This is a genomic window from Sphingomonas turrisvirgatae, from assembly GCF_001721295.1.
In the GTDB taxonomy this organism is placed as follows: domain Bacteria; phylum Pseudomonadota; class Alphaproteobacteria; order Sphingomonadales; family Sphingomonadaceae; genus Sphingomonas; species Sphingomonas turrisvirgatae.
The window spans coordinates 1-115343 of sequence record NZ_MDDS01000057.1 but is presented as its reverse complement, the minus strand read 5'-3'; the positions used below and the strand labels follow the sequence as shown (position 1 = coordinate 115343).

Genomic DNA, 115343 nt, shown 5'->3' with positions numbered 1-115343 from the left:
CGCGGCGGGTCTGATCATGGACGTCGCGACCGGCGAGCTGGTCGCGGTCGCTTCGCTGCCGACGTTCAATCCGAACAACGTCAAGGGATCCAATCCCGAGCATTTCCGCAACAACGTCACGCAGAGCGTCTACGAGCTGGGTTCGACCTTCAAGCCGCTGACCATGGCGGCGGCGATCGAGACCGGCGTCGTGCCGTCGATGGCCAAGCGCTATGACGCGACCGCGCCGCTGCAGGTCGGCCGGTTCCGGATCAAGGACGATCATCCGATGGGCCGGTGGATCAACGTGCCCGAGACGCTGATCCATTCGTCCAACATCGCGACCGCGCGGATCGCGGACGAACTGGGCAAGGAGCGGATGGAGCAGCTGTTCCGCAACTTGGGCTTCGATCACAAGCCGACGGTCGAGTTGGGCGGGCTGGCCGGTCCGCTCTGGCCGAAATTCTGGGCGCGTACGACGGTGATGACGACGGCGTACGGCCATGGCATCGCCGTGACGCCGCTTCATCTGGCCAGCGCCTATGCCGCGCTGGTGAATGGCGGAGTGTGGCACCCAGCGACGCTGCGCAAGATCGAACCGGGCCAGAGTGCGCAGGGCCGTCGCGTGTTTTCCGAAGCGACCAGCGCGCGGATGCGGCAGTTGCTGCGGTTGATCGTGACTCACGGTACGGGCAGCAAGGCCGATGCGCCGGGTTATCGGGTGGGCGGCAAGACCGGCACCGCCGAAGTGCCCGGCGCTGGCGGCTACAAACGCAACCAGAACGTCTCCACCTTCGCGGCGGCTTTCCCCATGGACGCACCGCGCTATGTGGTGCTGGTGATGCTCGATTCTCCCATTGGTAATGCGCAGTCGTTCGGTCTTTCGACAGCGGGATGGACCGCGGCGCCGGTCGTCAATCGCGTGGTCATGCGCACTGGCGCGATGCTGGGCGTGGTGCCCGACGAGACGCGCGACGTGAACGTGTCCGACCTCATCCCGCTGCTGTGGGAGGCCAAGCCTAAGAACGCGACGAAAACCGCCGCCGTCACTGGCCCTGTCGTGGCGCCGGGAGCGGGGGAGTGAGGCTGGGCGAGCTGACCGGCGGCGCCGAAGATACGATCGTCACCGGCTTTGCCATCGATCACCGCAAGGTCGCGCCGGGCACGGTATTTGGCGCTTTCCGCGGCGCCCGCTTCAATGGCGAGGACTTTATTGCGCAAGCGATCGCCAGCGGCGCGGTGGCGGTGGTGGCGCGGCCGGAAGTGAAAGTGGAAGGGGCCGCGCATCTGGCGACGGATCATCCGCGGACCGAGTTCGCGCGGATTGCGGCACGCTTCTTCGCGCCGTTTCCCGAGACGACCGTCGCCGTCACCGGTACCAACGGCAAGACTTCGACGGTCGAGATGGTCCGGCAATTATGGCGGATGGCGGGGCATCATGCCGCGTCGATCGGCACGCTCGGCGTCACGACGGCGGACGAGCGAGTATCGACCGGCCTGACCACGCCGGACGTCGTCACTTTTCTGTCCAACGTGGCGGGACTGGCGCGCGAGGGGGTGACGCATCTGGCGTTCGAAGCGTCGAGCCACGGCCTGTCGCAATATCGCATCGAAGGGCTGCCGGTAAGGGCAGCAGCGTTCACCAACCTGTCGCGCGACCACCTCGACTATCATGCCGACATGGCGGAATATTTCGCGGCCAAGCAGCGGCTGTTCTCCGATGTGCTGAGCGATGACGGCACCGCCGTGGTATGGGCCGACGATCCGCACTCGGAGCGTGTGATCGACATCGCACGGTTCCGCGGCAACCGGATCATGACGGTCGGCGAACATGGCGACACGCTGCGGCTGGTTTCGCGCGAGCCGACGCTGCTCGACCAGAAGCTGGTCGTGGCGTTCGACGGGGCCGAGCATCGCCTCAACCTGCCGCTGATCGGCGCCTATCAGGCGGCAAATGCACTGATCGCGGCGGCGTTGGTGATCGCGACAGGCGGCGATGCGGCCACGACTTTCGCCAACCTGGCGCGGTTGCAGCCGGTGCGGGGGCGTCTGGAGCGCGCGGCGATCAGCCGCAGCGGGGCGCCGGTCTATGTCGATTACGCGCACACGCCCGATGCGATCGAGGCAGCAATCGCGGCGTTGAAGCCGCATGCCGCAGGGCGATTGATCATCGTGGTCGGCGCGGGCGGCGACCGCGATTCAGGCAAGCGCGAACCGATGGGGCAGGCGGCAGCTGCCGGCGCGGACATCGTGATCGTGACCGATGACAATCCGCGCGGCGAGGATGCGGCACTGATCCGTGCCGAGGTTATGAAGGGCTGCCCCGGCGCGACCGAGATCGGCGACCGGCGCGCGGCGATCGCGGCCGCGATCGGACAGGCCGGCGCGCAGGATATCGTGCTGATAGCCGGCAAGGGGCATGAGCAGGGACAGGTGGTCGGCGACCTGGTCCTGCCGTTCGACGATGTCACGGTCGCACGCGAGGTCGCGGCGCAATGAGCGAGCCGCTGTGGACCTCCGATGAACTGGCCGCCGCGATGGGCGGCGCAGCGTCCGAACCGTTCGCCGTCGATGCGGTGGCGTTCGACAGCCGGGAGGTGGGGCCGGGGGCACTGTTCTTCGCGCTGACCGGTGAGCTGACCGATGGCCACAACTTCCTGGATCAGGCGTTCGCCAGCGGCGCGGCAGGCGCGGTCGTGTCGCAGCCGACGGACCATCCCCACATCCTGGTCGGCGACACGACGGTGGCGCTGGAAAACCTCGCCCGGGCCAGCCGCAAGCGCATGGGCGGCGTGGTGATCGGCGTCACCGGATCGGTCGGCAAGACCGGGACGAAGGAAGCATTGTTCGAATGTCTCGACCGCGCCGCGCCGGGGCTGACGCACCGTTCGGTCAAGAGCTATAACAACCATACCGGGGTGCCGCTGAGCCTGTCGCGGATGCCGCGCGAGACGCTGTATGGCGTGTTCGAGATGGGCATGAACCATGCCGGCGAACTTCTGGCGCTGACGCACATGGTTCGTCCGCATATCGCCATCGTGACGACGATCGCGCCCGCACATACCGAATTCTTCGACAGCGTCGAGGCGATCGCCGATGCCAAGGGCGAGATATTCCAGGGGCTGGAGCCGGGCGGGACGGCGATCGTGCCGTTCGACAGCCCGTATCGCGAGCGGCTGATCGGCGCGGCGCAGGGGCATGCGGACAAGATCGTGACGTTCGGGCTGAATGACGGCGCGGACGTTCGCGCGATCGAAGTCCTGCCGGGTCAGCCGGGCGGTACGTTCGTCACCGCGCAGATCGGCGCGGACCGCACGCTGAGCTTCACGCTGTCGCAACCGGGCGATCATTGGGTCGCCAATGCCATGGCAGTGCTGGCAGCAGTCGATGCGGCCGGCGGCGACCTGGAGCAGGCGGGTCTGGCGCTGGCCGAGATGGACGGGCTGGCGGGGCGCGGCGCCCGTTTCAAGACGGCGGTGGACGACGGCACGGCGCTGATCATCGACGAAAGCTATAATGCCAACCCGTCTTCGATGTGCGCGACGCTGGCGGTGCTGGCGGAAACGCGCGCGTCGCGGCGCCTGGCAGTACTGGGCGAAATGCGCGAGCTTGGCGACGAATCCGACGCCTATCATGCCGCTTTGGCCGAGCCGATCCTTGGCGCAAACGTCGAAGCGTTGCTTCTGGTCGGTGAGGGGATGGCGCCACTTGCCGGCGCGCTTGAGGGCCGGGTCGAATTGCGCCATGTGGCCGACGCCGCCGCAGCCCGCGACGCGCTGCACATGATGCTGCGAGCGGGCGACGCGGTTCTCATCAAGGGATCGAACGGGGTCGGGCTGTCGCGGGTCGTCGCGGCGCTGCAGGGAAGGGCGTAGGCGGCATGTTGTACCAGATCGCCGAATGGCTGGGTTTTCCCTCCATCCTCAACCTGATCCGCTACCTGTCGTTCCGCACGGGCGCAGCGGTGGCGACAGCGTTGCTGATCGGCCTGATCATCGGACCGCGCTTCATTGGCTGGCTGCGTGTGCGGCAGGGCAAGGGGCAGCCGATCCGCACCGACGGGCCGCAAAGCCACTTGGCCAAGCGGGGCACGCCGACCATGGGCGGCCTGATGATCCTGACCAGCCTGGCGCTGTCGGTGCTGCTGTGGATGGACCTGGCCAATCCCTATGTCTGGGCGTGCCTGTTCGTGACCATCGGGTTCGGGCTGATCGGTTTCCTCGACGATTACGACAAGGTTCGCAAGGCGAGCACGGCGGGCGTGTCGGGCAAGGTGCGCCTGCTGGGCGAGTTCGTCATTGCCGGCGTGGCCGCCTGGGTCATCACGCAGCAGAACGGAACCATGCTGTATGTGCCGTTCTTCAGCGAATTCAGCGTTGATCTGGGACCGTTCTATGTTCTGTTCGCCGCGTTCACGATCGTCGCGTTCGGCAATGCTGTGAACCTGACCGACGGCCTGGACGGTCTCGCCAGCATGCCGGTGATCATCGCCAGCCTGGCGTTCATGCTGATCGTCTACCTCGCCGGTAACAAGGTGTTTGCCGGCTATCTCGGCATCCCGCATGTGCCGGGAGCAGGCGATCTGGCCATTTTCTGCGGAGCCATCGTCGGCGCGGGCCTTGCCTTCCTGTGGTTCAATGCGCCGCCAGCGGCGGTGTTCATGGGCGATACCGGAAGCCTCGCACTGGGCGGCGCGCTCGGCGCGATCGCGGTGACGGCGCACCATGAACTGGTGCTGGGCATCATCGGCGGGCTGTTCGTGGTCGAGGCGATGAGCGTCATCATCCAGGTGTTCTTCTACAAGCGCACCGGCAAGCGCGTGTTCAAGATGGCGCCGATCCACCATCATTTCGAACAGATGGGGTGGAGCGAGCCGACCGTCGTCATCCGTTTCTGGATCATCGCGTTCGTGCTGGCGCTGGCCGGCCTCTCGACGCTCAAGCTGCGGTGATCGTCAGCGCTGCCTGGCGCGGCAAACGCTATGCGGTGCTGGGGCTGGCAAGGTCCGGGGCCGCGACCGTGCGCGCGCTGGTCGCGGCGGGCGCCGAGGTGACCGCCTGGGATTCAAGCGAGGCGGCCCGCGCGAGCGTTACCGGGGCGGCAGTGGCCGATCCGGTCGAGATCGACCTGACGGGCTTTGACGGCGTGGTGGTTTCGCCGGGGGTGCCGATCAACCGGCATCCGATCGCGGACAAGGCGCGGGACGCCGGCGTGCCGATCATCGGCGACGTCGAGCTGTTCGCGCAGGCGCGGGGCGAGCTGCCGCCGCACAAGGTTGTGGGGATCACCGGGACGAATGGCAAATCCACCACCACGGCGCTGATCCACCATATCCTCGATACGGCAGGCGTTCCGGCGCGGCTGGGCGGCAACATCGGGTTGCCGATTTTGGGGCAGGATCCGCTTCCCGCAGGGGGCGTCTATGTGTTGGAGTTGTCGAGCTATCAGATCGACCTGACGCAGCGCCTGGATTGCGATGTCGCGGTGCTGCTCAACATCACGCCCGACCATCTCGACCGCTATGACGGGTTCGAGGGCTATGCCGCGTCCAAGGCACGGCTGTTCGCGATGCAGTCGAAGGGGCGTGCGGCGATCATCGGGATCGGCGACGAAGCTTCGCAGGCGGTGGCGAAGCAGGTGTCGCGTTCGGGGCGGGCCGAGGATCTGACCAAGATCGCGCCCGGGGTTTGCCTCGACCAGTCGCGCTGGCCCACGCTGCAGGGGCCGCACAATGCGCAGAATGCGCTGGCGGCGATTGCGGCATGCGAGGCGTTGGGGGTGGATCAGGCGAGCATCGATCGCGGACTTGAGACATTTCCGGGCCTGCCGCACCGCATGGAGCGGGTCGCAACCAGGAGCGGCGTCCTGTTCGTTAACGACAGCAAGGCGACCAATCCCACCTCGACCGCGCCGGCGCTGTCGGCGTTCAAGGATATCCACTGGATTCTGGGGGGTCAGGCCAAGACCAATGACCTGGAGGCATGTCGTCCGGGATTCCCTAACGTGCGCCATGCCTATACGATCGGCGCGTCGGCGAGCATGTTCGCCGACTTGCTGAAGGACGAGATGCCGGTCGAGCAAAGCGATACGCTGGAAGCGGCGGTCAGGGCGGCGGCGGCGAAGGCGCGGCCCGGCGAGACGGTGCTGCTGTCGCCTGCCTGCGCGTCGTTCGACCAGTTCAAGGACTATGAGGATCGGGGCGCGCAATTTCGCGCGGCAGTGGGGGCACTGGAATGACCGACGTGCGGCGGAATGTGCCGGCGCTGCGCGGGTGGCGCGCACGGTTCGAGGACAAATTGAGCCGGGGCAGCAATTCGAGCATCGGATTGTGGTTCTGGGAAATCGACCGGGTGCTGTTGCTGCTCGCGCTTTTGCTGGTCGGTATCGGGCTGATCGCCGTCGCGGCGGCATCGCCTGCTTCGGCCGTGCGCTATTCGGGCGAGGCCAAGCAGTTCGCGTCGATGCACTATTTCTGGCGGCAGGCGCTGTGGGTCGGGCTATCGCTACCCGTGCTGTTCGTTGTATCGATGCTGCCCGTCAGCGTGGCGCGCCGCATGTCGATCGTCGGCATGGCGGTGTGCCTGGTGCTCGTCGCCCTGGCCGGGTTCTTCGGCGCCGAAGTGAACGGCGCGCGGCGCTGGATCGGCTTTGGCATTGCAAGCTTCCAGCCGTCCGAGTTCCTCAAGCCTTTCTTCATCGTGACCACCGCCTGGTTCCTGTCGCTGCGTGCGAAGGATGAGAGCCTGCCGGTGATTCCCCTGACCGGGGTGCTGACCGTCTTGGTCGCTGCGCTGCTGATGAAGCAGCCCGATTTCGGACAGACCATGATATTCGGCATGGTGTGGATCGTGCTGTTGATGCTGGCCGGCATTTCGGGCAGGGCGATCGGCTTCCTCGGCGGTCTTGTGGTGGCGGGGGTGATCAGCGCTTACCTCTTCTATGACACGGCGCGCACGCGGATCGACGCGTTCCTGTTTCCCGACCCGGCCAAGGCGGCGGCGGACCATTATCAAACTGATATGTCGCATGCCGTCATCACCGCCGGCGGCGCGACCGGCACGGGTCCGGGCGGCGGCACGGTCAAGTTCAAGCTGCCCGAGGCGCATACCGATTACATCTTCTCGGTCGTAGGCGAGGAATTTGGCCTGATCGCCTGCATGGGTATCGCCATCCTGTATTTGGCCATCGTCATTCGCGTGCTGATCAAGCTGCTGGACGAGGAGGATAATTTCCGCCTGCTCGCCGCCGCGGGACTTGCGGCGCAGTTCGGGCTGCAGGCGCTGATCAACATGGCGGTGAACACGGGGCTCGCGCCTTCCAAGGGAATGACGTTGCCGTTCATCTCATATGGCGGCAGTTCGATGATCGCGCTGTCGATCGGCATGGGGCTTTTGCTCGCGTTCACGCGCCGGAACCCGTATCTGAAGCGCTCGCCCTATACGGTTCGAGGCAATTGATTGATGGGTTCGGGTAAGCATTACGTATTGGCCGCAGGCGGCACCGGCGGGCACATGGTCCCGGCGGCGGCGCTTGCGGCGGAGTTGATGAAGCGCGGGCACAAGGTCGCGCTGGTGAGCGATGCGCGCGGCGTGCGCTTTCCCGACCTGTTCGACGGGATCGAGACGCGGGTGGTGCCGGCATCGCGCCTGTCGGGCGGGCCGATCGGCTGGCTGAAGGCGGCAAATGCGATGCGGCAGGGACGGTCGGCCGCGCTGAAATTATACCGCGAGTTCAAGCCCGCGGCGGTGGTGGCATTTGGCGGCTATGCCTCGCTCCCCGCGCTCCTCGCGGCGTTTGCGGCGAAGGTGCCGACCGTGATCCACGAGCAGAACGCCGTGCTGGGCCGCGTCAACCGGCTGGTCGCGGGCAAGGTCGATGCGATCGCCACGAGCTATGACAAGGTCGAGCGGTTGAAGCCGGGGTATGAGGACCGGGTGCATCTCGTGGGCAATCCGGTGCGCGAGGCAGTGCTGGACCTGCGGCTGAAGCCTTATCCTCCGCTGGACGAAGACGGCATCTTCCGCGTGCTGGTGACTGGTGGAAGCCAGGGCGCATCGATCCTGAGCGAAGTGGTGCCCGACGGCTTGGCGCTGTTGCCGATGCATTTCCGCCGGCGGCTGCAAGTGACGCATCAGGCGCGGATCGAAGACATTGACGAGGTGCGCCGCAAATATCTCGAGCATGGCATCCCGGCCGAGATCGCGACCTATCTCCCTGACCTGCCCGAACGCCTGGCCTGGTCGCACGTCGTGATTGCGCGCGCGGGCGCCTCGACGGTCGCTGAGCTGACCGCAGCCGGACGTCCGGCGATCCTGGTGCCGCTGCCCGGGGCGACCGACGACCACCAGGCCGCGAATGCGCGCGAGATCAGCGCGGCGGGCGGGGCGCGGACGATCCCGCAGCGGGCGTTCACGGCGCAGGAGCTGGCGAAACAGATCCAGAAGCTGGGACTCGAGCCGGTGGCGCTGGCGAATGCCGCGGCATGCGCGCGCAGCGTTGGGCGCCCCGACGCGGTGCGCGATCTGGCCGACCTGGTCGAGTCGATCGACGCCGATTATGCGTCGGCCGGACTGGGGCGTGCTCAGCCGGTGAAGGTCGCTCCGGCCGCGGGCGCCGCCTATGCGAAGGTGTCGGCATGAAGGGCGTGGCCAAGGACATCGGCACGATCCATTTCGTGGGCATCGGCGGCATCGGCATGTCGGGCATCGCCGAGGTGATGCACAACCTTGGCTACAAGGTGCAGGGCAGCGACAGCGCCGAAGGCTATGTGATCGAAGGGCTGCGCAAGCGCGGCATCCCGATCGCGATCGGACAGCGGGCCGACAATCTGGGCGATGCGGCGGTGGTCGTCACTTCGACCGCGATCCGTCGCGACAATCCCGAGGTGCAGGCCGCCTATGCCGCGCGCATCCCGGTCGTGCGGCGCGCGGAGATGCTGGCTGAGCTGATGCGCCTCAAGTCCACGGTCGCGGTGGCGGGCACCCACGGCAAGACGACGACGACCAGCATGATCGCGGCGCTGCTCGATGCTGGCGGGGTCGATCCCACCGTCATCAACGGCGGCATCATCAACCAATATGGCTCCAACGCCCGGCTGGGCGACAGCGAGTGGATGGTGGTCGAGGCCGACGAAAGCGACGGTTCGTTCCTGCGGCTGGACGGCACCATCGCGGTCGTGACCAACATCGATCCCGAACATCTCGATCATTATGGCAGCTTCGACAAGGCCAAGGACGCCTATGTCGAGTTCGTCGAGAACGTGCCTTTCTATGGCGCGGCGCTCTTGTGCCTGGATCATCCCGAGGTGCAGGCGATCATCCCGCGCGTTCGCGATCGCCGCATCGTGACCTATGGCTTCGCGGCGTCGGCAGACGTGCGCGGGGTGAACGTGCAGCCCTATCCCGGCGGGAACCGGTTCGAGGCGATCATTCGCAATCGCGACGGCACGGTTCGGTCGATCGAGGGTATCGACCTGCCGATGCCGGGGCGGCACAATGTCCAGAATGCGCTGGCCGCGATCGGCGTCGCGCTGGAGATGGGCATCGACGATGCGACGATCCAGAACGGCTTCGCGCAGTTCGGCGGGGTCAAGCGCCGTTTCACCAAGGTTGGCCAGATCGGCTTTGCGAGCGGCAAGCCGGCGATCGTGATCGACGATTACGGCCATCATCCGGTCGAGATCCGCGCGGTGCTGGCGGCGGCACGCGAGAGCGCGGAGGGCAGGGTGATCGCCGTCGTCCAGCCGCACCGCTATTCGCGGCTGGGCAATTTGATGGACGACTTTGCGCAGGCGTTCAACGATGCGGACCTGGTCTATGTGACGCCGGTCTATGCCGCGGGCGAGGCGGCGATCGATGGTGTGGATGCGCAGGCGCTGGTGGCGCGAACGCTGGAGCGGGGGCACCGTTCGGCCGCGACGGTCGCGGACGCGGGAGACCTGGCCGATGTGCTGGCGGACGTCGCGCAACCGGGCGACCTGATCGTCTGTCTGGGCGCGGGCGACATCACCAAATGGGCCGCGGGCCTCGCCGAGGCAGTCAATGCGCAGCGAGCGCGGGCAGCATGAGCGACTGGTTCACCCTCGCCACCGACATGCAGCGCGAGATCATTCGCGCGCAGAAGGCGCAGATGGATGCGGCTCAGAAGGCGCTGGGCGCCGGGCAGCGGATGATCGATCTGCAGGAAGCGGGGCAAAAGGTCGCCGAGGCAAACCTGTCCTATTGGAAGCAATGGGCCAAGCTGTGGGGGCTGAAGTGAGTGTCGCGCTTCTCCCCAAGGTGCGGGGGAAGCTGACCCCGGACGCGCCGCTCGCGCCTTTGGTGTGGTTCAAGAGCGGCGGGACGGCGCAGTGGCTGTTCGAGCCGGCGGATGTCGAGGATCTCAGCGCGTTTCTCAGCGGCTTAGACTCGAACATGCCCGTCATGGCGCTGGGCCTGGGGTCGAACCTGATCGTGCGCGATGGTGGCGTGCCGGGCGTGGTGGTGCGATTGGGCAAGTCGTTCGCCAAGGTTTTTGCCGACGGCCTGACGCTGCGTTGCGGCGGCGGGGCGAGCGGCATTCTGGTCTCTTCGATCGCGCGCGATGCGGGCATTGCCGGCGTCGAATTCCTGCGCTCCATCCCCGGCACGGTGGGCGGCTTCGTGCGGATGAACGGCGGGGCCTATGGACGCGAGACGGCGGAGGTGCTGGTCGAGTGCGAGGTCGTGCTGCGGTCGGGCGAGCGGCGCGCGCTGAGCGTCGACGAGCTTGGTTACAGCTATCGCCATTCGACGCTACCTGAGGGCGCAGTGGTGGTGAGCGCGACCTTTCGGGGCGAGGCGGGCGATCCAGCGGCGATCCAGGCGGAAATGGACCGTATCGCGGCAGCGCGCGAAGAGTCCCAACCGCTGCGCAGCAAGACCGGCGGTTCGACCTTCAAGAACCCACCGGGCGAGAAGGCGTGGGCGCTGGTGGATGCCGCCGGATGCCGCGGGATGAAGCGCGGCGGCGCGCAGGTGAGCGAAAAGCACACGAACTTCCTGCTGAACCTGGGCGGTGCGACGAGTGCCGATATCGAAGGGCTGGGCGAGGACGTGCGGGCGAAGGTGAAAGCGCATTCCGGTGTCGAGCTGGAATGGGAAATACAGCGTGTCGGCATGTTCGCCGACGACGCCAGGGAAAGCGTGGGTTCGAGTAAGTGAGTGAGCGTTTGCACATCGCGGTCCTGATGGGCGGCTGGTCGGCGGAGCGGCCGGTGTCGCTGATGTCGGGCGAGGGCGTCGCCGAGGCGCTGGAGTCGCTGGGGCACAAGGTCACCCTGATCGACATGGATCGCGACGTGGCGGCGCGGCTGGCCGCGGCGAAGCCGGACGTGGTGTTCAACGCGCTGCACGGTACGCCAGGCGAGGACGGCACGGTGCAGGGCATGCTCGACCTGATGGGCCTGCGCTACACGCACAGCGGCATGGTCACATCGGTCATCGCGATCGACAAGCAACTGACGAAGCAGGCACTGGTCCCGCACGGCATCCCGATGCCCGGCGGGCATGTCGTATCTACCGCATCGCTGCATGAAGCCGATCCGCTGCCGCGGCCCTATGTGCTGAAGCCGGTCAATGAAGGATCGTCGGTCGGGGTGGCGATCGTCACCGCCGAAGGCAATTATGGTAACCCGATCAGCGCCGAGGCGAAGGGGCCTTGGCAGGAATTCGACGAACTGCTGGCCGAACCCTTCATTCGCGGGCGGGAACTGACCACGGCGGTGCTGGGTGATCGGGCGCTGCTGGTGACTGAACTTCGGCCCAAGAGCGGCTTCTATGATTTCGATGCCAAGTATACCGATGGGCTGACCGAACATGTTTGCCCCGCCGAAATCCCCGACGAGATTGCGCGGGCTTGCCAGCGCATCGCACTCGACGCGCATCGCCTGCTTGGCTGCAAGGGCGCGTCGCGCTCCGATTTCCGGTGGGATGACACGCTGGGTGTCGAAGGACTGTTTCTGCTCGAGGTGAATACGCAGCCCGGGATGACGCCGCTAAGCCTGGTGCCTGAACAGGCGAAGAAGTTGGGCATGACCTATCCGGAGTTGGTGCAGGCGATCGTCGAGGAAGCGCTTAAGGAGGATGCGGGATGAGCCGGAAACCGAGCTCGGCCAAGCGTCAGACGGTGAAGCCCAAGCGTGCGGCGCAACCCTCGCGCGCGGTCGCCAAGCGCAAGGAGCCCAATGTCCTCGATCTTGCGATCTCGGCGCTGCCGCTGAGCGATGCGACGCTGCACCGGGTAACGGTGTGGGGGCTGACGGGAATCGCGGTCGCTTCACTGCTGGGCGTCGCCACGCTGTTCGGGGTGCCGGGCATCATCGGCACCGCGCTGGCCGAGACGGTCGGCCGTGCCGGGTTCCGGGTCGAGCAGGTCGAGGTGACGGGCATCAAGCATGCCGACAAGATGTCGGTCTATAACTACACGCTCGACCAGAAGAGCCAGGCGATGCCGCTGGTCGATCTGGAAGAGGTGCGCGGCAAGCTGATGAGCATTGGCTGGGTTGCGGACGCACGCGTGTCGCGTCGATTGCCCGACACGCTGATGGTCCATATCGTCGAGCGACGGGCGGCGGCGGTCTGGCAGCACAAGGGCCAGCTGATGCTGATCGATGCCGAAGGCGTGCTGCTGGAGCCGGTATCGGCCGAGGCGATGCCTGACCTGCCGCTGGTGATCGGCGACGGCGCCTATGCGCAGCAGCCCGCCTATCAGCGGCTGCTGGATGCTGCGCCGGCGCTCAAGCCGCTGGTCAAGGCGGCGACGTGGATCGGTAACCGTCGCTGGGACCTGTCGTTCAACACCGGCGAGCGTCTGGCGTTGCCCGAGGGCGAGGCGGATGCTGCCAAGGCATTGAAGAAGTTCGCCGAACTGGACGGCGCCGATCGGCTGCTGGGACGCGGCTATCTGCGCTTCGATATGCGCGATCCCGCGCGACTGGTCGTGCGGATGCCGGGACAAGTCGAGCGGCGAGAGATTCAAACGGCCAGTGTGAGCGAATAAAGCGCGCGTTTAGGGGGACTTATGGCGAAGACGGCACCTGAGGGACTGATCACCGCGCTCGATATCGGATCGTCGAAGGTTTCGGCATTGATCGCGCAAAAGGGCGATGGCGGCGAACTGGTCGTGCTGGGCACCGGCCAGCGCGAGAGCCGCGGCGTGCAGCGCGGCTATATCGCCGACATGCACGCAACCGAAGTCGCCGTGCGCGAGGCGGTCGAGCAGGCCGAGCGGATCGCCGGCACCAACATCGAGGATGTGTGGGTCAGCTTTTCGGCTGGCGGCATGGAATCGAACATCCTCCGGCTTGAAGTCGATCTGGGCGGACACCGTGTCGAGCAGTCGGACGTGGATGAATTGCTCCAGGCCGGGCGCGAGGCGATCAATCCAGGTGGGCGGATGGTGCTGCACGCGCAACCCACGCGCTACACGCTGGACGGGCTTGCCGGCGTCAAGCAGCCCAAGGGTCTGCATGCCGAGCGGCTGGGCGTCGATATCCATGTCGTGTCGACCGAAGGCGCGCCGGTGCGCAACCTGGACCTGTGCGTCCGCTCGGCGCATCTTGAGGTCAAGTCGATCATCGCCGCGCCGGTCGCGACGGGGCTGGCCTGCCTGTCCGAGGAGGAGCGCGAACTGGGCGTCGCGCTGGTCGAGATCGGGGCGGGGGTGACCAACGTCTCGGTCTACAAGGACGGCGTCCTGACTGGGCTGGCTTCGATCGCCTGCGGATCGGCCGACATCACCGACGACATCGCGAGTGCGTTCGGCACGCGGCGCGGGCAGGCCGAGCGGATGAAGTGCTTCTATGGCTCGGCCAACATGACGCCGCGCGACAATCACGACATGATCGACGTCGCGCCGCTTTCGGCGCACGAGGAGAATGCCGAGGGGACGCGGATCACGCGCGCGCAGCTGATCGCGGTGATCCGCCAACGGCTCGACCGGCTGATGGCGATGATCCGTGAGGAGCTAACCAAGCTGCATTTCGAGGACCCGGTCGGGCGGCAGATCGTCCTGACGGGCGGCGGCGCGGAATTGAAGGGTATTGCCGATTATGCGCAGCAGGCGCTGGGCCGATCGGTTCGCGTGGGGCGGCCGCGCGGCCTGTCGGCGCTGCCCGAGGCGCATGCGGGGCCTGCCTTTGCGACGCTGGCGGGCCTGGCGACCTTCGCGGCGGCCGACCCGGTCGACCTGCGCACGCTGGAGCATCCGGGGCAGCTTGTCGTTCGCGCCAATCCCAAGGCAATGTTCAGCCGCCTGATGGCAGCGTTCAAGGCGAACTACTGAAAATACGGCGCGCCGACTGAAAAATACTGTTGATGACAGGTTAAATGCGCTGGCACCGGCCATCGGCTTGGTGCAGAAACGAAGGTTAAGCAGGCGATGCTCGTGGGGCGCGCCGCCTGATGGAGACAGGTAAGACATGAGCATCGACTTCCTCCCGCCCGATCTTGACGAACTGACCCCCCGGATCACCGTGATCGGTGTCGGCGGCGCAGGCGGCAACGCCATCGCCAACATGATCCGCGCCGAAGTGCAGGGCGTCGAGTTTCTGGTCGCCAATACCGACGCACAGGCGCTGAAGGCGTCCACCGCGGCGCAGCGCATTCAGCTTGGCGCGAAGATCACGCAGGGCCTGGGTGCTGGCAGCCGGCCCGAGATCGGCCGTGCGGCGGCGGAAGAGACGATCGAGCAGGTTCAGGAAGCGCTCAATGGCGCGCATATGTGCTTCATCGCGGCCGGCATGGGCGGCGGCACGGGCACCGGCGCAGCCCCCGTCATCGCCAAGGCGGCGCGCGACATGGGCATCCTGACGGTTGGCGTCGTGACCAAACCGTTCGCGTTCGAGGGCAAGAAGCGCGCGAAGTCTGCCGAGGACGGCATCGAAGAGCTTCAGAAGTTCGTCGATACGCTGATCGTCATCCCCAACCAGAACCTGTTCCTGGTGGCCAATGCGAACACGACCTTCAAGGAAGCGTTCCAGATGGCGGACGAAGTGCTGCAGCAGGGCGTGCGCGGCATTACCGACCTGATGGTCATGCCTGGCCTTATCAACCTCGACTTTGCCGACGTGCGTTCGGTGATGAGCGAGATGGGCAAGGCGATGATGGGCACCGGCGAAGCATCGGGCGACAGCCGTGCGATCGAGGCGGCGCAGCAGGCGATCGCCAACCCGCTGCTGGACGGCGTGTCGCTGGACGGCGCCAAGGGCGTCATCGTTTCGATCACCGGCGGCGACGACATGCGCCTGCTGGAAGTTGACGAAGCCGCGAATCATATTCGCGAACTGGTCGACGACAACGCCAACATCATCTGGGGTTCGGCGTTCAACCCCGAACTGGAAGGCAAGATCCGCGTGTCGGTCGTCGCCACCGGGATCGAGGCTGAGCCAGGCAAGAAGCCGGTTGCCGCAGCACCGGCCGCCGATACCTCGCGCAGCTTCTCGTTCGGCACCGTGCGCCGCCCGCTGGCGCCCGCAACCGAGGCTGAGGCTGCCGCGGCCGAGCCGGCACAGGCTCCTGCCTACGACGCCGAGTCGGTCGCCGAGGTGCCGCAGCCGGGCTTTTCCGAAGCCGCGGGCGGGTCGCCGGACGATGAGCTGACGCTTGAAGCGCCACTGCCGGCCGAAGAGCCGACAGCCGCGCCGAAGCGGTTCGACGATGAACTGGTGCTTGGCAGCGAGGCGATCGCGCCGCAGCCGGCCGCAGAAGCACCGCCGCCCGAGCCGACCATCCGCCGCCGCTGGTTGACCGGCGGCGACGACGATGCGGCGCCGGCACCCGCCGCCGAGACGCCACGTCGTGGCGGCACGCTGTTCGAGCGGATGGCTGCAGCGCGTGGCGGATCGAAGGAAGAAGTCGACAAGGATCCGCTGGATATCCCGCGCTTCCTCAATCGCCAGAACAACCAGTAACGAGTCGCTGGCTGGCGCCCCGTCCGGTACTTGCCGGACCGGGCGCAGCCGCTTCGGCCCGCCGCGTGTGTCGCGCATCTCGCCGCTGGCCGGACGCACTGACATTGGGCGTTCAGCCGCGCAGTGCTTAAGCGGCATCCAAGCATGAACGCCTTGTCCCAATCCCGAACCCTGATGTCGGTGCCGTTGCTGGCACTTGTCGCCGCGCTTTTGCCTGCCGCCCCGACATCGGCGCAGGAGGTCGTGCAGGCGGCGACGCCCAACGCCGATCGGCTGGCAGAGGAAATGCGCGTGCTGGCGCGCGATCCGCGCAACGTGCGCGCACTGTTGTCGGCGGGCGAGCTGAGCGCTCGGCTGAGCGATCCCTCCGCCGCCGCCGGCTTTTTCGCGCGGGCGCAGGCGCTCGATCCGCGCAACCCGCGTCTTCAGGCCGGGCAGGCGATGGTCATGGTGCGCAACGAGCGGCCCGGCGAAGCGCTGCGGCTGTTCGATGCGGCGGCGCGTGCCGGGCTGGCGATGGAGCCCTATGCGTCCGATCGCGGCCTTGCCTATGATCTGATCGGGGCGCAGGGGCATGCCCAGCGCGAGCATCGCGTGGCGATGCGGCTGAACCCGGATGACGAGACTCGTCGGCGCTATGCGCTGTCGCTGGGAATCAGTGGCGATACGGCGCAGGCCATGACGATCCTCGATCCGCTGTTGAAACGAAGCGATCGCGCGGCGTGGCGCGCGCGGGCCTTCATCCTGGCGATGAACGGCGACGCCGCCGGCGCCGACAAGATCGCGGCGAGCATGATGGGCGGGTTCGGGACCGCGCTGTCACCCTTTTTCCGCCGTCTCCCCGCCCTCGCTGCGGCGGACAAGGCATTCGCCGTTCATTTCGGTGAGATCCGCCGCACGCCTGCGCGCATTGCCGATGCGAGCGTCGCGCCGCCGCTGCCGGCGTTGCGACCGGAGCCAGGCGTGGCGCTTGCGGCTGCACAACAAACTCGCGTCCCGCAGCCAGCGGCCAGCCAACCGGCGCGGCAGGAGCGGCGCATGAACGCCTCGCAACGCCGGCAGGCGGCACGTGAGGCGCAGGCGCAGCAAGTACGTGAGGCGGAAGCGCGCGAGACGCAGCGGCTGGCGCAGCAGGAAGCCGATCGGCGCGAAGCGCAGCGGCTGGCCGATATTCGCGCGCAACAGGAACGCGAGGCATTGGCCGCAAGGCAGCGCGAGAGCGAACGGCTTGCGTCCGAACAGGCGGCGCGGGAAGCCGAGGCCCGTCGCGTCGCCGAGTTGCAGGCGCAGCAGCGCGCGGCGGCGGAAGCGGTGCGGCTGGCCGAGGCGCAGCGCGCAGCCGAGGCGCAGCGGCTTGCAGCCGCGCCCGTAGCGACACCGCCGCCGGTTGATCCGGTCGTGCAAGCGCAGCCCGCGCAGGTTGCCGAAGCTGCGTCATCCACACCGGCCGTAAGCCAGCCGGCTGCGCCCGCCGCCCAAGTCGCTGCCGCCATGCCGCCACAGCCCCCGGGGATCGGCAAGGAAGACAGCGTCATCGCGCGGATCATTGCCGGCATCACGATTCCCGCTTCCGAACTGGGCGTCGCGCCGATGCCTGGCGAGCAGCGAGCGGAAGCTGCGGCGCCCGAGCCGACGCCGCAGCCCGATCCTGCACCTGCCGCCGCCGCGCCGGTGCAGGTGACGCGCGTCCAGCCCACGCGACCCGAACCCGCACGAGCGGCAGGCGGGAGCAAGGAGGTCGAATCCAAGGCCAGGCCAGCCGCCAAGGCGGGCGATGCGGCGGCGGCCAAACCGACCCCAGCCAACGCGAAAGGCAAGGCCGCCGAAGCCAAGGGCAAGGCAGCGGACCCGAAGGCGAAGGCCAAGCCCGATCCGGCAAAGGCCGAGCCGGCACGGATCTGGGTGCAGGTAGCGGGCGGCGCGAATGTGAGCGATTTGCCTAAGGCATGGCGCGGACTGGTCGCGAAGGCACCGGCCGAATTTCGTGGCAGACAGCCCTGGACGACGCCGCTGCGCTTTACCAACCGGTTGCTGACCGGGCCGTTCAAGACGGCGGGCGAAGCGCAAGGCTTCGTGAACGCGATCGGGAGAAAGGGCTTGTCGGCATTCACCTTTACCAGCGAGGCCGGGCAGAAGATCGACAAGCTGTCGGCAAATTGATCTATGCCGCGGCGATGCCGATTCGCCTGAACTTCCCCGCGTGAAGCTTGCGCCCTATACCAGTGATCCGGCGCTGAGCCGTGGACGGGCTCATGCCGAAAGGCAGGGGACCACGCGCGGGCCGCGCGACGCGTTCCAGCGCGATCGTGATCGCATCGTCCATTCGATCAGCTTCCGCCGTCTGCGCCACAAGACACAGGTGTTCATGGCGCCCGATGGCGACCATTTTCGCGTCCGCCTGACCCATAGCCTGGAAGTTGCGCAGATCGGACGGACGGTGGCGCGGCAGCTGGGGCTGAACGAGGATTTGACCGAGGCACTGTGCCTGGCGCACGATATCGGCCACCCCCCGTTTGGACATGCCGGCGAGGATGCGTTGAAGGCCGCGCTGCACGCGCAAGGTGGTTTCGACCATAATGGCAACACGCTCCGCGCGCTGATGACGATCGACAGCCCCTATCCCGGCTGGGATGGACTGAACCTGTCGTGGGAGACGCTGGAGGGGCTGGCCAAGCATAACGGACCGGTGCGACATCCTGGCTGGGCGCTGAGGGCGGCGGACCAGGCGTTTCCGCTCGAGCTGGCCAGCCATGCCTCGCTCGAGGCACAGGTCGCGGCGATCGCCGACGATATCGCCTATGACAATCACGACATCGACGACGGCCTGCGCGCCGGATTGCTGACGATCGAACAGCTACTTGAGGTGCCACTGGTCGCGCGGGGGTGGGAAGCGGTGCAAGCGCAGTTTCCGGGCGGCGAGCCCAAGCGGCTGATGCGCGAACTGGTGCGGGCGCAGATCGGCGTGATGGTCAACGACCTGATCGAAGAAACGCGGCGCGGCGTCACGGCGGCGCGGGTCGAAAGCGTGGCGGACGTTCGCGCGGCAGGCATGACGCTGGCTCGTTTTTCCGACGAGATGCGCGAGGCGGAGCGCACGCTCAAGCGCTTCATGTATGCCAATCTTTATCACCACCCACGCCAACTGGCGGCCGCGGACGTGGCCCAAGGCATCGTCAGCGGGCTGTTCGCGGCCTATAGCGCAGACCCGGCGCTGATGCCGGAGGGATGGGGCGATTGCCTGCCGACCGAAGAGCCGTGGCGAAGCCGGCACATCGCCGATTTTATTGCCGGCATGACGGATCGTTACGCAGTCACGCGATATCGCGAGGCAGTCGGGCCGATCGACCTGCCCGAGGGGTTTTAGGTCCGTAATCTTGCAGGACGGAGACAAGGGCCGGCCTGATCCCGCCCGTCCGGGCGAAGCAGGCCGGCCATTTGCGATCAGTCGATGCTGGCCGTCTTAACCGAGCCGGCCAGCGGCTTGGCGATGGTGAAGGCAACGGGCGTGCCACCGACGAGGCCGCTGACGCGCTTGCCACGGACGGTGAGGGTATAGGCCGAACCCTGCGACGTCTTGCCGGTGATGACGGTCCGCTCACCCTGTTTGGCGCTGGTATAGGTGTAGGTCACACCATCGCGGGTGAACGTGCGCTCGGCTGCGGCGGCGGCAGTCGGGACGGCGAAAAGGGCGGCGGCGAGAATGATGATCTTGGTCACGAGCTGTCTCCCGGTGTTAGAGCCAGATCGGCACCTCTCGTTATGTTGTTGAAACGATCGTATGTTGCGCCGCAGCAATTGACGATCGCGAAGCGCGCATATGCGATTGCAGCGCCTGCATTCGTAGCAGGCCTTTGGCGCTGTAAACCCCGAGTCAGGTTTTGCGGAACACCAGCGATGCTAGGCTGAAGCGATGAAACGAGGATTGATCATTCGGCACACGCCCTATGAGGGCATCGCCGGATTTCGCGAGCCTGTCGAAGCTGCCGGCTATCAACTCGATCGCATCGACGTGACCGACCCAGACTTTTCGCGCGTGAACTTCAACACGCCGGACCTGCTGATCCTGATGGGCGGGCCGATGGGCGTGTACGAGCGTGAAGCGCATCCCTGGATCGATTGCGAGGTCGACCGGCTGGCCAGCCGCATCTCGCTCGGCCTGCCGACGTTGGGGGTATGTTTGGGCGCTCAGATGATCGCGCAGGCGATGGGGGTGAAGGTCCATGTCGGTCCTGTACGAGAGGTCGGATTCGCGCCGGTTGAGTTGAACGCGGCTGGGGCGGCGTCACCGTTACGCCATGTTGCGGACGTGCCGGTGCTGCATTGGCATGGCGACACCTTTCCGCTGCCCGACGGCGTCGAACTGCTCGCATCGACACCGGGCTGCGCGCACCAGGCATTCCGGCGCGGGTCGGCCCTGCTCGCGCTGCAATTCCACGCGGAGATGGGGGAGGACCCGCGTTTCGAGGAATGGCTGGACGGTGCGGACGACTATGTCGCGTGTGCCGGGACCAGCGTGGCCGCGCTGCGCGCACAGCATGACCGGCACGGGTCGCGCGCGGTCGCGGCCGGTCGGACGATGATCGCGGAGTGGCTGACGGGGCTGTGACGCGTGCGCTGCGTCGGGGCAGAACAGGCGGGGCGTGGCTAGCTTGGAACTTGATGTCGCGGCCGATCAGCCCAGCTGGCGTTTGATCGCAGCGTCGGTGCGCTTGCCATAGGGCGGCATGAGCCCGCCGAGCTTTGCCACATTGAGCCTCGACTGCTTGAACACGCTTTTGGCATGGCTGAAGGTGCGGAAGCCCGTTTCGCCGTGATAGGCGCCCATGCCCGAGGGCCCGATGCCGCCGAAGGGCAGTTCCTCCATCGAGACGTGGAAGATGGTGTCGTCGAGGCTGACGCCGCCCGAGATGGTGCGATCGAGCACGCGGCGGCGTTCGGCCTCGTCGCTCCCGAAGTAATAGAGCGCGAGTGGACGGTCGCGGCGGTTCACCTCGACGATCGCGCCATCGATCGTGTCGTATTTGCGGACCGGCAGGATGGGGCCGAAAATCTCCTCCTGCATGACCACCATGTCGTCGGTCGGATTGCGCACGATGTGCAGCGGGAGCTTGCGCGCGTTGGACCGGCCGAAGTCCTCGCCGGCCGGGTTTACGGCGATCACTTCGGCCCCCTTCGCACGTGCATCGTCGAGGGCGGCGGTGAGGCGCTCGAAATGGCGGTCGTTGATGATGGCTGTATAGTCCGGGTTGGCGAGCAGCGTCGGGTACATCGCGCTGGCGGCGCGGGTCAGGCCTTCGACCGCGGCGGCTTCCTGTTCGGCGGGGACCATCAGGTAATCGGGCGCGATGCAGATCTGGCCGGCGTTCAGCATCTTGCCCATCGCGACCCGCTCGGTCGCCTGGGCAAGGTCGGCGGAGCGGGCGAGGATCGCGGGCGACTTGCCGCCAAGCTCGAGCGTCACCGGCGTCAGATTGTCCGCCGCCGCGTGCAGGATATGACGGCCGATGCCGGTGGCGCCAGTGAACAGCAGATGATCGAAAGGCAGGGCGGCGAACGCCTGGCCCATTTCCGGACCGCCGCTGACGAAAGCGAGTTCGGTTGCGTCGAAATAGGCCGGGACGAGTTCTTCGAACAGGGCGGCGGTGGCGGGCGTGAACTCGCTTGTCTTGACCATCGCGCGGTTGCCTGCGGCGAACACTCCGGCAAGCGGCGACATCACGAGATTGACCGGAAAATTCCATGGCGAGATGATGCCGACCACGCCTTTTGGCTGATATTCGACCCACGCGCGGGCACCAAGCAGGCCGAGCGGGAACATGACCGGCTTCTTCTCGCGCCGCGCCCAGCGATCGACTTGCTTGATAGCATGTTTCAATGAGGCGACCGAGGCGGCGATGTCGGTAATCATCGATTGGCGCAGGCTGCGGTGGCCGAAATCCTCGCTCAGCGCGTCGCAGAGTCGTACGGCATTTTCCCCGACCATCACGGCGGCGCGCCTCAGGCGATCCTTGCGCACGGAAATCGCGACCGGCAACTCGGCCATGAAAGCTGTGCGTTGAGTGTCGAGCATTGCGCGCAGGTCGGCCACTATTCTCTCCTCGTCCGCGCCCGGATATCGGGCGATTTGGCAGTGCGTGCAATGGCGCGGCGGCGCGATTGAACCTCGATCATTTACATACGTTATACGGGCTCACGCTTACGAAAGCTCCGCATGTTCACGCAGCTCAACCCGCCGATCCCGCTCAACGTGCTCGGCAAGGGCGAAGGCTATGCCATCGGCATGATCGATTACGGGCAGGAGCATAACCTGATCTGGGTGACCGCAATCAGCGAAACGGGCGAAATCTGGTGCGCGCCCAATCCATCGGTCCGGCTGACCAAGAACTGGACGATGGGCCGGCCGGCGCCCAAACTGCCGAGCGGCACAGGTGACCGGATGACGATGTAGGGGCTAGATCGCCACGCCGTAGAGCCAGGCCGGGAACGCGGCGATCGCGAGCAGCGTGCCGAGCGGCAGGCGACTGGTCATCGACATTTCGCGGCCAGAGATACGAGCCGCCGCTGCAAAGGCGAGGCCGATCAGGCTGGCGGCCAGCAATATCGGGGCGAGCATGGAGGCGCCGAGCCAGATGCCGATGCCGGCGAACATCCTGGCGTCGCCGCCGCCCAGCCCCTGTCGCTTGCGGATCAGGCGATAGGTGAAGCGAGCGAGTTCGAGCAGGCAATAGCCGATGACGCCACCGGCGATGCGGTCGAGCCAGTTGGGCGGGAAGAGGAAGCCGTCGACGATGCCGGTGAGCGCCAGTGTCGCGGTGAGCAGGTTCGGCAGCCAGAAGGCGGCGAGGTCGAGCGCCGCGAGCGCGAGCAGGAGCCAGCCGAAGATCGCGCCGGCCACCCCCTCCGGCCCCGGCGCGACGAGACCGGCGGCAACCCCGACGACCAGTCCGGCCAGTTCGGTTCCGGGGTGACCGGGATGGATTGCGCCGCCGCATGCACGGCAGCGCCCGCGCTGCAGCACATAGCTGAGCAGCGGCACGAGTTCATGCGCGCGCAGGGCCTTGTCGCAACTGTCGCATGCCGAGCGGCCGTGCAGCGCGCTTCGACCCTGTGGCCAGCGCATCGCGATCGTCGCGATGAAGCTGCCGAGGACGAGGCCGAGCAGACCGAGGAGGAGCGGGTAGGCGTAGTCGGGCATGCCGCGCTTTTTGCCTCAATTCCGCTCAGGTATCGACTGGCTTCTTGCGGATCAGATAGCGATAGACGCCGAAGAGGTTGATGCCGAACAACACCATGTTCTGGGACAGGAGCGCCGTTTCGCCATCCATGATCGCGCCGCTGATCCAGGCAATACTCGACGCGACGAAGAGCGCAAAGCCGCAGCCGGTGACGCGGCGGCCGTTGTCTAGGCTGACCATGAAAGCGGCGATGATGCCGCTGATCGAGGCGAACCATTTGAGAACATCCATCAATTCCATGCGGCATCCCTGCTTTGCGTTTTGATTCGAGCGAACCTAGATCGCACTGGAAGACAAACTCACAGGAAGCCGATCATGTCCCACGATCCCGTCGTCATCCTTTCCTATGCGCGTACGCCGATGGGCAGCATGCAGGGCGTGTTCAGCGATGTCACCGCGACCGAGCTGGGCGCCACGGCGGTGGGCGCGGCGGTCGAGCGCGCCGGGCTGAAGGGCGAGGCGGTGGACCGCATCTATATGGGCTGCGTGCTGCCTGCAGGGCTTGGCCAGGCACCGGCGCGGCAGGCTGCGCGCAAGGCCGGGCTGCCCGACCATATCGAGGCGACCACGGTCAACAAAATGTGCGGATCGGGCATGCAGGCCGCGATCATGGCGAGCGAGGCGCTGGCCGCCGGGACCGCCGACATGATCATCGGCGGCGGGCTGGAGAGCATGACCAATGCGCCGTACCTGTCGTTGAAGCATCGCAGCGGGGCGCGGATCGGGCATGATCGCCTTTACGATCACATGTTCCTGGACGGGCTTGAGGACGCCTATGAACCCGGCCGTGCGATGGGCACGTTCGCGGAGGAGATCGCCACCGAATATCAGTTCACGCGTGAAGCCCAGGACGCGTTCGCCATCGCCAGCCTGACGCGCGCGCAAAAGGCGGCCACCAGCGGCGGCTTCGACCGGGAGATCGTGCCGGTCGAAGTCAGGACCCGCAAGGGCGTGGTCGTGGTCGATAAGGACGAGCAGCCCAGCAAGGCCGACGCGTCGAAGATCCCGACGCTCAAGCCGGCCTTTGCCAAGGATGGGACGATCACGGCGGCGAACGCCTCGTCGATCTCGGACGGTGCGGCGGCGCTGGTGCTCAGCCGGCTGTCGGTTGCCGAGAAGCTGGGCCTGCAGCCGGTGGCGAAAGTGGTGTCGCACGCCGGGCATGCGCACCTGCCGGCACGTTTCACCACGGCGCCGGTGTTTGCGATGCAAAAGGCGCTGGAGCGGGCGGGGTGGAAGACCGGCGACGTCGATCTGTTCGAGGTGAACGAAGCGTTCGCATGTGTTTCGATGATCGCGATGCGCGACCTGTCGGTGCCGCATGACGTGCTGAACATCAATGGTGGCGCATGCGCGCTGGGCCACCCGATCGGGGCGAGCGGCGCGCGGATTCTGGCGACGCTGCTGGCCGGCCTGCAGAACAACGGCCAGAAGCGGGGCCTGGCGTCGCTGTGCATCGGCGGGGGCGAGGCGACGGCGATGGCGGTCGAGCTGATGTAATCGGCACGCCCTGGCGGGAGTCGGAGCGGCGGCTCAGTCGATCTCTTCGCCCGGGTCGGTGCCCCAGATGCGGTTCTGTTCGACATAGCCGGCGCGGCCCTTGACGTCGAACCAGCACCAGCCGCGCTCACATTTGCTGATCCGGCCGATCACGCCCGGTGCGGCGCGCCAGTTGATGCGAGCGTTGCCGCGCGGCGCGTCGCGCAGCTCGACGATCCCGCCGACGATATAGCCGGTGCGGGTGGGCGACATGAGAGCGACCTGCATCCAGCCCTGTGTGCCGTCCGGATCCTCGACCTTGCGCCAGTCATTATAGACTTCGATCACCTTCACGGGCAGGTCAGCGCGCTGATAGAGCCAGCTGGCGGGATAGTTGCGGCCTGGACCGGTGCGCATCCGCGCCTTCGACGCGGCGATCGAGGCATAATAGGGCGGCTTGCGCTGCTGCGCCCAAGCGTCGGCGATGCTGGCGGACAGCAATCCCAACGCCATCATGGCGACAACCGCTTGAACTCGCACGCGCATTCGATGACCCCTGACTGACCTTGTTCGTCTAACGCCTAGGCACGCGACGCTTCAACCATTGACTGGCACGTGACGTGAGGCCAATCGATCGAACATGGCACAGCAGCGTCCCCGCGTCGTCGTCACTCGTGACCTGCCCGATGCGATCAATGCGCGGATGGCCGAACTGTTCGACGTCGTGGCCAATCCTGGCGACGTCGCGATGGACCGCGCCGCGCTGGCTACTGCGATGGCGGAATGCGACGTGCTGGTGCCGACGGTGACCGACACCATCGACGCCGAACTGATCGCCGGGGCTGGCGAGCGGCTGAAGCTGATCGCGAATTTCGGCGCTGGCGTTAACCATATCGACCTCAAGGCGGCGCGCGCGCGGCGGATCGTCGTCACCAATACCCCGGGTGTGCTGACCGAAGATACGGCCGACATGACGATGGCGCTGATCGTATCGGTGCCGCGCCGGCTGGCCGAGGGAGAAAAGCTGGTGCGATCGGGCCAGTGGAACGGCTGGTCGCCGGGCGGCATGCTGGGCCACCGCATCGGCGGCAAGCGGCTGGGCATCGTCGGCATGGGACGGATCGGCCAGGCGGTCGCGCGGCGCGCGCGGGCGTTCGGGCTTTCGATCCACTATCACAACCGCCATCGCCTGCCCAAGGTGGTGGAGGCCGAGTTCGGCGCGGAATGGCATCCCAATCTGGACGAGATGTTGAGCAACATCGACATCCTGACGATCCACACGCCGCTCAACGACGACAGCCGCGACCTGATCGACGCGCGCCGGATCGGCCTGCTCGGCCCGCAAGTGTACCTCATCAACGCCTCGCGCGGCGGGATCGTGGACGAGGATGCGATGGTCGCCGCGTTGGAAGCGGGGCGGCTGGCCGGGGCGGGGCTCGACGTGTGGCGGTTCGAGCCCGAAATCGATCCGCGGCTGCTCGCGCTGCCCAATGTGGTGATGACGCCGCACATGGGCTCGGCGACGCTGGAGGGGCGGATTGCGACGGGCGAGAAGGTTATCGCGAATATCCGCTTCTGGGCCGATGGGCATAGGCCGCCGGATCAGGTTCTGGAGGGCTGGGCCTAGCCCTTTTCGTCACTCACTCCGGCGGAGGCTGAGGTGTCGTGCAACGCCTGTCCTGCGCTCTCGCCTGAGATCCCGGTTTTAGCCGGGCTGCCGGAATTGGACTGCCGCTTCTTCAGGGCGCGAGCGAGGAGCATGCCGCCCAGGATGAAGCCGCCCGGCGCGAGAAGGATGGTCGCGGCCAGCAGCGTGTTGCGAGTCGCGTTCGACCGCGGCGCTTCGTCAGACAGTGAAGCTCTCGCCGCAGCCGCATGCGCCCTTTGCGTTCGGATTGTTGAACACGAAGCCGGCGGTGAAGTCGTCCTCGACCCAGTCCATGGTCGATCCGATCAGATAGAGGACCGAGCCGCCATCGACGAACAGCGTGCCGCCGGGCGTGTCGATGCGCTCGTCCATCGGATTGGCCGAGGTGACGTAATCGACGGAGTAAGCTAGGCCCGAACAGCCCCGGCGCGGCGTGGAAAGCTTGACGCCGATCGCATCGGCCGGCGCGCTCGCCATCAGCGACGCGATGCGCGCCTCCGAAGCCGGCGTCAGCAGGATCGCGGCCGGGCGGGCGCGGGTCTTTACGTCGCTCATCACAGCATCCCCAATTCGAGCCGGGCTTCGTCGCTCATCTTCTGCGGGTCCCATGGCGGATCCCAGACGAGGTTGACCTCGGCATGGCCTACACCCGGCACCGCCCCGACGCGCAACTCGACCTCGCCCGGCATCGATTCGGCGACCGGGCAATGCGGCGTGGTCAGCGTCATCGTCACGACGGCATGGCCTTCGCTCGTCACCTCGACATTGTAGATGAGGCCGAGGTCATAGATGTTGACCGGGATTTCGGGGTCGTAGATTTCCTTCAGCGCATCGATGATCGCTTCATAGGTCGCGCCGCCGGGTTCGCCCGCAGGCGCGTCGGCCGGCTTTTGCGAGAGGAAGCCGTCGAGATAGTCGCGCTTGCGCTCGAACGTCGCTTTAGGCGTTTCCTCGACGCGCGCGCGGGGTGGTGCCTCGACCGAGGTCACTTCTTCCACCTGGATTTTACCTGCTTCGCTCACCCGAAGATCCTCGTCACTCGTTCGATACCCTTGACCAGCGCGTCGATGTCCGCCGCCCCGTTATACACGCCGAAGCTTGCCCGTGCCGTCGCCGCGACGCCCAAGCTGTCCATCAGCGGCTGTGCGCAGTGATGGCCGGCGCGGATTGCGACATCGCCTTCGTCCAAGATGGTGGCGACATCGTGCGGATGCACCCCCTGAACCTCGAAGCTCACGATGCCCGCGCTGTCGCCGGGGCCGAAGAGGCGAACGCTGTTCAGGCCGGCAAGCGCATCGCGTGTGCGAGTCACCAGCGCCGTCTCGTGCGCATGGATGCGGTCGAGGCCGATGCTGGTCACATAGTCGATCGCGGCGTGAAGGCCGAGCACGCCGGTGATGTGCGGCGTGCCCGCCTCGAACCGGCCCGGCGGGGGCGCGTAGGTGGTCCGATCGAACGTCACGCGGTCGATCATCGAGCCGCCGCCCTGATAGGGGGGCATGGCGTCGAGCAGGTCGTATCGCGCCCACAGCACGCCGATGCCGGTCGGGCCGTAGAGTTTGTGGCCGGAAAAAACGTAGAAGTCGCAGTCGAGGTCGGCGACGTCCACCGCGAGGCGGGGTACCGCCTGGCAGCCATCGATCAGGATCCTGGCGCCGACGGCGTGAGCGAGGTCGGCAGCGCGGCGCGCATCGAGGACGGAGCCGAGGACGTTGGAGACATGGGCGAACGCGACCAGCTTGTGTCGCTCGGTCAGCATGGCCGCCATCGCATCGAGGTCGATGCGGTGGTCGTGCGTCAGCGGGACGACGTCGATCTGCGCGCCGACGCGCTCGGCCGCCATCTGCCACGGCACGATGTTGCTGTGATGCTCAAGCTGGCTGAGCAGGATGCGGTCGCCTGCCTTGAGGTTCGTCTGTGCCCAGCATTGCGCGACGAGATTGATCCCCTCGGTCGCGCCGCGGGTGAAGACGATCTCGTTCTCCTGCCCACCGATGAACTGAGCGACGCGGCAGCGAGCAGCCTCGAACGCCAGCGTCATGTCGGCCGAGCGCTGGTACACGCCCCGATGTACGGTGGCATAGGCGGTGTCGTAGCTGCGCGTGATCGCGTCGATCACTTGAGCTGGCTTTTGCGAGGTCGCAGCGGTGTCGAGATAGGCCCAGCCCGCCGGAATCGCGGGAAAGTCGGCGAGCAGGTCGAGCGGGGCGGTGGCGGTGAGCGTGGTCACAGCGCCGCCTCAAGCCAGCGGTCGGCGTCGGCCTTGAACGCCTCGCCCACCGCCTCGTCCCCGATGCGGTCGAGCGCGTCGGCGACGAAGGCGTGGGTGAGCAGCGCCTTGGCCTGAGCCTCGGGGATCCCGCGCGATTGCATGTAGAACAGCGCCCTGCGATCGAGTTCGCCGACCGTTGCACCATGGGCGCACTTCACGTCGTCGGCAAAGATTTCGAGTTCGGGCTTCAAATTCACCGTCGAGGTGCGCTTCAGGAGCAGGCCGCGCAATGACTGTTCCCCGTCGGTCTTTTGCGCGTGGCGAGCAACCTCGGCACGGGCGGCAAGGCTAACGGTCGATGCGTCGGCCGCGACCGCGCGCCAGACCTGTCGGCTGGTGCCTTCGGGAGCGGCGTGGTGGACGGCGACGGCGCATTCCTGGCGCTGCTCGCCGCGGGTGAGCAATGCGCCGCCCATTTCGGCGAAGGCACCGACCCCGTCGCAGCGCAGGAAGCCGTCGATGCGGCTGCCACTCTGGCCCGCGCCTAGGAAGGTCGCGACATAGCTGGCTGCTTCGCCGATGCTGGCCTCATCACGGATCGAGACGAAGCCCTGGTCCTGAAGCAGGCGGACGGCGCGCATGAGGCGCGCGCCCTTGCCGAGCGAGGCGTGGAGCAGACGGTTGCTCCAACCGCGCCCGGCATAGCTTTCGATGACGGTCGCGACGCCATCTTCGGCAAGGTCGATGCGCGCGGGCAGATGATTTTCGCCGCCGGTGGCGAGGTGGACGATCTGAACCGGATCGGTCGCGGTCCGTGCGTCGAGTTTTAGCACCCAGCCTTCGCCTTGCGCCAGGGCGCCAAGCGGATGCGAGGCGTTCATGTCGAGCCGGGTCAACTGGACCGCGCCGGGGCGGCTATGCGCCGGCTCGAACGCACCGTCGATGAAGGTGAGGCGCGGGCCGGGCAGGTCGAGGAACAAGCTGGCCGGGTCGATGCCGGTCGACTGTTGCGGCGTTTGCGCGGCGGTGCGAAGCGAGTCGAGGTCGGCCCAGCGCCAGGCCTCGTCGCGGGGAGAGGGGAGGGTGGCGAGTGTCATGCTGCGCGGCTCAGGAAGTTATTTGCGCACGAAGGCACGAAGGCACGAAGAGAAGAAGATTGGTTCGAGCGGAGGCGCGGAGGCGCAGAGGCGTTGCGCCCAGCGTGAAGCGCTTCGATCATCGCGATGGTGCGATAGGCCGCGAAGTTCGTAAGATGAGAGCCGCTGGCTCGGCTGGTACCGGATCGCCGCGTCTCCGAGCCTCCGCGTGAAACCACCTTCTTCGTGGCTTCGTGGCTTCGTGCGAGCAAAAGACTCACGCCGCCACCTGCGCATAGCCTTCGCGTTCCAGCTCGAGCGCGAGTTCCGGACCGCCGGTCTTCACGATGCGGCCGTCGGCCAGGACGTGGACGACGTCGGGTTTCACATAGTCGAGCAGGCGCTGATAATGGGTGATCAGCAGCACCGCCTTGTCGGGCGCGCGCATGATGCGGTTGATTCCGTCCCCGACGATCCGCAGCGCGTCGATATCGAGGCCGGAGTCGGTTTCGTCGAGGATCGCGAAGCGGGGGTTCAGGATGCCCATCTGTACCATCTCGTTGCGCTTCTTCTCGCCGCCGGAAAAACCGACGTTGACCGGGCGCTTGAGCATCTCGGCGTCCATCTCCAACGTCGCGGCCTGCGCGCGGGCGAGCTTCAGAAACTCCGCGCCCGACAGCGGGGCTTCGTCGCGTGCGCGGCGCTGGCTGTTGAGGCTCTCGCGCAGGAACTGGACGTTCGAGACGCCGGGGATCTCGACCGGATACTGGAAGCCCAGGAACAGCCCGGCGGCGGCGCGCTCGTGCGGTGCGAGATCGAGCAGGTCCTGGCCAGCGAAGGTGACGCTGCCGCCCGTGACCTCATAGCCCGGCCGCCCGCCAAGAACGTAGCCGAGCGTCGACTTGCCCGCGCCGTTGGGGCCCATGATCGCATGCACCTCGCCCGCATTCACGGTCAGGGTCAGCCCCTTAAGGATCGGCTTGCCGTCGATTTCGGCGTGAAGGTCGTTGATTTGCAGCATGGGACTTTCTGTCACTTGGGATCGTCTAGCTTCGGCCCGCCAAACGTCACGAGCGGGGGGCCGTTATCGGCTTTCGGCGGGGGCGCGAGTTTGCCGAGGCGATTGGGGTCATCGTCTGTCTGCGCGGTGACTGCCGGGCCGACCGCCGGCATTCTCGGCGCTTCCGGCTTGAGCGTGACGCCAAGGCCGAGCGCGGCGGGAGGCTTGGCCTTCGGCTCGACCGCAACAAGTGCAATACCGCCCTTGCCGCAATATTCCTCGCCCTTGTTCGACGTGATGCAATCGGGGAGCGAGTTGCACGCATTGTCGTCGATACGGCGCGTGCCGCTGGAGATGAAGACGCGGCAGTTGATCAGGCGGCCATCGGCTGCCTTGTCGAAGATCAGCGCGACGCGGCCGACGCGGGCCTGGACGACGATCTCGTCATAGTCGGCCTCGGTTGCTTCGGGCGGCGGAGCGTCCTGGGGAACGGCGGCGAGGAGGGCGAGGGCGACGCTCATGCGCGCGCCCCTTCGTCGCCCCGGCCTTGGGCGGAGGTCCACCGTGCAACAACCGATGGCATCGCGGGTGGAGGGGTGGATCCCGGCACAACGCCGGGATGACGATGGGCGGTGTGGCGGATCATCCCACGCTGCCTTCCAGCGAAATCCCCAGCAGCTTCTGCGCCTCGACCGCGAACTCCATCGGCAGCTGTTGCAGCACTTCCTTCGCAAACCCGTTCACGATCAGCGCGACGGCCGCCTCCTGGTCCAGCCCGCGCTGCATCGCATAGAATAGCTGATCCTCACTGATCTTGCTCGTCGTCGCTTCATGCTCGATCTGCGCGGAGGGGTTGCGCACCTCAATATAGGGTACGGTGTGTGCGCCGCATTGGTCGCCGAGCAGCAAGCTGTCGCACTGGGTAAAGTTGCGGACATTCTCGGCTGTCGGACCGACGCGGACGAGGCCGCGATAGGTGTTGTCCGACCGGCCGGCGCTGATCCCCTTCGACACAATGGTCGAGCGGCTGTTCTTGCCGAGATGGATCATCTTTGTGCCGGTGTCGGCTTGCTGGCGGTTGTTGGTGACCGCGACGGAGTAGAATTCGCCGACGCTGTTCTCACCCGCCAGCACGCAGCTGGGATATTTCCAGGTGATCGCGCTGCCGGTTTCGACCTGGGTCCAGCTGACCTTGCTGTTCTTGCCCTGACATAGCGCGCGCTTAGTCACAAAATTGTAGATGCCGCCCTTGCCGTTCTCGTCGCCGGGATACCAGTTCTGGACGGTCGAATATTTGATCTCGGCATCGTCGAGCGCGACCAGTTCGACCACTGCGGCGTGAAGCTGGTTTTCGTCGCGCATCGGCGCGGTGCAGCCTTCGAGGTAGCTGACGTACGACCCCTTGTCGGCGACAATCAGCGTGCGTTCGAACTGGCCGGTATTTTCCGCGTTGATGCGGAAATAGGTGCTGAGCTCCATTGGGCAGCGCACGCCCTCGGGAATGTAGACGAAGGTGCCGTCGCTGAAGACCGCGCAGTTGAGCGCTGCGAAATAATTGTCGTGCATCGGCACGACCTTGCCCAGCCACTTCTTCACCAGATCGGGATATTCGCGGATGGCTTCGCTGATCGAGCGAAAGATGACGCCGGCAGCTTCGAGTTCGGCGCGGAAGGTGGTGGCGACGCTGACGCTGTCGAACACGGCGTCGACCGCGACCTTGCGGCTGCCCTCGACGCCGGCGAGCACCTTCTGCTCCTCGATCGGGATGCCGAGCTTTTCATATACGCGCAGGATTTCGGGATCGACCTGATCCAGGCTGTCGAGCTTCGGCTTCGCCTTGGGCTCGGCGTAGTAATAGGCGTCCTGATAATCGATCGGCGGCACGTTGAGCTTGGCCCAGTCCGGCGGCGTCATCGTCAGCCAGTGGCGATAAGCCTTCAAACGCCAGTCGAGCATCCATTCCGGCTCGTTCTTCTTGGCCGAGATGAAGCGGACGGTGTCTTCCGACAGGCCCTTGGGCGCGAACTCCTGCTCGATATCCGAGCTAAAGCCCCATTCGTATTTCTTGTTGGCGGCGGCGAGCGCCTCGGCATTCTTGGTGGCCATCAGGCGAGTTCCGGTGTCCGTGAGAGCGAGGCGAGGGTGACGCCCGCGAGCGCGCCGCGAACGGCGCCATTGACGTGGTTCCAGTGCGGCTTCACGCGGCAGGTCTGGTCGATGCAGCAATCGCGTTTGCCTGTATCGACGCATTGGGTCAGCGCGATCGGCCCCTCGATCGCTTCGACGATATCGGCCAGCGTGATCGTGGCGGGCGGGCGGGCGAGGCGGAAGCCGCCGCCGGTGCCGCGTGCCGACTCGATAAGACCAGCCGACGCGAGCCGGCTGACGAGCTTTTGCACCGTCGGCAAGGGAAGACCCGTTTCATCGGCCAGTACGGTCGCGTTCAGCCGGCCGCTGATGCCGCAATGACGAGCGGCAGCGGAGAGCATCACGACGGCATAATCTGTCTGAGCCGAAAGGCGCATTTGCGAGTAGTTCTCAAATCGGAAGGTTTCGTTCCGATTGGGCAAATGGGCCTTTGCGTGCTTGGGGTCAACCCGGCCCGGCAGGCGTTGTGCAAAGGATATGTTCCGTTAGGCCGAATGTCATGTTTAAGGGGGCGATGCTGTACGACCTGCTCAAGCCGCTGATTTTCACCCTCGACGCCGAAAGAGCGCATCGGCTGGCGATCCGCACGCTGGCATGGTCGAGTGGCGGTACGCCGCCGCGCGTGCGGCCGGTGACGCTTGCCGGGATCGAATTTCCCAATCCGGTCGGCCTTGCAGCCGGTCTCGACAAGGATGGCGAAGCGATCGACGGGCTGTTCGGGCTGGGCTTTGGCAGCGTCGAAATCGGGTCGCTGACGCCGTGCCCGCAGGCCGGCAATCCCAAGCCGCGGCTGTTCCGTCTGGTCGAGGATCGCGCGGTTATCAACCGCATGGGGTTCAACAATGGCGGGATCGACGCTGCACTGGCCCGCGTGGCGAGCGCGCGGCGGCCCGGCGTGCTGGGCATCAATGTCGGCGCGAACAAGGATAGCGACGACCGGATCGCCGACTACCGCCAAGGCGTCGGCAAGGCGGCCCGTCACGCGGATTATGTGACGATCAACGTCAGCTCGCCCAACACGCCGGGTCTGCGCGACCTGCAATCGCGGCCGGCGCTGGACGAGTTGCTGGCGGCGTGCGACGCGGCGCGGGTGATCGATGGCAAGCGGGTGCCGCTGTTCCTGAAGATTGCGCCCGACCTCGACGCCGCCGGGCTAGACGGCGCGGTGCGAGCAGCGATCGACCAAGGGATCGACGCGCTGATCGTCGGCAACACGACCATATCGCGGCCGGACAGCCTGCGTTCGCCGCAGGCTGCGGAGGCAGGCGGCCTGTCCGGCAAGCCGCTGGCGGCGCTGGCGATGACGAAGCTCAAGGAAGCGTTGGCATTGAGCGGCGGGCAGTTGCCGGTGATCGCCGCCGGCGGGATCGATTCGCCGCAGGAGGCGCTGGCGCGGCTGGAGGCTGGGGCAGCGATGGTGCAGCTTTATTCGGCGCTGGTCCATGAAGGTCCGGGCCTGGTGCGGCGCATCCTCAAAGCCCTTTGACGGATCGGGCGCGCCCGTTACGTTCCGGCGAAACGCCCGGGCACGAACCCCGGCAGGATGAGTTAGGACAGGCATGCGAAAGCTCGAACGGTTCGACAATCTGGTGCAGATGTTCTTCACGCGGGCACGCGAGAAGGGCGATGCCCCGTTTCTGTGGGCCAAGACGGGCGGGAAGTGGGTCTCGACCAGCTGGGCACAGGCGGCGCAGCAGGTTGCGAGCCTGGCCGCAGCACTGAAGGAGCTGGGCCTTCAACCGGGCGGGCGAGTGATGCTGGTCAGCGAGAACCGGCCCGAATGGTGCATCAGCGACCTGGCCATCATGGCGGCGGGCGGGGTCACGGTGCCGACCTATACTACCAACACCGAACGCGACCACCAGCACATCCTCGACAATTCGGGCGCGTGCATGACGATCGTATCGAATGTGAAGCTGGCCAAGACGCTGATCCCGGCGATTCTGCATACAACGGGAAGTTCGGGCCATGTCGTGATCGGGATCGAGGATGTGCGGATCGGCCAGCCCGGCTCGATCGACTTCCACGATTGGGCGCAGCTGATCGCGGACCACCCGGCCGACGTGGCTGCCGCGGGCGAGGCGGCGGATCGGTTCAGGCGCGACGAGCTGGCGTGCATCATCTATACGAGCGGCACCGGCGGATCGCCACGTGGCGTGATGCAGCATCACGGCGCGATCCTGACCAATGTCGAAGGCTGCTGCGTCGTCATCAGCGAGGATTTCGGGTGGGAGGACGAGATTTTCCTGTCGTTCCTGCCGCTCAGCCATGCCTATGAGCATACCGGCGGGCAGCATTTCCCGATCGGGCTTGGCGCGCAGATCTATTATTCCGAAGGGCTCGACAAGCTAGCGTCAAATATCGAGGAGGTGCGCCCCACGCTGATGGTCGTGGTGCCGCGCCTGTTCGAAGTGCTGCGCACGCGTATCAGCAAGCAAGTCGAGAAACAGGGCAAGTTCGCAAGCTACCTGCTCGACCGCGCGGTGACGATCGGCGGCAAGAAGGCGGCGGGCAAGGGGTCGGTGCTTGACCTGCCGATGGAACTGCTACTGAGCCGCACGCTGCGGCCCAAGCTGTCGGCCAAATTCGGCGGACGGATCAAGGCGATGGTGTCGGGCGGCGCGCCGCTCAATCCGGAAGTCGGCGTGTTCTTCGAAAGCCTGGGGATCACTTTTCTGCAAGGCTATGGCCAGACCGAGGCGGCGCCGGTCATCTCGTGCAACCGGCCCAAGGCCGGGTTGAAGCACGATACGGTCGGCCCGCCGCTGGAGGGCGTGGAGGTCCGCATCGCCGAGGATGGTGAAATCCTGGTGCGCGGCGAGCTGGTCATGCACGGCTATTGGCGCAACGAGGCCGAGACCGCGCGCGTGCTGAAAGACGGCTGGCTGCACACCGGCGATATCGGCGTGATCGACGAACGCGGGCGGATCAAGATCACCGATCGCAAGAAGGATATCATCGTCAACGACAAGGGCGACAATGTCGCGCCGCAGAAGGTCGAAGGGATGCTGACGCTGCAGCCCGAGATCATGCAGGCGATGATCGCAGGCGACCGCAAGCCGTATATGACCGCGGTGATCGTGCCCGATCCTGAGTGGACACAGGAATGGTGCGCGAAAAATGCCGCCAAGTGCGATTTGAAGGCGCTGCGCGAGGATCACGATTATCGCGCGGCGGTGGGCCAGGCGGTCGAGCGCGTGAACAAGGACCTGTCGGTGATCGAGCGCATCCGGCGCTTCATCCTCGCCGACGCGCCGTTCACGATCGAGAACGAACAGCTGACGCCCAGCCTGAAGATCCGGCGGCACGTGCTGAAAGAGGTTTATGGCGAGCGGCTGGACGCGCTTTACAAAGGGTAAGCCTCTCTTCCAGCAGGAGCGGGACGGAGCCGCGTAGCGGCGCAAGGGCGAGGGCAGGGCGGACTGCCTTCCTCGCCCTCATCCAAGCTTCGCTAGGGCAGCAAGCTGCGGAACTGCGCCGTTCTTCTCCCGGAGCGAGAAGAACTCAGCGCCCCGGCGCGGCAGCCGCAGCAGGCGCAGCTGCCTTCGCCTCGGGCAGGACGACCATGCTCCAGTCCTTGCCCGGCGCGAGATATTTAATCGCCAGCGCCTGAAGCTCCTGCGGCGTGGTTGCGCCATAGTCGCGGGCGATGCTTGCGATCGCGGCGAGGCGACGCGGGTCGCGGGTGCCGCCTTCGGTCTGCTGCATCCAGAATGGATTGCCGCTCGATCGGCGCACCACCATCTGCGCGGTCGGCACCATCGCGCGGCGCAGTTCGTCGATGTCGATCGGCTTGGCCGCCAGATCGGCGGCAATCTCGCGCGCCACGCGGAAGAACAGGTCGGTACGATCCGGCGGGATCAGAGTCAGTGCCATGATGCGCCCGCCGCCCGGCTGGCCGACTGGCCACTGGCTGAGCACTGTCGGCGAATAGCTTGCCCCCTCCGCCGAGCGGATACGGTCGAGGATTCGGTCGCGCATCACGGCGGCGAGGATCTCGAGCTTGCGGCTTTCGGTGATGTTGTCAGCCCCGCCGCCAGTCTGCCAGGCGATGACCGCTGCGGCCTGATCCGGCTGACCGGTGTGGCTCAGCACGACGGGTGCAGCGCTGTGCATGGGGAAGCGGACGGCGGGCGAGCTCGGTGCGGCTTCCCTGCGCGACTTCATCGCGCCGATGGTCGTGCGCGCGGCCTCGATCGCCTTTTCAACGTCGATGTCGCCGAAAATCTGCACCTCGATCGGCCCGCTGGCGAGCAGCGGTTCCCAGAAGGTACGGAAATCCTGGGCATTCAGCTTCTCGATCTGTGCCAGCGGCGGCGTGCCCCAGCGCGGGTCGTTGCCGCGCAGCAGCCGTTCAAGGTCGCGGCCGATCACCGCGTCGGGCGAGGACGAGGTCGCGGCATAGCCGGTGACCGCGACCGCGCGCGCGCGCGCCACCGGATTGGGATCCCAACCAGGCGATTGCAGCTTTGCCGCGATCAGCTTCAACTGGTCCTGAAGATCGGTCGGCGACGTCTGGGCGGAGAATTGGAAGGCATCGTCGCCGATCCCGAAGCCGAGCTGGATCTGGCGGTCGCCGGTCAACTGATCGATCTCTTCCTGACCGATCAGCCCGCCAGGCGAGGCGATGCCGCTGGCGACGAGCGCCATGTCGCCGGCCCAGGCCGGGGTCTGCTTGCCGGCGGGCAGCGCCTGCATGCCGCGGCCGAAGCGGACATTGACATAAACGCGGCCGACCTCGCCCGGATTCTGGAACAGCAGCAGCGTGCTGCCATTGGCGAAGCGCACGCGCTCGATCTTCGGCTCTGCAACGGCGACGGTCCGCTCGACCACTTTGCCCGGTGCGCCGATCTTGGGCAGCGAAGCGAAGGTTACCGACCGGGTCGCCTTGCGCGCGCCGACCAAGCCGGAGACGTCGGCGGCGAGCACCGCGGCGAGCTTGGTCTGCACGTTGCTGTCCGGCGTGCGCGTGGTGACGAGCGCGCGGGTGGCGGTTCCCTGCAGGATGCGCTGCGTCGCGGCGAGGACTCGGGCTGGCGTGAACAGGCCCTTGCCCTTGGCACCGGTGAAGATGTCGTAGCTCGCCTGCTCGCTCGTCGTCACCTCGTTGATGTCGACTGCCTCGACCAGATTGTCGGCGCGGCGTGAGCCTGCCTGAACCGGGGCAGTAGCGATCGAGTTGCGCATGCTGGAGTCGATCTCGGCCACCTCTCGGTCGATCTCGGCCTGAGTCGGGGCGGTCGCGAGCGCGTCGGCGACGACGGCGCGCACTTCCTTGACCGCGCTTTCCCAATCCTCACCGATCGGCACGACCTGGATCGAGGTGACATTGGCCGAGCGCACCGCGTCGGACAGATCGGCTCCGGCGCCGATGAAGCTGGAACCAGCGCGCGCACGCGATTCGAGGCGGCGGTTGATGATGCGGATCGCGACGAAATCGACCATCCGCTCCTGATTGAAGACGATCGTATCCTCGAACACGGTCCAGGGGCGCAGCACCGCCATGGACACCATCGGTGGCAGCGTCGGCTCGACGAGTGCGGCGCTGGTCGGCTTGGTCGCATCCGGCTTGCCGAAATCGGGATTGTTCGGGTTGGGGCCGACGCCCTTCCAGCCAGCGAAATGCTTGGCGATCATCCGCTCGAACAAGGCGGGATCGAGATCGCCGACGATGACCAGCGTGGCGCGCTCGGGGCGATACCAGCGCTGATGGAACGCCTTCACCGTGGCGGCGGTCGCCCCGTTCAGCGTGGCCGTCGTGCCGATGACCGGGCGCTCGCCGAACAGCTGGCCGGCGAACATCAGCTGACGCTGTGCGTCCGAGACGCGCGCCTGCGGGCCCAGCCGCTCGCGCTGTTCGGCCAGCACGACCGGCCGCTCAAGGTTGAGCATCGCGTCGGTAATGTTGGGCGCCGCCATCATGTCGGCGAGGATCATCATCGACTGGTCCAGGCTCGTCTCGTTCGCATCGGGCAGATCGAGCTTGTAGGTCGTCGAAACCGGCGTGGTGCTGGCGTTGCTGTCCGATCCGAAGGTCACGCCGAGCCGCTGCCACACGCGCTTCGATTCGCCGTCGGGAACCTTGGAGGAGCCGCGGAAGGAGAGATGTTCGAGCAAGTGCGCGAAGCCGAGCTCGCTTGGCCCTTCGTGCAGCGAGCCGACGTCCATGCGCAGCCGCACCGCGACCTGGCCGGGCGGTACGCCGTTTTTTCGTACCGCATAGCGCAGCCCGTTGGGAAGGGTGCCAAAGCGCCACTCCGGGTCGTGCGGAATGTCGCTGCCCTTGTAGAGCCACGGCGTCTTGTCGACCTGAACCGCCGGCGACGCGCTGGGGGCGGGCGTGGCGGTCTGGCTGTGCAGCGGCGCGAAGCCGGACAGGCCGAGCGCGGCGACGAGGAAGGAAAGGGCGAGCGGCTTCACGCGGGGGAACGAGAACATCGCAGCCAGTGTAGCCGGGTTGGCGGGCCGCCGCCAGCCGCGCAATTGTGGCGGGTTTGCAGCCACTTCCCACGCCAGCGCCATCTTTTGGGCCGATCTCGCGGCTAGTCGGCTCGACGAGCGAGAGGTGGAAACGAAATGCGGCGCGGCGTGGCAGTTCGGCGGATGGAGGGCGCGGCGTGGACCGAGCCGGCAGCCCCGTTGCGGCTGGTAGCGCGCGAGCTGTCGCCGCCGACCGTGTCATCGCCCGCCTGGCTGACGCGACAGGTGGACCGCGTGGTCGCGGCAAGCTCGCTGGTGCCGATGACGCCGCTATTGGATATTCGCGCGTTCCCCTGGACTTGCGCGCTGCGCGGCCGGGTGGCCGAGATCGCCCATGAGGCAAGCGCGGGGCGGTCTGTCGAGCCGCGCGCGCACCCGCTGACAGCTGCGCTGCTGGGCGTGATCCCGGGCCTCGTGTCCGCCCGGTTCGTGCCGATCGAGCCAGGCGTGCACGCCATGGCCCGGCCCAAAGCAGGGCGGATGGTGCTGACCTGTCACCTGGGCCTGGTCATCCCGCGTGAAGGCGATCTGCGCTTGCGGGTTGGCAAGCGGACGGTGCGCTGGGCCGAGGGCGAGACGTTGATGTTCGACGAGACGCAGGCCGACGCGTGGTGGAACGACGGCGATCGCGCGGGGCTGGTCCTGGCATTGCGCGTGCGACGGCCGCTGCGTCAGCCGGGGCGCTGGTTGGCGGACCGATTGCTGCGGGCGAACTGAAACGAAAACCCCGCCCGGCGCCAGGCCGGACGGGGTGAAGGTTCATCCAGGCGCTGGTGTCAGCCGCCGGTGCTAGCCAGCGCGGCGAGCAGCAACAGCGCGACGATGTTGGTGATCTTGATCATCGGGTTCACCGCCGGGCCGGCGGTGTCCTTGTAGGGATCGCCCACCGTGTCGCCGGTCACCGCGGCCTTGTGCGCCTCGCTGCCCTTGCCGCCGTGGTTGCCGTCCTCGATATACTTCTTGGCGTTGTCCCACGCGCCGCCGCCCGAAGTCATAGAGATGGCGACGAACAGGCCTGAGACGATCACACCGAGCAGCATGGCACCGACGGAGGCGAACGCCGCCTCGGTGCCGGCAACAGCGCGCATCACGAAGAACAGTACGATCGGTGAGAGCACCGGCAGCAGGCTGGGAACGATCATCTCCTTGATCGCGGCGCGCGTGACGATGTCGACCGTACGGCCGTAAGCGGGGCGGCTGGTGCCCTGCATGATGCCGGGGTTCTCGCGGAACTGGGCGCGCACATCCTCGACCACCGCGCCCGCCGCACGGCCGACCGCGGTCATGCCGAACGCTCCGAACAGATAGGGGAGCAGCGCGCCCAACAGCAGTCCGACGATGACATAGGGGTTCGACAGCGAGAAATCGACGACCGTGCCATCCGCCTTCGGCGTCAGGCCAAGCTCGGTCGCATAGCGTTTGAGATCCTCGGTATAGGCGCCGAACAGCACCAGCGCGGCCAGCGCGGCGGAGCCGATGGCGTAGCCCTTCGTCACCGCTTTGGTCGTATTGCCCACGGCATCGAGTGCATCGGTGCGAGTTCGCACATCGTCGGGCAGGCCGGCCATCTCGGCAATGCCGCCGGCATTGTCGGTGACCGGTCCATAGGCGTCGAGCGCGACGACCATGCCGGCGAGCGCGAGCAGCGAGGTGGCGGCGAAGGCCACGCCGATGATGCCGGCCAGCTGATAGGACGCGATCACCGCGACGACGATCACGATCGTCGGCATGGCCGTCGATTCAAGGCTGATCGCCAGACCCTGAATGACGTTGGTGCCGTGGCCGGTTTCCGACGCCTTCGCGATCGATCTGACCGGCCGATATTGCGTGCCGGTGTAATATTCGGTGATCCATACCAGCAGCCCGGTTACGCCCAGGCCGATCATCATGCACCAGAAGAGGTCCATGCCGGTAAAGCCTTCGCCCACCGCCTGGCGCGCGACGGACGCGGCGACATCGGTGTTGGTCGCATCGGCCGCGCCGCCGATCACGGCGTTGAGGTCGCCCAGCGCATAGCCGGTCGCAAGGTAGATCGCCGGGACCGCCAGGATGGCGGTGGTCCAGAACCCCTTGTAGAGCGCGCCCATGATCGATTGGCCGCTGCCGAGCCGGACCATGTACGTGCCGATGATCGACGTGATGATGCACACACCGCCGACGATCAGCGGAAGGGCCATCAGGCGCAGCAACTGGTCCGACGTGCCGGTCACCAGCAGCGCGATCGACACCATGGTGAGGCCGATCGTGACGACATAGGTCTCGAACAGGTCGGCGGCCATGCCCGCGCAATCGCCGACATTGTCACCCACATTGTCCGCGATGACGGCCGGGTTGCGGGGATCGTCCTCGGGGATGCCGGCCTCGACCTTGCCGACCAGGTCGGCGCCGACATCGGCCGCCTTGGTGAAGATGCCGCCGCCCAGTCGGGCAAAGATCGAGATCAGCGAGGCGCCGAAGGCAAGCGCGGTCAGCGCCTTGATCACTTCCTCCCCATCCGGTTCGCCCCCGGCCGGGCCGACGAGATACCAGAAGAGCAGCGAGATCGAGAGCAGCCCCAGGCCTGCGACGAGCATACCGGTGATCGCGCCCGAGCGGAACGCGAGCGTCAGGCCGCCCTGCAGCGAACTGCGCGCAGCCTCGGCCGTGCGAACATTGGCGCGCACCGAGATGTGCATGCCCACATAGCCCGCAACGCCCGACAGCACCGCGCCGAGCAGGAAGGCGGCGGTGGAAAGCCCGCCGAGCGTCAGGAACAACACGACCGCAACCACCGCGCCGACAATGGCGATGGCGGTGTACTGACGTCCGAGATAAGCCTTTGCCCCCTCCTGAATGGCGGCGGCGATATCCTGCATCTTCTGATCGCCCGCCGGTGCGCGAAGCACCTGCTGCGATGTCACGAGGCCATAGAGTACGGCGAGCACGCCGCACGCGATGGCGATATAGACAATCGTCATTGAGCATCCTTCCCCTGTGTACCCGCTCGCGCCCGGTTCTTTGCCCGGTGCGCTTACGGCAGGAGAGGGAGCGTATAGAGGGGCCTAGGGCTGTCAAGCGCCGTGGCAGTAACCCAGACTGGCGGGAAGCGGCACGGAACGCCTGGCGCGACGCAGGTGCAGGCCGCTGCCGACGCCAACGTCACCCACGCGCGTGGCCGGGGCGGGCGGGTTCGTGCCATTGGGCAGCGTGAAGAGCAGTTCGTAATCATCCCCGGCAGTGGCGGCCGCGATCGGATCCAGATCGGGCAGCGCGAGCGGGATCGCATCGAGATCGATCGCGATCGCGACACCGCTCGTTTCGGCGAGGCGGCGAGCGTCGATGAGCAGGCCGTCGGACACATCCATCATCGCCGTAGCGAACGGAGCGATCGCCTGGCCCTCCGAAAGGCGGGGGGTGGGGCGCAGATAACGGGCAAGGTCATGCGGTTCGCCATCGGGGCTGAAGCCTGCGCCGCCGATGCGGCCGGTGACCCACAAGCCGTCGCCGGGCTGCGCACCACTGCGCAGCGGGGTGCTGGCTTGTCCCCCACCCAGCGCGGTGAGGGTGAAGCTGCGCGCGCTACCTTGCGGCATGGCGACGGTGTCTCCGCCGAGCAGCGGCATTCGATAGTGGACGAGTGCTTCGTTCAGGCCCGCGAGGAAGCTGTGGTCCCAGGCCGCTTCGCCGGACAGCGCATAGTTGAGCAGGCAGCCGATCGGCTTCGCGCCCTTTGCGGCAAGGTCGGAGAGGTTCACGGCGGCAAGCTTCCAGCCGATCGCATCGGGCGGATCGTGCGGGCGAAAATGAACGCCGGCGACCATGGTGTCGCTGGTGAGGATCAGGCGACCCGCGGGAAGATCGAGCTGCGCGGTGTCGTCCGTCAAACCCGCCGCCGCCGGGTGCGTGGCGATGGCGCGCAGGGCGGCGATGAAGGCGAATTCGTCGGGCACAGGCGTGGGTTAGGCTGCGCTTGCGTCACATACAATCGTCATCCCGGCCCTGCGCCGGGATGACGGCGCGGAATGGATCAGACCGCCTTCAACGCTTCCTCGAAATCGGCGATGAGGTCGTCGGCATCCTCGACACCGATCGAGATGCGGACGAGATTGTCGGTGATGCCGAGCGCCTGTTTGCGGGCATTGGGTACCGACAGATGAGTCATCGCGGCCGGTGCGGAGGCGAGTGTCTCGGTGCCGCCGAGGCTGACTGCGAGCTTGGCGATCTTCAAGCTGTCCAGAAACGCAAAGGCTTCGCGTTCGCCGCCCTTAAGATACAGGGAGAAGGTAGAGCCGGCACCGGTGCAATGGCGATCATAGATGTCGCGCTGACGACTGCCTTCTTCCAGGAAGCCAAGATAGCCGACGCTTTCGACCTTGTCGTGCTGTCGCAGATATTCGCAAACCTTTTCAGCGTTTTCACCGGCACGGCTCATACGCAGTTCGAGCGTTTCGAGACTGCGAAGCAGCATCCATGCAGTGTTGGGATCGCAGATCGTGCCGATCGTGTTGCGCATCAGGCGGATGGTGTTGATGAATTCCTTCGATCCCAGCACGCCGCCCGCGACCAGATCGCTGTGTCCGCCGGCATATTTGGTGAGGCTGTAGACGACGAGGTCTGCGCCCTGCTTCAGCGGCTTGGCCCAGAGCGGGCCCAGGAAGGTGTTGTCGATGGCGATCGGCGGCTTGTTCGCCCCCGTGAAGATCGCATCGCGGCTGGCTGCGACAGCTTCGACATCGACCAGCACGTTGGTGGGGTTAGCGGGGCTTTCGAGATAGATGAGGGCGACGTTGCCCGACGATGCCTTCTGCAGCACGGCGTCGATCTCCTCGCGCGTCGCACCGGCGGGGAAATCGACCCAGTGGACCCCGAACTTACCAAGGATGCGGCCGATCAGCGTTTCGGTCGCCGCATAGAGCGGACCGGAATGAACAATGGTATCGCCCGGCTTGACCATCGCCAGGAACAGCGTTGCAATAGCCGACATGCCCGAGGAAAAGGCGAGTGCATCCTCGGCCTCTTCCCAGACGCCCAAGCGATCCTCGAGGATTTCCTGGTTGGGACCGTTGAAGCGGGAATAGACGAGCCCCTCGGCGCCGCCCGGCCGCTGGCCGGTCACGCCTTCGAAATGCCGCTTGCCGGCAGCAGCGTTGGGGAAGACGAAGGTCGAGGTGGCGAAGATCGGCGGCTTCAGCGACCCTTCCGAAAGCATCGGATCATAGCCATGGCCCATCATCATCGTGGCGGGGCTGAGACGGCGGTTGCCGATCGTGTCGGCGGACGGCTTGGGGCGGCGACGCGGTTCGGTACCGGTGAGGTCGGCTTCGGTCGGCTTGCCGGGCTGGTCGGTCATCGTGGCGCTCCGCTATCTCGTAACAAATGAAACTTCTTCGTTGTGCCTTCGCATCAACGCATCAAACGGTCAATCGGCGCATAGGTCAGGACCCGAGGGAGATCAGCGAAATCTGGCGGCCATAATTCGCCTCTGCTCGATGAGTCGCGCGACGGAAGCTGTAGAAGCGGTCAGGCTGACTATATGTATCTTCCCCGAGCATCTCGATACGGACGAGGCCAGCCGCGGCGAGGCGGTGCGCGACATAAGCTTCCAGATCGAACTGATGGTGGCCGGCGCGGCCCGGTGCGAAAAAGCGTTCGTTTGCCGGATCGGCATCGGTGAAGCGGGCGAGGAAGGCATCGTCCACTTCATAGCTGGCGCGCGCGATGCACGGACCGACCGCAGCGGCGATGTTGGCGCGAGTGGCGCCGAGTTGTTCCATTGCGGCGATGGTCGCATCGGTAACGCCGCCAATCGCGCCCTTCCATCCGGCATGTGCGGCACCGACGACGCCCGCTGCGCCATCGGCGAACAGGACGGGCGCACAGTCGGCGGTGAGGATCCCGAGCGTAATACCGGACCGATCGGTCACCAGCGCGTCAGCATGGGGGCGGGCGTCGTCGGGCCACGGTTCGGCGACCACGACTGCTTCGGCCGAATGGATTTGGTAAGCGGTAACAAGCTGCGTGTCCGGCGCGACGGCGGCGAGCGCGCGGCGCTGATTCTCGATCAGTTCGGGCGTGGGCGGCAGGCCGCGGCGGCCCATATCGAGGCCAGCCGTCGGACCGGTCGAGACGCCGCCCGCCCGGCCGAGAAATCCATGTGCGATGCGGGCAAGCGCCGCAGCGCGGACCACCTCGACCGTCATAGCGCGAGCAGCATCAAGCGGTCTTCATCGACATGGTTGCCGACCTTGAAGTCGTAGCGGCCGACATCGGTGAAGCCGTAGCGTTCGTACAATCGCCGCGCGCGATGGTTGTCGACGAATACGCTGAGCGACAGCTGCTGCCCGCCGCGCGCGCGAGCGGATCCGATCGCCCATTCAAGCAGCTGCGTGCCGAGCCCCAGGCCCTGATGGTCGGGCAGGATATAGAGCGTGCGTAGCTCGACCGTGTCGGCGGGCCAGTCGCCCGGTAGCGAGGGCGGGCCGAGCAGCACATAGCCGGCGACAATGCCGCCGACCTGCGCGACGCAGCCGGTAAAACGCTCGTCGGTCAGTCGTTCCTGCCATGACTGCAGGGTAGACCCGGCCATGAATGCGGCCAGGTCGGCCGGGTCGTAGAGGTGGCCGAAGGTCGCCACGAAGCTGACGTCGAACACATGCTTTAGCGCCGCGGCGTCGGCGAGCGTTGCGGGGCGAAGCGTCGTCATGCGAAGCCTGCCGGCACAGGCCAGCCGGGCGCGGCGAGCGCGATGACCTTGAACAGATCGCCCATCGCTTCGTCATGGGTGAGGCGGTGGCGCGCGGTCTCGATCTCCGCTGCGCGCTCGGGCGATCTGGCGGCGAGCAACTGCGCGCGCGGACCGATGCCGAGCGCGGTGAGGAACGCGCCTTGCGTGACGGGGCCGTAAGCCTCCAGCCCTTCGACCCGGGCAGCCTCGATCAGCGTGCCGAAATCGACATGGGCGGTCAGGTCGGCTTCGCCCGGCGCCTCGAACGGGTTGGCGTAGGCGTGGCCACGCACCGCCTGAAGCGTGTCGCCGATCGCCGGCCCCGAATAGCCATAGTCGATGATGAGCGCGGCGCCGCCTTGTGCCAGCAGCTTTGCCGCCAGCGAGCGCAGGATGGCGACGCTGGGCGGCGAAGTTTCGAGGATGGAGCCATCCGGCGCATCGCGAAACTGATGGGGGATGATCGGATCGAACACGGTATTGCCGACCACCGGCAGGAACAGGGTATCCTGGCACGCGACGAGCCGCTCGCGCCAGCCTTGCGGCGTCTTGACCAGCTGGCGGATCGGCAGGGCGTCGAAGAATTCGTTGGCGACGACCAGCAGCGGCGCGTCATCGGGAAGGCCGACCAGATCAAGCGACCATTCGGCCTGTGGCACGGCCTTGGCCTGCTGCGCGCGGAGGGCGGGGCTGTTCTCGACGAAATGGACCGGCGGCTTGAGCCCGGCGCTGGCCATGGCGCGCAGGGCATCGGCGGCGAGAGTGCCGCGGCCCGGACCGAGTTCGACATAATGCGCATCGGGGCGGCCGGCGCGGTCCCAGATGTCGGTAAGCGCCAGGCCGACCAGTTCGCCGAACATCTGGCTGATTTCGGGCGCCGTCGTGAAGTCGCCGCGCGTGCCCAGCGGGTCGCGCGTCGCATAATAATGCGTGTTCGCCGCGCCCATGAACTGCGACAGCGGAATCGGCCCGGCCAGGGTGATGGCGCGGGCAATCCGGTCGGGGAGCGATCCTTCCTCGCTGGACATCAGGCGATGCTGGGGCCGCCTGCGATCGGCTCGACCCGCTCGCGCCGGCGCTTGGCCGTGGCGATGAGGTAGATGCCGCCCAGGATCATCGGAATGGTGAGCAGCTGGCCCATGTGCAGGCCGGGCGTCGCGAAGATCGTGCCCTGGAACTGCGCATCATATTCGCGGAAGAACTCGACGAAGTAACGCGAGAGGCCATAGCCCAGGATGAACGTGCCGACGAGCTTGCCCGGCTGATAGCGGGCGTCGGTCTTCCAGAACAGGAACCACAACACGGCAAAGAGCAGCAGCCCTTCCAGGCCGGCCTCGTAAAGCTGGCTTGGGTGGCGCGCGACGTCCTCGCCGGTCCGATCGAACACGATGCCCCAGGGCATGGCGGTCGGATGGCCCCACAATTCGCCGTTCACGAAGTTGGCGAGGCGTCCGAAGAACAGGCCGAACGGCACCACGCACGCGACATAGTCGTGGACGCGCAGCCAGTTCAGCTTTTCCTTGCGGCAGAGATAAAGGATTCCGAGGCTGGTGCCGATCACGCCGCCGTGGAACGACATGCCGCCCTCCCACAGGCGCAGCAGGCTCAACGGTTCGAGGAACAGCTGCGGCTGGTAGAAGATTGCATAGCCAAGCCGCCCGCCCAGGATGATGCCGAGCGTCGCGTAGAATACCATGTCGTCGGCGTGGCGACGCGCCATCGGGGCGCCGGGCTGGGCCAGCAGCTTCAAGAGATACCACCAGCCGATCAGGATGCCGGCGATATAGGCGAGGCTGTACCATTTCAGCTGGAAGAAGCCGAGGTCGAGCGCCACCGGATCGAGGCCGAGGTCGCTGAAGCGGATGTGAGTCGCAGCGGCTGCGGCGGCGGTCAGGATCACGTATTGGGCCTCCCCGGGGTGAGGCGCCGTCCTATCCGCAGATGACGGCAAACCCAAGTGGCGATTGGCGCGAAGAGCCGCTAGAGCAAGCGCGATGAAGCGAGCAGGCGGCAAGGGCATCGATCGGCGGACGTTGTTGGTTGGCGGCGGCGCGGGGGTCGGGCTGATCGTTGCGTGGGCGGTATGGCCGCGATCCTATCTGTCCAATCTTAGCGTGGGCGAGAACGAAACGGCGTTCGGTGCGTGGCTGAAGATCGCAACGGACGGGCGCGTGACCGTGGCGGTGCCGCAGTGCGAATATGGGCAGGGCGTCTACACCACGCTGCCACAGGTCATCGCCGACGAACTTGGTGCGGACTGGCAGATGGTCGGGGTCGAGGCCGCGCCGCTCAACCCGCTTTACGCCAACGCCCTCGGGTCGTCGGCGTTGTTTCCTGACCTGTTGCCGGAGCGGCTGCGTGAGACGCATGCCGTGCGCAGCGCGTTGATGCTGACCGGCGGATCGACATCCATGCGGCAGTTCGAAGAACCGCTGCGTCAGGCCGGCGCGGCGGCGCGGGCGATGCTGTGCCAGGCGGCGGCGCGCCGCTGGTGCGTGGACTGGCACGCGTGCGACACGGCCAAGGGCTTTGTCGTGCATGGGCAGCAGCGGCTGAAGTTCGGCGAGCTCGCGGCCGATGCGGCGAGCGAGCGCGTACCCGACCCGCTGGACCTGCGCGGAGGCGGCGACAATGCCGGGCGGCTGAGCGGCGAGCCGCTGCCACGGCTGGACGGGCCGGGGAAAGTGTCGGGAAGCGCCAATTTCGCTGCCGACATTCGCCTGCCGAACATGGTTCATGCCGCGATCCGGCAGGGGCCGGTCGGCACCGTCCGGCTGGCATCGATCGACGAAGCCGCGGCGCGCGCGGTGCCTGGCACGCTGCACATCGTGAAGAACGAGCGCTGGGTCGCCGTCGCGGCGAACAACTGGTGGGCGGCGAACCAGGCGCTGGAGGCGATCGACCCGCGCTTCGAGATCGCCGGCCGGATTGAGAGCGAGACGATACAGCAAGCGCTCGACGCCGCGCTGGACGGGCCGGGCGAGCGGATGGAAGCCACGGGCGATCTGTCGGCGACGTTCAAGGGCGCAACGGTCGTAACCGCGGAGTATCGCACGGGCCTGTCACTGCACGCGGCGATCGAGCCGATGACCGCGACCGCGGTGTGGGAGGATGGCCGTGTGCGGATCTGGGTGCCGACCCAGGCCCCGGGGCTGGCGCGTACGGCCGTCGCCGATCTGCTGAGGATCGGGGTGGACGATGTCGTCATCCACTCGATGCTGTCCGGTGGATCGTTCGGCCAGAACCTGGAGTTCCTAGTGGCGCAGCAGGCTGCGCTGATCGCGCGCGAGGTGAGGAAGCCGGTGCAGCTGACCTGGTCGCGCGGCGAGACCTGCTCCCACGATCGTTATCGCGCGCCGTCGGCGGCACGGATGACAGCCCGGCTCGGGGGTAATGGCGCAGTGCTCGGCTGGCTGGCGAAGATCGCGGCACCGCCGAGCGGGCACGAGCTTGCTGATCGGCTGGTCGATGGCGCAGGCTGGGCGGGCCTGGGACGGACGATGCGCGGAACCGGCGATCCGTCGGCAGTCGCCGGCGCGCGCCCGCCCTATCGGATCGGCAATCTGGCGGTGGATCATCATCCGGCTGCGATCGGCGTTCCCACGGGTTATCTGCGCGGCGGCGCACATGGCTACACCGCATTCTTTACCGAGAGCTTCATCGACGAGCTGGCGCATGTCGCCGACATCGAGGCATTCAGCTTTCGCATTGCAATGCTGGGCGGTGAGCCGCGGCTGGCGCGGTGCCTGTCGACTGTCGCATCGCTGGGCGGGTGGCAGGGCGGCATGGCGGGAAGCGGGCAGGGTCTGGCATGCCATGCCTTTGCCGGATCATATATCGCGGTGATGGCGGAGGCATCGGTGGGTGCCGATCAGCGGGTGCAGGTCGACCGTCTCGTCGCCGCAGTCGATTGCGGCCGGGTGATCAATCCGGCGATCGTCGAGCAGCAGATCGAGGGCGGCCTGATTTTCGGCATGGGGGCGGCAATCGGGGCGACGACGGGCTTCAGCGGCAATATCGCCGATGCGCGCAGCTTTCGCGACCTGGACCTGCCCCGGCTGGCGACCGTGCCGGAGATCATGGTGGAACTGATCGCGAGCGACAACGAGCCGGGCGGCGTCAGCGATCTGGCGGTGCCGCCGGTTGCACCCGCAATCGGCAACGCGCTGTATGCGGCAACGGGGGTGCGGCTGCGGCAGCTGCCCCTGATCCCGGGAGGTGAATGATGTTGCCTGAAGGGCATCCGCCAGTGCCATCGCCCAGGATCGGCGTGTTGCTGGTCAATCTGGGCACGCCCGATGCGCCGGACCCGTCGGCGGTGCGCCGCTATCTGGGCGAGTTCCTGTCGGACCGGCGCGTGGTCGAGATCCCGCCGCTGCTGTGGCAGCCGATCCTGCGCGGCATCATCCTGCGCACGCGGCCGAAGAAATCGGCGCACGCCTATGGCCTTGTCTGGACCGAAGACGGCTCGCCGCTGGCCGCCATTACCAAGGCGCAGACAGCGGCTTTGCAGGGCGCCTTTGGCCCGGATGTGCAGGTCGAACATGCCATGCGATACGGCAACCCGTCGATCGGCAACCAGCTTGCCAGGATGAAGGCGCAAGGGTGCGAGCGCATCCTGGTCGCGCCGCTCTATCCGCAATATTGTGCGGCGACGACCGCGACGGTCATCGACAAGGCGTTCGAGACGCTGGCCGGGATGCGCTGGCAACCGGCACTGCGAACCCTCCCGCCTTATCACGACGATGCAGCTTACATCGCTGCGCTGAAGACGTCGGTCGAAACGCAGCTCGCGGCGCTCGACTTCACGCCGGACGCGATCCTGGCGAGCTTCCATGGCATGCCGCAGCGGACGCTCGAGCTTGGCGATCCCTATCACTGCCACTGTCGCAAGACGGCGCGGCTGCTCGGGGAAGCGCTGAGCCGGGAGGTACGGGTGGCGTTCCAGTCGCGTTTCGGCCGGGCCAAGTGGCTTGAACCCGCCACCGACGCGATGCTGGACGACTTGCCGGGGCAGGGCATCAGACGCATCGCGCTGGTTGCGCCGGGTTTTTCTGCCGATTGCCTCGAGACGCTTGAAGAGCTGGCGATCCGCGGGCGTGAGAGTTTCATGGCAGCTGGCGGCGAGCATTTCGCATATCTGTCATGTCTCAACGATAGCGAACCGGGCATGGCGATGTTGCGCAGCATTTTGGCGCGGGAGCTTGCGGGCTGGGTGCAGCCTGACTAGCGTTGGCACTTATCGATTTTGGAGAGGTTCATGGCACGAGTAGCGATCGTAACGGGCGGCACGCGCGGCATCGGCGAGGCGATCAGCGTCGCGCTGAAGGACCTGGGAATGACGGTCGCCGCCAATTACGCCGGCAACGATCAGCGCGCGGCCGAATTCACCGAGCGGACCGGGATCAAGGCATTCAAATGGGACGTTGCCGACTATGATGCCTGCCATGCCGGCGTCGCCGAGGTCGAGGCAGCGCTGGGGCCGGTCGATGTAGTGGTCAATAATGCCGGCATCACGCGCGACGGCACCATCCTGAAGATGACCTACCAGATGTGGAAGGAGGTCATCGACACCAATCTTGGCGGTTGCTTTAACATGGCCAAGGCGACCTTTCCCGGCATGCGTGAGCGCAAATGGGGGCGGATCGTCAATATCGGCTCGATCAACGGCCAGGCGGGCCAGTATGGTCAGGTGAACTATGCGGCGGCGAAGAGCGGCATTCACGGCTTCACCAAGGCGCTGGCTCAGGAAGGCGCGCGCGCCGGCGTGACGGTGAATGCGATCGCCCCCGGCTATATCGACACCGACATGGTGGCAGCGGTGCCGGCGGACGTGCTGGAAAAGATCGTCGCCAAGATCCCGGTCGGGCGGCTGGGCCAGGCCCATGAAATTGCTCGCGGCGTTGCGTTTCTGTGTTCCGAAGAGGGCGGGTTCGTGACCGGGTCGACACTGAGCATCAATGGCGGCCAGCATATGTATTGACGGTCGCAAGGGGGGGCAAGTCCGGAGCGCTGCGCCGCAATGCGCAGCGGCCGGCATGGCCGGCGGGTCGCGTTAGCGATCCTGTCCGACGACGGCGCGGGATTTGCCCGGGCCGCGCCATTGCGATGCCCTGCTTGCGACTTGGGGGGGGGCTTCGCAGGGGAGCGAACTTTACCTAAGCTGGCGCACGGCTCCGCCGCACTGGCTTGTCCGCAAGTTCGACCCAGACCGGGGCGTGGTCGCTGGTCTTTTCCCAGCCGCGCACGAAGCTGTCGACCTCTGCGCGCTTCAGTCGCTTGGCGAGCGCCGGGCTGAGCAGCAGATGGTCGATGCGCAGCCCGGCATCGCGCGCGAACGCGTTCCGGAAATAGTCCCAGAAGGTATAGATCGTCTCGTCCGGGTGCAGCGTGCGCAACGCGTCGGTCCAGCCTTGATCGAGCAAGCGGGAATAGGCGCCGCGGACCTCCGGCGCGAACAATGCGTCGTCCAGCCAGCGTTCGGGTTTATAAACGTCGCGCTCGGTGGGCATGATGTTGAAGTCGCCGGCCAGCATGACCGGCAGATCCGATGCGATCAGCGTCGCCGCATGGTCGATCAGCCGGTCGAACCAGGCCAGCTTGTAATCGAACTTCGGGCCGGGCCGGGGGTTGCCGTTCGGAAGGTAGAGGCCGCCGATCAGGATGCCGTTGATCGCTGCCTCGATATAGCGGCTCTGGCCGCTGTCAGGATCGCCCGGCAGCCCGCGCCGGGTTTCGTGAATGTCGCCGGCGCGACTGAGGATTGCAACGCCGTTCCAGCTTTTCTGCCCGTGCCAGATCGCGGTGTAGCCAGCGTCGCGGATCGCCGCCGCCGGGAATTCCTCGTCCGGCGCCTTCAGCTCCTGCAAGCACACGATATCGGGCGCGGTTTCGGCCAGCCAGCGTAGCAGCACCGGCAGGCGGCCATTCACGCCGTTCACATTATAGGTCGCGATTCTCACGCACGGTCCAATTCGCAGTGGCAGCAACTCGTTCCTTGGCTCAGGGAAACCGGCGAATCGTCGCGCGTTTACTGTGGGTCATCAACGAGGAGGTAAGCGATGGCAGACGACAAGACGCTTCGCAGCCCACAGGATGCCTCGCGCATCGCTTTGGGCGAGGACTATGAGGTGCGCTATTGGACGGGCAAGTTCGGCGTCAGCCGCGCTGAGCTTGAAGCGGCAGTGAAGGCCGTCGGTCATAGTGCGGCCGCCGTGGAGCGGCATCTGGGCGGTTGACGCTGCAGCGACAGGCAAGGGGGGCGGATGTCGGACGATTATCGCAGGGGGCAGCGCGACGGCCTTCGCCTGGCGCTTGCGCTGCTCGCCGCGGAAGAAGCCAAATGGGAAGCGCTGCTCGGCGAAAGTCGCTCCGGGCGCACCAATGCGGTGCGCAAGGTGCGGCACAAGGCACTGCAAGTCGCGCAGACACGCCTACAGACCGCGCTCAACCGCATGACGCCCAAGGACGAGCCGGCGATGAGCGATGAACTGGCGGACGCGCTGGCGCGGGCCGGACTTTAGTTGCAATGGGAACTAGTTGCCCGCTCGACCGCTAAGGTTCGATGCGGAGCGACCGATGAAACTGGATTTCCTGCAACACCTTAGCGGCGGGCTCGATCGGCCTGTGCCGGCGCGGTGGCGCGTGGTGGGCGAAACGAAGCGCCTGACCGACGTGATGCTGAGCAGCCCTTTGCATCTTGCGCCTGTGCCGTGCTGCGCGGCGACAATCGACAGCCTGGCGGGCGGGTTTGAAACCGATATCGGCTTGGCGCTTGACCAGCATCGACGCGTGCGCGGGGCGCTGGAGGCGCTCGGCGTCCGTTGTCACATGCTGCCACCCGTTCCCGGGCTGCCCGACCTGTGCTTTACACGCGACAGCGTCGTGACGACCCCTTGGGGGCCGCTGATCCTCAATCCCGCGCTGCCGCATCGTCAGTCCGAGGCGGATCATGCCGAGCACTTCCTGCGCAGTATCGGGGCATGGCCGGTCGCACGGATTCGCGACGGCACGATCGAAGGCGGCGATGTCTGCATCGCGCGCGAAGGGCTGTTGATCGTCGGTCAATCGGGCGTGCGGACGACGCGCGCAGGCGTCGCAGCGCTTGCCGCGCTGTTTGAGCGGCAGGGCTGGGAGGTGCTGGTCAGCCCGTTCGATCCACAGCACCTGCATCTCGACACCATCTTCTGCATGCTGGACGAGCACCGTGCGCTGGCCTGTATCGACGCGCTTGACCCCGCGTTCGTTGCGCAAGTGCGCGCGCGTGGGATCGAACTGCTCCCGGTCGAACTCGCCGAAGCCAAGGCGCTGGGCTGTAACGTGGTGTCGATCGACGGCACGACCATCTTGATCAGCGACGCACAGCCGCGACTGCGCGTTATGTTGGCCGATGCAGGGTTCGATCCCGTGCCCCTGCCCATCTCGCAGTTTTCGGCATGCGGTGGCGGGCTGCACTGCCTGACCATGCCATTGGCCCGAGCAGGCTAGCTCGCCAAGCTAGGCAGCGCTCGATCCTTCTTGGCGTCAGCGCAGGATCAGCAACCCTTCGTTGAGACTGCCGGGCACCGCCTCGGCATGGCGTGCCGCTCGAGCGAGGAACGCGTGGGTGCGACGAGGGTCGTCGACTGTCGCGGCAAGATCCCGCGCCAGTGCGGCCTTCGCGCGGTGCAGGCGTTCCTGCGCAAAGAACATGGATTGTGCCATAAGAACCTCTCAGGCCTCCCAACGTGCGGCTCGACCAAATGTTCAGGCCGAGCGAGCGCGATTGTTGCATCGGCGACTTGATCGCGCGGCCACTTCGTGGAAGCTGGACGCCAGGAGATTGGAATGAGCGATATGCAGGCTTTCGAGTGGGCCGATCCGTTCGGGTTGGACGCGCAACTGACCGACGAGGAGCGGATGGTGCGGGACAGCGCCGCCGCCTATGCCGCGGAAAAGCTGGCGCCGCGCGTCGTTGCGGCATTCCAGAACGAGGAAACCGATCCGGCCATCTTCCGCGAGATGGGCGAACTGGGGCTGCTCGGCCCGACCGTGCCTGTCGAATATGGCGGGGCGGGGGTGTCCTATGTTGCGTACGGCCTGATCGCGCGCGAAGTCGAGCGGATCGACTCCGGTTATCGATCCATGATGAGCGTTCAGTCGAGCCTCGTGATGTATCCGATCCTGGCTTATGGGTCGGAGGCGCAGAAGCGGAGATATTTGCCGAAGCTGGCAAGCGGCGAATGGATCGGCTGTTTCGGGCTGACCGAGCCGGATGCGGGTTCAGACCCCGGCGGCATGCGCACGCGGGCGGAAAAGACCGACAGCGGGTATCGATTGTCGGGATCGAAGACCTGGATCAGCAACGCCCCGATCGCGGACGTGTTCGTCATCTGGGCCAAGTCGGATGCGCATGGCGGGAAGATCCGAGGCTTCGTGCTGGACAAGGGGACGGCGGGGCTCAGCGCGCCGAAGATCGAGGGCAAGCTGTCGTTGCGCGCATCGATCACCGGCATGGTGATGCTGGATGGCGTGGAAGTGCCCGAAGACGCGCTGCTGCCTGAGGTCGAGGGGCTGAAAGGGCCGTTCGGCTGCCTCAACCGCGCGCGGTATGGCATCAGCTGGGGCGCAATGGGCGCGGCCGAGTTCTGCCTTCACGCCGCGCGGCAATATGGCCTGGACCGCAAGCAGTTCGGCCGGCCGCTCGCGGCGACGCAGCTCTATCAGAAGAAGCTCGCCGACATGATGACCGACATCGCGCTCGGGCTGCAGGCCTCGCTGCGCGTCGGGCGATTGATGGACGAAGGCAAGTTCGCGCCGGAAATAGTGTCGATCGTCAAGCGTAACAATGTCGGGAAGGCGCTGGATATCGCACGCACCAGTCGCGACATGCATGGCGGCAATGGCATTTCGGGCGAGTATCAGGTGATGCGCCATCTGATGAACCTGGAGACGGTGAACACCTATGAAGGTGCTCATGACGTTCATGCACTGATCTTGGGCCGGGCGATCACCGGCATCGCGGCGTTCTAGTGAAGCCGCTCGAAGGTGTGCGGGTAATCGAGCTTGCCCGGATTCTGGCGGGACCCTGGTGCGGGCAATTGCTCGCCGATCTGGGTGCCGAGGTCATCAAGATCGAGCGGCCGGGCAAGGGGGACGACACGCGTCAATGGGGTCCGCCGTTCGTACACGACGCGAATGGTGACAATCTGGGCGCGGCCTATTACCACTCAGCCAATCGCGGCAAGCAGAGCCTCGCCATCGACATTGCGAGCGAGGCGGGACAGGCGGCGGTTCGCGCCCTCGTGGCGGACGCCGACGTGCTGATCGAGAACTACAAGGTCGGCGGGCTCAAACGCTACGGCCTGGACTATGCTAGCCTGGCGGCAATCAACCCCCGGCTGGTCTGCTGTTCCATCACGGGCTTTGGGCAAAACGGCCCCTATGCCGACCGCGCCGGCTATGATTATCTGGCGCAGGGCATGGGCGGATTCATGTCGCTGAACGGCGATCCGTCCACCCCGCCGCAAAAGGCCGGGATCGCCTATGCCGACATCTTCACCGGCGTCTATTCCGGGGTCGCGATTCTGGCTGCGCTGCGACGGCGCGATGCGACGGGCAGCGGCGCGCATATCGACATGGCCCTCCTCGACACACAGGTCGCCGTCCTGGCCAATCAGGCGCTGAACTGGATGGTGTCGGGTGAGGTGCCGCAGCAGCTCGGCAACGCGCACCCCAATCTCGCGCCATATCAGACCTTTGCCGCCGCCAATGGCGACTTGATCATCGCGGTCGGCAATGACGCTCAGTTCGGTCGGCTGTGCGAAGTACTAGGCTTGGCGCTCGCGGACGATGCCCGGTTCGCAACCAATCCCGCACGGGTCGCCAATCGCGAGACGCTGGCCGGTATTGTCGGACAGGCCGTCGCCGGCTGGTCGAAAGGCGCACTGTCCGACGCGCTGGAAGCGGTTGGCGTGCCGGCCGGGCCGATAAACCGGATCAATGAAGCGTTTGCCGACGCTCAAATCGTCCATCGCGGCATGGCGATCGAGCGGGACGGGGTGCCCGGTGTGGCCAGCCCGATCGTTATCGATGGCGAGCGCATGGTATCCGATCGTGGCAGCCCGCCCTTGCCCTGAGCACCGGGCCGTTGGCGCGTGGGCCTCCACCGCCGGCGGATGCCGGGTAGCAGGCGATCATGTGTCGGGTGGACTGAACTGTTCGGAGAGCGCTTTCAGCAATGGGGCGGCCGATGCCCTCAGATGCTGCGCGTTCTCACCCCACACGACGCCGAGCGTGCGGCGGAGATCGAAGCCGATCAGCGCTGGCGTCGCGATGCCCGGTTGAGCGAAGGACGCCGGCACCACGGTGACCCCCAGCTTTGCACGGACCATCTCCATAGCGCGATCGTCGTTCGTGGTGCGCAGCGCGAAAAAGGGTCGGATGCCGCGTTGCGTAAAATGCCGGCTGGTCTCAGGCAGCGCTTCGCAGTGACGACGCACAATCATCGTCTCGCCCACAAGCGCTTCGGCCGGTACGGCGCGTTCATGCGCCAATGCGTGATCGCAGGCCATCGCGAGGGCATAGGCTTCGCAGCGCAGCGGCTCGCCCGCGTCGCTGTGCTCGCCGCGCAGGGTGGTCAGCGCAAGATCAAGCCGGCCGCGCGCGAGATACTGCGCAAGGCCCCGCTCGTTCGCTTCGACCAGTTCCACTTTCGTCGTGGGGGCGCTGATGGCCAAACGACGAACGAGCCCTGAAAGGTCCGCGGTTGCCAGCGTGGTGAGGACCCCAAGGCGCAGGGTCGCGACCGGCTCGACCCCGCTGACGGCTGATTGCGCCAGCTGGAACTCGCGCTCGATCCGCCGCGCATGGCCGACGAAGCGCGCGCCGGCCCCCGTCAGCTCGACACGCTGGCTGTTGCGGCGAAACAGTTTCGCGCCGACTTCGCGCTCTAGCTTGGCGATCCCGGCCGACAATGTCGGTTGGGTCACGTTGACCTGCGCCGCGGCCGCCGTGAACGTTCCGCCATCTACAACGGCCAGGAAATAGCGAAGCAGATACCGGTCGATCATAGATGCGGTCTATAATGTTGAGCCATGCATATCAATTTTCCGCGAGGCGCTCACACTGCTAGTCTGCTTAAAAATCGAGGAGAGCGTATGAGCCTGCCGCAGATGGATTTCGCCCTGAGCGAGACGGCGGAGATGATCCGCGACACGACGCAGCGCTTCGCGCGCGAGCGGATCGAGCCGCTGGCGGCGAAGATCGATGCCGATGACTGGTTTCCGCGCGACGAATTGTGGACGGCAATGGGCGAGCTTGGCCTGCACGGCATCACCGTGCCGGAGGAATTCGGCGGGCTGGGCCTTGGCTATCTGGAGCATGTCATCGCGTGCGAGGAAGTGAGCCGGGCGTCGGCCTCCATCGGGCTGAGCTATGGCGCGCATTCCAATCTGTGCGTCAACCAGATCAGCCGCTGGGCCAGCGCGGAGCAGAAGGCGAAGTATCTGCCCAAGCTGATCAGCGGCGAGCATGTCGGGTCGCTCGCCATGTCGGAGGCCGGGGCGGGATCGGACGTGGTGAGCATGAAGCTGCGCGCCGAGCACAAGAGCGACCGCTATGTGTTGAACGGCACGAAATTCTGGATCACCAACGCGGCCTATGCCGATACGCTGGTTGTCTATGCCAAGACGGGCGAGGGATCGCGCGGCATCACCACCTTCCTGATCGAGAGGGACATGCCCGGCTTCAGCATCGGGCAGAAGATCGACAAGATGGGCATGCGCGGCTCGCCCACGGCCGAACTGGTGTTCGACGATTGCGAGGTGCCCGAGGAGAATGTGATGGGGCCGCTGAACGGCGGCGTCGGGGTGCTGATGAGCGGCCTCGATTATGAGCGAACGGTGCTGGCGGGCATCCAGCTCGGCATCATGCAGGCGTGCCTCGACGTGGTGTTGCCTTACCTTCGCGAGCGCAAGCAGTTTGGTCAGGCGATCGGATCGTTCCAGCTGATGCAAGCCAAGGTCGCGGACATGTATGTCGCGCTCAACTCCGCGCGCGCCTATGTCTATGCGGTGGCGCAGGCATGCGACGCGGGCAAGACCACGCGGTTCGATGCGGCGGGCGCAATCCTGCTGGCGAGCGAGAATGCGTTTCGCGTTGCGGGCGAAGCGGTGCAGGCGCTAGGCGGGGCCGGCTATACCAAGGATTGGCCGGTCGAACGCTTCCTGCGCGACGCCAAGCTGCTCGACATCGGAGCCGGCACGAACGAGATCCGCCGCATGTTGATCGGTCGCGAACTGATCGGGGCGGCTTAATGTTCTCCCTCTCCCACCGGGGGAGGGAGTTTATTTGCCGACGAACAGGAAGGCGACCGCCGCAATGATGCAGCCGAACGCGGCGAGGTGGCGCCAGTGCAGCGCTTCGCCCAGGAATGCGACCATGAAGATACCGAATATAGTCAGCGCGATCGCCTCCTGCGCGATCTTGAGCTGGCCGGGCGTCCAGCCGGCGATGAAGCCGATGCGGTTGGCGGGAACGGCCAGGCAATATTCGACGCCGGCAATGGCCCAGGAGATGAGGATGACGGTCAGCATGGGGTTTTCCAACCCGCCTTTGCCAAGGTGCCAGTACCAGGCGATGGTCATGAACACATTGGATGCGATGAGCAGCAGGATGGTCGCCATGATGTCTCCCTTTATCGCGCTGTGCGCCAGCCCCGCCGGGGTGGCAAGATGAGCGCGCCGGTGCTGAAGTCGGCGGTCGCGCTGCAGGACGAGACGCGGAATGCCAATGCCGCTCACAACCGTGCGCTTGCCGCCGAGCTGCGTCAGCGGGTTGCGGTCGCGGCGCTGGGCGGCACGGAATCGGCGCGGGCCAAGCACGAGGCGCGGGGCAAGCTGTTGCCGCGCGAGCGCGTCGAGCGGCTGCTCGATCCCGGCTCGCCGTTCCTCGAGATCGGGCAGCTCGCCGCCAACGGCATGTATGGCGACGAGGTGCCGGGCGCCGGGCTGATCGCCGGGATCGGCCGCGTGTCGGGCCGGCAGTGCATGATCCTGTGCAACGATGCCACGGTGAAGGGCGGCACCTATTACCCGATGACCGTCAAGAAGCATCTGCGCGCGCAGGAAATCGCCGAGGCGAACCGGCTGCCGTGCATCTATCTGGTCGACAGCGGCGGCGCGAACCTGCCCAACCAGGCCGAAGTATTCCCCGACCGCGAGCATTTCGGTCGCATCTTCTTCAACCAGGCGAACATGAGCGCCAAGGGCATTGCGCAGATCGCCTGCGTGATGGGCAGCTGTACCGCTGGTGGCGCCTATGTCCCCGCAATGAGCGACGAGACGGTGATCGTGCGGGGGCAGGGCACGATCTTCCTTGCCGGCCCGCCGCTGGTGAAGGCTGCGACGGGCGAAGAGATCAGCGCCGAGGATCTGGGCGGGGGCGAACTGCATACGCGCAAGTCGGGCGTCGCCGATCACCTGGCGGAGAATGACGAACATGCGCTGACCATCGTCCGCGACATCGTCAGCCATCTGGGACCGGCACATCGGCACGACCTGCCGCTACGCGAGCCGATATCGCCGAAGTTCGATGCGAGCGAGTTGTACGCGATCGTGCCGCAGGACGTGCGCGCGCCCTATGACGTGCATGAGGTGATCGCGCGTGTCGTCGATGGCAGCGAGTTCCACGAATTCAAGGCGCTGTACGGCAGTACGTTGGTCTGCGGGTTCGCGCACATCTGGGGTATGCCGGTGGCGATCCTGGCGAACAACGGCGTATTGTTCAGCGAGAGCGCGCAAAAGGGCGCGCACTTCATCGAGCTGGCGTGCCAGCGGCGCATTCCACTGCTGTTCCTTCAGAACATTTCCGGCTTCATGGTCGGCGGGAAATACGAGGCCGAGGGCATCGCGAAGCACGGCGCGAAGCTGGTGACAGCGGTGGCGACGGCAAGCGTGCCGAAGGTGACGGTGCTGATCGGCGGCAGCTTCGGTGCAGGCAATTACGGCATGTGCGGGCGCGCTTACTCCCCAAGCTTCCTGTTCAGCTGGCCCAACAGCCGCATCAGCGTGATGGGCGGCGAGCAGGCGGCGAGCGTGCTAGCGACGGTGCATCGCGATGCCGCCAGCTGGACGCCGGAAGAGGCCGAAGCGTTCAAGGCGCCGATCCGCCAGAAATACGAGGACGAGGGCAATCCCTATTACGCGACCGCGCGGCTGTGGGACGATGGCGTGATCGACCCGGTGCAGACGCGCGACGTGCTGGGCCTGGCGTTCGCCGCCTGCCTTGAAGCGCCAATTCCCGAACGCCCGGCGTTCGGCGTGTTCCGGATGTGACGGCCATGATCAAATCCCTTCTCATCGCCAATCGCGGCGAGATCGCGTGTCGGGTCATTCGCACCGCGCGACGCATGGGTATCCGCACTGTGGCGGTCTATTCGGACGCCGACGCCGACGCGCTGCATGTGCGGATGGCGGACGAGGCGGTGCATATCGGGCCGTCGCCAGTGCGTGAAAGCTATCTGGTCGGCGAGAAGATACTGGCGGCGGCGAAGGCAAGCGGGGCGGAGGCGGTCCATCCGGGCTATGGCTTCCTGTCGGAGAATGCGGCCTTCGCTCAAGCCGTGATCGACGCGGGGCTGGTGTGGGTCGGGCCGAGGCCGGCGAGTATTACCGCCATGGGCCTCAAAGACGCGGCCAAGAAGCTGATGCAGGATGCCGGCGTGCCGACCACGCCCGGCTATCTCGGCGAGGATCAGGCGCCCGAGCGACTGAAAGCCGAAGCCGACGCGATCGGCTATCCCGTGCTGATCAAGGCCGTCGCGGGTGGCGGCGGCAAGGGGATGCGACGCGTCGATGCGGCGAACGCGTTTCTCGACGCGCTTCAATCGTGCCAGCGCGAGGCGGCGTCCTCGTTCGGCGACAATCGCGTGCTGATCGAGAAATACATCCTCTCGCCCCGCCATATCGAAGTGCAGGTGTTCGGCGATACGCACGGCAACATCGTGCACCTGTTCGAGCGCGATTGCTCGCTCCAGCGGCGGCACCAGAAGGTGATCGAGGAAGCGCCCGCACCGGGCATGGATGCGACCACGCGCGAGGCGATCTGCGCCGCGGCGGTGCAGGCGGCGCGCGCGGTCGACTATGTCGGCGCGGGCACGATCGAGTTCATCGCCGATGCGAGCGATGGCCTGCGCGCCGATCGCATCTGGTTCATGGAAATGAACACGCGGCTGCAGGTCGAACATCCGGTGACCGAGGCGATCACCGGGCAGGACCTGGTCGAATGGCAGTTGCGGGTGGCGAGCGGGGAACCGCTGCCGAAGCGGCAGGACGAGCTCGCGATCGACGGTTGGGCCATGGAGGCACGGCTGTATGCCGAGGACCCCGCCAAGGGCTTCCTGCCGTCGGTCGGGCGGCTGGACCACTGCCGCTTCCCGCAAGGCGGGATCCGCATCGACACGGGGGTCGAACAGGGTGCGGAAGTTTCTCCTTTCTATGACCCGATGATTGCAAAGCTGATCGTGGCCGCCAGCACGCGTGAAGAGACGATCGCGCTGCTGCGGCAAGGGATGGCCGGCGTTGCGGTCTGGCCGGTCAAGACGAATGCAGGGTTCCTGCATCGTACGCTCGCACACTCGCAATTCATCGCGGGCAACGTCACCACGGGCTTCATCGCCGAGCATCAGGACGAGCTGGTGCCGGCAGACAGGCCGGGCGACCTTCTGCTGAAGCAAGCCGCACGGGCAATCGTGGCGGAGCAGGGGACGGCTGCGCCGCTCACGGGCTTCCGCCTCAACGCCGTGCCACATCGCATGGTCCACCTCGATGTCGATGGCGAGACCTATGTGGTCGAGGCGGATCGCGCGCCCTATGCCAGCGTCCAGATTTCGGCGATGGGATCGAACGGCGCGCTGGTGACCCAAGACGGCATGAGCGTTGCCGCCTTCGTCCGGCGCGGGACTGGCGCTGCCGGCGGGGTGGCGGGCGACGGCGCGGTTCTTGCCCCGATGCCGGGCCGGATCATCTCGGTCGACGTAAGCGAAGGCGATCTCGTGATCGCCGGTCAAAAGCTGCTGACGCTCGAAGCGATGAAGATGGAGCACACGCTTACCGCGCCGTTTGATGGGGTGGTCGCTGAACTTGGTGCCACAGCCGGCGCACAGGTGCAGGTCGAGGCGCTGCTCGCACGGATCGAACAGGCGGAGCGCTGATCGTCGGCGATTTGGTCATGCCCTGCTGAGAGCCTCGTCAGCCGCGCTGCTGTCGAGGTGGCGAGCGGCTGGCGAATATACTTCAAGGGCCAGGTGACGCCCACCGGCCACAAGCCTGAGCCAGCCGGCTGTGCCAACGTTGCCAATGGACCTTCCTGCGTCGAACGATGGCCCGTCAAGAAGGAAGGCTTGGAGCGACGGCCGAGCGCTCGCGCATTCGCACTTGCCCTAGTTTACCGCGCTCTATTTTACCTGAAGGCTCATCACCTCGCTGGTGGATCCGCGGAGTGCCGCGGTTAAGCGGATCTGCACGCTGACCCACCCCCAGGCGAGCGTCTCGATTTTCTTCATCGCCTACGTCCTGGCTTCGTTCCCGCAGCCGCGACCGAGCTGGGCGATGACCATGGCGGCATCGCCCCTGAAAGGGCAGGATCACTGCTAGGCGTGAGAGGAAGTTTTGGTGGACGCACTAGGGCTCGAACCTAGGACCCGCTGATTAAGAGGCGCTCCCAACGGCTTTTCAGCGCGTCTATCAACGTCCGTCATTGTCCACCACTGGCGGTCGATCGTCGTGTAACATGCTGATACCCTTCAATAAAAGCAGAGGGTCTCTTCCGTCAGCTTCCAACTCGATCTATACAGGATCGCGGGCCATCACGCCCGATAAGGATCCTATACGGAACCTATAGCGAGCTCGAAATGACTGGAACCCTCACGAAAGTAGCCCTCGAGGCGCTGGTCGCTAAAGCCAGAAAAGCCAGCACTGGGCAGCTCGAACTACTCGATGATCGGGAGCCCGGGCTGCGCTTCCGGGCAGGACAGCGCACCGCAAGCTGGTCGTTGCTCGTGCGGCTCAAAAATGGGCAGAAGTCCCGCATCAAGCTCGGCACCTGGCCTGCGATGGGACTCGCCGATGCGCGCACCGCTGCCCGGGCAGCGAGACTCGATGTGGAGAAAGGTACTGATCCTAACGAGGAGAAGCGAAAGCAGCGTCGCGCGGCGGCAAGTGAAGCGATGAGCCGGATGACACTTACCAGCGTTCTCGACGACTACCAGACTTCTGTGCTCGATCAGAATCGCACAGGCGCGGCGACTCGCCGTGCCCTCGATGGACCGAAAGGCCTGCTCAAGCCGTTCGCCTCGCGAAAGCCCGTTTCAATAATGAAGGACGAGATTCTTCCGCTTGTGAAGAAGTTGGCGATCAAGTCACCGATCTCAGCTAACCGCAAGCTCGCCTATGCCTCGGCGTTTTTCAACTGGTGTGTGGACGCGGGCTATGTCCCGGCGAACCCCGTGGCGACCATCCGTAAGCCCTCGCGGGAACGTGAGCGCGAGCGCTTTCACACTCTTGAGGAACTGCGGGAGATCTGGGCGGCGGCTGGTACGCTCGGTTACCCATTTGAGCAGCTCTACAAACTGCTGATCGTGCTGCCGAACCGCCGACAGGAGATTGCCAGCATGTCACTTGACGATCTCACGCTGGGCGACCTGTCGTCCGAAGTGGAAGGTGTATGGCTCCTGCCACGCGACAAAACCAAGATGGCCAATGCCCTTCGAATCCCTGTTTCACTTTTGGCGCGAGGTCTGATCATCGAGGCACTTAATGCTGGAGAACGGCCAGCAAAGTCTCGTTACGTATTCACTACAACTGGAGATACTCCGATCTCAGGGTACAACAAGGCAAAAAGACGGCTCGACGCCGCGATAGCCGCAGCTCGGATCAAGCAGTCACCCGGAGATAGCGAATCTTCGATGCCGCATTGGGTGGTCCACGATTTTCGCACGACGTTCAACACGCATGCCTGCGAAATTCTTCAAGTGCCGCCGCATGTAGCGGATCGGATACTGAATCACGTCGCGACGGCGACGAGATCAAAGGTCATGCGAGTCTACAATAAGTCCGAACTCTTCGAACAGCGACGGGAAGCTTTGAACGCTTGGGCTGACTTGGTGACCCGCGAAGTAATCCGCGCGGCTACGAACGTTGAATCGAGCGAAGTTGGTCGTTGCCTCCAAATACCCGCATGACAGTGTTGGCTTTGAAGGGAGGTAAGTGGATCCAACCACTTCGTTTGAGATCAATAGTCCGACCGCAATAGATATTTGATGTTCACGCCGTGGAAGTCTTTCATCCCCGCTGCTCTGAAGGGCTGCACCGGCTCCCCTCCTTTGAGGAGCAAGAACGCGGGCGAATAGATTGTCTGGGAAATGGCTATGAAGCCATAGATGTTGGGGGTGGTCCACCGGGATCTACCAGGCTGCTCAGGATTCCGGAATTCATTAAACCTCACACGGACTTTGTCATGCAAGCCCGAATCGCGGACGCGCGTGCAACGATTGCCCAAGAGTCCGCCGACCTTCCTGGCAGGATGGAGCGCCAGCCATCGGGAATGGTGGGATACTACATGGCACTAGAGACGACCGGTGCTCAGGTGAGGCAACCGGGGCGGTGGATTAAGCTGCCGCTAGCCTTCGCGGCCCTGTCATCTGCGTACATCTAATGCGCCTTGAAGGAAGGCGGCGATATCCGCTTGGCTGAACAAGCTCGCATCGCCCGGCAGCGAGTGTTTGAGACAGGTGAGCGCGAGGCCAGTGGCGACGGTCGCCTCCAGATCCTGACCCGACAGCACACCGTGAAGAATTCCCGCGGCATATGCGTCGCCCCCACCAATTCGGTCTACAATGCCGGCCACAACTACATCTTCGGTCTGATATCCTCGTTCGCGCGTATCGACGCGCGCAGCAATGCGGTGACGGTCAGTGTCATCGATGTGCCGCGCGGTCGAGGCGATTCGCTGTAGGTTGGGGAAGGCGGCAAAGGCGGCTTCAGCGGCCTCGCGCCGACGGTTAGGGCCATCACCCGAGAATTGCTCGCCCAGCAGCAGCGAGATGTCTCGATGGTTGCCGAACATTGTGTCGGTGAGGCTGACCAGTTCCGTCAGGACCGCGCGCGGATCGCTGTCCCAAGTTTCCCACAAGCGCGCGCGGTAGTTGCCGTCGAAGCTCACTTGCACCCCAAGTCCTCTAGCAGCGCGTGCGGCGGAGAGTGCGGCCTGTGCGGTTGCTGGACCGAGCGCGGGGGTGATGCCCGACAGATGCAGCATCGCTGCGCCGTCTAGAATCGCGCGCCAGTCAAATGCGTCTGCGGGCGCGGCCGCGAAACTTGATGCCGCGCGATCATAGACGATGTCCGATGCACGCAGCCCTGCGCCGGCCGAAAGGAAGTACAGCCCCATCCGCCCGTCGCGTAACTGTACATTATGCGTATTGAGGCCCTGTCCTCGCACGAAGCGGATCGCCGCCCGGCCCAGCGGATTGTCGGGTACCGCGCTGACCATCGAAACGGCATGGCCCAGATTGGCGAGGCCGATGCCGACATTTGCCTCAGCGCCGCCAACATGCACATCGAGATTGCCGGTCTGCATCAGGAGCTCGCGTCCAGGGGCAGTGAGACGAAGCAACAATTCCCCGAAACAAACGATATGGCCAGCCATGATGTCTCCTCAGCTATGCCCGGGTCAGCGCGTCAGGCCACTGTCGTCTACCCGAGAAAGCGGCCCTGCACATAGTGTGATGCGCATGAGGCGGACTTCCGCGACAGCAACGGCTGCTCCAACTGATCCGGGATAACGGTGATACGCTGCATCGCTGAAAGATTTGTTCGGCCACCGGGACTAAGGAAGCAACGGCGCATGTCCACTTCATCGTCGCTGCGCGCCTGATCGCGTTCCTGATGGCTATCCCCGCGAAGTGTTAGGTATGACCAAGACGGAGCCGACGGACAGTGTGTGGCAGTCGGATTGGGTAGGGCGGGCGTTCGTCTGCGATGCCGATGCGGTGAACTCATCTGGTGTTGTTGCCGAACTCGACTTTCCCGTGCCGCTCAACCCGAGTTCCTGAGCCCCGTCGCAATTGCGTTGATCGACAGCAAGATGCCCTGCTCGATCTTGGGATCGGACTCGCCCGCGCGATGGCGCTTAAGCAGCTCGACCTGGAGCAGGTTGAGCGGCTCGATATAGGGTAGGCGTAGGCGGATCGAGGATTCGAGCGCCGGGTGCTTTTCGAGCAGCCGGGCCTGGCCCGTGACGTCGAGCAACTGGTCGTGCGTCACGTGCCAGCCGTCGCGAATGCGGAAAAAAATCGAATCGGCTAAGCTGCGGTCCTGGACCAATTCGGCATAGCGTTCGGCGATGCCCATGTCCGACTTGGCGAGCACCATCTCGAGATTGGCGAGAGTCGAGGCAAACAGCGGCCAATCCGACGCCATCTCGCGCAGCAGACCGCGATCGGGAAATGCGGCCAGCGCGTCGCCGACGCCGAACCAGCCGGGTAGCATGACCCGGGCTTGGGCCCAGCTAAATACCCAAGGGATTGCCCGCAAATCCTCGATGGCGTCGGACTTTTTGCGGCTGGCGGGACGGCTTCCGATCTTTAGCCCGGCAATCTCAGCAATTGGCGTCATCTGGCGGAAGAAGCTGCGGAAACCATCGGTGCCGTAGACAAGGTCGCGATAGGCCTTGAATGCGGTGCCGGAGAGCTGTTCCATCGCGGCTTCGAAGCGGTTTGCATCGGCTTCGCTCAGTCGCTGCGGCTCGAGGCTGGCGAGAAGCGTCGCCGAGGCCATCGCCTCGAGATTGGTCGCCGCGCTTTCGCGCGTGCCGTATTTGGCTGCGATCACCTCACCTTGTTCAGTGATGCGGATGCGGCCCTGCACCGTGCCGGCGGGTTGCGCCTGAATTGCCTGGAACGACGAGCCGCCGCCGCGTCCCACCGCGCCGCCGCGGCCGTGGAACAGCTGCATGCCGATCCCAGCTTCTTCGAACACCGGTTTCAGCGCGGTCGAGCCTTTGCTGAGACCCCAGGTCGAGGTGAGATAGCCGCCGTCCTTGTTCGAATCGGAATAGCCGATCATCACTTCCTGGTGGCCGCGCGCCTGGCCGATTGCCGCCACCTCGGACAGCGCGAACCAGGCGCGCATGATCGCTGGCGCGGCGTCGAGGTCGCCGATCGTCTCAAACAGCGGCACTGCCATGATGTGCGCTTGGGGGGCGTCGCCGGGAATGTAGAGCCCGGCCTCCTTAAGCAGCACATGGACTTCGAGCAGATCAGACACCGACTGTGCCATCGACACGATGTACTGGCGGATCGCGGCGACGCCGTAGCGCTGGTGCGCCTCTGCCGCCGCATGGACGATGGCGAGCTCGGAGGCGGTCTCGTCGGAATAGCTCGCATAGCGGCTGGCGAGCGGGCGCGGACTTGCCAGCTCGCGGCGCAGTAAGGCGATACGGGCGTCCTCGTCCAGCGCGGCATAGTCGGCTTCGACTCCCGCGATCTTCAGCAGTTCGGCGATGACGCGTTCGTGCACCGCGCTGTTCTGGCGCAAGTCGAGCGTGGCGAGGTGAAAGCCGAAGATATCTACCGAGCGGATCAGCCGCCCGAGCGCCCCGCTTGAGGCGAGCGATTCGCCACCACGCGCGGCGAGGCCGTGCGCGACGGTGGCAAGATCGGCGCGGAATGCCGCAGGATCGTGATAGGGCTGACCCTTGAGCGCGCCCGGACGCGGCGCCGTTTTGCCGGTTAGGTAGCGGTAGGTCGCGGCGAGCCGCGCATAAATGCCAGAAAGCGCGCGACGATAAGGCTCGTCAGAACGGCTGGCAGCACCGTCCCCGCTCATGTCGGCGAGCGCTGCGACGGCGGCGTCGATCTTGGCGCGATGGTTGGAGATCGACAGCTCGGCGCCGAGCGCATGCACTGCGTCGAGATAGTGGCTGAGCACCGCTTCGGCCGAGCGGGCGAGGGTGAGCCGTAGCGAGTCGGCGGTTACGAACGGGTTGCCGTCGCGGTCGCCACCAATCCAGTTGCCGGGCTTGAGGAAGGGAGGCACGCGGCTGCCCAGCGCGCGGTCCCAGCGAGCATAGAGCGCGGGCAAAGTGGGGAGGAACACGTCGCTCAGATAGCTGAGCGCCGTTTCGACTTCGTCGGCGACATAGAGTCGCTCGAACCGTAGAACTCGGGTCTGCCACAGCAAGGCGACTTGGCGTAGGATCGCTTCCTCGACCAAATCGCCATCGGGCGTTTCGGCGACGCCCTCGTCGCGCAGTCGCATCAGTTCGGCAATGCGGTTGCGGTGGTCGATCATCGACTTGCGGCGCACTTCGGTCGGGTGCGCGGTGAGGACCGGCGCGATCAGCGCATTGTCAAGCAACTGCGCGACCTGATCGGCGCCGATGCCGTGCGCCTTGAGCCTGGCAATGGCGTGTTCGACGTCCGCGCCCGGCTCGGCGGCGATGCCCTGGCGGTCCTCGGCGAGGTTGGCGAGCATCGAAAACAGCATGAAGCTGCGCACGAACTCGAGCGTTTCATCGAGGCTCAGCCGATCGAGGCCGGGGTCGATCTTGTCCGCCCCGGCGACCCCGCGATGGCGATCGACTGAGGCGGCGCGGATATATTCGATCCGCCGGAACAGCGCCTCGCCGCCATAGTCGCGGATGACGTCGCCGAGCACCTTGCCCAAAAAGCGGATGTCGGAATTGTTCGCAATCGGTGTGCTGGCCATGCGCCGTTGCTGCACCGCGGCATAGCGCGGGTCAACCGCTTCATTGCTTCGCGAAGCACTCACTTAAAAATGTCGACTGTCGACAAATGCCGAATTATAACGACCTTGATGCTATCGGTATGGAGAGAGCCAATGGTGCGCTTCTGGATCACGCCCCTGGCCTTGAGTCAGGCCCTGCTTCTAGCTGGATGTTATGAGGAGTCCGGTAGCGGCGAGACCAGGACGGCAGATGTTATGACCATGGTCGCGGCTCCGCCTCAGGCCGCGCCACTTGCGGTGAACGTATCGATAAACGTCAATGCCGACGTTCGCCACGTCGTCGGCGGCGTCAGCAGCTTTTCACGCGAGAAGTTCATAAACATTCACGCGATCAATTCTGACCTGGAGTGGTGGGGCGGCAATGCTCAAAGCCTCAACCAACCCCAGGAAGTTCCGGATCTGCTGAACGGGTTCGTGAAAAACTTGGATGTCTATTTCGGCCGTGATTCAGGGTCGATGGCGTATGAACTCACTCGGGTGCCGCAGGGCTCTCAACCTGGTTATGCTGATGCGAATGCGATGGCATCCTTGTCGGCGCTGCCGCGCACCTATGGTTATCACACAGCTGCGCAACGCACCGTGGTCGGTAGCGCTGAATTCGAAAAGCGCATGGCGAGCTGGGTTCTGGTCGCTCAAGAACGGCCGTTCTTTCCGAACGGATATCCCATCGCCAATCAGGGTTGGGCCTTTTCCCGCACCGATACGCAGGCTGCACCGTTTGGTTCATCCACTGGCCATTTCATCGGCAACTATCTCGCCCGCTACTTCAATCAGAGCGGATCGGTTGGAGCTGGCGCCGGCATCATCAAGCCCAAGTTCGTGGAAGCAATCAACGAGCCGCTATACACCTTGATCGACGATCCGGCTCCCCATCTCGCGGGATACCCGCGCCCGACCTACAATGATGTTTTTCGCTATCATGACGGCGTCCGAAACCAGGTTCGGCCTTTGAATACGGCCCGCCAGGTTCAGGTTGGCGGCTATACGCCCGCCTTTCCGGACTTCGAAGAAGCCGAACCCTCCAATGCCGCATTGTTTGCGCGCTGGAACGCGCGCGATGGCGCCTGGCTCGGTGGGGCTGGCCGAAACATGGATTTCGTATCCCTGCATCTGTATGATTTCGAGGGAATTCCAAAGAACGGAAACGTCTACAAACAGTACCGAAAGGGCAGCAACGTCGAGGCCACCTTCGACATGCTCGATTACGCCATGAACTGGGCATATGGAGGACAGCTAAAGCCCTTGGTGATCTCGGAATATGGTGCCCGAGCACATCAGGTGGAGCCGAATGCATGGACCCCGCAACGCGACTGGTTCTATCTGAAAGCGATGAATTCGCTGATGCTTCAATTCATGGAGCGGCCGGACCGAATTGCCAAGGCTATACCCTTTGTAGTCCTTAAAGGGGAGTGGGGGAGGACCAGCGTACCCTATAACTGGCGCCTGCTGCGCCAGGCATTCGAGGACGGTACCCCGGCAAACGCCGGCAATGGCACTTGGGTGTACACCGAGATGGTCAATTTTTACCGGCTATGGAACGGCGTAAAAGGTACGCGGCTGGAGAGTTGGGCAGCGGATCGAGACTTCCTCGTCGATGCTTATGTCGATGGAGCGGCGAAGGATCTGTACGTTATCATCAACAGCCTTGAGTCCACCCCCCGCACGGTCGATCTCAAGCTTCTTGGCATCCCAGCCGGGAGCACCGTTACCCAAGTCGAGCAACGGCATCTATACCCGGACGCAAACGGTCGCCCGATATTGAGTACGAGCACGTCTGCTTCCGTTCCTGGTTCCGTCGTGCTTGGGTCCGAAGCGACGATGGTCTTGCGAATTCGCTACAGCACCGCGCCGGCGCAGCCGCATACGCTGTCTCAATCCAGGCATTACGCGACGGTAGGTTCGTCAACGGTGTTGACGAATATCGTCGCCGGATCAACGCATAATTTCACGGTTCCCAACGTTACTCCGGGCGCGAATGGGGAGGCCGTTCTTCGGCTGGGCGTCGGTCGCGAGCATGGCAAGTCGCTACAGCCGGTCATCACATTCAACGGAGTGACGCTAAGCGTACCCACGGACTATCGTGGATACGATCAGTATAATGGCGGAAAGGGGCGGTCTCGTTTTTTTGGAGTGCTGGAAATACCGGTGCCCCTCAGCGCCTTGAGAGCAAGCAACAATATCGGAGTTCGATTCCCAGACTCAGGAGGCGCCATTTCCTCCGTTGTTCTCGACAACTCAGTTTCCACCCGGTCATTGGCAAGACAATAGCGTCGCTTAAGGCAGGGTTGGACGAACTAGCGGATGTTGCCCTCCATGGCGGCTATGGCTGCCTTGGCATCACCTGTCTGGATGGCATGGATTATCGCTTCATGCTCAGCGATCGCCTGTTCCGGCGTGCTGATGCGCTGATAGTTCATTCGCATGCGCAAGATGACAGGCTGCCAGAGATTGACCAGGTCCTCGCCGCCGGCGGCGAGGAGGATCACCCGATGAAACGCAATGTCCGCCTTAGTGACCTCGGCAAAATCATGCTCGCGCAAGCGCTTGGTCAATTCCTGAAATGCCGCCTGAAGCTGATCAAACAATCCTTCTGGCCGATCCTTGATCACTCGCTTGATGGCAAAGATCTCGATCTGCCGTCGCAATTTGATCATCAGCGCCTGAAGGTCGGGCGCTGGGATATCATTGACCATCGTTCCCCGATGGGCTCGGGTAATGAGAAGCCCTTCCTTGGAAAGCTCCAGCAATACGTCGCGGATGCGGCCGCGGGAGACACCAAACCGCTGAGCCAACGCCTCCTCGGTAAGCTTCTGGTTGGGAGCGAGTGCGCCTGAAATGATATCTGATCGGAGCCGATCCGCGATTTGCTCCCGTACCGCGATGATCATGTTGTCGCCATCGGCCATTGTCGATTGTCCATAATTTGTTCGCGAACCATCGTTGGCTTGAGCGATAGACAACGTCAAGAGCGGGGTGCCACAGGCTTCAAGGCCGAAATGACGGTAGCGATGCCTTGGGAGCGAGCCTTAGCTGAGGATCAGTTTCAACCAGGGTTTGGTGCGAGAGACGAGCCCATCGCGGCGCTGATACGGGCGGCAGTGTCCCTGATCGCTTCGATGGCGTCCTTGAGCGGCATCGAGTCGCCCGCCTGATTGACATATCCCATGCTGAGCGCGGCGAGAATGCCCCCCCGCCCGAATACCGGGACGCTGCTGTTGATGACGCCGTTCACCAGGACGCTCTCAATTGTCTCGAAGCCGAGCCTTCTTGCGGCAGCAACGCGCGCGATGAAGCTTGCGGCTTCATTGGACGGCGCTGGATTGACGAGGAGGTCCAGACGGTCTTGGGGCAGAAATGCCGCAATCACGACGCCAGAACTGGTAGCAAGTGCGGGAAATATGGCGCCCGTTCGAACTGAATACCCCGCAGGTCGGGGACTTGGCACCGAAGCGAGGACCAGGATCGAGTCACCGTTCAAAACTGCCAGGTGACACGACTGTTCGGCGCGGCGAGAAAGGCTCTCCATCAGTGGCAGGGCCAGTGAAATCAGCCGTTCGGTCGGTTCGAACCTATGTGACAACTCGAACAATCTGAGCGTGAGGCCATATCGACCCGCCACATCCTGCTGAACGTAGCCACGATCGGCGAGGTAGAGCACGATGCGGTAGATCTCGCCCATGGTGCGACCGAGACGGTCGGCGATTTCATTCATGGCCAGTCCATCGGGCGAACTCGCCAGCAACTCGACGACATCGAGTCCTTTGCCGAGCGCGGGTACCTGCGCCGGACCTGCCTCGCCCCGGGGGCGGTGCACGCGTGCGCGGCGTGCGGCGGCGGGAACAGCTTTGTCGTTCATTCGCCAGCTTCTTGCGGGCCTCCAAACAAATTGGAAGCGGGATCCTTTGCGGCCATGGCGAAGCAGATCGTCATCAGCTCGTTTTCGATCCTGAGGCCGTGGTCGACCGGATGATCCATCGCGCTACGAACGGCCGCCTTCACCGATTGCGTGGCGATCGACGAATGACCGGCGATGGCGGCTGCAATGCGCCGCGCTGTTTCAAGCTCTTCCCCTGGCTCGACCAGCCATTCGATCATCCCCATGTCAAATGCCTCCTGCGCCGAAAAACGGTCGCCGGTGAGGAGATAGCGCATGGCCCTGCCATACCCTGCCAACCGGGTAAGATGCTGCGCCGCCCCGCCGGCACCGGTCCAGCCGAGCTGGACTTCCGGCGCGCCAAATGTGGCTGAACGCGCCGCAACGCGCAGGTCGCAGGCGAGTGCGATCTCAAGTCCGCCACCCAATGCCCAGCCCTTTACCGCGGCGATGCATGGTTTGCGCAAACTGCGGATGCTCGCGATATAGTCGTTGCGGTTGCGCCACGCCCAGGGGTCTCGATAGGTGGCCAGCCCGCCAATATCCGATCCTGCGCAGAACGCACGCTCGCCGGCCCCGCAGATGATCGCGACGTGCACCGCATCGTCGCGATTCACAGTCGCGCAATGCGCCGCGATCTGCTCGTACATCGCTGGCGTCAGCGCGTTGTGCTTGGCGGGGCGGTTCAGAGCGATCTCTGCGACGCGCCCGCTGATCCGAAGATCGACGGTTTCTTCCATATCACAAACCTATCCATAATTTCGGCATTTGCAAATAACTTCGACCTATGCAAATTGACGAGGGCCGGGTGTCTGAGTCCCGACGGGAGGAGCGGATGATGAGCGAAGCGGATCTGCCGCTGGGCGGGCTTTTGGTCGTGGACCTCAGCCAGTTTCTGGCCGGCCCTTATGCGGCGTTGAGACTGCTCGACCTGGGTGCGCGGGTGATCAAAGTGGAGCGCCCCGACGGAGGTGACCCATGTCGCGATCTGTACAAGACGCGAGACCAGCGCATTTCGACCCTTTTCCAGGCGATCAATCGCGGCAAGGAAAGCCTCGCGCTCGATCTGAAGCTGGCTGATGATCTTGCGGTCCTGCGTCAGGCGCTGGAGCGCGCGGATGTCGTGATCCAGAACTATCGCCCGGGTATCGCTGAGCGGCTGGGCATCGGCTATGAGGCGGTGCGCGCGATCAATCCCCGTGTCATTTATGCCAGCATATCGGGCTATGGCAGGGACGGTCCCTGGGCCAAGCTGCCAGGGCAGGATCTGCTCGCCCAAGCGCGGTCCGGTATCATGTGGCTAAGCGGGGATCAGGCGTCGCCGCCGACGCCGGTCGGCTTGGCGGTTGGGGACATCTATACGGGCGCGATGGCTGTGCAAGGTATTCTCGCGGCGCTGGTGCGGCGTGGCGTGACCGGTCGGGGCGCGCTGGTCGAAACCAGCCTGCTCGAAAGCCTGGTCGACCTTCAGTTCGAGATGATCACCGAATATTTCGCCAACCAGAACACCATGCGTTTCCGATCCGAAGCCTCGAACGGCAATATCAACGCGCCACCGCCTTATGGCGTTTATCGTACTAGCGACGGCTATCTCGCACTGGCGATGACGCCCCTCCAGCGGCTTGCCCCACTGCTGGATCTCGATCCTGATCCGGCCTGGGAAGGCGACCATCTCTCGCTGCTGGTCGAGCGAGACCAGATCAAGCGACGGATCGCCGAGCGAATCGTGATGCGCAGCACGGCGCACTGGCTTGCCGCGCTGCAGCCGCATGATATCTGGTGCGCCGAGGTCATGGACTGGACCGCACTCCTGCGAACGGAGCAGTTTGCGGCACTCGATATGCTTCAGGATCTGCCAAGCGTGGACGCAGCCTCGGTCCGGACGACCCGCATGCCGATCTCGATTGACGGAGTCCGACCGCGAGGACATGCGCCGGCGCCGGCGCTTGGCGCGCACAGCGAGGCGCTACGTCGCGAACTCGCGGGCAATGATGCGCCGCTGGTGTCAGCCGTGAAACCCGCGCTATGACCACGCTTCGAGGCATCACCTGGGATCATCCCCGCGGATATGATCCGCTGGTGGTGATCTCGACAGACTATCTGCGGGAGCACGGCACGACGATCCAATGGGACCGGCGCTCGCTTCAGGATTTCGCGGACTATCCGATCCGCCGGTTGGCGGAGCGCTACGACCTGATCGTTCTTGATCATCCCCATATCGGCGCGGTGGCGGCCGAACGCTGCCTGTTGCCGCTGCCTGAAACCGAGCCGGATTCGACCGCGTCGATCGGCGGATCGGCGGAGAGTTATGTCTGGGAAGGTTTGCGCTGGGCCTATGCGATCGATGCCGCCTGTCAAATGGCGGTGCGCATCGAGCATGCCACTGCGCCGCTGCCGCGATACTGGCACGAGTTCTTGGCCGACGATGCAGCCAGGCTGCGCGCCGTGACGCCGCTCAAGCCTGTCGATGCGTTCGACATGTGGCTGACGTTGCTGGCGAGCCTGGGATGCGCCTTGCCGGCTACCGGCCAGACATTCGCCACCTCGCGCGCTGGCGAACGCGCCTTTGCGATCTTGCATGCGCTTTATCGGCTTGGACCGGAGGAGGCGCTGAACTGGAACCCGATCCACATACTTGAGCTGCTTTCGGACGGGGACGGTGAGTTTGAACAGTCGCCCTGTCTATTCGGCTATGTAAACTACGCCGTGCCTGGCGTGCGGCGGCGTCGGCTGGCGTATTACGACCTGCCGATCTTCGAACCGGGCGACGTGCGACGCGCGATCCTGGGCGGAGCGGGGCTGGCCGTCTCCGCCCATTGCCGCGATCCTGAGGCGGCGATTGCCTTTGCCAAATGGGCCGCATCGCTGCCGGTGCAGAACGGGCTGTATCTCGCCGGCAATGGTCAGCCTGCGCATCGGCATTGCTGGGAACATCGTCGCGACGACGCGCGCACCGGAGGATTTTTCGGCGGCGGCTTCGCAACGATTGACGCCGCCTGGACACGCCCGCGCGAGTCGTGGTTCCCGGACTTCGTCGATACCGTCTGCGAGAATATCTCACCGCTTATCGTCAGCGGCGACGGCGTTGCTTTCTGCGCCATGGTCGACCGTGCTTATCGGCATCATTCAGGAGTGCGGGCATGAGCCGCGTTGCAGTTATTACCGGAGGCAATCGCGGGCTGGGGCTGGCGCAGACGCGCCGGTTCCTGGCGGGCGGATATCGGGTCCATGTCGTGGCCCGTTCGCGCGGCGATCTGGATAGAATGGATTCCGGCGAGGGTCTGTCATTCGTGGCCGCCGATTTGGCGGAGTGGCGCAACGCCGACTTTCTCGACCGGATCGCCGATGATGCCGGCGGGATCGACGTGCTGATCAACAATGCCGGCGTGCATCTCAAGAAGCCCGTTGAACAGGTCGAGCCCGATGAACTGGAGACGGTGATTGCCATCAATTTGATGGCGCCGTTCGCGGCGAGCGCGAGGTTCGTCGAGCTGAACCGGAAACGAGGAGGGGCGATCGTCAACATCTCGTCGATGGCCGGACTGATCGCATTGCCAAGCGCTGCCGCGTACGTCACTTCAAAGACCGCAGTGATCGGCCTGACGCGCAGTATCGCCGTGGATGCGGCGCAGCATGGCATCCGCTGCAACGCGGTTTGCCCGGGCTTCATCGAAACCGACATGACGCGCGCCGTACTCGCCAAAGACCCAGCGCGCCGTGCAAAGATCGAAGGACGTATCCCGACGGGCCGCTTCGGATCGGCCGAGGATGTCGCCAATGCCTGCTTCTTCCTGGCGAGCGACGAGGCAGTTTATATCAATGGCGTGGCACTGCCCGTGGACGCCGGATTCTCAATCGGATTTTGAAACGGAGCAACATGGAAAACCAAGTCACCCAGTTGGTCGCCGCCGGCGAAGTCACCGTCATGCCGGGTGAGCCGGCCATGCCCCCGCCGCCTGGCTGGGTGCGGCTGAAGCTCGCACGCGCCGGCATCTGCGGCACCGACATGCATTATTTCCGGCATTTCGGAAATGCCGGATTTCCACTGCGAAACCCGGTCACGCTCGGTCATGAAGCCAGCGCCCATGTCGTCGATCCGAATGGGAGCGACCTAGCCAGCGGCGCGCTGGTAGCGCTTAACCCCATTATTGCCTGCCACCAATGTGATGCGTGTCGTCGCGGGCACGAAAATCTTTGTACCGCAAAGCGCTTTCCCGGCTCCGCGCTGACCTATCCACATGTCGATGGATTCTTCCGCAGCGTAATCGACTTTCCGGCGGAATGTTGCATCCCGGTTTCGTCGCCAGTGGCGGCTGAGCATCTCTCCTTTGCCGAACCGCTGGCCTGCTCGCTCCACGCCGCCACGCTGGGTGAAGTGGGTGAGGGGTCACGCGTGCTCGTATTGGGGTGCGGGCCGATGGGGTTGCTGAGCGTTATTGCGGCAGCCTCGCGCGGAGCGACCGTTCACTGCTCCGACCTACGCTCGGAGGCAGTCGAGCGCGGATGTGAAATCGGCGCAAGCCAAGGCTTCGTCATCGGCGAGGGCGAGCCCCCGGCCGACAGCGCCTATGATTGCGTGATCGAGGCAAGCGGCAGCATCGTGGCGCTCAATCAGGGGTTTCAGTCAGTACGCCGCCAAGGTAGAGTCGTCGTCCTGTCCAATCTGCAAGCCGGCTCGACCGCGCCCGAGCTACAGCGAATCATGCTCAAGGAGATCAGCTTGATTGGATCATTTCAGTTCAATCGGGAATTTCGCGAGGCGGTTGAGGTGATCGCGCGTGGACAGTTTGACTTCGGCAAGTTGATCGCACGAGTGTTTGCGCTGAGTGAGATCGAGCAGGCGTTTGAACTTGCATTCAGTGGAACGGCGGTTGGTAAGATTCAGCTCGCTGACGGATAAATGTTGAGTACTTTGATCGGCTTTGTTCGCTCGTTCCCGCTCGCAGGCTCATTCGCCACGTGCACGGCATATGGCAAGGCCGTCGCTGGCGTGGCGATTGTTTCGGCTTTCGCTGCGCTATCGGCGTGCGGCGGCGCGGAACCGGACAATGCAGTCGCGCAGATGGACGGAACCTCAGGGTTGGCGCGCCGATGCGCCAGCGAAAAGGCGGCGAGCGCGGTTGAGGTCGCGGGCGGCAAGTTCGAGATGGGACAATCGGGTGTTTACGCCGAGGAGGGGCCGGTCCGCATGGTCGAGGTCAGCCCCTTCTGGATCGACCGCGGCGAGGTGACGAACGCCGCCTTCGCAACGTTTGTAACGGCAACTGGATATGTGACGGTGGCTGAGAAGCCAGTCGACCCCGACATTTTCCAGGTTCCAGCGGAGCAGATTCCGCCCGACATGCTGAAGCCGGGGTCGGCGGTGTTCACCAAACCTTCGCGCGCCAGTAACCGCTATAGCGACTGGTGGGCATATGTGCCGGGCGCAAGCTGGCGCAGGCCTTACGGTCCGACCGGTGCTGAATATCGCCCCAATGAGCCGGTGGTGCATCTGGCCTATGCCGATATGGCGGCATTTGCCAAGTGGCGCGGCGGCCGAATTCCGACCGAGGCAGAATGGGAGTTCGCGGCCAAGGCCGGCCAGCCCGACTACATCGCCCAACCGGCAGAGGCCAATAGCTGGCAGGGCGTCTTCCCGGTCGCGAATGAAAAGACCGATGATTTTGAAGGCCTCGCCCCGGTTGGCTGTTTCGCGCCCAATGCGCTCGGACTCTATGACATGGTCGGCAACGCGTGGGAAATGACCAGCGATTTCTATGCGCCAGGTCACGATCCAGCCAGGCCGACGCGCGATCCCAAGGGCCCATCCGAGAATGACGCTTATGATCCGGGCAATCCAGGCATGCCGTCGCGCGTGATCAAGGGCGGGTCCTATCTTTGCGCGCCCAACTATTGCCGGCGCTATCGCCCCGCTGCGCGGACGGGTCGAGATAGCGGCATGGGCGCCAGCAATGTCGGATTCCGCCTGGTCTATGACACCGCCGAGGCAGCGCGTGGAGCGTGACTCGGTTCGGTCGGTCCCGATGAGCGGCGGATGATCAGCCTGGCTCGGTGCTGAATTGCAGCTTCGGTCGTCGGGTCGTCTGAGAGGGCCAGTTCGAACGTCGATCGCGCGAGGGCTTCGGTGGGGAGGCCGATCGTCGAGACGCCGCCATTGAGCCAACGATAGACGGCGGGATCCCCATAGCCGATAAACGCCAGTTGTTCGCCGAGGAGCACATCGTTCTCCAGCAGTTGTTCAAGCGCGCCTCGGGCGATCTCAACGCCGGCGCACAGGATTGCAGTGGGCGGAACCTCGAGTGCCAGACATTTACGTACGCTGTCCCGACCGTGATCGTAGACGGCAGGTCCGGACAATGTGCGCTCATCGCTGGGCGAGAGGCCCGCAGCAGCCATCGCTCGCGCGAACGCTTCCCGCCGGCCGCGTCCCGACGACAGCGCCAAGGACGGACCGATGAATGCGATCAAGCGATGCCCGCGCTGGACGAGGTGCACCACCGCTTCGTCGATCGCGGCGGTATCATCGATGCCTACGAATTGCGCAGGCCGTGGCACCGCCGGGCTTCGGATCAAGTATAGACGACGTATGGTTTCCCCGGAGGTTTCCGCTGCCCGTCCCTCATCTGCCAGGGTGGGAACAATGATCGCAGCATCGGCGTGCAACCCGCGCAGTTGCTCGAGCGCCTGCCGCTCACGCTCGGGGTCCTCGCTTGTCAGATGAATAACGAGGTTAAGCCGCCGCGCTGCGCACAGGTCGCCAAAGGCCTGGGCGAACCGGGCGTAGAAGTCGTTGACGATATTGGGCAGCAGCAGCCCGATCGTGCCGGATTTCATCCCGCGCAGCGCCTTGGCGGCGGACGACTGGATGTAGCCCCGATCGAGCGCCAGTTTCAGGACCCGCTCGCGCATATCGACGCTGACATTGGGATGATCGTTGATCGCGCGCGATACCGTCATGTGCGAAATGCCGAGCTCCCGAGCGAGTGTCTTGACAGTTACCTTGGCCGGCACAGCAGATCTTTCTGACGGGGAACTATTTGCTTGCAATGATATCCGCAAAGACGCAATAGCGCCATTGTTCACGTGAACAATGGATTTGAGATGGTTCACCCGGAACTGATCGAACGATGCCGGCGACTGATGCAAGAGCTCGGCCTCGCAGGGCCTCAGGCCGTGATTGCCGCAACATGCCTGACGGGCGGAGTGTCGTCGGACGTGCTTCGCGTCGATGTCGACGGTCAGGCATATTGCGCAAAGTTCGCCCTCGAAGTGCTCCGAGTGGCGGCTCGATGGGAGGCGCCCATCCACCGCAATCGCACGGAATATGCGTGGCTGCAGTTTGCGGCCTCTGTGGCGCCGGACTCGGTGCCGCGACTATATGGCCATAGTGAGCGCGAACAGGGCTTTGCCATGGAGATGGTTGCCGGAGGAGCTCGCAACTGGAAAGATGAACTGGTTGCCGGCAGGGTCGATTCCGGGATTGCGCGGGAAGCGGGCAGGCTGCTCGGTCGCCTCCACGCCGCATCCGCGGGCCGCGTGCTAGACCCCGACCGTTTCGGCACGGCAGAGGATTTCTTCGCGCTCCGCGTCGAGCCTTATTTCATCCATCTGATCGCAACATATCCGCAGCTCGAAGCGCGGGTGCTGGCGCTGGCTGAACAATACCGCGTTTGTCGGATCGCGCTCATTCATGGGGATGTCAGCCCCAAGAACATTTTAGTGCGCGACGGAGTGCCGGTGCTGCTCGACGCCGAATGCGCCACGATGGGGGATCCCGCGTTTGATATCGGCTTCTGCCTCAACCACCTGCTCTTGAAGTGGGTGCACATTCCCGACAGCAATGCAGCGCTGCTCCGCGCCGCGCGGGCGCTATGGGACGGCTATTGCGAGCATCTCGATTGGGAGCCGGTGGCGGCGCTGGAGAGGCGTGTTGCTGATCTGGCCCCACTGCTGCTGTTGGCGCGAGTCGATGGCAAATCGCCGGTCGAATATCTGCATGCCGAGGCGAAACAGACCGTCCGCTCCATCGCACTTGATCTGATCGACCGTCCAGCTGCCACCATTGAGCACATCGCTACCCGACTGGAGGCGCGACGCGCATGAGCACCATCCAATCGATACTTGGTCGCCGCGTGTGGGATTCGCGCGGCAACCCGACCGTTGAAGCCGAAGTGACGCTCACCGACGGCAGCATCGGGCGTGCGATCGCGCCGTCCGGCGCGTCGCGCGGCGAGCGCGAGGCGATCGAGCTTCGGGATGGGGGCGAGCGCCTCGGTGGCAAAGACGTTTCGCGCGCCGTCGCCAACGTCAACGGGCCGATCGCAGCACGACTGCGGGGCATGCCCGCGGCGGATCAGGCCGGCGTGGATGCGGCCATGCTCGCGCTGGACGGCACACCGCTCAAGACGGAGCTTGGCGGCAACGCGATCGTCGCGGTTTCGCTCGCAATATTGCACGCCGCTGCGGCCAGCGCCCGTTTGCCGCTATGGCGTTACCTGGCCGACGGGCACGACGCGACGCCCACCATCCCGCTGCCGGAGATTCAGATCTTTGGCGGGGGCGCGCATGCCGGGCGGCGCGTGGATATCCAGGATTTCATGATCATGGTGCCCGGCGCAGACGATCTCGAGGAGGTCATGGAAGTCACCAACGCGGTCTATCACGCTGCCGGCCGGCTTATGGAGGCGCGCGGCGGGGCGGTTGGGGTCGCGGATGAAGGCGGATGGTGGCCGACGGTTTCGACCAACGAGGAGGCGCTCGAGCTGCTGGTCCAGGCGATCGAGGCGGCAGGTGAGGTGCCCGGCGAGCGCGTCGTCATCTCGCTCGATGTCGCGGCGTCCGAGTTCGAGCGCGACGGCCGCTACATCCTTGGCCTAGACGGACTTGAACTGGATAGCGGCGAGTGGCTCGAGCGGTTGGGCAATTGGGTCGATCGCTATCCCATTGTATCGATCGAGGATCCCGCATCGGAGCGCGACCCGGAAGGCATGCGCGCCTTCACCGCGCGCTGGGGCGACCGGCTCCAGATCGTCGGCGATGATTATCTCGTCACCAATGCAAGGCTGATCGAGGCTGCAGCAGACGCGGGCGGCTGCAACGCTTCGCTCATCAAGGTCAATCAGGCCGGCACGGTGACCGAGACGATTGAGGCGCTCCGCGCATCTCAGGAGCGGGGCTTTGGCACGCTGGTCTCCGCACGATCGGGCGAAACTGAGGATGTGTCGATCTGTCACCTCGCGGCGGGGCTTGATGCCGGACAGCTGAAAGTCGGCTCGTTCGCGCGGTCCGAACGGATGGCGAAATGGAACGAATGCCTGCGCTTTCAGGGACAGGCGGGGATGGGCGCGTTCGTCGGCGGACGTCCGATCGGGGGAACTTGGTGGGGCGCGAAGCGGCCCTGAGGCAGATGAGCGAAAGGAATTATACATGCGGTTTCTTCGGGTAGACATGGGGGGCGGGAGGGTCGTGCCTTGCATCCTCGATGCTGACGGCAGCGCCCGGGATATTTCTACCCTGGTGCCCGATCTTGGGCCAGGAACGCTTGGCGATGCGTTGATCGAGCGGATTGCGGCAACTGAAATCACATCGCTGCCGCTGGTCGATCTGACCGGCCGGCGGATCGACGCGCCGATGGCGCAGCCAGGGACGATCTGGTGCATCGGCCTGAACTATAGCGACCACGCGGCAGAGGCGGGGATGGCGATTCCGAAGGAGCCGATCCTCTTCAACAAGGCGGCCGTCACCTATTGCGGACCGAACGATCCGATCCTGATGTCGCCGCAAATGACCAAGCTCGACTGGGAAGTCGAACTTGGAATCGTGATCGGCAAAGCGGCGCTGAACGTGTCGCCCGACGCTGCGCTCGAATATGTGTTCGGTTATGTGCTGGTGAACGACGTGTCAGAACGCGCATGGCAGATGGAGCGCGAGGGTCAGTGGGTGAAGGGCAAGTCCTTCCCGAACTTCTGTCCGGTCGGGCCGCATCTGGTGACGCGCCAAGCCGTGGACGACGTGCAGTCGCTGTCCATGTGGCTCGACGTCAACGGGGAGCGCAAGCAGACGGGCAGTACGTCCAGGATGATCTTCGACGTCGCGACCATCGTTTCATATATGAGTGAATTTACACGGCTGGAGACTGGCGATCTGATCTGCACCGGCACGCCACCGGGCGTGGGCGCGGGTATGAAGCCGCCGCAATGGCTGAAGGCGGGTGATTGCGTGACGCTGGGCATCGAAGGCTTGGATGAACAGGCCCAGACCGTCGAGCCGCTTGCCTGACGAGCGGCAGCAGGAGAACAACATGAGCAGCCGGGAATTTGCGGGCAAGCGTGCGGTCATCACGGGCGGGGCGCGCGGCGTGGGCGCTGTGGCGGCGCGGATGCTGCTGGCGCGCGGAGCAACTGTGAGCCTGTGGGACCGCAACGCCGAGCAGCTGGCGGAAGTGGAGCGCAAGCTTGCTCCGACGGGAAGCCTTCATACCCAGACGGTGGATGTCGCGGATGCGGACGAGGTCGCCGCCGTGACCGAGCGGGCGGTGGCACTGATGGGCGGGATCGACATCCTGGTCACAGCGGCGGGTATCGCCGGTGTCAATGCCCCGGTCGAGAGCTTTCCCCCCGATGTGTGGGACCAGGTTATGCGCGTTAATCTCGGCGGCGTGTTCCTGTGCTGCCGTGCGGTTGTGCCGCATATGCGCCGGCAGAACTATGGCCGGATCGTTACGATCGCATCGGTCGCGGGCAAGGAAGGCAATCCCAATGCCTCGGCCTATTCCGCTTCGAAAGCGGGGGTGATCAACTTGACCAAGGCGCTTGGCAAGGAATTGGCCGACACGAACATCACGGTGAATACCATTACGCCGGCCGTTATCGCGACCGAAATGCTCAATGACGTGAGCGAGGATCAAATCCGCTACATGGTTTCCAAGATCCCGATGGGCCGTACGGGTACGCCAGACGAGGTAGCGGAGATGATATGCTTCCTCTCCTCCGACCGCGCGACTTTTTCCACCGCGGCAACATTTGATATGTCAGGCGGGCGGACGACCTATTGACCAGCAGGCCGCGCCGTACATCCCGCGAAAAGGCAGTCCTCTACCATCTGGCGAGATGGGTTTTGCAACCGCTCAATTGCTGTACTCGGCGCTTAGAGAGATCATTACGAGGAGCGTTCACGGCCGCTGAACCGTCATGCCGCGCGTTGAGCACCTGCTCCCGTGCCCGGTGAGGACCTGCGTCGTCGTGACGGGCTCAATCTCACTTTAAGGTCCCCCGGTCTCTTATCTACGCTGGTATCGGCATTCTCAGATGTTGCCCGCTCCTGACCACCCGGCTGGGTGTCATCCAGCTTCTGCCGACCCGGGCCGGCCTGTGCCCTGATCGGTTTACCGGCGTATTGGCACCTTATTGCCAATGTCGCTATGTGGTCGCATCTCGTTATAGTCTCTGCGCCAGGCCTCGCATTTTCGCCTGCGTCGTCGAGGCTCATGAACCAGTGCTGGTTCGGGCATTGCGCCCGGAACTCAACGTCGAACGAGTCGATGAAGGGGTGGTCGGTCGGCTTGCCGGAGCGGCCGAAGTCCAACACCCCATCATGCGGATAAGCCTAAACCGAGATCCCTCGAGATAGACTCCGGGCATTGTCCATACGGTTCGTCCCGGGCACCCCGCGATCAGCCGTGATCCGCGCCAGCGCCGCAGCCACCTGCTCCCTTAGTGCCCTGATTAACATCGATCGCCTGCGCTTCAGCGTGCGAGCCGCCGAGGGCCACCATCGCGAGGTCGCGCGGCCCGGATAGCTTCAGCGCATTTCAACAGCGGGACGGCATGCAGCACGCGCTCCGGATCAGCCGTAGCCGGGCGGCTTGTCAGCTGGACATCTGGATCGACATCGCCACCGCGCGAAGTGCTTCCAGCAATTCGTCCGTGGCGCCTCTAGGTATCCAGCCCGAAAGCGCGACCGCCGCGTGCGGCGGGCTGCCCACGGCAATCGCAAGCGTATGCTCGCCTGGCTTTCCCGTCACAGGATGCTGAATGTAGCCGTCGATCCTGATCTTGTGCAGCTCGGTGAGTAGCGTGTCTAGCGTATCGAACCCGGGTATCTCGCGCTCAGCATATAAAGCCCGCACCTGCGCCTCGCTGTTTGAGGCAAGCAGCACGAGCCCGATGCCACCTTTGCTCGCAGGATAGACGCCGACGCGCCCCAACGCCTCGACCGACGGCATGCCCGGCGGGGCGTGATACAGATAGCTGACAGTATCACGCCACAGCACGCCGAAGGCGACCGTAAGATTGAACCGGCGCAGAGACTCCAGATGCGGCATCGCGTTCTTGATAACGCCGGAAGCGAACAGGCTCTGTGCGGCGAGCACGAACATGCCAGGACCGGGCACATATTTGCGGTCCGCAGTCTGCCGGGCAATGCCCATATAGGCCAAAGTTCGCAACAGACGGTTGGCGCGCGTGGTTTCGAGGTTGAGGCGCCGGGCAAGCTCCCGGCTGCCAACAGGCGCCTCCGACGTTGCGAGAGCCTGAAGAACGGTGATCCCGTCGATCAAGCTGAAATTCGGTTGGGCATTGAGCATTTCGGCCGTGAACTTTCGTGACAGGTCGCGAGGCAAGACGACACGCGATTCACTGACCTATCGAGCAACCGGCCTTTCGTTCAACCCGCAGCGAGTAAAATCCGCCTGTTGACATCTGTTGCTATTAACGCAACAGCCACATCCGAGACGGAGAGCAGATGAAGTTTCGAGGCAAGAGCTTTCGATGGGTGATTTGCGGCCTGCTGGCGATGGCTGCCTTCCTCAATTATCTCGATCGGCAAACCCTGGCGCTGATGGCGGGATCGGTTCAGCAGGACCTCGCCGTCGACGACGCCGGTTATGCCGCGCTCGTCAATTCGTTCCTCGTCGCCTATATGCTCGGCGGGCTTCTGTCGGGGTATCTTGTTGATCGGGTGGGGCCGCGCTGGGGTATGGCGTTCTTTGTCGGCTGGTGGTCGCTCGCCAGCGGCCTGACAGGGCTGGTGCAAAATCTTTTCCAGCTGGGCGCCGCGCGCTTTGCCCTAGGGTTAGGCGAGGCCGGCGGGTGGATCGCCTCGCCCAAGCTGGTCCGTGAATGGTTTCCCAAGAGCGAGCGGGCGCTCGCAATCGGGATCTATTCCTCGGCAGCGCATTTCGGCGCGGCCATATCCCCGCTTGTCGTCACGGCGTTGTTGCTGTCGGTGGGCTGGAGGACCACCTTCATCGTCACCGGTCTCGTCGGGGTACTGTGGGTCATTGCCTGGTTTGCGCTATATCGGAAATCGCGAATCCCCCCCGAAGCAAGCGATGCGCAGCCGACCATCGACGCGGAACCCGTCGATACAAGCGGTTGGCGCGGCTGGCGGGAGGTGGCGCGCACGCGCGGGGTGTGGGGTTTCTCATTCTCGCTCGCGCTGACTAACCCGGTTTGGTTCTTCTATCTGTTCTGGTTTCCCAAATATCTGACCGACGAGCGTGGACTTAGCCTTGAGCGCATGGCTGGCTCCGCCTGGGTCGTCTATGCCGCGGCCGGTTTGGGAGCGGTAGGCGGCGGGTTGTTGTCTGGTTGGCTGGTCCGCCGGGGCATTGCCGCCGCGCGGGCGCGCGTTGTCACCATGGCGATGACGGCGGTGCTGGCGCCAATCGGCGCGCTCAACGCGCTTGAGCCTGCAGTCTGGATTTCGATCGGCCTTGGCGCGCTGATCGCCTTTCTACACACCTCCTGGGTCACTAATCAGACGGCGCTTCCGGTCGATCTATATCCCGCCCGTCATATCGGCAAGGTCTTGGCGATTGGCTCAGTATTCAGCGGGCTGGTCACCATCGCGTCGACTTATCTGGTGGGGCAGCTGGTCGAGACGCTGACCTATCGCCCGATGTTCCTAGTTATCGCCATCGCCTATCCCGTGGCGATTTTTGCAGCTTGGTTCGCTACTACAGGCAGGAAACTGACGGACGGCGCTACGCAATGAGCGCGCGGCAGTTCACAGCCTTGGAATGGGGCACGTCCCGAGTCGTCGCTCGCTTGATCGATGAAGCGGGAAACACGATCGCCCGTCAGGAACATGCCATTCGGATGGCCGATCTCGATCGTGCGGGCATGAGCGATTGGCTCGCGCGGATATGCGCCGATATTTCCGGCCAGCGAGACGCGAACGAGCCCGTATGGCTAGCGGGCATGATTGGTTCTCCGCTCGGCTGGGCAGAGGCTGGCCGCGTTTCCTGCCCGGCGACTCCGGAGGATTTGCGCCGGCGTTTGCAGCATCACCAGGTCGGTGACATTCCGGTCGTGATCGTTCCGGGCCTTGCATGCCTCTCGCGCTTTGGTGACCGTGACATGCTGCGGGGCGAGGAGGTGGGCGCGCTGGGCGCGCTGGAATTGCACCCGGGTCAGCGCATCCTGCTGCTTTCCGCACCCGGCATGCATGGGAAGTGGATCGAATTGGGCAAGGATGCGATCCAGTCTTTCCATACGGCAATGACAGTCGAGCTCGCCACCATCATCAGTGAACATAGTATTCTCGCCAGCCATCTCGAGAAGCCGCCTGCCGATGACGAAACGTTTCGCGATGCCGTGGTGCGCGGCATGGAGGGCGGCGGGCTGGCTCGGCTCATATTCTCGGTGCGCGCGGCAATTCTGGCCGGGCGCATCGCGCCTGCGCAAGCCGCCTCACAGTTATGGGGCTTGTTGATCGGTGCCGAAATCCGCGAGCTGAATACCGAGGACCATGACTGCGTGCTGCTCAGCGGAAGCCATCCAATAGTAGAGCTTTACTGTTCTGCGCTCTCGCTTCGCGGCGTGCGGGCGATACTGCTCGATCGCGACAGCGCCGCCTGGGGATTTATGCGGCTGCGCGTCTGACCGAAAGAGTCGGTACCGAAATCTGCCATGTAGCATCGTATGACTTGAGAATGGGGAAAAGAGTTGAATGTAGGATTTGCCGGAGTGTTGCCGGTCGTACCGACGCCGTTCACCCGCGATTTAGCAGTTGATCATGCATCGCTTCACGCATTGGTGGACTATGCTGTGCGCTGCGGCGCAGGCGCGATCGTCTATCCCGGCGTGGCAAGCGAGGACGTTCAGCTGAATGACGTGGAACGGTGCGCCTCGATGCGCACGGTGGTCGAGGCTGCGGCCGGACGGATCGCAGTGGTTGGCGGCGTCAATGCCGCAGAGTTCGGCGACATGGTGGCAAATGCCAAATGGATGGCGAAAACCGGGGTGGCCGGAATAATGGCGATGGCCGTGCCGACCATGGCGGCGAAGGGCTATGCCAGCTGCTATCAGGAGCTGGCGGCAGCGACCGGCGGCCTTCCAATCATTCTGCAAAATCTGGTTAAGCCGCGCGGGGCTGACCTCTTGGTCGAGGAGATGCTGGACATCGCAGGTGCGGTGGATGCGGTTCGCTATGTAAAGGAGGAAGCGGTGCCGCCAGGGCCGAAGGTCGGTGCGCTGGTTGCAAGCGGAGCCGATGCGCTCGACGGTGTCATCGGCGGCGGGGGCGCCCGATTTTTGTTCGAGGAGCTTGAACGCGGCGTGATCGCGACGATGCCCGCGATGGAATTGCTCGAACTGCACGTCGCGATGCTGCGCGACTATGGCGAAGGGCGACGTGACGCAGCCTTCGAGCTATATCAGGCGAGCCTTCCCTTGCTGTTGCTTCAGGCGTCGTATCGTATGCGCCTGACCAAGTTGGTCCTGAAACATCGCGGCATCATCGCGACGGACGAAGTGCGCGAGCCACTTCCGCAACTCGATGAGGTGACGCGGCGACTGGTTTTGGAATACTTTATGCGGCTGCCGGTAAATGGAGTAAAATCGGATGGCTGAGCCTGTCGATCTGATCGAAATATTCGAATTTCGCCGCCCCAGCGATGACTCCTATATGGGCACGCTCGATGACCGCGACGTCGCGCTTGGCCAATATCATTTCGTCCGCCGGTTCAACGGTACTGTATATCCGACCGCAGATCGCTCGGTCGTCATCCGGATCGTCGACGCCAATGGCGCGGAAGGATGGGGCGAAACCTATGGGCTGGTCGCGCCGAAAATTGTCGCCGAGCTCGTCGGAGAATTGTTCGGGCCGCTGCTGGGTGCGCGCGCGCCCGAAAATCCGTCGGATTTCTGGGACGCTGCCTATGCGTTGCAGCGCAACCGCGGCTATTGGGGCGGTTATCTGGCGGACACGCTCGCCGCGCTCGATATTGCGCTGTGGGATTTGCATGCGCGGCGCCGGTGTGAAAGCCTGCAAGCCAGCCTCGGACGGGCGGGGGCAGGGCGATTGCCCTGCTATGTGTCCGGACTTGCCGGCGCGTCCACCGCGCAGCGCGTGGAGATGGGGCGCGAATGGCAGTGTCGCGGGTTCGACAGTGTTAAAATTCCGGTCAGCGCCACCGATAATGGCGATGTCGTCGGTGAAATCGCGGCGCTGAGGGCCGGCCTTGGCGCGGATCAGCGGATCGCGCTTGATCTGCACTGGACGCTGACTGCCAGCGAGACGCTGGCGCTCGACCGCGCGCTTGTTCCTCATCGCCCCTGGTTCCTTGAAGCGCCGACCGTGCCGGAGGACATTGCTGCCCAGCGCGGGATCGCGGATAAGGCGGTCCACTCGATCGCGCTTGGCGAAGAATGGCGGACCGAATGGGATTATCGCACACGGCTCGAATGCTGCCGCATCGTTCAGCCCGAAATGGGGCATAGCGGGATCACCCAGTTCATGCGCATCGCCGCGCTGGCCAATCGGCAGGGCGCGCAAATCATCCCGCACGCCACCATCGGCCTCGGCATCTTCATGGCGGCGAGCGTGCGCGCGTCGCTGGCGGCGGGCGCCAGCAGCCATGAGTTTCAACACACCATCTATCATCGCAACGGCGCGCTGCTCGATGGCATCGCAACGTGCGAGGCGGGGGCGTTCGACATCCCCGAGACGACGGGTCACGGCGTACGTCCGAATGCGCAGGCATTCGAGTTGATGACGCAGATTGGCATATGGCGGCGGGCGCGATGAGCGCTGTCTTCCCTGAACTTACCGGGCGGCATGTTCTGGTTTCGGGTGGTGCACAGGGCATTGGACGGGCGATCGTCCGTGGCTTTGCCGCCGCGCGTGCCCGGGTGACTGTGATCGACCGTAGCGAGACGGTACATGAGGATTTGCCCCCCGAGGCGGTCGCCCTGGTCTGTGACCTCACCGATGCCTATGCGACGGCACAGGTGGTTGCGCAGGCGATCGACGCGCGCGGGCCCGTGACCGTTCTGGTCAACAATGCGGGAAGCGACCGCCGCATTCCCGTCGACGATCTCAACCCGGATCTGTTTCGTGAGATGCTCGCGCTGAATCTTGACCATCATCTGCATCTTGCGCGGCTGGTCGCGCCCGGCATGCGGATTGCGCGCGGGGGGGCGATCGTGAATTTGAGCTCCACCGCCTTCATGAAGATTGCCGGCGACCTCGCCGCCTATCATGCCGCTAAGGCCGGGATCATCGGGCTGACGCGCGGTCTGGCCCGCGATCTGGGCAGAGCCAATATACGAGTCAATGCAATCGCGCCGGGGCGGGTATTCACCCAGCGCGCGCTGGACCAAGTCGACGAGGCATGGATTGCAGACACGCGAGCGATCCAATGCGTCCCACTGCTGATTCAGCCAGAAGACATCGCCGCCACCGCGCTGTGGCTAAGTTCGGACAGCGCGCGCGCAATAACCGCGCAAACCATCATCGTGGATGGCGGCGTTGTCTAAGGCTTTGGGTCGCGAGCAAGCGGTCCTTTGCTGCGCCTTACGGTAAGCCCTTTACACCAGCCATATATGACGTTTGCACTCGAACGATAAGCCCGATGATCGGTCTAAGGCTTGAGCTTGCCAACGGCCACTTATGTGACTGTCGCGATCGAGCAGATGGCGCAAGACAGCCAGCTTGGGCTGATCCCAATGGACTGCGCGGTCGTCTCGCTTGAACATCAGGCCGGCCGGTGTTGCGAAACGGCCATTGGCTAGAGTGCCGCATCCGTTCAATCTTGCCTCGATCATGCTCGCGCTTATTCCCGAGTCCGCGACATGGAGTCGTCGGAAACGCGAACGTTGCGCTCAGCATCGCTTCGAAAAGACTCGATCATCGTCGCGCTTTCAGTGATCGCCCGGAGGCACCGCACCGACCATGGCTGTCGCCGGATCGTTCGCGATCGTCGGAGGATCCATGGTCCAAACCAAGCTGCCCTAAGCCCGGTCTCGCATAGAACAAAGAGTAAAGGAGTGTGCAGCTCTCGCCCGGCGGCTTGCTAGCAGCCGGAGGTTGCGCGGGGGGGGGGGGCACGTTCGCACGGCTGCGCGACGTCAGTCTGCCCGTGCCCCCACAATGGGAAGTGGCGCTGCAACACCGAGCTTTCCTTCATTGTCAACTGTTGCGATGGTTAAGCCGGAAGCATTGCGCAGTTCAACATTCTCGATCGTTACGAAGGGCGAGTATGCAAGGCGCGTCTTTACCGAGACACCGCCCTTGCCCCGCGCGCGGATGACGTAGCTTGTCGCGCCGGGCAATGGATCGAAAGCGACCACGATGCCGCCATCGTAGCGTATGGCAAACGCGTTGGCAGGTGGGGGAAGTCCGGCATCGCCCTCCAGAGCTACCTTGCGCTCGGCAGTCCATTCGCTGTCGACGCTGCCGCGCACCAGCCTCCGGAGCTGGAAATAATGATCGGCCCCCGGCTTGATGGCCGGAACGCGAGTTGCACCGTGTGTTTCGATGAGGTGGGACCGGAGGTAATTGCCGGGTGCCACGCCATATCGGATCTCGTACCTGAAATCGCGAATGTCCGACGAAAAGCCGATATGGAATGCATCCTTGCGGCCGAACGTGTCCCAGATCACCGGGGGCAGTTCGTCCGGGCTGGTGCTCGCCTCGAGCCCGACTTGGGCCAGCGCGCTCGATCCTGCGCCGTTCAGGGCGCGAAGCTCGAGCCTGTACATCGTTTCCGGGGAGAGCTTCGCGATCTCGACAAAGTCGTTGATGGTCGGCGGGCTCTCGTGCCGCGTCCCGTCAGGGGCGATAGCGATCAGTTGATGTTCCGCGGCTGTGGGTGACGGCTCGAACGTCACGCGTATCGTATCGACGGACGTATGCACTGCCCGGACCTTGGGCGGCAGGGGAGCAACCACATCCTTGTTGGTCGAATGAACCCGGTAGCCCGACGGATCGAGCAGGTTGAGAGAAAGCCGGGCAAAGTTTGCGGTTGTCCTGATGGGAAGTTCGATTTGCGGGGCCCCGGGATCGAGTTCGGGAATAGGGACGATCCCGGCGGAAACCGCCTTCCCTTCGATGTCTTTCGCCACCCAGGCGAGCCGGTAATCCGCCATGGAATAGGAAGGGAATGTATCACGCCCCCGCGGCTTTATACGAGCCGTGTAAGAGCCCACGCCATTTTCGTCCAGTTCGAACGTTTCGACAGGAGCATAGAACCGCTGAATATCGTAAAAGGCCCGTTTCGGCTTGCGATAGGCGGTCAGCACGCCCCAGGTCCGGTTTTCGGAAAGAGGCGTCGTCCAGGTCGGCTTGCTGTCGATCCAGTTGCTGCGATAGTCTGAAAATGCGAAATACGACGTTCCGATGAGATAGGGAAATTTGCGCAGATCGGCCATCATGGCGGATGGGTCGATAAACGACAGGTTCGGATCTTCTGAATCGAGGCTCATCCCGATTTCGGAGAAAAATATCGGCTTACCCTCGTGGTATTTGTGAACCACCTCCAGACGCTCGGCATGGTCCTTGTATTTATTGAACATGACGATGTCCGAATATTGTGCCGGATCATTATCCTGAAAGTCCGCCGAAAAGGAGATGTACACTGCTAGACGCGTCGGATCGAGTTCGCGCGCATATTCGGTGGCGGCTTTGACGTATTCGTTAGCTTTGGGATTCTTCGTCAAGTCCCCGATTTCGTTGCCGACGCTCCACGCGATCACCGAAGGGTGGTTGTAATGATCGTCGATCAGCCGTTCGAGCCACTTACGGGGTAAGGGGTGATCCGGATCGACCAAGCGATCCTTGCCCCACAGACCGACTTCTTCGACCAGAAGGAACCCGACTTCATCCAGATAGCTCACATACTCCTTCGGCAGAACGGGGCCGGAAAGCCGGGCGAAGTTGGCACTCATGGATTTGAGAAGATCGACGTCTTCCTTGATCCGCGAGAGCGGCAGCGCGTTGCCTGAAAACCGGTCTTCGGGAACCATGTTCAACCCGACGAGACGCACCTTCTCGCCATTGAGATAAAGCGCCTCACCTCTCACCTCGACCTTGCGGATCCCGAAACGGTCCGAGACCGAGTGCGCCGGAGTCCCGTTTACCCGAAGGGTGGCCTCGATCGTGTAGAGGTTGGGGTCGTTGAAATGCCAGAGAGCCACCAGTTCCTTGGGCAATTCGATGGTCTGGTTGAAATTCGCGGTGTTTCCCGAAGCGATGCTGGCCAGGCTGGTGGCCGCAACCCGGTGAACGACCGCTCCTTCGCGAAGAATCTGCAAATCCACGCCCGCGGAAACGCTTTGAGGCCGATCATTGGTCACGGCCGTTCGGAACGCGACCGTCGCCCGACCGGTTTGAAGGTCGGGCATCGGCGTTACATAAACCTTCTCGATGCGCGTTTGTGGCGCGACCTCCAGGTATACCGGGCGCCTGATGCCCCCCCAGTTCCACACCGCGCCGCGATTGAAGCGGTTGCTCACGCGCACGGCAACGACGTTTTTGTGCCCCCGCGGAGCCAGATGCTCGTCCACATCGAAGCTGAACGGTATCCAGCCGAGGTTGTTTTCACCGAGCTTTCGGCCGTTCAACCAGATTTCCGAGTCATGATAGATGCTATCGAAAACGAGGCGCACATTCTGCCCGTCCCACGATCGATCGGTATCGAATGCAAAACGATACCAGGCATCGCCTGTGTAATCGTGATAGCGGTCGTAGGTGTCCCAAACCCCAGGAACGTCAATCTTGTCCCACGAGGTGTCGTCGTACCGCGCCGTCCAAAATCCCGCATCGACGCCTGCTCGATAAGGATCGATCGTGAAGGCCCATTTGCCGTGCAGGTCGACCACCTCGGTCGCTCGCGCGGCGGTGCCTTGCGGGTAAGCGGCATGGGGCATTGCAAACGCCGCCAGAAGCGCCAGCGTAGAAGCTACGAGATTTCGGAAGAGGCGAAGATCTTTCAGCGACATGCACTAGCTCCGAATAAACGAATGAGGTGCCGGTTCGCTGGGGTCGATGGCAAGCGCGTTTCCACCGGCACTCTGATCCCGGCCCCGATAGGCCTAGAAACGAAGGCGGATCGCCCCATCAAGGGGCGATCCGGCCAGTCAGAAATCGAGCGATAGGCTCAGGGCGTAGGACGGCCCATATTCCACGATGCTTCTCGTTGCGCTTTTGACGGTATTGTATTGCCGACGGCGTTCGTTGGTGAGGTTGATCGCCTCGAAGTTCACTTTCACCCGGTCAGTTACGTTCCAATAGGCGGTGAAAGACAGGTCGGCATAGGCATCGTCGTAGATGCCGGTCCCTTCGAAGCCCAGGCTGGTGAGATACTCGTCGCGCCAGTTATAGGCGGCCCGAAGTCCGACAGGGCCCTTTTCCCAGAAGGCGACGAGGTTGACATTATGCTTCGACAAGCCAGCGATCGGCAGGGTCGTGCCGAACGGGTCTTTGAAAGGCGTTGAACTGTCGATGTAGGAATAAGTCGCCATCGCACCCAGTCCATCAAGCGGGGATGGCAGCATCGAGAAGCTTTGCTGGTAAAGAGCTTCGAAGCCGCTGATGGTCCCACCATCACCGTTAATCTGCCGGGTGATCAGCGCCTGATTGGTCACGGCCCCGTCTTCGTTCAGGAATTCGGGCACCTGCTCAATATCGGACGAGCTGATGATGAAAGAATCGATGTTCTTCCTGAAGTAGGCAAGCGAAAGCAGTGAATCGCGCGCGAAGTAATATTCCAGCGAAATGTCAAACTGGTTGGCGCGGAAGGGCTCCAGTTCGGGCGATCCGCCCCGTCCGGTGCCGTTTGCGAAGATAAACAGATCGTTGCGGGCAGCGGCTGTATTGGGCCACGCCAGGACCTTTGCCGCGCCAATGCGGGCAATCAGGTTATCCGCCAGCTCGAACTTCGCGACGAACGAAGGAAGGAAATCGGATTGGTGAACATCTACGGCCAACGGTTCCGGTACGCCGTCTATAGTGATGGATCCCAAAGTCGTCAGATTTCGGTCGACATAACGAAGGCCGATATTTCCAGAAACGGGCATTGAGCCTAGGCTTATATTGTAATTCATTTTCGCATATGCCGAAATGAACTTGTCTTTGACTTTATTGACCCCGCTGGGAGCAGACGTATCGCAGCCTAACGTGCCGCCGCGACCACTTTCGAACGCGGTAACGACCGCGGGACTGGAGTGACCCCGGAAGAAATCTTCCATCGCGGTGCAGACGCCCGCCTTAACGCTCTCGTTCAATGTGATGTAGCTGCGCGTCAGACCCGAAGCTTCGCCGGCGAAAAAGTCCGGACTATCCCAAACCTCCAGAAACCCGGCATCCTGCAGCTCCGAGGCGGCAACACCTGGCCTTATATCGCGCTCGGTCCGCGTGAAGTTTGTTTCGATGGCGGAGAAGCGCGCCCCATACTCGAGCGTGAGTGCTTGACTGAGCTCGTGGTCGAAATCGAGGCGGAGCGCCAGCTCGTCCGTCGTATTCTTGCCGAACGTATCGAATACAACGTCCATTATCATCGAATCACGATCTTTTAGGGCATCGCCATTTATTCCGATAGCCGGAACGTCTTGCGTAAAGTCATAAGGTGTCAAAAACCTTCTCGTGTTGCTCATACGGAAGTAGTTCTGGTTGAATGAGCTTTCGGACATATTGCCAGACACTTCTGCCTTCACGTTCAGCCTGTCGTTGATGTCCCAATCGGCGGTCAGCGCGTGCGTGAAGATCTGGTTCGAGAACCTCCCGTACTCCACATTCGTCAGAAGCAGCGCATCAACTTCCCCGCTTACCAGCACTTCGTCCTCGTTCAGGACGGCATTTGTGTGGCGAGAGAGCGCCATCGTGTTCGATAGCCAGCGCCGTTCGCGGTCCGATTTCACATGGGAGAAAAGAGCGTCATAGGTGAGGCCGAACGAACCGCTCGGACTCCACTGCGCCACGAAGTTCAGACCGGCGCGGGTCTTGGCATCGTCGATCTGCCAAAACCGCGGATCGGAGTGATAGACACCCAGAACGCCATCGCCGTTAGGGTCAGGATCGAGTAATTGCCCATCCGGCCCGGTAACGGCGTTGCTAGCGTTGATGTCGGTGAAATTCAGACGATTGAGAAAGTCGAGACGGGCATAGCCGCTAAAGGTTTGGAACCCGTCTTCACGTATGGCCGCCTTGCCATATGTACCGCTGAGCTGCAGTCCGATCGTGTCGCTCGCGAACGTGTCGGAAACGAGAAACGAGCCCTTGCCTCCCAATTCGCCGGAAAGATCGTGATATTTGGCCTCGAGGCTGGCAGACCCCCGGAACCCCGATCTGTCGAGCGGCTTGGCAGTAATGATATTCACCACACCGCCAACACCGCCTTCGATCATGTCCGCCCCGGCTAGCTTCGTCACTTCCAGGCGGGAAACCAGCTCGGACGGAAGCATGGACAGGAGGCTGTAAGAGCCTGTGTCAATGGTGTCCGGCCCTCTGCTGCCCCGACCACCGGCATCGTTAATCTCGCGTCCGTTGACGAGGATGATGTTGTTGCGGAGCCCACGAATCGAGATGTTGGAACCTTCGCCAATGCCGCGATCGAGTTGCACGCCCGAAACCCTTTGAAGCGACTCCGCGATATTTGCGTCGGGCAGTTTGCCGATGTCCGTTGCGACAACCGCATCCACGAACTGATCGGTATTGCGCTTGATGTTTCTCGCGCCCGAAAGGCTATGCCGGATACCGGTCACCACGATCGAATTGTCCGTTTCGCTTCTCGCCTGCTGTTCCGGATCGCTGGGCGGCGCATCATCGGACTGCGCCAGGGCCGGAACGGAGGCTGCAGCCAGAGCACAGATCGAAGCGCCACGCATGAAGTAACGGACCGAAAGCGCGAAGCGCGTGGCTGTATGGCGATTCCCAAGATGGCGCATCTGACTCTCCCAAAAGCTGCATCAGCTCTCTTACGAGCCGCTTGCTGGTGAGAACCTACGCGCGCTTTGCTATTTTAGCAACAGTACAATGCTAGGGGCGCTATCGCACTGCGCTGGTCGGAACAGGAACTCCAGCCAGAGCACAGATCAAATCGCCAAGCGTGAAAGCGACGGATTATGCGCTACGAGCCTGCGGCGTGAAGCCATTCCCGAGATGATACATCTGACTCTCCCGAATGCGGCATCAGTCCTCTTTAGCCGATTGTAGCGCAGAAATTCTATGTTAACGTGCTAAAATAGCAACAGTGGGCAGGGTTTGGATTGCTTCGGGGAGTAAGAAGTTATCCCCATAAGTTCAGCTTCCGCTGACGACGCCAGGCCGCAGCCGCTGGAGTACAGCTAAGCTCGGCCAACCGCTTTACCCGGATCGCTCGAATCGCGTTCAAGTCTTGGAGGCGACAAATGCTGTCGCCGGGTTGAAGACATATTCAAGCTTTTAGCGTGCGCCAAACCCCTATGCGATGCCGGTGCCAGATGGATTCGAGGCTGAGGCGGCAGCGAGTGCACGCAGATAAACTTCACGCTCATCAGCTCGGCCATGCGGGTACGAATAGGAAAAGGATCGTTCGCATGCGGCGGTAGCGCGGCCCTGGCGCGCTTGTCTTACCCGATCAGGCAAATGCCGAGACGTGGTCTTTGCATCGGGCGGTGGGCCATCACTTTACCTGATAGGGCTTGCGATATTTGGCCTGTTGCACGCGCCGCAGGTAGAGATCGTCGTAAAATTGCTTCACAGTCGCTGCATAATCCGGAGACTGCTGCAGTATATTACTGACGTTTTTGGCATTCCACGCGTTCCAGAATTGTGCGAGCCGAGCTTGATCCTGCCTGCGGTGGCCCAGGAGATTATGACGCTCCTGCGAATCGCGCTTCATGTCGTAAAATGCGCAGCCGGTTTCGGGTAGCGTCTGGCGCAGATATTTTGCGTCCGGCGTGCGCACCGCCCACAAGTTGTCCGCTTCTTCCAGGCGCCAGAACAAGGCGGCATGGGCGAACCTCGCTTTGCGCCTGTAACGAAGGGTAGTAGGTCAATTCCCTCCAGCTTCCCGTTCGATCGGTCTGCACCGGCAAGTGCGGTCGCAGTTGCTGCGATGTCCAGTGCCGAAACGAGCCCATTCAGGGTCTGCCCGCCCGGAATGCGCTTTGCCAGTGAGCAATGAAAGGCACGCGGATCCCCCCTTCGAGCAAAGCGACCTTGCCCCGGCGAAACGGTGCATTGTCCGACCAGTCCGAAGTCGGCTGCCAGGCTTCAGGGTAGACGCCGCCATTGTCGGACAGAAAGAAGATCAGCGTGTTGTCATATTGGTTCGCTGCCTTCAGCGCGGCGACCAGCATGCCAATGCCTTCGTCCATCGCATCGATCATGGCGGCATAGACCCGACGTTCTGGATCGGCGATATGCTGATATTTATCGATGAATGATTTGGGTGCCTGTAGCGGGGTATGGGGCGCATTGTAAGACAGATAGACGAAGAACGGCTTACGCGACGCGGTTGAGACATAGCGTGCAGCGTCCCGGCTTAAGGCGGTCGTCAGATATTCGGTGAACGGAGTCGGCTTGGCGTTCCTGAGCAATGGTTCCCAATAGCCGTCGGCATGGATCGAAACCTCGCCCGGCATATACTGATGCCCCCCATCGAGAAAGCCATAGAAATAATCGAACCCGCGCCGGTTCGGCTGAAAAGGCGGGGCGGCACCCAAGTGTCACTTGCCAAAAGCGGCGGTTCGATATCCTGCTTTTTTTAGCCGGTCAGCAATCGTTACTTCACTCAACGGCAAGCCCATATATGGATCGTTTGGCGCAAAGCTGACGTTATTTTCCATCCCAAACCGGGCCTGATATCTTCCCGTCAGCAGTCCGGCGCGCGAGGGACGCAATAAGGATGCGTAACATAGCCATTGGAGAAGATTACGCCATTGGCCGCCAGCTTGTCCAGCGCCGGCGTCCGGATGTCGGTTTTCCCGGTAAAACCGACATCATTATAGCCTAGATCATCCGCCAGAATGACGATGATGTTCGGGCGCCTGTCGCGCGGTGCGTCCGGCCTGGCATATGCAGGCGACGCGCCGATCCATAGCGCAGCCATCGTCATGGCTCGGAACAGGGCCGTTCTTATCACGCGCTACTCCCGTATGTTTATGCGAATCTTCCCCGCGACGCTCGCCCACGCCATGGTGTCGATATAGGCACTCGAACAACCTCGTCCTAATTGCTTGACACAATGTCGACAATCGACATTTTAAGCGGGCGATGGCGGCCGCCAGCAAATGCGATGGAGAGCGAGCGTGAAGCGAGGCAGTTTTGCAATTCTGGCGTTGTTATCGTCGAGCGCGGGGATTTTGGACAACTCAGCCTTTGGCGAGCCCCGCAAGGCGGCTGCACCAGCGCAGGATATGTTGTTCGATTTCGAAGATGGCATGGTGCCATCGCTGCTTCAGGCCGCGAATGCCACCTTGTCGATCGAGAAATCTGGTCGGGAAACTGTCCTGCGCGCGGCGCTTCATTCGCGAGAGAACCTCTATACCTCGCTGAATTTCCGTCCGGAAAAACCATGGGATTGGCGCGGAGGAGAGGTCGTTGGGCTGGCCATGGAAATAGGTAATCCGGGCCGCGAATCGGTGCAAATCAACCTAGATATTGTCGATGGGCAGGGGCGCACTGCAACGCGCAGTACGGTCATTCCGGCGGGCGGCAGCGGCACTTACTATGCTCCATTGAAAGGGTCGGACCTTGAGCGCGACACCGGGTTGCGCGACGATCCCGACTACTGGCGCATGGCCGGCCGCAAATTTACCTGGATGTGGGGCACCAAGCAGCTCGACCTTTCCTCGATCCGCGAATTCAAGATTGGGTCGATCAGCCTCGCGACTGATCGGACGATCACGATCGACAAGGTTCGCATCGTCCGAAATCCCGTGATCGATCCCAACTATCTGAAGGGGATTGTCGATCGCTATGGCCAGGCGGCGAAAATAGACTTTGCCGGCAAGGTGAAATCCGATGCCGACTTGCGGGCGGCGGCGCGCGCCGAAGTTGCGCAGCTGCGTGGCGCGGCGCTGCCCGATCGCTCGCGCTACGGCGGCTGGAAAAATGGGCCCAAGCTCAAGGCGACCGGTTTCTTCCGCACCGAGAAGGTTGATGGTAAATGGGCGATGGTCGATCCCGAGGGATATCTCTACTTCGCCACCGGCATCGACAATATTCGCATGGCCAATCTGACGACCATGACCGGCTACGATTTCAGGCCGGGATCGGTGAAGCCGCGCGATGCGGACGACGTGACGCCCGAGGATTCCGCCGGCCTCTATCGGGTGCCGGATTCGGCATTGGCTGGCCGGTTCGTGGCGTCCCAGCTGCGGCGCGACATGTTCCAGTGGATTCCCGAATATAACGATCCGCTGGGCGACCATTTCGACTATCGCCGCGAGGGCCATTCCGGCCCGCTCGACAAGGGCGAAGCCTATAGCTTCTACCGCGCCAACCTGGAGCGGCGATACGGCCAGACCTCGCCCGCGTCCTATATGAAGGCTTGGCGAGATGTGACGACCAAGCGCATGATTGACTGGGGGTTCACCTCGTTCGGCAACTGGCTGGATCCTAGCTACTACGCCACGGCCCAGCTTCCCTATTTTGCCAACGGCTGGATCATCGGCAATTTCAAGACGGTGAGCAGCGGCGACGATTATTGGGCACCGCTACCCGATCCTTTCGACCCGCTTTTTGCCGAACGTGCCCGGGCCACCGCACGGTCGCTGGCTTCGGAGGTGCGGGGCAGTCCGTGGTGCGCCGGCATCTTCATCGACAATGAGAAGAGCTGGGGCCGCGTGGGCACGCCCCAAGGCCAATATGGCATCGTGATCAACACCTTATCGCGCAGCGCCTCCGACAGTCCAACCAAGGCCGTGTTCGTCAAGTTGTTGCGCAAGAAGTATGGCACCGTGGCCGCGCTGAACACGGCGTGGGGTGCAGACATCGCTTCCTGGGGCGCGCTGGCCAAGGGGGTGGTGCTGAAGGAGCATGGCGCCGCGCGACAGGCCGATTATGCGATGCTGCTCAAGGCATATGCGCGCGAATATTTCCGTGTCGTCGATGGCGCGCTCAATGAGGTGTTGCCCAAGCACCTCTATATGGGCGTGCGTTTTGCGACCTGGGGCATGACGCCGGAAGTCATCGAGGCGGCAAGCGAGTTCGTCGACATCATGAGCTACAACGAATATCGCGAGATCCCGCACGAAGGCGCGTGGAGCTTCCTTGCGAAGATCGACAAGCCCAGCTTGATCGGTGAATTCCACATGGGAGCGAGCGACGCCGGACTATATCACCCGGGCCTGATCCTCGCGTCCGACCAGAAAGATCGGGCCGCGCAATATGAGCGGTACATGGACGCCGTGATCGCCAATCCGTGGTTCGTCGGCGCGCACTGGTTCCAATATGTCGACTCACCCCTGACCGGCCGTTCCTATGACGGTGAAAACTACAATGTCGGCTTCGTGTCGGTCGCGGACGTGCCCTATCCCGAAATGGTCGCTGCGGCGAAGCGCATGAACGGGCGCCTCTATCCTGTCCGGTTCGGAAAGAAGGCGTTGAAATAGGAGGAGCAGCTCGGTCGGCCGGGCATCGTTTGACATTGATGAGTGGGGAGCAGGAACATGCAGCTTTCGATTGGAATCGCTGTCGCACTGATGGGTGCCGTCGCAGCGCAAGCTTCAAGTGAACAGATCATCAGCGATGCACAACGTCCGGTTTGGGGCAGCTATGGTGACATAAAGGTCAGCCGGCTGAGCGAACCAAAGGCACCGGGCGGCACATTGGTCCGCATTTCGGTGCCGCGTGCCGGTGCGAACTTCTGGGACAGTTCGGCGACAGGTGCGATCTCGAAGGCGGTTAAGAAAGGCGACATCGTGACCATCGGCTTCTTTGCGCGTTCGGGTGAGCCGGGCAAGCCGGCATGGGTCAACGCCGTCGTCGGAAGCGTGACGCCACCCTTCAAGGCCGCTGCGGTGGGTCGCGTGGAGCTTGATGACGAAATTCGGTTTCATTGCGTCGAAGGCATCTCGCCGGTTGATGTTGGCGACAAGCAAGGGCGTTTGACGCTTCACGTTGCCGGCGCAAAGCAAGTCGTCGATCTCGGCCCTTACATGGTTACGACGCGCGCGTCGGGCAGCGAGACGCAGCTGCCCTGCGCCGGCAAGGTCAAAAGCAGCGCGCAGGCCACCGACTAACTGCTCGCAATGCGTTGTCGACTGTCGACAAAATAATTGACTGCAGCCGGGCGCCCGATCTAGATGGCGTCGACAATCGACATTCGAGTCGTCGAGTGCTGTCAGATTGTCGGCCAGAATGTTATAAAATGGGGGAGGAAAATGATGCGATTTTCCAAAAATGATTTTCTGCACACGACCGCCGCGCTGACCCTGGCGATTGCCATTCATGGGAATGCCGCTTTTGCTCAGACCAGCGCACCTGCCCCGTCCGGCCCAGCCGCGACCGCCGACGACCAGGACGACGAGACGGTTGATCGCGAAGGCGACATCATTGTCACGGGTATTCGAGGCAGCATTAATCAGTCCATTGACGACAAGCGTCGTTCGGGTCAGATCGTCGATACGATCAATGCCGAAGACATTGGCAAGTCGACCGATCAGAACATCGCCGAGGCCCTGAATCGTATCTCTGGCGTCAGCGTCAACACGGTCGATGGCCAGGGGGCCACGATCTCAGTTCGCGGTGCGAACGCGGATCAGACTGTCGTCACGCTCAACGGTGTTGCCCTGGGCTCGACTGGCTTCTCGCAGGGTGTCGACCTTTCGGCTTACTCCGCTGACATTCTGGCGAAGGTAGAAGTGGTCAAAACCCCCTCGGCCGATGACGAGGAGGGGTCGCTCTCCGCGGTCGTCAACCTGATTACCCGCAAGCCGCTTGATCTGAAGCGAGACGTGCGGACCATCTCCTTGCAACAGCGCTACAATGGCCTGTCCAAGTCGTTCGATCACAAGATCTCGGGTACCATCTCGCAGCGTTTCTTCGAGGATCGCTTCGGCGTTATTGTCACCGCCTATGACGAAAAAACTTCGGTGCGTCGCGACCAGGTGGCTTTTTCCAACTACAATGCCTTTGGCACGAACTTCTACACCGACCAGAACGGCAAGGCGTTTGGCGCAGCCGACGCGATTGCAGCAGAGGCGACGCGGGCGGCGATGTTCAACCGGCCGAGCGCGTTCGCCGGCGTAGAAGGCGTCGCGGCGGGACGGGGCCCTTATGCCAACATCGCCTATGGACTCGCGCCGACCACGGCGGGTTATGAGATTTACGAGAACGAATATAGCAGGCGTGGTGCGGACGCGTCGATGCAGTGGCGCTTCTCCGATCGCACGTCGCTGACCCTGAACGGCACCTATAATCAGCAGAAATTTCGCGGCCAGATGACGGGTGTGTCCGTCAGCCAGTCGAACTTCGGGGGTCATATCGATGGCGTGCAGCAGCCGAATCTCGGCCTGACACCGAATTTTCTTGACCGTACATCCGTATACGACACGAACACCGTTCCTTATGGGGGAACTGTCCAGAATCCTGGTGACCCGGTCACCAACCCAGGACTGAACAATGGCTTGATGTGGACCGATCCGGTCCAGAACTGGCGTCTTCTCGACACTGATACTCGAACCTATTCGCAATATCTGAACCGCTTCTCGACTGGCAGCACCACGAATTCGGTCAACAACTACACCGTCGAGAATTATCTATTCAGCGCGGAATTCGAGCATGGCTTTACAGACCGGCTGAGAATGAGCGCGGGTGCCTCATTGGCCAAGTCCGAGCAGAAGCCCGAACGCAGCATCTACATGGTGGCAAACCGGAACCGCGTGGTCGGCCCATGGAACCTGCATCATGTCCCGGCGGACTATTTACAGCCCGCAGGCTATGATTGTTCAGGAAGCGCATGCCGTCTCGTCGGCGGCACATCCACCCCCAATCTTGGCCAAATCATCGACATTCGGGCCGACCAGAATGATTTGTGGGACAATGTTGGCCGTACCGGATTCAATCCGGACGACCTCAATTCGCACACGCTGTCGTATATCCAGTCCAGTGTGACACGGGTGAGTGACGAGCAGCGGGCGGCGTTTGCCGACTTCGACTGGGATGTCGACTTTGCCGGAATCAACAGTTTCGAATTCGGCGCCAAATATACGGAGCGCAAGAAGTTCGTCGATGCCCAGTCAGGCACGCCGCGCGCCAGCAGTCAGCTTGTCGAGGCGATTAGCCCGTTCACCGGACAAACGATCTTTGTGGATCCTGCCGCCATCTCGCTGATCTCCGCCGGCATTTTCTCCAGCGGCACCACCTCTGCCAACAATTTGCTGAGCGGTCTGGGCGTTCAGCGAGATCATATCAGCGACGGCTGGGCGACCTTTGATCCTGTCGCTGCTCTTCAGGCCGTGACCACGGGCGAGCGTGATTTTACGCTCGACCGCACTCAAACTCGCGGAGCCGAGTTCCGGAACATCGCCGCTTATATCAAGGCGAACTTCGCCTATTTCGAGGATCGCCTGAAGGGCGATATCGGGCTGCGCTATGTCCGCACAAAGCTTGACACAACCGGCTTTGCCGGCGCGAACTTTGCGTTCGACGCGCAGGGGCAAGGCCGGATCATCGATCCCATCGCGCTCAACACCCTGCGGAATTCGAACCAGGCTAACCGCTGTCCGGTGCTGAGCGAAACACCTTCGCCATTGGGTCGGGGTCCTTCGTCGGCATTTTGGACAGGTGCTGGGCCAGTCCCAACAGACTTCAACGACGGCCGGAATTACAATCTTACAAACTTCCAGGCGCGTAATCGACAGGCCCGTATCGACGGGCAGGGGACTTCGCCTGCAGTTCCTGGCGGTGTCTGCTATGATCCATTGCTTGAGCCTGGCGCAATTCCGGCTACATTCCTTGAGCGCAACTTGATCCGCTACTCGGATTTGTCGACCGAGCAATTCGGTACCATCGGTGGCCGGACGCTTTCCGACCGCAGCCGCGCGTCGATCGCGGCGGCAGATGCATATGATTACAATGTCTTCCTGCCGAGCCTCAATCTCAGCTTTTTGGCAACGGACAAGCTTATTGCCCGTTTCTCGGCATATCGTACAATGTCGCGACCGCCGATTGACGATCTACGCGCCGGCTTTCGCATGAGTGAAGGATCTGTCTTCGAAGGGACCACTCAGTTCCGCCCGACCTCGACGGTCGACCTCTATTCGGCGCAACTCAATCCGCTGAAGGCAAACAACATCGACATCGCAGTCGAATGGTATTTCAAGCGCGATGCGATGCTGTCCGCGAACCTCTTCTACAAAGACATCAGTGATCTGGTCGAAACGGTCGACCAGCGCTGGTTTATCGGCGATCTGCGAAGGATCGCTGCAGATCCGAACGGGGCGACAGTCGACGGCCTGAATTTTACTGACTCGACGGGCCGCACGACCGACCTTTTGCTGACGCCATCTTCGGATGTCTCAGCTGTGCCGGATGTCAGCCAGTGCATGCCACGTCGCTTGCAGGGTGAGGCAGTTCTGCAGCAGTCGACAAGCTGGCTTTATGGGGGAGACGGGCGTGCGCTGTGTAACGAATATAACGTTACGCGACGGCAAAATTCGGAGTCAGCGCGCGTAATGGGCGCCGAAGTGCAATATGTGCAAAGCTTCACCTTCTTGCCGGGTCTGCTATCTGGTCTCGGCATTGCGGCCAACTACACCTTCTCAAAATCCGAGTTCCAAGACTCCAAGTTCCCGATTCCCGGAACGCCCCGGCACTCCTACAACGTGACCGGATACTGGCAGAAGGCTGGCCATCAGCTTCGTCTGGCCTACGCAGGTAGCAGCGACTCGCTGGTTCAGCGATCCTTCTCTGGTGGTGCCTTGTGGCAGGAAGGCCGCCGCACGTTGGACTTCTCGGCAGCTTATCAGGTAACGCCCAAGTTCAGCTTCACCTTTGACGCAGCCAATATCACGGATGCGCCGGTACGGACCTATTTCACCAGTCGTATCATCCGGCTGCCTGATGCAACTGGCGCGATGGTCAACTTCGACGAAGGCTCAATCTATGAGGGCGCACCCAAGTCCCGCACTGTTCAGGAGTATAACACAGGCCGGATTTTCCGCTTCGGTGTGAGGGCGGAATTCTGATCGGGAGATCACACCTCTCTCCCTGAGCCTAGGCGCCGCGTTCCCCCGAACGCGGCGCCTTTCTTTGTCTGCGTCGCGCGGTAGGATGGCCGATATGGATGCTGTGCATTCTTCAGCGCGGGCGCCAACCCGTTTCCTGATTCTGGGCGGCGGAACCGCCGGCTGGATGGCGGCGCTCCTGCTCCAGCGCGCCTTTCCCAATGCCAGCCTCACCCTGCTTGAGTCTTCCGCGATAGGAACGATCGGCGTGGGCGAAGGCTCAACCCCTGCGCTCAAAAGCTTCTTCGATGCGGTCGGTATCGATGAGCATGCATGGATGCCCACCTGCGGCGCCACGTTCAAATCGGGAATTCGTTTCGACGACTGGTCGCGGGTTCCGGGGTTTGAAAGCTACTTCCATCCCTTTCTGACGCAGTTCGACCGCGATCACATCCGAGCGCTGGCTTATAACTCCGAATTGCGGCGGCGCGGGGTCGATGTCCACGCTCACCCCGATCTCTTCTGCTATTCCGCTTATCTGGCGGATCGCGCGCTGTGTCCGGTGCCGCCACATTCATTTCCGTTCGATGTGCAATATGGCTATCATTTCGACGCCAATCGGTTGGCAGCATTCATGAAGGCGAGCGCCCAAGCCCGCGGCGTCGTCTGCCGCGACGGGCTGGCGCGGCACGTCCGGCGGGACGAGCGCGGAGATGTCAGCGCAATCGAATTGGATGACGGCGCAACGATTGCCGCCGATTTCTTCATCGATTGTAGCGGATTCGCCTCGGTGATTACGAAGAATGCGCTCGGCATCTCCTACGAGACCTATGGTGATGCGCTGTTCAACGACCGGGCGGTCACCTTTGCCACGCCGCCAGTACCGGTGGCGGCCAGCCACACCACCGCAACCGCGCTTCCCTGCGGATGGGTGTGGCACATTCCCCAGCAGGAACGCACCGGTAACGGCTATGTCTATAGTTCCGCCCATCGCTCTGAAGATCAGGCAGCAAGCGAACTGGCAGCCCATCTGGGCGTGGCGGAGAATGCGATAACCCCGCGCACGCTGCGCTTCAGCACCGGGCGAGCGACGACGGTGTGGAACCGCAATACGCTGGCGGTCGGACTCGCGCAGGGGGTTCTTGAGCCGTTGGAAGCCACCGCGCTGGCGCTGGTACAACTCACGCTGGCCCGGTTTATTCGTTACTGGCGCGCAGGCCAGGGGAACGCGCGCTATGCCTCACAGCTGAACGACGAGATCGCGGACGCCTATGCCAACGTGAAGGATTATCTCCATACCCACTATTTGACGTCGAACCGCGACGACAGCGGCTATTGGCGAGCTTGTCGCGCGAACGGGTCCGCCATCTCGCCGCGGCTCAAGGCGGTGATCGAAACCTGGTTTAGCGGGGGCGACATAGCCCCGGTGCTTCACGAGACGGGGCTGGGTCGTCATTACAAGCTGAACTCATGGCTCTATTTACTGAGCGGGATGGGCATCTACCCTCGCGGGGTTGCGCTGACTCCCGCCAGTAGGGAGCAGCTGGACAAGGTGCCGCCGGCATCGATTCGTGATTTCTTCGAACGCTGCACGCTCAACCACCTGCCGCAGGCGGACGCGCTTGCGCGGTTGCGGGCGGGGTTGCCTGCCGAAGAAGGCGCTGCGGCGACCGATCCGGACCTGGCGCTCGAGCGAATGCTTGGGCTCGATTTTGCGGCAGCGTCGCCTCGGTGAGGACTGGCGCGTCAGCCGCCTTCGACCAGGCTATGGATCACTTGTTGATGCGAACGCGGAATGGCTGAGGTCTCTACATCAACCGCCCGCGCGACATTCTGGAGAAATTGGAGCAGGCCGGGCGCTTCGGCGCGTGGAATGGCAAATTGCGGGTAATCGAGCGCGAATCCCTGACCGATCAGCACCTGAAACCAGCTGTCATGCCCGAACAGCGCATGGTCCGGCAGATCGAACCAGCCGGTCTGTGCGAACGCCTGTAACTTGCGATCGAGCGACGGGGGGCGCTTTGCGTCGCGTCGCTCGGTCCAAAAAGGCTCATCGCGCTGATTGACGACATAATGCGCCGACAGGAAATCGCGAATCTCTTCCGTTTCCGCGCGCCACATCGCGTTGAAGCGGCCGCGATCATCGGGTTTTCCGGCATTGTCGAACAGCATCTGTTCCAGAAGCAGCGCATATTTCGAGATGAGATGGATGCTGGTCGATTCCAGCGGCTCCAAAAACCCGGCGGCCAAGCCTAGCGCAACACAATTTGCTTCCCACGGCTCTGCAAGCCGACCTGTTCGAAAGTCGATGCGTCGCGGCTGATTGATCGCTTCGCCCGCGACTTCGCTCATCAGCAAATCGGTCGCTTCGTCATCGCTCATATGGTCAGAGCTGTAGACGCAGCCATTGCCGGTGCGCGATTGCAGCTGAATTTCCCAACGCCAGCCAGCCCGATGCGCTACCGACCTTGTATAAGGATTGGGCGCCGTGCTCCGCGCGGTCTGGACGGCGATGGCGCGATCACAGGGAAGATAGGCGCGCCAGTCTTCGAACATGCCCCCCAGCGCCGCACGGCTCAGCACGCCTGTCAGCCCGGAGCAATCGATGAAGAAATCCGCCTCAATCAACTCGCCGTCCCCGGTTCGCAAGGCGGCAATGCCGCGTTCGCCGGTTTCCACAGCGACAATCTTGCTGGAGCGGTGAACAACGCCGTTGCGCAGCGCATTGGCCCGCAACTCGCGCGCCAGCAACGCCGCGTCAAAATGCAGCGCATAGCTCAGTTCGCACAACGGATAGTAGAGATGCTGCGCGGCACCTGCCGGCCGCTCGGCCACGCGGGCGAACCGGCCCTTTCGCGCAGCTGCCACGGCAGGCGTAAACGCATCGAGCGTGCGACTGGAAAAATAGGCGCCGCCTCCCAGCCATGCAGTGAAGAAATCATCCTCGCCCCGCGGCGTGCCGGTGGTGCCAAAACCGTGCATATAGGTCTCGCCCCGGCGCGACCAGCCTTCGAACTGAATGCCATATTTAAAGGTGGCCTGCGCCGCTTTCACCACTTCAGTGTCGGTCATGCCGACATGGTTCAGCAAATCATAGATTGTCGGGATAGTCGCTTCGCCGACGCCAATCGTCGGAATGTCCGCGGCGTCCACGACGGTCAACGATACGCCGTGCTCCGCCGACCGTTGAGCGAGGACGGCTGCGCAGGCCCAGCCCGCCGTTCCGCCGCCAAGGATGAGGATATTCTTTATATCCGGTGCCATACGGGGCCCTCCCGCCGAGCCGACTGATCGCGCTGTTATCTGTCGACAATCTGTCGGCAATCGAGGCCCTTGTAAAGCATTGCGACCGTATGGGCGAGCGGCAGCTCCGAAGCGGTGGATCGTGCCGCCGCGATCTTACTTCCGCCCGGCCGGCGACTTGCGGCGATAATAGCGGACATAATCGACCTTCATGCTGGTCCCGTCGATCTTGTCGGTCACGGGCCCCGCAATTTCCTGGTTGAGAATGGCCATGCTGAGCAGGATGTTCATCGCGCTGAAGCAAACATCATTGCGCTCGGTGTGATAGAGCTTCCCGTCGAGATACCATTTGAAATAATCTTCCGACCATTCGAAGCCGTAGGTGTGGTATTCGGCGGCGTGGTCCGCGATCGTCGCGGCATCGAACCGGTCGAGTTTGGCCCATTTGCCCTCATCCCAATATTCAAGCGTATAGTCCGTCATCAGATTCCGGTAGGTGCCGTTGCCGGCTGGCCAGCCATTCATGATCTGAACCGCGCCGACGATTTGCGCCTCGTCCCACTCGATCTCGAGCCATTTAGGACCGTGCTTGGATGAAACCCAGCGCGTCTCCAGGCGACCGTCGGCAGCGAAGGCCTCTCTGGACGGCAGTTGATAGAAGGTGCCGACCGTCGTTAGCCGGGCACCTGGCATGCGGGCGAGGTTCAACGCGGCCTCTTCGTGCCGAGCGTCCGCGGCAGGATAGCGCGCTGAGGGGGCCAGCACCCGGAACTCCTCGATATGGATCGACGCAGGATTGTCGGAGCGCAACCGGATCTTGCGGGTGGTTACGGGAGCCTTGAGCACGACCGAGTGCCCCCGCTTGCCCTGCAGCGTGTGGTGAAGCTGGTTATCCAGATGCTGCTCGCGGCCATCGGGCGCGCGCCAGGTGTCGGTCCAGTTGTGAATATTGGTGTTCATCACATTGGGGTAGTGACCCTCGTTGATGTCGATCTCACAAGCCTTCTGACCGGGCGGCGGCTTTATCTTGGGCCAGAGCCAGAATGAATTGTTGGTGCCATAGGCGCCGGCATATTTATACCGCGCCGCGTAATAGCCGTACCCGAACGTCCGCTTCGTCCAGATGCTTGCCGAGGACCAGACATGCGGGTCAGACGCCGACTTGCGGTTCTGCAGTTCGAGCACGCCGTTTTTCACTACCGCGTTCTTGCGCCAACGGCGGCCCTTCACCCATTCGCTTTCGAATTCGCCCTGCCGCGAGATCCATTTGCGGTCCAGATGCGCATCAGGATAGTCGAACTCGTCCGCCCAGGCGAGCTTCCACTCGGACTTGTCAAGGGGGGCGTCTCGATACGCCATGGGATTGTCGCGCATCGCGGCATAGGCAGCTAGCGTCGGCCCGGTCTTTTTCTCAGAGCCATTGGCATGCACGGCGATCGGCCAGGCCGCGGTCGTTGCAAGCATGAGCGCAATCCACAGCGCGCCTGACTTTCGGCTAATTCTTGACGACGAATCCATCCCGCCCCCTGTATGGCGATTATAGCAACGATCATAACCATCGCGTCAACTGTTGACAATAAGGAGTCGCGCAGGACAAGTCGGGGAGGGAGATGTAGATGATCGGTCTGCTTTTTGCGTGTCGTTGGCTGCGCGCAGTGATTGCATTAGCGCTTTGCGTTTCAGTTCCGGCATTCGCGCGGGACAGCGATGTGGCCCAAAAGGCAAAACCTAATATCGTTCTCCTGTTTGCGGACGACGCGGGCTATGGAGATTTTGGCTTTCAAGGCAGTCGCACGATGCACACGCCGCATCTCGATCGGTTGGCGCGCGAGGGCACGCGCTTTTCCCAAGCCTATGTCACCGACCCTACCTGTGGACCGTCGCGGGCGGGCCTGTTGACAGGCCGCTATCAGCAGCGTTTCGGCTTCGAGGAGAATAATGTCCCCGGCTATATGAGTGCTAACAGCAAGCTGGACGGGGCGGAAATGGGACTGCCTCTTGCCGAGCGTACGATTGCAGATCATCTGCGCGCGCGCGGTTATCGCACTGGTCTGTTGGGCAAATGGCATCAGGGGGACGCGGCGCGCTACCATCCCTTGCGACGTGGCTTTGATGAATTCTACGGCTTTCGCGGAGGATCCCGCAGCTACTGGCCCTATTCCGATCCCCTTCAGCCACCGCCTCAGAACAAAATGGAGCGAGGCTTCGGCAACTATCGCGAGCATGAAGGGTATCTCACGGATGCTCTGGCGATGGAAGCGGTGTCGTTCATCCGGCGCAATCGTGAGCGACCGTTCTTTTTGTTCGTGTCGTTCAACGCCGTGCACACCCCGATGGAGGCGTTACCCGAAGACCTCGCAGCCTTTCGGACCCTTTCGGGCGTCCGCAGGCTCGCGGCCGCACAGATGCTCGCGCTCGATCGGGCAAGCGGCGCAATCCTGACGGAGTTGATGGCAAGCGGTCTCGAGGGGGAAACGCTGGTCGTGTTCGCAAACGACAATGGCGGGGAAGTGCCCCATAACGGCTCGGTCAACTATCCGCTGGCCGGCACCAAGGCTACCTTTTTGGAAGGCGGGCTGCGGATCCCGATGCTGATGCGATGGCCCGGTCGCGTGGCGACGGGTCGGGTATATCATCAGCCCGTCAGCCTGCTCGATCTCCTGCCCACCTTCCTTGACGCCGCAGGCGGCGATCCATCTGCCATTCCCGGTCTTGATGGGACATCGCTGCTTCCTTATCTCACCGGCAACAAGGCGGGACGGCCGCATCGGACATTGTTCTGGAAGCGAGGCGCGCGCGCCGCAATCCGTGACGATGACTGGAAGCTGCTGCGGCATTCGGATCGTCCGGCCGAGTTGTTCGATCTGCGCCGCGATGTCGGGGAGCAGCGGGACCTTGCCAGCCGACGACCGGACATCCTGAGGATGCTGTTCCGGAAGCTATTTGCCTGGGAAACGAAGCTGGAGCGACCGCTCTGGATGTTGCGCGGCGAATATGACCGATCCGATATCGAGTGGATGGACCATTATCGCACGCCTTCGGAGACCTGGCATGGGCTTGATTCCATACAAACAACAGATGCTCGCGCGGACTGACGCGTTCTTTCGTTTGCCAGTGAGTGGCGCATGGACGGCCTAAGCTGCAAGCAACGGGGTAGAGCAGCCGGACCGAGCCGAGATCTGTGCCTCTGATTTAGGCTTCATCGCGGTGCCTGCCGGGCCACATTCGGTCATGCCGAACTCTTGAATTCAGAAGGAGTGTCTCAATGAACAGCGTTATACCGCGCCGGCGATGCCTGGCGATGACGGCGGGCGGGCTTGTTGCCGGACTGATTGGAGGCTCGCGGGCAGTGGAGGCTGAGCCTCAAAACAGGATTGAGCGTCTCGATAGCCGCCTCGACGCCGTCCTTGGAACCTCACCGACCTGTGAAGTGATCGGTCGCGGCTTCGCATGGGCCGAGGGACCGACCTGGGACCAGAAACGCCGTCGTCTCTATTTTTCCGACATTCCGCCCAACAAGATGATGTCGTGGAAATCAGGCTCCGGCATATCGGTCTGGCGATCACCCGCAGGGGCCGGGGGTGCCGGCCCAGGTGCAAACCCGGGAACCAATGGCCTGCTCTATCTGCCCGGTGAAGATGCCCTGCTGGTGTGCGACCAGGACACGCGTTCGATCCTCAAATATGCGCTGGGACGGCCGGCGGCACCGGATGTGGTTGTGCGTGGCGCCGCCGGGGCGGCGTTCAACAGCCCCAATGATCTGGTCATGGCAAGCGATGGGCGGCTGTTTTTCACCGATCCGCCGTTCGGCCTCGATGGAGGACTGAAGTCGATTGCGCGTATGCGCTCCGTGAACGGCGTTTATTGTCGCGCCCCCTCGGGACAGATCGCTCTAATTGACGGTACGCTGGTGGCTCCCAACGGCATCGGCCTGTCGCCGGGCGACCAGCACCTTTACGTTTCCGTGTCCGACGCAGCCAGTCCGTGGATCGTGCGCTATGCGCGAGCGGGATCGGGGTGGCTGCGCGACCAGAGCACCTGGTTTGACATGTCGCGCTTTTTGGCAGGCAATACACCGGGCGCCCCGGACGGCATGGCGATAGCTTCCAACGGGATCGTCTTTGCAACAGCGCCGGGGGGCGTCGCGATCCTGACACCCGAGGCACAATTGCTGGGGATGATCCGTACCGGACGGGCGACCGGAAATTGCTGCTTCGGCGAGGGCGGATCAACGCTGTTCATCACATCGGACGACATCCTGCTGCGCGTGCGAACCAAAGTGAGCGGACTAGGGTTTCGGACATTGTAGACAGTTGACGAACGACGGCGAGTCGATCATGCAAGGGTCAGGCGATCCAACAATGATAATCTGGAGAGAGTAATGCTGGGGACAGGTCGGCTCAGCCGCGCTGCTGCGCTATTGGTTTCGTCTGCATTCGTGATGGCTGCTTCGGCTGCACCATCCGAGCGCCTGGTGGAAGGCTTCGAGGGCCGGACCGGTCCGATTAAGACCAGCAATGCCTCTGCAGAAATCGTTGTCGCGGCCGGGGCGACCCAGGGGCGCAAGGGGCTGCGCTTGCGGTTCGAGCCGCGCGATGAAGACATGGTCACGGTTCCCCTTTCGATCCCTGCGGAGGTGAACGCGATGGGCGATACCAACCTGGCGCTCGACGTGACCAACCCAAGCGGCGTGTCGATCCATCTGTTCGTGACGCTGATCACCGATGACGGCACGCGCCAGCGCGCCAGCGGCGTGATTGGCGCTGGCAAGACCGAAACGCTTTACACCGTGCTGACGGGATATGAGGCGAAGGTGGAAACTGGCCTTCGTGAGATCCCCCCTTCTTGGAAGACGCCCGACCAAAAGCTGATCGGCGGTCACAGCGGTGGCCCACTCGAGCCATCGAAGATCCGGCAGATCGAGTTCAGCACCCAGGCCAACCCGGTTGCGCGCGAGATCGTCGTCGACAACATTCGAGTGCGTGCCAATCCGCCGGCCGACGCCTTCTTCCTTGCAGATATCGTCGACCGCTTCGGTCAAGCCGCGAAGAAACAGTATCCGGTCAAGATTTCAAGCGAAGCCGAGCTTCGCGCCAAGGCGCAGCAGGAAATGGGGGTGCTGGCGGCCTCAAAAGGGGCTCCAGGCCGGTCCAGATGGGGCGGGTGGGCCGATGG

Annotated in this window: 96 protein-coding genes and 1 pseudogene (1 of these 97 running past the window's edge); 57 read left to right on the top strand and 40 right to left on the bottom strand. The window is 63.8% G+C overall.

Annotated features, from left to right (window positions below; translation table 11 throughout):
• The 16 genes from BFL28_RS16325 to BFL28_RS16250 all read left to right on the top strand — a co-directional run.
• Positions 1–1063 carry the 3' portion of a peptidoglycan D,D-transpeptidase FtsI family protein gene (locus BFL28_RS16325; protein ID WP_069321578.1) on the top strand. 692 nt of this gene lie to the left of the window's left edge, so 1063 of the gene's 1755 nt are visible here — the last part of the coding sequence; its start codon lies off the left edge, out of view; the stop codon is at positions 1061–1063.
• Positions 1060–2478, top strand: coding sequence for a UDP-N-acetylmuramoyl-L-alanyl-D-glutamate--2,6-diaminopimelate ligase (locus tag BFL28_RS16320; protein ID WP_069321577.1), 1419 nt, complete (start codon positions 1060–1062; stop codon positions 2476–2478). The genes BFL28_RS16325 and BFL28_RS16320 overlap by 4 nt, the downstream gene beginning before the upstream one ends.
• Positions 2475–3854: a UDP-N-acetylmuramoyl-tripeptide--D-alanyl-D-alanine ligase gene (locus tag BFL28_RS16315; protein ID WP_069321576.1), complete on the top strand. Its 1380-nt coding sequence runs from the start codon at positions 2475–2477 to the stop codon at positions 3852–3854. Before BFL28_RS16320 ends, BFL28_RS16315 begins: the two co-directional genes overlap by 4 nt.
• A 5-nt stretch (positions 3855–3859) precedes the next feature.
• Positions 3860–4930: a phospho-N-acetylmuramoyl-pentapeptide-transferase gene (mraY, locus tag BFL28_RS16310; protein WP_069321575.1), complete on the top strand. Its 1071-nt coding sequence runs from the start codon at positions 3860–3862 to the stop codon at positions 4928–4930.
• Positions 4927–6216, top strand: coding sequence for a UDP-N-acetylmuramoyl-L-alanine--D-glutamate ligase (gene murD, locus BFL28_RS16305; RefSeq protein ID WP_069321574.1), 1290 nt, complete (start codon positions 4927–4929; stop codon positions 6214–6216). The genes mraY and murD overlap by 4 nt, the downstream gene beginning before the upstream one ends.
• Positions 6213–7436, top strand: coding sequence for a peptidoglycan glycosyltransferase FtsW (locus BFL28_RS16300; RefSeq protein ID WP_069321573.1), 1224 nt, complete (start codon positions 6213–6215; stop codon positions 7434–7436). Before murD ends, BFL28_RS16300 begins: the two co-directional genes overlap by 4 nt.
• A gap of 3 nt (positions 7437–7439) precedes the next feature.
• Entirely contained in the window at positions 7440–8618 is a 1179-nt protein-coding gene (gene murG / locus BFL28_RS16295) for an undecaprenyldiphospho-muramoylpentapeptide beta-N-acetylglucosaminyltransferase (protein ID WP_069321572.1), read from the top strand.
• The gene (murC, locus tag BFL28_RS16290) at positions 8615–10045 is read left to right on the top strand and encodes a UDP-N-acetylmuramate--L-alanine ligase (RefSeq protein ID WP_069321571.1); all 1431 of its coding nucleotides are present in this window, start codon (positions 8615–8617) and stop codon (positions 10043–10045) included. Before murG ends, murC begins: the two co-directional genes overlap by 4 nt.
• A complete protein-coding gene (locus tag BFL28_RS16285; protein ID WP_069321570.1) occupies positions 10042–10236 on the top strand; it encodes a hypothetical protein in 195 nt (64 codons plus the stop codon). The genes murC and BFL28_RS16285 overlap by 4 nt, the downstream gene beginning before the upstream one ends.
• On the top strand, positions 10233–11159 hold the full coding sequence (gene murB, locus BFL28_RS16280; RefSeq protein WP_420911777.1) for a UDP-N-acetylmuramate dehydrogenase: 927 nt from the start codon (positions 10233–10235) through the stop codon (positions 11157–11159). The genes BFL28_RS16285 and murB overlap by 4 nt, the downstream gene beginning before the upstream one ends.
• Positions 11156–12091, top strand: coding sequence for a D-alanine--D-alanine ligase (locus tag BFL28_RS16275; RefSeq protein ID WP_079247219.1), 936 nt, complete (start codon positions 11156–11158; stop codon positions 12089–12091). Before murB ends, BFL28_RS16275 begins: the two co-directional genes overlap by 4 nt.
• Positions 12088–12996: a cell division protein FtsQ/DivIB gene (locus BFL28_RS16270; RefSeq protein ID WP_069321568.1), complete on the top strand. Its 909-nt coding sequence runs from the start codon at positions 12088–12090 to the stop codon at positions 12994–12996. The genes BFL28_RS16275 and BFL28_RS16270 overlap by 4 nt, the downstream gene beginning before the upstream one ends.
• 21 nt (positions 12997–13017) lie before the next feature.
• On the top strand, positions 13018–14280 hold the full coding sequence (gene ftsA, locus BFL28_RS16265; protein ID WP_069321567.1) for a cell division protein FtsA: 1263 nt from the start codon (positions 13018–13020) through the stop codon (positions 14278–14280).
• Positions 14281–14416: 136 nt separating this feature from the next.
• Complete coding sequence (gene ftsZ, locus BFL28_RS16260; protein WP_069321566.1) at positions 14417–15907, top strand: cell division protein FtsZ; 1491 nt, start codon at positions 14417–14419, stop codon at positions 15905–15907.
• A gap of 174 nt (positions 15908–16081) precedes the next feature.
• Positions 16082–18067 (top strand): hypothetical protein, encoded by a 1986-nt coding sequence (locus BFL28_RS16255; RefSeq protein WP_069321565.1) that lies wholly within the window; start codon positions 16082–16084, stop codon positions 18065–18067.
• A gap of 40 nt (positions 18068–18107) precedes the next feature.
• Positions 18108–19271: a deoxyguanosinetriphosphate triphosphohydrolase gene (locus BFL28_RS16250; RefSeq protein WP_069321564.1), complete on the top strand. Its 1164-nt coding sequence runs from the start codon at positions 18108–18110 to the stop codon at positions 19269–19271.
• Positions 19272–19348: 77 nt separating this feature from the next.
• Here the strand turns inward: BFL28_RS16250 and BFL28_RS16245 are convergent, their stop codons facing one another.
• Positions 19349–19624 carry a hypothetical protein gene (locus BFL28_RS16245; protein ID WP_069321563.1) on the bottom strand — a complete coding sequence of 92 codons (276 nt, stop codon included), beginning with the start codon at positions 19622–19624 and terminating at the stop codon, positions 19349–19351.
• Positions 19625–19817: 193 nt separating this feature from the next.
• Between BFL28_RS16245 and BFL28_RS16240 the strand changes: the two genes are divergently transcribed.
• A complete protein-coding gene (locus BFL28_RS16240; RefSeq protein ID WP_069321562.1) occupies positions 19818–20513 on the top strand; it encodes a glutamine amidotransferase in 696 nt (231 codons plus the stop codon).
• A 66-nt stretch (positions 20514–20579) separates the two neighbouring features.
• Here BFL28_RS16240 and BFL28_RS16235 read toward each other — a convergent pair whose 3' ends face one another.
• Positions 20580–22031, bottom strand: a complete 1452-nt coding sequence (locus BFL28_RS16235; protein ID WP_079247218.1) for a coniferyl aldehyde dehydrogenase — start codon at positions 22029–22031, stop codon at positions 20580–20582.
• An 87-nt stretch (positions 22032–22118) separates the two neighbouring features.
• On the opposite strand from BFL28_RS16235, the gene BFL28_RS16230 reads away from it, so the two are divergent.
• Positions 22119–22355 carry a hypothetical protein gene (locus tag BFL28_RS16230; RefSeq protein ID WP_069321561.1) on the top strand — a complete coding sequence of 79 codons (237 nt, stop codon included), beginning with the start codon at positions 22119–22121 and terminating at the stop codon, positions 22353–22355.
• 3 nt (positions 22356–22358) lie between these two features.
• Here BFL28_RS16230 and BFL28_RS16225 read toward each other — a convergent pair whose 3' ends face one another.
• Positions 22359–23102, bottom strand: coding sequence for a prepilin peptidase (locus BFL28_RS16225; protein ID WP_069321560.1), 744 nt, complete (start codon positions 23100–23102; stop codon positions 22359–22361).
• Positions 23103–23127: 25 nt separating this feature from the next.
• Positions 23128–23382: a hypothetical protein gene (locus tag BFL28_RS16220; RefSeq protein ID WP_069321559.1), complete on the bottom strand. Its 255-nt coding sequence runs from the start codon at positions 23380–23382 to the stop codon at positions 23128–23130.
• Between the two features lie 75 nt (positions 23383–23457).
• Here BFL28_RS16220 and BFL28_RS16215 point away from each other — a divergent pair, with 75 nt between their 5' ends.
• A complete protein-coding gene (locus tag BFL28_RS16215; RefSeq protein WP_069321558.1) occupies positions 23458–24642 on the top strand; it encodes an acetyl-CoA C-acyltransferase in 1185 nt (394 codons plus the stop codon).
• A gap of 33 nt (positions 24643–24675) precedes the next feature.
• Here BFL28_RS16215 and BFL28_RS16210 read toward each other — a convergent pair whose 3' ends face one another.
• Positions 24676–25134: an SH3 domain-containing protein gene (locus BFL28_RS16210; RefSeq protein ID WP_420911776.1), complete on the bottom strand. Its 459-nt coding sequence runs from the start codon at positions 25132–25134 to the stop codon at positions 24676–24678.
• Positions 25135–25261: 127 nt separating this feature from the next.
• On the opposite strand from BFL28_RS16210, the gene BFL28_RS16205 reads away from it, so the two are divergent.
• Complete coding sequence (locus BFL28_RS16205; RefSeq protein WP_069321556.1) at positions 25262–26248, top strand: 2-hydroxyacid dehydrogenase; 987 nt, start codon at positions 25262–25264, stop codon at positions 26246–26248.
• 219 nt (positions 26249–26467) lie between these two features.
• On the opposite strand, the gene BFL28_RS16200 is transcribed toward BFL28_RS16205, so the two are convergent.
• From BFL28_RS16200 to BFL28_RS16165, 8 genes are all read right to left on the bottom strand, one after another.
• Positions 26468–26824 carry a HesB/IscA family protein gene (locus BFL28_RS16200; RefSeq protein WP_069321555.1) on the bottom strand — a complete coding sequence of 119 codons (357 nt, stop codon included), beginning with the start codon at positions 26822–26824 and terminating at the stop codon, positions 26468–26470.
• Positions 26824–27291: an SUF system Fe-S cluster assembly protein gene (locus BFL28_RS16195; RefSeq protein ID WP_069321554.1), complete on the bottom strand. Its 468-nt coding sequence runs from the start codon at positions 27289–27291 to the stop codon at positions 26824–26826. Before BFL28_RS16195 ends, BFL28_RS16200 begins: the two co-directional genes overlap by 1 nt.
• The gene (locus tag BFL28_RS16190) at positions 27288–28499 is read right to left on the bottom strand and encodes a cysteine desulfurase (protein WP_069321553.1); all 1212 of its coding nucleotides are present in this window, start codon (positions 28497–28499) and stop codon (positions 27288–27290) included. The genes BFL28_RS16195 and BFL28_RS16190 overlap by 4 nt, the downstream gene beginning before the upstream one ends.
• Positions 28496–29578 carry a SufB/SufD family protein gene (locus BFL28_RS16185; protein WP_069321552.1) on the bottom strand — a complete coding sequence of 361 codons (1083 nt, stop codon included), beginning with the start codon at positions 29576–29578 and terminating at the stop codon, positions 28496–28498. Before BFL28_RS16185 ends, BFL28_RS16190 begins: the two co-directional genes overlap by 4 nt.
• A gap of 256 nt (positions 29579–29834) precedes the next feature.
• Entirely contained in the window at positions 29835–30578 is a 744-nt protein-coding gene (sufC, locus tag BFL28_RS16180) for a Fe-S cluster assembly ATPase SufC (RefSeq protein ID WP_069321551.1), read from the bottom strand.
• An 11-nt stretch (positions 30579–30589) separates the two neighbouring features.
• Positions 30590–31078 (bottom strand): energy transducer TonB, encoded by a 489-nt coding sequence (locus BFL28_RS16175; protein ID WP_069321550.1) that lies wholly within the window; start codon positions 31076–31078, stop codon positions 30590–30592.
• A 121-nt stretch (positions 31079–31199) separates the two neighbouring features.
• Entirely contained in the window at positions 31200–32663 is a 1464-nt protein-coding gene (sufB, locus tag BFL28_RS16170) for a Fe-S cluster assembly protein SufB (RefSeq protein WP_069321549.1), read from the bottom strand.
• Positions 32663–33082, bottom strand: coding sequence for an SUF system Fe-S cluster assembly regulator (locus BFL28_RS16165; RefSeq protein ID WP_069321548.1), 420 nt, complete (start codon positions 33080–33082; stop codon positions 32663–32665). The genes sufB and BFL28_RS16165 overlap by 1 nt, the downstream gene beginning before the upstream one ends.
• Before the next feature lie 122 nt (positions 33083–33204).
• On the opposite strand from BFL28_RS16165, the gene BFL28_RS16160 reads away from it, so the two are divergent.
• Both BFL28_RS16160 and BFL28_RS16155 read left to right on the top strand, forming a co-directional pair.
• Positions 33205–34191, top strand: a complete 987-nt coding sequence (locus BFL28_RS16160) for a quinone-dependent dihydroorotate dehydrogenase (protein WP_241527365.1) — start codon at positions 33205–33207, stop codon at positions 34189–34191.
• A 73-nt stretch (positions 34192–34264) separates the two neighbouring features.
• Positions 34265–36064 carry an AMP-dependent synthetase/ligase gene (locus BFL28_RS16155; protein ID WP_069321546.1) on the top strand — a complete coding sequence of 600 codons (1800 nt, stop codon included), beginning with the start codon at positions 34265–34267 and terminating at the stop codon, positions 36062–36064.
• A 145-nt stretch (positions 36065–36209) separates the two neighbouring features.
• Here the strand turns inward: BFL28_RS16155 and BFL28_RS16150 are convergent, their stop codons facing one another.
• Positions 36210–39143 (bottom strand): M16 family metallopeptidase, encoded by a 2934-nt coding sequence (locus BFL28_RS16150; RefSeq protein WP_069321646.1) that lies wholly within the window; start codon positions 39141–39143, stop codon positions 36210–36212.
• A gap of 138 nt (positions 39144–39281) precedes the next feature.
• Here BFL28_RS16150 and BFL28_RS16145 point away from each other — a divergent pair, with 138 nt between their 5' ends.
• On the top strand, positions 39282–39902 hold the full coding sequence (locus BFL28_RS16145; RefSeq protein ID WP_079247217.1) for an aspartyl/asparaginyl beta-hydroxylase domain-containing protein: 621 nt from the start codon (positions 39282–39284) through the stop codon (positions 39900–39902).
• A 59-nt stretch (positions 39903–39961) separates the two neighbouring features.
• Here the strand turns inward: BFL28_RS16145 and BFL28_RS16140 are convergent, their stop codons facing one another.
• The 7 genes from BFL28_RS16140 to lgt all read right to left on the bottom strand — a co-directional run bounded on the left by BFL28_RS16140 (position 39962) and on the right by lgt (position 47788).
• Entirely contained in the window at positions 39962–42142 is a 2181-nt protein-coding gene (locus tag BFL28_RS16140) for a sodium-translocating pyrophosphatase (RefSeq protein WP_069321544.1), read from the bottom strand.
• 93 nt (positions 42143–42235) lie between these two features.
• Positions 42236–43114 carry a thiamine-phosphate kinase gene (gene thiL / locus BFL28_RS16135; protein ID WP_069321543.1) on the bottom strand — a complete coding sequence of 293 codons (879 nt, stop codon included), beginning with the start codon at positions 43112–43114 and terminating at the stop codon, positions 42236–42238.
• A gap of 77 nt (positions 43115–43191) precedes the next feature.
• Complete coding sequence (locus tag BFL28_RS16130) at positions 43192–44514, bottom strand: cystathionine gamma-synthase family protein (RefSeq protein WP_069321542.1); 1323 nt, start codon at positions 44512–44514, stop codon at positions 43192–43194.
• Between the two features lie 85 nt (positions 44515–44599).
• Positions 44600–45364 (bottom strand): peptidoglycan editing factor PgeF, encoded by a 765-nt coding sequence (gene pgeF / locus BFL28_RS16125; protein ID WP_069321541.1) that lies wholly within the window; start codon positions 45362–45364, stop codon positions 44600–44602.
• The gene (locus BFL28_RS16120; protein ID WP_069321540.1) at positions 45361–45867 is read right to left on the bottom strand and encodes a GNAT family N-acetyltransferase; all 507 of its coding nucleotides are present in this window, start codon (positions 45865–45867) and stop codon (positions 45361–45363) included. Before BFL28_RS16120 ends, pgeF begins: the two co-directional genes overlap by 4 nt.
• Entirely contained in the window at positions 45864–46916 is a 1053-nt protein-coding gene (locus BFL28_RS16115; RefSeq protein ID WP_069321539.1) for a class I SAM-dependent methyltransferase, read from the bottom strand. The genes BFL28_RS16120 and BFL28_RS16115 overlap by 4 nt, the downstream gene beginning before the upstream one ends.
• Entirely contained in the window at positions 46916–47788 is an 873-nt protein-coding gene (gene lgt / locus BFL28_RS16110) for a prolipoprotein diacylglyceryl transferase (protein WP_069321538.1), read from the bottom strand. The genes BFL28_RS16115 and lgt overlap by 1 nt, the downstream gene beginning before the upstream one ends.
• 94 nt (positions 47789–47882) lie before the next feature.
• Here lgt and BFL28_RS16105 point away from each other — a divergent pair, with 94 nt between their 5' ends.
• Genes BFL28_RS16105 through phbB form a run of 3 tightly spaced genes read left to right on the top strand, consistent with a single transcriptional unit; the run spans position 47883 to position 51871 of the window.
• Entirely contained in the window at positions 47883–50114 is a 2232-nt protein-coding gene (locus BFL28_RS16105) for a xanthine dehydrogenase family protein molybdopterin-binding subunit (protein ID WP_069321537.1), read from the top strand.
• Positions 50111–51118, top strand: a complete 1008-nt coding sequence (gene hemH, locus BFL28_RS16100; RefSeq protein WP_069321536.1) for a ferrochelatase — start codon at positions 50111–50113, stop codon at positions 51116–51118. The genes BFL28_RS16105 and hemH overlap by 4 nt, the downstream gene beginning before the upstream one ends.
• A gap of 30 nt (positions 51119–51148) precedes the next feature.
• A complete protein-coding gene (gene phbB / locus BFL28_RS16095) occupies positions 51149–51871 on the top strand; it encodes an acetoacetyl-CoA reductase (protein ID WP_069321535.1) in 723 nt (240 codons plus the stop codon).
• A 175-nt stretch (positions 51872–52046) separates the two neighbouring features.
• On the opposite strand, the gene xth is transcribed toward phbB, so the two are convergent.
• Positions 52047–52850: an exodeoxyribonuclease III gene (gene xth, locus BFL28_RS16090; RefSeq protein WP_069321534.1), complete on the bottom strand. Its 804-nt coding sequence runs from the start codon at positions 52848–52850 to the stop codon at positions 52047–52049.
• A 99-nt stretch (positions 52851–52949) separates the two neighbouring features.
• Between xth and BFL28_RS16085 the strand changes: the two genes are divergently transcribed.
• From BFL28_RS16085 to BFL28_RS16075, 3 genes are read left to right on the top strand one after another with little or no spacing between them, the layout of a single operon-like run.
• Positions 52950–53126, top strand: coding sequence for a DUF3606 domain-containing protein (locus tag BFL28_RS16085; protein ID WP_069321533.1), 177 nt, complete (start codon positions 52950–52952; stop codon positions 53124–53126).
• Between the two features lie 27 nt (positions 53127–53153).
• Positions 53154–53411, top strand: a complete 258-nt coding sequence (locus tag BFL28_RS16080) for a hypothetical protein (RefSeq protein WP_069321532.1) — start codon at positions 53154–53156, stop codon at positions 53409–53411.
• A gap of 55 nt (positions 53412–53466) precedes the next feature.
• Positions 53467–54375, top strand: coding sequence for a dimethylarginine dimethylaminohydrolase family protein (locus BFL28_RS16075; protein WP_069321531.1), 909 nt, complete (start codon positions 53467–53469; stop codon positions 54373–54375).
• Between the two features lie 36 nt (positions 54376–54411).
• Here BFL28_RS16075 and BFL28_RS16070 read toward each other — a convergent pair whose 3' ends face one another.
• Positions 54412–54579 carry a hypothetical protein gene (locus tag BFL28_RS16070; protein WP_173655780.1) on the bottom strand — a complete coding sequence of 56 codons (168 nt, stop codon included), beginning with the start codon at positions 54577–54579 and terminating at the stop codon, positions 54412–54414.
• A gap of 135 nt (positions 54580–54714) precedes the next feature.
• Between BFL28_RS16070 and BFL28_RS16065 the strand changes: the two genes are divergently transcribed.
• Positions 54715–55899, top strand: coding sequence for an acyl-CoA dehydrogenase (locus tag BFL28_RS16065; protein WP_069321529.1), 1185 nt, complete (start codon positions 54715–54717; stop codon positions 55897–55899).
• Positions 55899–57005 carry a CaiB/BaiF CoA transferase family protein gene (locus BFL28_RS16060; RefSeq protein WP_069321528.1) on the top strand — a complete coding sequence of 369 codons (1107 nt, stop codon included), beginning with the start codon at positions 55899–55901 and terminating at the stop codon, positions 57003–57005. Before BFL28_RS16065 ends, BFL28_RS16060 begins: the two co-directional genes overlap by 1 nt.
• Positions 57006–57062: 57 nt before the next feature.
• Here BFL28_RS16060 and BFL28_RS16055 read toward each other — a convergent pair whose 3' ends face one another.
• Positions 57063–57938: a LysR family transcriptional regulator gene (locus tag BFL28_RS16055; protein ID WP_069321527.1), complete on the bottom strand. Its 876-nt coding sequence runs from the start codon at positions 57936–57938 to the stop codon at positions 57063–57065.
• A gap of 87 nt (positions 57939–58025) precedes the next feature.
• Here BFL28_RS16055 and BFL28_RS16050 point away from each other — a divergent pair, with 87 nt between their 5' ends.
• Positions 58026–59183, top strand: coding sequence for an isovaleryl-CoA dehydrogenase (locus tag BFL28_RS16050; RefSeq protein WP_069321526.1), 1158 nt, complete (start codon positions 58026–58028; stop codon positions 59181–59183).
• A gap of 30 nt (positions 59184–59213) precedes the next feature.
• On the opposite strand, the gene BFL28_RS16045 is transcribed toward BFL28_RS16050, so the two are convergent.
• On the bottom strand, positions 59214–59552 hold the full coding sequence (locus tag BFL28_RS16045) for a DMT family protein (RefSeq protein ID WP_069321525.1): 339 nt from the start codon (positions 59550–59552) through the stop codon (positions 59214–59216).
• Positions 59553–59600: 48 nt separating this feature from the next.
• On the opposite strand from BFL28_RS16045, the gene BFL28_RS16040 reads away from it, so the two are divergent.
• The 3 genes from BFL28_RS16040 (at position 59601) to BFL28_RS16030 (ending at position 65107) form a co-directional block, all read left to right on the top strand.
• A complete protein-coding gene (locus BFL28_RS16040) occupies positions 59601–61202 on the top strand; it encodes a carboxyl transferase domain-containing protein (RefSeq protein ID WP_069321524.1) in 1602 nt (533 codons plus the stop codon).
• A gap of 5 nt (positions 61203–61207) precedes the next feature.
• Positions 61208–63079 carry an acetyl-CoA carboxylase biotin carboxylase subunit gene (locus BFL28_RS16035; protein ID WP_069321645.1) on the top strand — a complete coding sequence of 624 codons (1872 nt, stop codon included), beginning with the start codon at positions 61208–61210 and terminating at the stop codon, positions 63077–63079.
• A gap of 699 nt (positions 63080–63778) precedes the next feature.
• A complete protein-coding gene (locus BFL28_RS16030; protein ID WP_079247216.1) occupies positions 63779–65107 on the top strand; it encodes a tyrosine-type recombinase/integrase in 1329 nt (442 codons plus the stop codon).
• Between the two features lie 455 nt (positions 65108–65562).
• Here BFL28_RS16030 and BFL28_RS16020 read toward each other — a convergent pair whose 3' ends face one another.
• Positions 65563–66573 (bottom strand): sugar kinase, encoded by a 1011-nt coding sequence (locus tag BFL28_RS16020; protein ID WP_069321522.1) that lies wholly within the window; start codon positions 66571–66573, stop codon positions 65563–65565.
• A 389-nt stretch (positions 66574–66962) separates the two neighbouring features.
• Positions 66963–69635 carry a phosphoenolpyruvate carboxylase gene (gene ppc / locus BFL28_RS16015; protein ID WP_069321643.1) on the bottom strand — a complete coding sequence of 891 codons (2673 nt, stop codon included), beginning with the start codon at positions 69633–69635 and terminating at the stop codon, positions 66963–66965.
• 132 nt (positions 69636–69767) lie between these two features.
• Between ppc and BFL28_RS16010 the strand changes: the two genes are divergently transcribed.
• Positions 69768–71942: an agarase gene (locus BFL28_RS16010; RefSeq protein WP_131818671.1), complete on the top strand. Its 2175-nt coding sequence runs from the start codon at positions 69768–69770 to the stop codon at positions 71940–71942.
• A 26-nt stretch (positions 71943–71968) separates the two neighbouring features.
• Here the strand turns inward: BFL28_RS16010 and BFL28_RS16005 are convergent, their stop codons facing one another.
• From BFL28_RS16005 to BFL28_RS15995, 3 genes are all read right to left on the bottom strand, one after another.
• Positions 71969–72580: a GntR family transcriptional regulator gene (locus BFL28_RS16005; protein WP_069321520.1), complete on the bottom strand. Its 612-nt coding sequence runs from the start codon at positions 72578–72580 to the stop codon at positions 71969–71971.
• A 137-nt stretch (positions 72581–72717) separates the two neighbouring features.
• Positions 72718–73530, bottom strand: coding sequence for an IclR family transcriptional regulator (locus tag BFL28_RS16000; RefSeq protein WP_079247215.1), 813 nt, complete (start codon positions 73528–73530; stop codon positions 72718–72720).
• The gene (locus tag BFL28_RS15995; protein WP_069321519.1) at positions 73527–74288 is read right to left on the bottom strand and encodes an enoyl-CoA hydratase/isomerase family protein; all 762 of its coding nucleotides are present in this window, start codon (positions 74286–74288) and stop codon (positions 73527–73529) included. The genes BFL28_RS16000 and BFL28_RS15995 overlap by 4 nt, the downstream gene beginning before the upstream one ends.
• 98 nt (positions 74289–74386) lie before the next feature.
• Between BFL28_RS15995 and BFL28_RS15990 the strand changes: the two genes are divergently transcribed.
• The 5 genes from BFL28_RS15990 to BFL28_RS15970 are packed head-to-tail and all read left to right on the top strand — an operon-like array spanning position 74387 to position 79552.
• The gene (locus BFL28_RS15990) at positions 74387–75577 is read left to right on the top strand and encodes a CaiB/BaiF CoA transferase family protein (protein WP_206599136.1); all 1191 of its coding nucleotides are present in this window, start codon (positions 74387–74389) and stop codon (positions 75575–75577) included.
• Positions 75574–76692 (top strand): hypothetical protein, encoded by a 1119-nt coding sequence (locus BFL28_RS15985; protein ID WP_069321517.1) that lies wholly within the window; start codon positions 75574–75576, stop codon positions 76690–76692. Before BFL28_RS15990 ends, BFL28_RS15985 begins: the two co-directional genes overlap by 4 nt.
• Entirely contained in the window at positions 76689–77414 is a 726-nt protein-coding gene (locus BFL28_RS15980; RefSeq protein ID WP_069321516.1) for an SDR family NAD(P)-dependent oxidoreductase, read from the top strand. The genes BFL28_RS15985 and BFL28_RS15980 overlap by 4 nt, the downstream gene beginning before the upstream one ends.
• Positions 77415–77446: 32 nt before the next feature.
• Entirely contained in the window at positions 77447–78448 is a 1002-nt protein-coding gene (locus BFL28_RS15975; protein WP_173655779.1) for a zinc-dependent alcohol dehydrogenase, read from the top strand.
• A gap of 3 nt (positions 78449–78451) precedes the next feature.
• Complete coding sequence (locus BFL28_RS15970; RefSeq protein ID WP_206599135.1) at positions 78452–79552, top strand: formylglycine-generating enzyme family protein; 1101 nt, start codon at positions 78452–78454, stop codon at positions 79550–79552.
• On the opposite strand, the gene BFL28_RS15965 is transcribed toward BFL28_RS15970, so the two are convergent.
• The gene (locus BFL28_RS15965; RefSeq protein WP_131818670.1) at positions 79519–80559 is read right to left on the bottom strand and encodes a LacI family DNA-binding transcriptional regulator; all 1041 of its coding nucleotides are present in this window, start codon (positions 80557–80559) and stop codon (positions 79519–79521) included. The genes BFL28_RS15970 and BFL28_RS15965 overlap by 34 nt on opposite strands.
• 90 nt (positions 80560–80649) lie before the next feature.
• On the opposite strand from BFL28_RS15965, the gene BFL28_RS15960 reads away from it, so the two are divergent.
• From BFL28_RS15960 to BFL28_RS15945, 4 genes are read left to right on the top strand one after another with little or no spacing between them, the layout of a single operon-like run.
• The gene (locus BFL28_RS15960; protein ID WP_079247213.1) at positions 80650–81651 is read left to right on the top strand and encodes a phosphotransferase family protein; all 1002 of its coding nucleotides are present in this window, start codon (positions 80650–80652) and stop codon (positions 81649–81651) included.
• Positions 81648–82949 (top strand): phosphopyruvate hydratase, encoded by a 1302-nt coding sequence (gene eno, locus BFL28_RS15955; RefSeq protein WP_069321513.1) that lies wholly within the window; start codon positions 81648–81650, stop codon positions 82947–82949. The genes BFL28_RS15960 and eno overlap by 4 nt, the downstream gene beginning before the upstream one ends.
• 25 nt (positions 82950–82974) lie before the next feature.
• Positions 82975–83826, top strand: a complete 852-nt coding sequence (locus BFL28_RS15950) for a fumarylacetoacetate hydrolase family protein (RefSeq protein WP_069321512.1) — start codon at positions 82975–82977, stop codon at positions 83824–83826.
• A gap of 22 nt (positions 83827–83848) precedes the next feature.
• A complete protein-coding gene (locus BFL28_RS15945; RefSeq protein ID WP_069321639.1) occupies positions 83849–84601 on the top strand; it encodes an SDR family NAD(P)-dependent oxidoreductase in 753 nt (250 codons plus the stop codon).
• A gap of 330 nt (positions 84602–84931) precedes the next feature.
• Here the strand turns inward: BFL28_RS15945 and BFL28_RS21885 are convergent, their stop codons facing one another.
• Both BFL28_RS21885 and BFL28_RS15940 read right to left on the bottom strand, forming a co-directional pair.
• Positions 84932–85057 (bottom strand): integrase core domain-containing protein, encoded by a 126-nt coding sequence (locus BFL28_RS21885; RefSeq protein WP_079247212.1) that lies wholly within the window; start codon positions 85055–85057, stop codon positions 84932–84934.
• A gap of 357 nt (positions 85058–85414) precedes the next feature.
• Positions 85415–86167 carry an IclR family transcriptional regulator gene (locus BFL28_RS15940; protein ID WP_241527364.1) on the bottom strand — a complete coding sequence of 251 codons (753 nt, stop codon included), beginning with the start codon at positions 86165–86167 and terminating at the stop codon, positions 85415–85417.
• Between the two features lie 122 nt (positions 86168–86289).
• On the opposite strand from BFL28_RS15940, the gene BFL28_RS15935 reads away from it, so the two are divergent.
• The 5 genes from BFL28_RS15935 to BFL28_RS15915 all read left to right on the top strand — a co-directional run bounded on the left by BFL28_RS15935 (position 86290) and on the right by BFL28_RS15915 (position 91310).
• Positions 86290–87543, top strand: a complete 1254-nt coding sequence (locus tag BFL28_RS15935; protein WP_069321510.1) for an MFS transporter — start codon at positions 86290–86292, stop codon at positions 87541–87543.
• Positions 87540–88433: a 2-dehydro-3-deoxygalactonokinase gene (locus tag BFL28_RS15930; protein WP_079247211.1), complete on the top strand. Its 894-nt coding sequence runs from the start codon at positions 87540–87542 to the stop codon at positions 88431–88433. Before BFL28_RS15935 ends, BFL28_RS15930 begins: the two co-directional genes overlap by 4 nt.
• Before the next feature lie 84 nt (positions 88434–88517).
• On the top strand, positions 88518–89402 hold the full coding sequence (locus tag BFL28_RS15925) for a dihydrodipicolinate synthase family protein (protein ID WP_158011668.1): 885 nt from the start codon (positions 88518–88520) through the stop codon (positions 89400–89402).
• Positions 89395–90579, top strand: a complete 1185-nt coding sequence (locus BFL28_RS15920; protein WP_069321507.1) for a mandelate racemase/muconate lactonizing enzyme family protein — start codon at positions 89395–89397, stop codon at positions 90577–90579. The genes BFL28_RS15925 and BFL28_RS15920 overlap by 8 nt, the downstream gene beginning before the upstream one ends.
• On the top strand, positions 90561–91310 hold the full coding sequence (locus BFL28_RS15915) for an SDR family NAD(P)-dependent oxidoreductase (RefSeq protein ID WP_206599134.1): 750 nt from the start codon (positions 90561–90563) through the stop codon (positions 91308–91310). The genes BFL28_RS15920 and BFL28_RS15915 overlap by 19 nt, the downstream gene beginning before the upstream one ends.
• Before the next feature lie 591 nt (positions 91311–91901).
• On the opposite strand, the gene BFL28_RS15910 is transcribed toward BFL28_RS15915, so the two are convergent.
• The 5 genes and pseudogenes from BFL28_RS15910 to BFL28_RS21590 form a co-directional block, all read right to left on the bottom strand.
• Positions 91902–94772, bottom strand: coding sequence for a glycoside hydrolase family 2 protein (locus tag BFL28_RS15910; RefSeq protein ID WP_079247210.1), 2871 nt, complete (start codon positions 94770–94772; stop codon positions 91902–91904).
• A gap of 138 nt (positions 94773–94910) precedes the next feature.
• Positions 94911–97715: a TonB-dependent receptor gene (locus tag BFL28_RS15905; RefSeq protein WP_069321505.1), complete on the bottom strand. Its 2805-nt coding sequence runs from the start codon at positions 97713–97715 to the stop codon at positions 94911–94913.
• Positions 97716–98431: 716 nt separating this feature from the next.
• Positions 98432–98755 (bottom strand): hypothetical protein, encoded by a 324-nt coding sequence (locus BFL28_RS21335; RefSeq protein WP_206599133.1) that lies wholly within the window; start codon positions 98753–98755, stop codon positions 98432–98434.
• A 136-nt stretch (positions 98756–98891) separates the two neighbouring features.
• Positions 98892–99862, bottom strand: a pseudogene (locus BFL28_RS21595) (sulfatase-like hydrolase/transferase).
• Positions 99863–100124: 262 nt separating this feature from the next.
• A complete protein-coding gene (locus BFL28_RS21590) occupies positions 100125–100280 on the bottom strand; it encodes a hypothetical protein (protein ID WP_241527371.1) in 156 nt (51 codons plus the stop codon).
• Here BFL28_RS21590 and BFL28_RS15895 point away from each other — a divergent pair.
• The 4 genes from BFL28_RS15895 (at position 100230) to BFL28_RS15880 (ending at position 108660) form a co-directional block, all read left to right on the top strand.
• Entirely contained in the window at positions 100230–102368 is a 2139-nt protein-coding gene (locus tag BFL28_RS15895) for a hypothetical protein (protein ID WP_241527368.1), read from the top strand. The two genes, BFL28_RS21590 and BFL28_RS15895, sit on opposite strands and share 51 nt — an antisense overlap.
• A 57-nt stretch (positions 102369–102425) precedes the next feature.
• Positions 102426–102998: a hypothetical protein gene (locus tag BFL28_RS15890; protein WP_069321503.1), complete on the top strand. Its 573-nt coding sequence runs from the start codon at positions 102426–102428 to the stop codon at positions 102996–102998.
• 144 nt (positions 102999–103142) lie between these two features.
• Positions 103143–106946 (top strand): TonB-dependent receptor, encoded by a 3804-nt coding sequence (locus BFL28_RS15885; protein ID WP_079247225.1) that lies wholly within the window; start codon positions 103143–103145, stop codon positions 106944–106946.
• Positions 106947–107031: 85 nt separating this feature from the next.
• Positions 107032–108660: a tryptophan halogenase family protein gene (locus BFL28_RS15880; protein ID WP_206599128.1), complete on the top strand. Its 1629-nt coding sequence runs from the start codon at positions 107032–107034 to the stop codon at positions 108658–108660.
• Between the two features lie 11 nt (positions 108661–108671).
• On the opposite strand, the gene BFL28_RS15875 is transcribed toward BFL28_RS15880, so the two are convergent.
• Both BFL28_RS15875 and BFL28_RS15870 read right to left on the bottom strand, forming a co-directional pair.
• Complete coding sequence (locus tag BFL28_RS15875) at positions 108672–110189, bottom strand: tryptophan halogenase family protein (protein WP_069321502.1); 1518 nt, start codon at positions 110187–110189, stop codon at positions 108672–108674.
• Positions 110190–110324: 135 nt separating this feature from the next.
• Complete coding sequence (locus BFL28_RS15870; protein WP_173655778.1) at positions 110325–111632, bottom strand: family 16 glycosylhydrolase; 1308 nt, start codon at positions 111630–111632, stop codon at positions 110325–110327.
• A 152-nt stretch (positions 111633–111784) separates the two neighbouring features.
• On the opposite strand from BFL28_RS15870, the gene BFL28_RS15865 reads away from it, so the two are divergent.
• From BFL28_RS15865 to BFL28_RS15855, 3 genes are all read left to right on the top strand, one after another.
• Positions 111785–113263: a sulfatase-like hydrolase/transferase gene (locus BFL28_RS15865; protein ID WP_069321501.1), complete on the top strand. Its 1479-nt coding sequence runs from the start codon at positions 111785–111787 to the stop codon at positions 113261–113263.
• 206 nt (positions 113264–113469) lie between these two features.
• Positions 113470–114477, top strand: coding sequence for an SMP-30/gluconolactonase/LRE family protein (locus tag BFL28_RS15860; protein ID WP_158011667.1), 1008 nt, complete (start codon positions 113470–113472; stop codon positions 114475–114477).
• Between the two features lie 72 nt (positions 114478–114549).
• On the top strand, positions 114550–115343 hold a 794-nt coding region (locus BFL28_RS15855; RefSeq protein ID WP_206599127.1), incomplete at its 3' end, for a hypothetical protein.

What these genes read in the sequence shown, in the direction of transcription:
- BFL28_RS16315 (WP_069321576.1), top strand. Translation starts at nt 2,475, where the DNA reads ATGAGCGAGCCGCTGTGGACCTCCGATGAACTGGCCGCCGCGATGGGC.
- mraY (WP_069321575.1), top strand. Translation starts at nt 3,860, where the DNA reads ATGTTGTACCAGATCGCCGAATGGCTGGGTTTTCCCTCCATCCTCAAC.
- BFL28_RS16300 (WP_069321573.1), top strand. Translation starts at nt 6,213, where the DNA reads ATGACCGACGTGCGGCGGAATGTGCCGGCGCTGCGCGGGTGGCGCGCA.
- murG (WP_069321572.1), top strand. Translation starts at nt 7,440, where the DNA reads ATGGGTTCGGGTAAGCATTACGTATTGGCCGCAGGCGGCACCGGCGGG.
- murC (WP_069321571.1), top strand. Translation starts at nt 8,615, where the DNA reads ATGAAGGGCGTGGCCAAGGACATCGGCACGATCCATTTCGTGGGCATC.
- BFL28_RS16285 (WP_069321570.1), top strand. Translation starts at nt 10,042, where the DNA reads ATGAGCGACTGGTTCACCCTCGCCACCGACATGCAGCGCGAGATCATT.
- BFL28_RS16270 (WP_069321568.1), top strand. Translation starts at nt 12,088, where the DNA reads ATGAGCCGGAAACCGAGCTCGGCCAAGCGTCAGACGGTGAAGCCCAAG.
- ftsA (WP_069321567.1), top strand. Translation starts at nt 13,018, where the DNA reads ATGGCGAAGACGGCACCTGAGGGACTGATCACCGCGCTCGATATCGGA.
- ftsZ (WP_069321566.1), top strand. Translation starts at nt 14,417, where the DNA reads ATGAGCATCGACTTCCTCCCGCCCGATCTTGACGAACTGACCCCCCGG.
- BFL28_RS16255 (WP_069321565.1), top strand. Translation starts at nt 16,082, where the DNA reads ATGTCGGTGCCGTTGCTGGCACTTGTCGCCGCGCTTTTGCCTGCCGCC.
- BFL28_RS16240 (WP_069321562.1), top strand. Translation starts at nt 19,818, where the DNA reads ATGAAACGAGGATTGATCATTCGGCACACGCCCTATGAGGGCATCGCC.
- BFL28_RS16230 (WP_069321561.1), top strand. Translation starts at nt 22,119, where the DNA reads ATGTTCACGCAGCTCAACCCGCCGATCCCGCTCAACGTGCTCGGCAAG.
- BFL28_RS16225 (WP_069321560.1), bottom strand. Translation starts at nt 23,102, where the DNA reads ATGCCCGACTACGCCTACCCGCTCCTCCTCGGTCTGCTCGGCCTCGTC.
- BFL28_RS16220 (WP_069321559.1), bottom strand. Translation starts at nt 23,382, where the DNA reads ATGGAATTGATGGATGTTCTCAAATGGTTCGCCTCGATCAGCGGCATC.
- BFL28_RS16215 (WP_069321558.1), top strand. Translation starts at nt 23,458, where the DNA reads ATGTCCCACGATCCCGTCGTCATCCTTTCCTATGCGCGTACGCCGATG.
- BFL28_RS16210 (WP_420911776.1), bottom strand. Translation starts at nt 25,134, where the DNA reads ATGGCGTTGGGATTGCTGTCCGCCAGCATCGCCGACGCTTGGGCGCAG.
- BFL28_RS16205 (WP_069321556.1), top strand. Translation starts at nt 25,262, where the DNA reads ATGGCACAGCAGCGTCCCCGCGTCGTCGTCACTCGTGACCTGCCCGAT.
- BFL28_RS16200 (WP_069321555.1), bottom strand. Translation starts at nt 26,824, where the DNA reads ATGAGCGACGTAAAGACCCGCGCCCGCCCGGCCGCGATCCTGCTGACG.
- BFL28_RS16185 (WP_069321552.1), bottom strand. Translation starts at nt 29,578, where the DNA reads ATGACACTCGCCACCCTCCCCTCTCCCCGCGACGAGGCCTGGCGCTGG.
- sufC (WP_069321551.1), bottom strand. Translation starts at nt 30,578, where the DNA reads ATGCTGCAAATCAACGACCTTCACGCCGAAATCGACGGCAAGCCGATC.
- BFL28_RS16175 (WP_069321550.1), bottom strand. Translation starts at nt 31,078, where the DNA reads ATGAGCGTCGCCCTCGCCCTCCTCGCCGCCGTTCCCCAGGACGCTCCG.
- sufB (WP_069321549.1), bottom strand. Translation starts at nt 32,663, where the DNA reads ATGGCCACCAAGAATGCCGAGGCGCTCGCCGCCGCCAACAAGAAATAC.
- BFL28_RS16165 (WP_069321548.1), bottom strand. Translation starts at nt 33,082, where the DNA reads ATGCGCCTTTCGGCTCAGACAGATTATGCCGTCGTGATGCTCTCCGCT.
- BFL28_RS16160 (WP_241527365.1), top strand. Translation starts at nt 33,205, where the DNA reads ATGTTTAAGGGGGCGATGCTGTACGACCTGCTCAAGCCGCTGATTTTC.
- BFL28_RS16155 (WP_069321546.1), top strand. Translation starts at nt 34,265, where the DNA reads ATGCGAAAGCTCGAACGGTTCGACAATCTGGTGCAGATGTTCTTCACG.
- BFL28_RS16150 (WP_069321646.1), bottom strand. Translation starts at nt 39,143, where the DNA reads ATGTTCTCGTTCCCCCGCGTGAAGCCGCTCGCCCTTTCCTTCCTCGTC.
- BFL28_RS16145 (WP_079247217.1), top strand. Translation starts at nt 39,282, where the DNA reads ATGCGGCGCGGCGTGGCAGTTCGGCGGATGGAGGGCGCGGCGTGGACC.
- BFL28_RS16140 (WP_069321544.1), bottom strand. Translation starts at nt 42,142, where the DNA reads ATGACGATTGTCTATATCGCCATCGCGTGCGGCGTGCTCGCCGTACTC.
- BFL28_RS16130 (WP_069321542.1), bottom strand. Translation starts at nt 44,514, where the DNA reads ATGACCGACCAGCCCGGCAAGCCGACCGAAGCCGACCTCACCGGTACC.
- pgeF (WP_069321541.1), bottom strand. Translation starts at nt 45,364, where the DNA reads ATGACGGTCGAGGTGGTCCGCGCTGCGGCGCTTGCCCGCATCGCACAT.
- BFL28_RS16120 (WP_069321540.1), bottom strand. Translation starts at nt 45,867, where the DNA reads ATGACGACGCTTCGCCCCGCAACGCTCGCCGACGCCGCGGCGCTAAAG.
- BFL28_RS16115 (WP_069321539.1), bottom strand. Translation starts at nt 46,916, where the DNA reads ATGTCCAGCGAGGAAGGATCGCTCCCCGACCGGATTGCCCGCGCCATC.
- BFL28_RS16105 (WP_069321537.1), top strand. Translation starts at nt 47,883, where the DNA reads ATGAAGCGAGCAGGCGGCAAGGGCATCGATCGGCGGACGTTGTTGGTT.
- hemH (WP_069321536.1), top strand. Translation starts at nt 50,111, where the DNA reads ATGATGTTGCCTGAAGGGCATCCGCCAGTGCCATCGCCCAGGATCGGC.
- phbB (WP_069321535.1), top strand. Translation starts at nt 51,149, where the DNA reads ATGGCACGAGTAGCGATCGTAACGGGCGGCACGCGCGGCATCGGCGAG.
- BFL28_RS16085 (WP_069321533.1), top strand. Translation starts at nt 52,950, where the DNA reads ATGGCAGACGACAAGACGCTTCGCAGCCCACAGGATGCCTCGCGCATC.
- BFL28_RS16080 (WP_069321532.1), top strand. Translation starts at nt 53,154, where the DNA reads ATGTCGGACGATTATCGCAGGGGGCAGCGCGACGGCCTTCGCCTGGCG.
- BFL28_RS16075 (WP_069321531.1), top strand. Translation starts at nt 53,467, where the DNA reads ATGAAACTGGATTTCCTGCAACACCTTAGCGGCGGGCTCGATCGGCCT.
- BFL28_RS16070 (WP_173655780.1), bottom strand. Translation starts at nt 54,579, where the DNA reads ATGTTCTTTGCGCAGGAACGCCTGCACCGCGCGAAGGCCGCACTGGCG.
- BFL28_RS16065 (WP_069321529.1), top strand. Translation starts at nt 54,715, where the DNA reads ATGAGCGATATGCAGGCTTTCGAGTGGGCCGATCCGTTCGGGTTGGAC.
- BFL28_RS16055 (WP_069321527.1), bottom strand. Translation starts at nt 57,938, where the DNA reads ATGATCGACCGGTATCTGCTTCGCTATTTCCTGGCCGTTGTAGATGGC.
- BFL28_RS16050 (WP_069321526.1), top strand. Translation starts at nt 58,026, where the DNA reads ATGAGCCTGCCGCAGATGGATTTCGCCCTGAGCGAGACGGCGGAGATG.
- BFL28_RS16045 (WP_069321525.1), bottom strand. Translation starts at nt 59,552, where the DNA reads ATGGCGACCATCCTGCTGCTCATCGCATCCAATGTGTTCATGACCATC.
- BFL28_RS16040 (WP_069321524.1), top strand. Translation starts at nt 59,601, where the DNA reads ATGAGCGCGCCGGTGCTGAAGTCGGCGGTCGCGCTGCAGGACGAGACG.
- BFL28_RS16035 (WP_069321645.1), top strand. Translation starts at nt 61,208, where the DNA reads ATGATCAAATCCCTTCTCATCGCCAATCGCGGCGAGATCGCGTGTCGG.
- BFL28_RS16030 (WP_079247216.1), top strand. Translation starts at nt 63,779, where the DNA reads ATGACTGGAACCCTCACGAAAGTAGCCCTCGAGGCGCTGGTCGCTAAA.
- BFL28_RS16020 (WP_069321522.1), bottom strand. Translation starts at nt 66,573, where the DNA reads ATGGCTGGCCATATCGTTTGTTTCGGGGAATTGTTGCTTCGTCTCACT.
- ppc (WP_069321643.1), bottom strand. Translation starts at nt 69,635, where the DNA reads ATGGCCAGCACACCGATTGCGAACAATTCCGACATCCGCTTTTTGGGC.
- BFL28_RS16010 (WP_131818671.1), top strand. Translation starts at nt 69,768, where the DNA reads ATGGTGCGCTTCTGGATCACGCCCCTGGCCTTGAGTCAGGCCCTGCTT.
- BFL28_RS16005 (WP_069321520.1), bottom strand. Translation starts at nt 72,580, where the DNA reads ATGGCCGATGGCGACAACATGATCATCGCGGTACGGGAGCAAATCGCG.
- BFL28_RS16000 (WP_079247215.1), bottom strand. Translation starts at nt 73,530, where the DNA reads ATGAACGACAAAGCTGTTCCCGCCGCCGCACGCCGCGCACGCGTGCAC.
- BFL28_RS15995 (WP_069321519.1), bottom strand. Translation starts at nt 74,288, where the DNA reads ATGGAAGAAACCGTCGATCTTCGGATCAGCGGGCGCGTCGCAGAGATC.
- BFL28_RS15990 (WP_206599136.1), top strand. Translation starts at nt 74,387, where the DNA reads ATGAGCGAAGCGGATCTGCCGCTGGGCGGGCTTTTGGTCGTGGACCTC.
- BFL28_RS15985 (WP_069321517.1), top strand. Translation starts at nt 75,574, where the DNA reads ATGACCACGCTTCGAGGCATCACCTGGGATCATCCCCGCGGATATGAT.
- BFL28_RS15980 (WP_069321516.1), top strand. Translation starts at nt 76,689, where the DNA reads ATGAGCCGCGTTGCAGTTATTACCGGAGGCAATCGCGGGCTGGGGCTG.
- BFL28_RS15960 (WP_079247213.1), top strand. Translation starts at nt 80,650, where the DNA reads ATGGTTCACCCGGAACTGATCGAACGATGCCGGCGACTGATGCAAGAG.
- eno (WP_069321513.1), top strand. Translation starts at nt 81,648, where the DNA reads ATGAGCACCATCCAATCGATACTTGGTCGCCGCGTGTGGGATTCGCGC.
- BFL28_RS15950 (WP_069321512.1), top strand. Translation starts at nt 82,975, where the DNA reads ATGCGGTTTCTTCGGGTAGACATGGGGGGCGGGAGGGTCGTGCCTTGC.
- BFL28_RS15945 (WP_069321639.1), top strand. Translation starts at nt 83,849, where the DNA reads ATGAGCAGCCGGGAATTTGCGGGCAAGCGTGCGGTCATCACGGGCGGG.
- BFL28_RS21885 (WP_079247212.1), bottom strand. Translation starts at nt 85,057, where the DNA reads ATGCCCGAACCAGCACTGGTTCATGAGCCTCGACGACGCAGGCGAAAA.
- BFL28_RS15935 (WP_069321510.1), top strand. Translation starts at nt 86,290, where the DNA reads ATGAAGTTTCGAGGCAAGAGCTTTCGATGGGTGATTTGCGGCCTGCTG.
- BFL28_RS15930 (WP_079247211.1), top strand. Translation starts at nt 87,540, where the DNA reads ATGAGCGCGCGGCAGTTCACAGCCTTGGAATGGGGCACGTCCCGAGTC.
- BFL28_RS15920 (WP_069321507.1), top strand. Translation starts at nt 89,395, where the DNA reads ATGGCTGAGCCTGTCGATCTGATCGAAATATTCGAATTTCGCCGCCCC.
- BFL28_RS15915 (WP_206599134.1), top strand. Translation starts at nt 90,561, where the DNA reads ATGGCGGCGGGCGCGATGAGCGCTGTCTTCCCTGAACTTACCGGGCGG.
- BFL28_RS15910 (WP_079247210.1), bottom strand. Translation starts at nt 94,772, where the DNA reads ATGTCGCTGAAAGATCTTCGCCTCTTCCGAAATCTCGTAGCTTCTACG.
- BFL28_RS15905 (WP_069321505.1), bottom strand. Translation starts at nt 97,715, where the DNA reads ATGCGCCATCTTGGGAATCGCCATACAGCCACGCGCTTCGCGCTTTCG.
- BFL28_RS21590 (WP_241527371.1), bottom strand. Translation starts at nt 100,280, where the DNA reads ATGAAGCGCCGCGCGCAGGACAGTTTCCCGACCAGATTTCTCGATCGA.
- BFL28_RS15890 (WP_069321503.1), top strand. Translation starts at nt 102,426, where the DNA reads ATGCAGCTTTCGATTGGAATCGCTGTCGCACTGATGGGTGCCGTCGCA.
- BFL28_RS15885 (WP_079247225.1), top strand. Translation starts at nt 103,143, where the DNA reads ATGCGATTTTCCAAAAATGATTTTCTGCACACGACCGCCGCGCTGACC.
- BFL28_RS15880 (WP_206599128.1), top strand. Translation starts at nt 107,032, where the DNA reads ATGGCCGATATGGATGCTGTGCATTCTTCAGCGCGGGCGCCAACCCGT.
- BFL28_RS15875 (WP_069321502.1), bottom strand. Translation starts at nt 110,189, where the DNA reads ATGGCACCGGATATAAAGAATATCCTCATCCTTGGCGGCGGAACGGCG.
- BFL28_RS15870 (WP_173655778.1), bottom strand. Translation starts at nt 111,632, where the DNA reads ATGCTTGCAACGACCGCGGCCTGGCCGATCGCCGTGCATGCCAATGGC.
- BFL28_RS15865 (WP_069321501.1), top strand. Translation starts at nt 111,785, where the DNA reads ATGATCGGTCTGCTTTTTGCGTGTCGTTGGCTGCGCGCAGTGATTGCA.
- BFL28_RS15860 (WP_158011667.1), top strand. Translation starts at nt 113,470, where the DNA reads ATGACGGCGGGCGGGCTTGTTGCCGGACTGATTGGAGGCTCGCGGGCA.